The organism is Streptomyces sp. NPDC030840 (assembly GCF_055572015.1).
On sequence record NZ_JBVIEE010000001.1, the window covers coordinates 272,294 to 387,636 of the forward strand.

General features: G+C 70.5%; 93 protein-coding genes and 2 tRNA genes (1 of these 95 cut by a window edge). 46 read left to right on the top strand and 49 right to left on the bottom strand.

The window, feature by feature from the left end; genetic code table 11:
* Nucleotides 1-12 precede the first annotated feature (12 nt).
* The 21 genes from ACZ49J_RS01130 to ACZ49J_RS01230 all read right to left on the bottom strand — a co-directional run bounded on the left by ACZ49J_RS01130 (nucleotide 13) and on the right by ACZ49J_RS01230 (nucleotide 24,344).
* Nucleotides 13-1,599, bottom strand: a complete 1,587-nt coding sequence (locus ACZ49J_RS01130; protein WP_467457265.1) for an FHA domain-containing protein — start codon at nucleotides 1,597-1,599, stop codon at nucleotides 13-15.
* A 105-nt stretch (nucleotides 1,600-1,704) separates the two neighbouring features.
* Nucleotides 1,705-3,051 (bottom strand): vWA domain-containing protein, encoded by a 1,347-nt coding sequence (locus ACZ49J_RS01135; protein WP_467457264.1) that lies wholly within the window; start codon nucleotides 3,049-3,051, stop codon nucleotides 1,705-1,707.
* 159 nt (nucleotides 3,052-3,210) lie between these two features.
* Nucleotides 3,211-4,848: a PP2C family serine/threonine-protein phosphatase gene (locus ACZ49J_RS01140; protein WP_467457262.1), complete on the bottom strand. Its 1,638-nt coding sequence runs from the start codon at nucleotides 4,846-4,848 to the stop codon at nucleotides 3,211-3,213.
* A complete protein-coding gene (locus tag ACZ49J_RS01145; protein ID WP_467457261.1) occupies nucleotides 4,849-7,473 on the bottom strand; it encodes a serine/threonine-protein kinase in 2,625 nt (874 codons plus the stop codon).
* 19 nt (nucleotides 7,474-7,492) lie between these two features.
* Nucleotides 7,493-8,827, bottom strand: coding sequence for a hypothetical protein (locus ACZ49J_RS01150; RefSeq protein ID WP_467457259.1), 1,335 nt, complete (start codon nucleotides 8,825-8,827; stop codon nucleotides 7,493-7,495).
* 132 nt (nucleotides 8,828-8,959) lie between these two features.
* Nucleotides 8,960-9,988 carry a glutamate ABC transporter substrate-binding protein gene (locus tag ACZ49J_RS01155; RefSeq protein WP_467457258.1) on the bottom strand — a complete coding sequence of 343 codons (1,029 nt, stop codon included), beginning with the start codon at nucleotides 9,986-9,988 and terminating at the stop codon, nucleotides 8,960-8,962.
* A 26-nt stretch (nucleotides 9,989-10,014) separates the two neighbouring features.
* A complete protein-coding gene (locus ACZ49J_RS01160) occupies nucleotides 10,015-11,454 on the bottom strand; it encodes a hypothetical protein (RefSeq protein WP_467457256.1) in 1,440 nt (479 codons plus the stop codon).
* A 262-nt stretch (nucleotides 11,455-11,716) separates the two neighbouring features.
* Nucleotides 11,717-12,673: an N-acetylglucosamine kinase gene (locus tag ACZ49J_RS01165; protein ID WP_467457308.1), complete on the bottom strand. Its 957-nt coding sequence runs from the start codon at nucleotides 12,671-12,673 to the stop codon at nucleotides 11,717-11,719.
* Between the two features lie 68 nt (nucleotides 12,674-12,741).
* On the bottom strand, nucleotides 12,742-14,007 hold the full coding sequence (locus ACZ49J_RS01170; protein WP_467457255.1) for a 6-phospho-beta-glucosidase: 1,266 nt from the start codon (nucleotides 14,005-14,007) through the stop codon (nucleotides 12,742-12,744).
* 90 nt (nucleotides 14,008-14,097) lie between these two features.
* Nucleotides 14,098-14,991 (bottom strand): carbohydrate ABC transporter permease, encoded by an 894-nt coding sequence (locus ACZ49J_RS01175; protein WP_467457253.1) that lies wholly within the window; start codon nucleotides 14,989-14,991, stop codon nucleotides 14,098-14,100.
* A gap of 2 nt (nucleotides 14,992-14,993) precedes the next feature.
* Nucleotides 14,994-15,935 (bottom strand): carbohydrate ABC transporter permease, encoded by a 942-nt coding sequence (locus ACZ49J_RS01180; protein WP_467457252.1) that lies wholly within the window; start codon nucleotides 15,933-15,935, stop codon nucleotides 14,994-14,996.
* An 8-nt stretch (nucleotides 15,936-15,943) separates the two neighbouring features.
* A complete protein-coding gene (locus ACZ49J_RS01185) occupies nucleotides 15,944-17,281 on the bottom strand; it encodes an ABC transporter substrate-binding protein (RefSeq protein WP_467457251.1) in 1,338 nt (445 codons plus the stop codon).
* A 256-nt stretch (nucleotides 17,282-17,537) separates the two neighbouring features.
* Nucleotides 17,538-18,761, bottom strand: coding sequence for an ROK family transcriptional regulator (locus tag ACZ49J_RS01190; RefSeq protein ID WP_467457249.1), 1,224 nt, complete (start codon nucleotides 18,759-18,761; stop codon nucleotides 17,538-17,540).
* A gap of 251 nt (nucleotides 18,762-19,012) precedes the next feature.
* Nucleotides 19,013-19,801 (bottom strand): hypothetical protein, encoded by a 789-nt coding sequence (locus ACZ49J_RS01195; RefSeq protein ID WP_467457248.1) that lies wholly within the window; start codon nucleotides 19,799-19,801, stop codon nucleotides 19,013-19,015.
* A 132-nt stretch (nucleotides 19,802-19,933) separates the two neighbouring features.
* Nucleotides 19,934-20,560, bottom strand: coding sequence for a Uma2 family endonuclease (locus tag ACZ49J_RS01200; protein WP_467457247.1), 627 nt, complete (start codon nucleotides 20,558-20,560; stop codon nucleotides 19,934-19,936).
* Nucleotides 20,561-20,722: 162 nt separating this feature from the next.
* A complete protein-coding gene (locus ACZ49J_RS01205; RefSeq protein WP_467457245.1) occupies nucleotides 20,723-20,920 on the bottom strand; it encodes a hypothetical protein in 198 nt (65 codons plus the stop codon).
* Nucleotides 20,921-20,929: 9 nt separating this feature from the next.
* Nucleotides 20,930-21,661, bottom strand: a complete 732-nt coding sequence (locus ACZ49J_RS01210; RefSeq protein WP_467457243.1) for a DUF5753 domain-containing protein — start codon at nucleotides 21,659-21,661, stop codon at nucleotides 20,930-20,932.
* 173 nt (nucleotides 21,662-21,834) lie between these two features.
* Entirely contained in the window at nucleotides 21,835-22,251 is a 417-nt protein-coding gene (locus ACZ49J_RS01215; protein WP_467457242.1) for a hypothetical protein, read from the bottom strand.
* A gap of 377 nt (nucleotides 22,252-22,628) precedes the next feature.
* Entirely contained in the window at nucleotides 22,629-23,093 is a 465-nt protein-coding gene (locus ACZ49J_RS01220) for a hypothetical protein (RefSeq protein ID WP_467457241.1), read from the bottom strand.
* Nucleotides 23,090-23,539 carry an SseB family protein gene (locus tag ACZ49J_RS01225; protein WP_467457240.1) on the bottom strand — a complete coding sequence of 150 codons (450 nt, stop codon included), beginning with the start codon at nucleotides 23,537-23,539 and terminating at the stop codon, nucleotides 23,090-23,092. Before ACZ49J_RS01225 ends, ACZ49J_RS01220 begins: the two co-directional genes overlap by 4 nt.
* Nucleotides 23,540-23,807: 268 nt before the next feature.
* Nucleotides 23,808-24,344, bottom strand: a complete 537-nt coding sequence (locus ACZ49J_RS01230; RefSeq protein WP_322723239.1) for an HNH endonuclease — start codon at nucleotides 24,342-24,344, stop codon at nucleotides 23,808-23,810.
* A gap of 368 nt (nucleotides 24,345-24,712) precedes the next feature.
* Between ACZ49J_RS01230 and ACZ49J_RS01235 the strand changes: the two genes are divergently transcribed.
* Nucleotides 24,713-25,786, top strand: coding sequence for a mechanosensitive ion channel family protein (locus tag ACZ49J_RS01235; RefSeq protein ID WP_467457239.1), 1,074 nt, complete (start codon nucleotides 24,713-24,715; stop codon nucleotides 25,784-25,786).
* 80 nt (nucleotides 25,787-25,866) lie between these two features.
* On the opposite strand, the gene ACZ49J_RS01240 is transcribed toward ACZ49J_RS01235, so the two are convergent.
* From ACZ49J_RS01240 to ACZ49J_RS01255, 4 genes are all read right to left on the bottom strand, one after another.
* Complete coding sequence (locus tag ACZ49J_RS01240) at nucleotides 25,867-27,231, bottom strand: ABC transporter permease (protein ID WP_467455582.1); 1,365 nt, start codon at nucleotides 27,229-27,231, stop codon at nucleotides 25,867-25,869.
* Nucleotides 27,232-27,236: 5 nt separating this feature from the next.
* Nucleotides 27,237-27,941, bottom strand: a complete 705-nt coding sequence (locus ACZ49J_RS01245; RefSeq protein ID WP_467455574.1) for an ABC transporter ATP-binding protein — start codon at nucleotides 27,939-27,941, stop codon at nucleotides 27,237-27,239.
* Nucleotides 27,938-28,471: a PadR family transcriptional regulator gene (locus ACZ49J_RS01250; RefSeq protein WP_467455572.1), complete on the bottom strand. Its 534-nt coding sequence runs from the start codon at nucleotides 28,469-28,471 to the stop codon at nucleotides 27,938-27,940. Before ACZ49J_RS01250 ends, ACZ49J_RS01245 begins: the two co-directional genes overlap by 4 nt.
* 242 nt (nucleotides 28,472-28,713) lie before the next feature.
* Nucleotides 28,714-31,596, bottom strand: coding sequence for a beta-N-acetylglucosaminidase domain-containing protein (locus ACZ49J_RS01255; protein ID WP_467455581.1), 2,883 nt, complete (start codon nucleotides 31,594-31,596; stop codon nucleotides 28,714-28,716).
* A 505-nt stretch (nucleotides 31,597-32,101) separates the two neighbouring features.
* Between ACZ49J_RS01255 and ACZ49J_RS01260 the strand changes: the two genes are divergently transcribed.
* The 3 genes from ACZ49J_RS01260 to ACZ49J_RS01270 are packed head-to-tail and all read left to right on the top strand — an operon-like array spanning nucleotide 32,102 to nucleotide 34,837.
* Nucleotides 32,102-32,335, top strand: coding sequence for a hypothetical protein (locus tag ACZ49J_RS01260; RefSeq protein ID WP_467455579.1), 234 nt, complete (start codon nucleotides 32,102-32,104; stop codon nucleotides 32,333-32,335).
* Entirely contained in the window at nucleotides 32,336-34,501 is a 2,166-nt protein-coding gene (malQ, locus tag ACZ49J_RS01265; protein ID WP_467455571.1) for a 4-alpha-glucanotransferase, read from the top strand.
* 60 nt (nucleotides 34,502-34,561) lie between these two features.
* Nucleotides 34,562-34,837 carry a hypothetical protein gene (locus ACZ49J_RS01270; protein ID WP_467455570.1) on the top strand — a complete coding sequence of 92 codons (276 nt, stop codon included), beginning with the start codon at nucleotides 34,562-34,564 and terminating at the stop codon, nucleotides 34,835-34,837.
* 265 nt (nucleotides 34,838-35,102) lie between these two features.
* Here the strand turns inward: ACZ49J_RS01270 and ACZ49J_RS01275 are convergent, their stop codons facing one another.
* On the bottom strand, nucleotides 35,103-35,603 hold the full coding sequence (locus ACZ49J_RS01275; protein WP_467455569.1) for a MarR family winged helix-turn-helix transcriptional regulator: 501 nt from the start codon (nucleotides 35,601-35,603) through the stop codon (nucleotides 35,103-35,105).
* 139 nt (nucleotides 35,604-35,742) lie between these two features.
* Between ACZ49J_RS01275 and ACZ49J_RS01280 the strand changes: the two genes are divergently transcribed.
* Entirely contained in the window at nucleotides 35,743-36,723 is a 981-nt protein-coding gene (locus ACZ49J_RS01280; RefSeq protein WP_467455568.1) for an EamA family transporter, read from the top strand.
* Between the two features lie 298 nt (nucleotides 36,724-37,021).
* Nucleotides 37,022-38,317, top strand: coding sequence for a M14 family zinc carboxypeptidase (locus ACZ49J_RS01285; RefSeq protein WP_467455566.1), 1,296 nt, complete (start codon nucleotides 37,022-37,024; stop codon nucleotides 38,315-38,317).
* 104 nt (nucleotides 38,318-38,421) lie between these two features.
* Here the strand turns inward: ACZ49J_RS01285 and pepN (ACZ49J_RS01290) are convergent, their stop codons facing one another.
* Complete coding sequence (gene pepN, locus ACZ49J_RS01290) at nucleotides 38,422-40,998, bottom strand: aminopeptidase N (RefSeq protein WP_467455565.1); 2,577 nt, start codon at nucleotides 40,996-40,998, stop codon at nucleotides 38,422-38,424.
* 113 nt (nucleotides 40,999-41,111) lie between these two features.
* Between pepN (ACZ49J_RS01290) and ACZ49J_RS01295 the strand changes: the two genes are divergently transcribed.
* Nucleotides 41,112-41,615 carry a DUF1203 domain-containing protein gene (locus tag ACZ49J_RS01295; protein WP_467455564.1) on the top strand — a complete coding sequence of 168 codons (504 nt, stop codon included), beginning with the start codon at nucleotides 41,112-41,114 and terminating at the stop codon, nucleotides 41,613-41,615.
* Nucleotides 41,616-41,777: 162 nt separating this feature from the next.
* Here the strand turns inward: ACZ49J_RS01295 and ACZ49J_RS01300 are convergent, their stop codons facing one another.
* Complete coding sequence (locus ACZ49J_RS01300) at nucleotides 41,778-42,794, bottom strand: aspartate-semialdehyde dehydrogenase (RefSeq protein WP_467455563.1); 1,017 nt, start codon at nucleotides 42,792-42,794, stop codon at nucleotides 41,778-41,780.
* A 442-nt stretch (nucleotides 42,795-43,236) separates the two neighbouring features.
* Here ACZ49J_RS01300 and ACZ49J_RS01305 point away from each other — a divergent pair, with 442 nt between their 5' ends.
* Nucleotides 43,237-43,788 carry an RNA polymerase sigma factor gene (locus tag ACZ49J_RS01305; RefSeq protein WP_467455562.1) on the top strand — a complete coding sequence of 184 codons (552 nt, stop codon included), beginning with the start codon at nucleotides 43,237-43,239 and terminating at the stop codon, nucleotides 43,786-43,788.
* Nucleotide 43,789: 1 nt separating this feature from the next.
* Nucleotides 43,790-44,785 carry a hypothetical protein gene (locus ACZ49J_RS01310; protein ID WP_467455560.1) on the top strand — a complete coding sequence of 332 codons (996 nt, stop codon included), beginning with the start codon at nucleotides 43,790-43,792 and terminating at the stop codon, nucleotides 44,783-44,785.
* 139 nt (nucleotides 44,786-44,924) lie between these two features.
* Here the strand turns inward: ACZ49J_RS01310 and ACZ49J_RS01315 are convergent, their stop codons facing one another.
* A complete protein-coding gene (locus tag ACZ49J_RS01315) occupies nucleotides 44,925-48,224 on the bottom strand; it encodes a S8 family serine peptidase (protein ID WP_467455558.1) in 3,300 nt (1,099 codons plus the stop codon).
* 280 nt (nucleotides 48,225-48,504) lie between these two features.
* Here ACZ49J_RS01315 and ACZ49J_RS01320 point away from each other — a divergent pair, with 280 nt between their 5' ends.
* Both ACZ49J_RS01320 and ACZ49J_RS01325 read left to right on the top strand, forming a co-directional pair.
* Nucleotides 48,505-48,978, top strand: coding sequence for an NUDIX hydrolase (locus ACZ49J_RS01320; protein WP_467455557.1), 474 nt, complete (start codon nucleotides 48,505-48,507; stop codon nucleotides 48,976-48,978).
* Nucleotides 48,979-49,222: 244 nt separating this feature from the next.
* Entirely contained in the window at nucleotides 49,223-50,980 is a 1,758-nt protein-coding gene (locus ACZ49J_RS01325) for a TIGR03767 family metallophosphoesterase (RefSeq protein ID WP_467455555.1), read from the top strand.
* A 97-nt stretch (nucleotides 50,981-51,077) separates the two neighbouring features.
* On the opposite strand, the gene ACZ49J_RS01330 is transcribed toward ACZ49J_RS01325, so the two are convergent.
* Both ACZ49J_RS01330 and pepN (ACZ49J_RS01335) read right to left on the bottom strand, forming a co-directional pair.
* Complete coding sequence (locus ACZ49J_RS01330) at nucleotides 51,078-52,130, bottom strand: hypothetical protein (RefSeq protein ID WP_467455554.1); 1,053 nt, start codon at nucleotides 52,128-52,130, stop codon at nucleotides 51,078-51,080.
* A gap of 268 nt (nucleotides 52,131-52,398) precedes the next feature.
* Nucleotides 52,399-54,975, bottom strand: coding sequence for an aminopeptidase N (gene pepN, locus ACZ49J_RS01335; RefSeq protein WP_467455552.1), 2,577 nt, complete (start codon nucleotides 54,973-54,975; stop codon nucleotides 52,399-52,401).
* Nucleotides 54,976-55,111: 136 nt separating this feature from the next.
* On the opposite strand from pepN (ACZ49J_RS01335), the gene ACZ49J_RS01340 reads away from it, so the two are divergent.
* Nucleotides 55,112-55,774, top strand: coding sequence for a mycothiol-dependent nitroreductase Rv2466c family protein (locus ACZ49J_RS01340; protein ID WP_467455551.1), 663 nt, complete (start codon nucleotides 55,112-55,114; stop codon nucleotides 55,772-55,774).
* A gap of 118 nt (nucleotides 55,775-55,892) precedes the next feature.
* On the opposite strand, the gene ACZ49J_RS01345 is transcribed toward ACZ49J_RS01340, so the two are convergent.
* The 3 genes from ACZ49J_RS01345 to ACZ49J_RS01355 all read right to left on the bottom strand — a co-directional run bounded on the left by ACZ49J_RS01345 (nucleotide 55,893) and on the right by ACZ49J_RS01355 (nucleotide 58,485).
* Nucleotides 55,893-56,126: a hypothetical protein gene (locus ACZ49J_RS01345; protein WP_467455550.1), complete on the bottom strand. Its 234-nt coding sequence runs from the start codon at nucleotides 56,124-56,126 to the stop codon at nucleotides 55,893-55,895.
* Between the two features lie 175 nt (nucleotides 56,127-56,301).
* Entirely contained in the window at nucleotides 56,302-56,943 is a 642-nt protein-coding gene (locus ACZ49J_RS01350; protein ID WP_467455548.1) for a superoxide dismutase, read from the bottom strand.
* Between the two features lie 147 nt (nucleotides 56,944-57,090).
* Entirely contained in the window at nucleotides 57,091-58,485 is a 1,395-nt protein-coding gene (locus tag ACZ49J_RS01355) for an amino acid permease (protein ID WP_467455547.1), read from the bottom strand.
* Between the two features lie 387 nt (nucleotides 58,486-58,872).
* Here ACZ49J_RS01355 and ACZ49J_RS01360 point away from each other — a divergent pair, with 387 nt between their 5' ends.
* The gene (locus ACZ49J_RS01360) at nucleotides 58,873-59,457 is read left to right on the top strand and encodes a biotin transporter BioY (protein ID WP_467455545.1); all 585 of its coding nucleotides are present in this window, start codon (nucleotides 58,873-58,875) and stop codon (nucleotides 59,455-59,457) included.
* 238 nt (nucleotides 59,458-59,695) lie between these two features.
* Here ACZ49J_RS01360 and ACZ49J_RS01365 read toward each other — a convergent pair whose 3' ends face one another.
* Nucleotides 59,696-60,457: a hypothetical protein gene (locus tag ACZ49J_RS01365; protein WP_467455544.1), complete on the bottom strand. Its 762-nt coding sequence runs from the start codon at nucleotides 60,455-60,457 to the stop codon at nucleotides 59,696-59,698.
* Nucleotides 60,458-60,611: 154 nt separating this feature from the next.
* Here ACZ49J_RS01365 and ACZ49J_RS01370 point away from each other — a divergent pair, with 154 nt between their 5' ends.
* Entirely contained in the window at nucleotides 60,612-62,930 is a 2,319-nt protein-coding gene (locus ACZ49J_RS01370) for a serine/threonine-protein kinase (protein ID WP_467455543.1), read from the top strand.
* Between the two features lie 123 nt (nucleotides 62,931-63,053).
* Here the strand turns inward: ACZ49J_RS01370 and ACZ49J_RS01375 are convergent, their stop codons facing one another.
* Nucleotides 63,054-64,589 (bottom strand): amino acid permease, encoded by a 1,536-nt coding sequence (locus ACZ49J_RS01375; protein ID WP_467455542.1) that lies wholly within the window; start codon nucleotides 64,587-64,589, stop codon nucleotides 63,054-63,056.
* A gap of 340 nt (nucleotides 64,590-64,929) precedes the next feature.
* On the opposite strand from ACZ49J_RS01375, the gene ACZ49J_RS01380 reads away from it, so the two are divergent.
* The gene (locus ACZ49J_RS01380) at nucleotides 64,930-65,415 is read left to right on the top strand and encodes a ribose-5-phosphate isomerase (protein WP_467455540.1); all 486 of its coding nucleotides are present in this window, start codon (nucleotides 64,930-64,932) and stop codon (nucleotides 65,413-65,415) included.
* Between the two features lie 274 nt (nucleotides 65,416-65,689).
* Nucleotides 65,690-66,517 carry an Fpg/Nei family DNA glycosylase gene (locus ACZ49J_RS01385; protein WP_467455539.1) on the top strand — a complete coding sequence of 276 codons (828 nt, stop codon included), beginning with the start codon at nucleotides 65,690-65,692 and terminating at the stop codon, nucleotides 66,515-66,517.
* Between the two features lie 60 nt (nucleotides 66,518-66,577).
* On the opposite strand, the gene ACZ49J_RS01390 is transcribed toward ACZ49J_RS01385, so the two are convergent.
* Entirely contained in the window at nucleotides 66,578-67,807 is a 1,230-nt protein-coding gene (locus tag ACZ49J_RS01390; RefSeq protein ID WP_467455537.1) for a GNAT family N-acetyltransferase, read from the bottom strand.
* A 193-nt stretch (nucleotides 67,808-68,000) separates the two neighbouring features.
* Here ACZ49J_RS01390 and ACZ49J_RS01395 point away from each other — a divergent pair, with 193 nt between their 5' ends.
* Nucleotides 68,001-69,173 (top strand): SpoIIE family protein phosphatase, encoded by a 1,173-nt coding sequence (locus ACZ49J_RS01395; protein ID WP_467455536.1) that lies wholly within the window; start codon nucleotides 68,001-68,003, stop codon nucleotides 69,171-69,173.
* 110 nt (nucleotides 69,174-69,283) lie between these two features.
* Here ACZ49J_RS01395 and ACZ49J_RS01400 read toward each other — a convergent pair whose 3' ends face one another.
* The gene (locus ACZ49J_RS01400; RefSeq protein WP_467455535.1) at nucleotides 69,284-70,456 is read right to left on the bottom strand and encodes a cation:proton antiporter; all 1,173 of its coding nucleotides are present in this window, start codon (nucleotides 70,454-70,456) and stop codon (nucleotides 69,284-69,286) included.
* 163 nt (nucleotides 70,457-70,619) lie between these two features.
* On the opposite strand from ACZ49J_RS01400, the gene ACZ49J_RS01405 reads away from it, so the two are divergent.
* Nucleotides 70,620-71,090: an HD domain-containing protein gene (locus tag ACZ49J_RS01405; RefSeq protein WP_467455534.1), complete on the top strand. Its 471-nt coding sequence runs from the start codon at nucleotides 70,620-70,622 to the stop codon at nucleotides 71,088-71,090.
* 4 nt (nucleotides 71,091-71,094) lie between these two features.
* Here the strand turns inward: ACZ49J_RS01405 and ACZ49J_RS01410 are convergent, their stop codons facing one another.
* Nucleotides 71,095-72,321: an acyltransferase family protein gene (locus ACZ49J_RS01410; protein WP_467455533.1), complete on the bottom strand. Its 1,227-nt coding sequence runs from the start codon at nucleotides 72,319-72,321 to the stop codon at nucleotides 71,095-71,097.
* Between the two features lie 566 nt (nucleotides 72,322-72,887).
* Here ACZ49J_RS01410 and ACZ49J_RS01415 point away from each other — a divergent pair.
* Entirely contained in the window at nucleotides 72,888-73,082 is a 195-nt protein-coding gene (locus ACZ49J_RS01415) for a hypothetical protein (RefSeq protein ID WP_467455532.1), read from the top strand.
* A 296-nt stretch (nucleotides 73,083-73,378) separates the two neighbouring features.
* Here ACZ49J_RS01415 and ACZ49J_RS01420 read toward each other — a convergent pair.
* A tRNA-Gly gene (locus ACZ49J_RS01420) sits at nucleotides 73,379-73,452 on the bottom strand.
* Nucleotides 73,453-73,618: 166 nt separating this feature from the next.
* Here ACZ49J_RS01420 and ACZ49J_RS01425 point away from each other — a divergent pair.
* The 5 genes from ACZ49J_RS01425 (at nucleotide 73,619) to clpX (ending at nucleotide 79,343) form a co-directional block, all read left to right on the top strand.
* Nucleotides 73,619-73,695: transfer RNA gene (locus tag ACZ49J_RS01425), tRNA-Pro, on the top strand.
* A 216-nt stretch (nucleotides 73,696-73,911) separates the two neighbouring features.
* Nucleotides 73,912-75,312 carry a trigger factor gene (gene tig / locus ACZ49J_RS01430; protein ID WP_467455531.1) on the top strand — a complete coding sequence of 467 codons (1,401 nt, stop codon included), beginning with the start codon at nucleotides 73,912-73,914 and terminating at the stop codon, nucleotides 75,310-75,312.
* A 931-nt stretch (nucleotides 75,313-76,243) separates the two neighbouring features.
* Nucleotides 76,244-76,864 carry an ATP-dependent Clp protease proteolytic subunit gene (locus tag ACZ49J_RS01435; protein WP_467455530.1) on the top strand — a complete coding sequence of 207 codons (621 nt, stop codon included), beginning with the start codon at nucleotides 76,244-76,246 and terminating at the stop codon, nucleotides 76,862-76,864.
* 328 nt (nucleotides 76,865-77,192) lie between these two features.
* Nucleotides 77,193-77,882, top strand: a complete 690-nt coding sequence (locus tag ACZ49J_RS01440; RefSeq protein ID WP_467455529.1) for an ATP-dependent Clp protease proteolytic subunit — start codon at nucleotides 77,193-77,195, stop codon at nucleotides 77,880-77,882.
* A 174-nt stretch (nucleotides 77,883-78,056) separates the two neighbouring features.
* On the top strand, nucleotides 78,057-79,343 hold the full coding sequence (gene clpX, locus ACZ49J_RS01445; RefSeq protein ID WP_131570807.1) for an ATP-dependent Clp protease ATP-binding subunit ClpX: 1,287 nt from the start codon (nucleotides 78,057-78,059) through the stop codon (nucleotides 79,341-79,343).
* A 152-nt stretch (nucleotides 79,344-79,495) separates the two neighbouring features.
* Here clpX and ACZ49J_RS01450 read toward each other — a convergent pair whose 3' ends face one another.
* Nucleotides 79,496-80,434, bottom strand: a complete 939-nt coding sequence (locus ACZ49J_RS01450) for a hypothetical protein (protein WP_467455527.1) — start codon at nucleotides 80,432-80,434, stop codon at nucleotides 79,496-79,498.
* 136 nt (nucleotides 80,435-80,570) lie between these two features.
* Here ACZ49J_RS01450 and ACZ49J_RS01455 point away from each other — a divergent pair, with 136 nt between their 5' ends.
* The 11 genes from ACZ49J_RS01455 to ACZ49J_RS01505 all read left to right on the top strand — a co-directional run bounded on the left by ACZ49J_RS01455 (nucleotide 80,571) and on the right by ACZ49J_RS01505 (nucleotide 96,925).
* A complete protein-coding gene (locus tag ACZ49J_RS01455) occupies nucleotides 80,571-83,201 on the top strand; it encodes a valine--tRNA ligase (protein ID WP_467455526.1) in 2,631 nt (876 codons plus the stop codon).
* A 122-nt stretch (nucleotides 83,202-83,323) separates the two neighbouring features.
* Complete coding sequence (folC, locus tag ACZ49J_RS01460) at nucleotides 83,324-84,844, top strand: bifunctional tetrahydrofolate synthase/dihydrofolate synthase (protein WP_467455525.1); 1,521 nt, start codon at nucleotides 83,324-83,326, stop codon at nucleotides 84,842-84,844.
* Nucleotides 84,845-84,849: 5 nt separating this feature from the next.
* Entirely contained in the window at nucleotides 84,850-85,209 is a 360-nt protein-coding gene (locus ACZ49J_RS01465; protein ID WP_467455524.1) for a DUF4233 domain-containing protein, read from the top strand.
* An 89-nt stretch (nucleotides 85,210-85,298) separates the two neighbouring features.
* Nucleotides 85,299-85,712, top strand: coding sequence for a nucleoside-diphosphate kinase (ndk, locus tag ACZ49J_RS01470; RefSeq protein ID WP_467455522.1), 414 nt, complete (start codon nucleotides 85,299-85,301; stop codon nucleotides 85,710-85,712).
* An 807-nt stretch (nucleotides 85,713-86,519) separates the two neighbouring features.
* Complete coding sequence (locus tag ACZ49J_RS01475) at nucleotides 86,520-87,539, top strand: rod shape-determining protein (protein WP_004931372.1); 1,020 nt, start codon at nucleotides 86,520-86,522, stop codon at nucleotides 87,537-87,539.
* A 179-nt stretch (nucleotides 87,540-87,718) separates the two neighbouring features.
* A complete protein-coding gene (gene mreC, locus ACZ49J_RS01480; RefSeq protein ID WP_467455520.1) occupies nucleotides 87,719-88,663 on the top strand; it encodes a rod shape-determining protein MreC in 945 nt (314 codons plus the stop codon).
* 13 nt (nucleotides 88,664-88,676) lie between these two features.
* On the top strand, nucleotides 88,677-89,345 hold the full coding sequence (gene mreD / locus ACZ49J_RS01485; protein ID WP_467455519.1) for a rod shape-determining protein MreD: 669 nt from the start codon (nucleotides 88,677-88,679) through the stop codon (nucleotides 89,343-89,345).
* Between the two features lie 131 nt (nucleotides 89,346-89,476).
* Complete coding sequence (mrdA, locus tag ACZ49J_RS01490; protein WP_467455518.1) at nucleotides 89,477-91,735, top strand: penicillin-binding protein 2; 2,259 nt, start codon at nucleotides 89,477-89,479, stop codon at nucleotides 91,733-91,735.
* Nucleotides 91,732-92,931 (top strand): rod shape-determining protein RodA, encoded by a 1,200-nt coding sequence (gene rodA, locus ACZ49J_RS01495; protein WP_467455517.1) that lies wholly within the window; start codon nucleotides 91,732-91,734, stop codon nucleotides 92,929-92,931. Before mrdA ends, rodA begins: the two co-directional genes overlap by 4 nt.
* A gap of 94 nt (nucleotides 92,932-93,025) precedes the next feature.
* Complete coding sequence (locus ACZ49J_RS01500; RefSeq protein WP_467455515.1) at nucleotides 93,026-94,834, top strand: CYTH and CHAD domain-containing protein; 1,809 nt, start codon at nucleotides 93,026-93,028, stop codon at nucleotides 94,832-94,834.
* Nucleotides 94,835-94,969: 135 nt separating this feature from the next.
* Nucleotides 94,970-96,925: a TIGR03960 family B12-binding radical SAM protein gene (locus ACZ49J_RS01505; protein ID WP_467455514.1), complete on the top strand. Its 1,956-nt coding sequence runs from the start codon at nucleotides 94,970-94,972 to the stop codon at nucleotides 96,923-96,925.
* Between the two features lie 514 nt (nucleotides 96,926-97,439).
* Here ACZ49J_RS01505 and ACZ49J_RS01510 read toward each other — a convergent pair.
* The 5 genes from ACZ49J_RS01510 to ACZ49J_RS01530 form a co-directional block, all read right to left on the bottom strand.
* On the bottom strand, nucleotides 97,440-98,102 hold the full coding sequence (locus ACZ49J_RS01510) for a hypothetical protein (protein ID WP_467455512.1): 663 nt from the start codon (nucleotides 98,100-98,102) through the stop codon (nucleotides 97,440-97,442).
* A gap of 49 nt (nucleotides 98,103-98,151) precedes the next feature.
* On the bottom strand, nucleotides 98,152-98,745 hold the full coding sequence (locus tag ACZ49J_RS01515; protein WP_467455510.1) for a hypothetical protein: 594 nt from the start codon (nucleotides 98,743-98,745) through the stop codon (nucleotides 98,152-98,154).
* Nucleotides 98,746-98,853: 108 nt separating this feature from the next.
* Entirely contained in the window at nucleotides 98,854-99,015 is a 162-nt protein-coding gene (locus ACZ49J_RS01520) for a hypothetical protein (protein WP_467455509.1), read from the bottom strand.
* Between the two features lie 96 nt (nucleotides 99,016-99,111).
* Complete coding sequence (locus ACZ49J_RS01525; RefSeq protein WP_467455508.1) at nucleotides 99,112-99,414, bottom strand: hypothetical protein; 303 nt, start codon at nucleotides 99,412-99,414, stop codon at nucleotides 99,112-99,114.
* Nucleotides 99,415-100,357: 943 nt separating this feature from the next.
* Nucleotides 100,358-100,579, bottom strand: coding sequence for a hypothetical protein (locus ACZ49J_RS01530; protein ID WP_467455507.1), 222 nt, complete (start codon nucleotides 100,577-100,579; stop codon nucleotides 100,358-100,360).
* 143 nt (nucleotides 100,580-100,722) lie between these two features.
* On the opposite strand from ACZ49J_RS01530, the gene ACZ49J_RS01535 reads away from it, so the two are divergent.
* The 5 genes from ACZ49J_RS01535 (at nucleotide 100,723) to ACZ49J_RS01555 (ending at nucleotide 103,757) form a co-directional block, all read left to right on the top strand.
* Entirely contained in the window at nucleotides 100,723-101,112 is a 390-nt protein-coding gene (locus ACZ49J_RS01535) for a hypothetical protein (protein WP_467455506.1), read from the top strand.
* Between the two features lie 586 nt (nucleotides 101,113-101,698).
* Nucleotides 101,699-101,905 carry a hypothetical protein gene (locus ACZ49J_RS01540; RefSeq protein ID WP_467455505.1) on the top strand — a complete coding sequence of 69 codons (207 nt, stop codon included), beginning with the start codon at nucleotides 101,699-101,701 and terminating at the stop codon, nucleotides 101,903-101,905.
* Nucleotides 101,889-102,413, top strand: coding sequence for a DUF6879 family protein (locus tag ACZ49J_RS01545; protein ID WP_467455503.1), 525 nt, complete (start codon nucleotides 101,889-101,891; stop codon nucleotides 102,411-102,413). The genes ACZ49J_RS01540 and ACZ49J_RS01545 overlap by 17 nt, the downstream gene beginning before the upstream one ends.
* The gene (locus ACZ49J_RS01550; protein WP_467455502.1) at nucleotides 102,410-103,243 is read left to right on the top strand and encodes a helix-turn-helix domain-containing protein; all 834 of its coding nucleotides are present in this window, start codon (nucleotides 102,410-102,412) and stop codon (nucleotides 103,241-103,243) included. The genes ACZ49J_RS01545 and ACZ49J_RS01550 overlap by 4 nt, the downstream gene beginning before the upstream one ends.
* 307 nt (nucleotides 103,244-103,550) lie before the next feature.
* A complete protein-coding gene (locus tag ACZ49J_RS01555) occupies nucleotides 103,551-103,757 on the top strand; it encodes a DUF7848 domain-containing protein (RefSeq protein WP_468347597.1) in 207 nt (68 codons plus the stop codon).
* A 197-nt stretch (nucleotides 103,758-103,954) separates the two neighbouring features.
* On the opposite strand, the gene ACZ49J_RS01560 is transcribed toward ACZ49J_RS01555, so the two are convergent.
* A complete protein-coding gene (locus ACZ49J_RS01560; RefSeq protein WP_467455500.1) occupies nucleotides 103,955-105,568 on the bottom strand; it encodes a recombinase family protein in 1,614 nt (537 codons plus the stop codon).
* 359 nt (nucleotides 105,569-105,927) lie between these two features.
* Between ACZ49J_RS01560 and ACZ49J_RS01565 the strand changes: the two genes are divergently transcribed.
* Nucleotides 105,928-106,743 carry a S1 RNA-binding domain-containing protein gene (locus tag ACZ49J_RS01565; RefSeq protein ID WP_467455498.1) on the top strand — a complete coding sequence of 272 codons (816 nt, stop codon included), beginning with the start codon at nucleotides 105,928-105,930 and terminating at the stop codon, nucleotides 106,741-106,743.
* 167 nt (nucleotides 106,744-106,910) lie between these two features.
* Here the strand turns inward: ACZ49J_RS01565 and ACZ49J_RS01570 are convergent, their stop codons facing one another.
* Nucleotides 106,911-107,294 (bottom strand): tautomerase family protein, encoded by a 384-nt coding sequence (locus ACZ49J_RS01570; protein ID WP_467455497.1) that lies wholly within the window; start codon nucleotides 107,292-107,294, stop codon nucleotides 106,911-106,913.
* Between the two features lie 120 nt (nucleotides 107,295-107,414).
* Here ACZ49J_RS01570 and ACZ49J_RS01575 point away from each other — a divergent pair, with 120 nt between their 5' ends.
* Nucleotides 107,415-107,894 (top strand): MarR family winged helix-turn-helix transcriptional regulator, encoded by a 480-nt coding sequence (locus ACZ49J_RS01575; RefSeq protein WP_467455496.1) that lies wholly within the window; start codon nucleotides 107,415-107,417, stop codon nucleotides 107,892-107,894.
* A 179-nt stretch (nucleotides 107,895-108,073) separates the two neighbouring features.
* The gene (locus tag ACZ49J_RS01580) at nucleotides 108,074-108,691 is read left to right on the top strand and encodes a GyrI-like domain-containing protein (protein ID WP_467455495.1); all 618 of its coding nucleotides are present in this window, start codon (nucleotides 108,074-108,076) and stop codon (nucleotides 108,689-108,691) included.
* Between the two features lie 70 nt (nucleotides 108,692-108,761).
* Here ACZ49J_RS01580 and ACZ49J_RS01585 read toward each other — a convergent pair whose 3' ends face one another.
* Nucleotides 108,762-109,460: a DUF899 domain-containing protein gene (locus tag ACZ49J_RS01585; RefSeq protein ID WP_467455493.1), complete on the bottom strand. Its 699-nt coding sequence runs from the start codon at nucleotides 109,458-109,460 to the stop codon at nucleotides 108,762-108,764.
* Nucleotides 109,461-109,631: 171 nt separating this feature from the next.
* Between ACZ49J_RS01585 and ACZ49J_RS01590 the strand changes: the two genes are divergently transcribed.
* From ACZ49J_RS01590 to ACZ49J_RS01600, 3 genes are all read left to right on the top strand, one after another.
* A complete protein-coding gene (locus ACZ49J_RS01590; protein ID WP_467455492.1) occupies nucleotides 109,632-110,771 on the top strand; it encodes a hypothetical protein in 1,140 nt (379 codons plus the stop codon).
* A 48-nt stretch (nucleotides 110,772-110,819) separates the two neighbouring features.
* Nucleotides 110,820-111,620, top strand: a complete 801-nt coding sequence (locus ACZ49J_RS01595) for a TIGR03936 family radical SAM-associated protein (RefSeq protein ID WP_467455490.1) — start codon at nucleotides 110,820-110,822, stop codon at nucleotides 111,618-111,620.
* Nucleotides 111,621-111,881: 261 nt separating this feature from the next.
* Nucleotides 111,882-115,343, top strand: the 5' portion of a protein-coding gene (locus ACZ49J_RS01600) for an Rne/Rng family ribonuclease (protein WP_467455489.1). 720 nt of this gene lie beyond the right edge of the window; 3,462 of the gene's 4,182 nt are visible here — the first part of the coding sequence; it begins with the start codon at nucleotides 111,882-111,884; its stop codon lies beyond the right edge, outside the window.

The window sequence follows — 115,343 nt, forward strand, 5'->3', positions numbered from 1 at the left end:
CCGGTCCCCGGCTCAGCCGCGCCGGATGGTGATCGTCGTCCAGGCCCCCACGTGCACCCGGTCCCCGTCCTGCAGGGGCACCGGGACGAACGGCTGGATGGGCTCCTCGGAGCCGTTGACCGTGGTGCCGTTCGTGGAGTTCTGGTCGACGACCGCCCAACCGCCGTCCGGCTGCTGGACCAGCACCGCGTGCTGGTGCGAGACCCCCGGGTCCTCCGGCGGCACCGACAGATCGATGTCGGGGGTGTCACCGGTGGAGTGGCGGCGGCGGCCGATGGTCATCTGGTTGCCGACGAGGGCGCGCTGCTGCTCCGGGGAGTACGCGGGCAGGTTGAGCCCGGCGGCCTCGGGGCCGGAGCGCTGCATCATCGACATGAAGTAGTCGCGGTCCGGGCCGATCGTCGCCGTCCACGTCGCCGGCTGCTGCGGGTACGCGGGACCGGGCGGAGCCTGGGTGGCGCCCGGCTGCGGGTACCCGTACCCACCGGGTGCCCCCGGTCCGCCGGATCCGGCAGGCGCACCGGCACCGGGCGACGGCGGGGAGATCATCCAGTCGTCCTCCCCGCCCCCGAAGGACGGGCCGCCCTGCTGAGGGCCGCCCGGCCCGCCGGGACCGGGCGCGCCCGGCCGCCCCGTCTCGCGCGGGAAAGTGGGCGGAGCGGTCGCAGCCGACTGCTGGAAGGCCTGCGGCAGACCGCCACCCTGGCCTGGACCACCCGGACCACCCTGGCCGGGACCACCTGCGCCCGGGCCACCCGGACCACCCGGACCTGGACCGCCTGCCCCCGGGCCGCCGAAGCCTCCGGGACCCCCGGGGCCACCATGACCGGCCGGTCCACCAGGCCCACCAGGACCCCCAGGGCCTCCACCAGGACCCCCAGGGCCTCCACCAGGACCCCCAGGGCGGCCGGGCGGTGGGGCTTGACGTGATGGATCGCCGCCGAAGCCTCCGGGACCGGAGGGACGACCGGGACCGCCGGTGCCCGGCGGAGTGGTCGGCCCGGAGGGCTCGCTGCCGAAGGGCGGCCCCGGGGGAATGGGCTCCGCCGGCCGGTTCACCTGCGAGGGCCGCGAGCTCTGGTAGTCGTACGAGTCACCGCCGCCGAAGGACGGCCCCGGCCCGGGCGGCTGCTGGAACCGGAGAGCCGGGTTCGGTCCACCGGGAGCGCCCGGACCGCCGGGCCCACCAGGACCAGGCCCACCGGGCCCCCCGAACGGGGAGGACCCGCCAGGCCCACCAGGCCCACCAGGACCGCCGGGCCCCGACGGCCGAGGCGCCGCCGGCGTGTACGTCGTGGCCGTGTTCGTCAGGAAGTTCCACCGGCACTCCTCGCAGAAGGGCGCGCCGCCCTCACGGGGCGTACGGCACTGCGGGCAGAGCTCCGGCGCGTGATCCGGCGCGGCGGACTGGAACGGAGGCCCACCGGGCTGACCGCCACCGACCGGAGGCGGGGGAGGGGAGCCGGGTGGCGGATAGCCGTAGCCGGCGGCCGGCGGCGGGGGCGGAGGTGGCGGGGGTACGGCACCGGCCATGCGGTGACCGCAGACCTCGCACCAGTCGTCGGAACCCGACTGGTGTCCGTTCGGGCAGGTCGGCATGTCGGCGCGTCCCCCTTTCCTTTCCGGCCGTCCGGGCCGGGTTCTTCGACCGCGGTGGGCCGGTGTGACCGGTTCTGTCCGATCCCCGGGGCGGGGTCGGCCTCACTACTTCTTTACACGAACAGTTTTGGTGGACCGTGTTTCGAGAGTCATCTCGTCGGCCTCCGCGACCTTCGCCTTCAGTCGCACAGTACCTGCCGCCGCGTCGACGACGTCCACCACCTTCGCAAGCAGTTTCGCAGTATCGGCGTTCCCCGACTCGCTCGCGAGCTGAACGGCCCGGCCCAGCTTCGCCGTTGCGCCGTCGATATCCCCGGTTTTGCGGGCATCCAGTCCCTGTTGGATGACTTGTGCCAGTTCGGCCTGACCCGTGTAGTGCGCGACCTGGGGGTTGATGGAGGTCGAGGCCGCCATGTCGTCCGTCCACACGGCTCGTACGAGGCCCTGCGCGCCCAGGTTCTGCACGGTTCCGTCGGGTTGGGGGATCACCAGGGAGACGCGGGCGGCCAGCATCTCCTGGCCGAGTCCGGCGGCGGGCACCTCCACGCACACGTGGTAGTCGCGCGACTCGTCGCCCCAGGAGCCGGTCGGGTAGTCCCCGGCGCGCGGTCCCGCCTCGGTGCGGCGGTCGGTCAGGTCCTCGACCGTGGGGGCCACCTGCTTCACGAACTTGATCTCGGTGCCCATGGGTGTCCACAGCCGCAGCGCCACGTCCGCGACCTCCTTGCCCATGGCCGTCTCCATCATCTGCGTGAAGTCGGCGGCGAGCCCCGCGGGGTCGGCGACGATGTCCGCGGTGCCGAGCAGCGCGGACGCGATCCCTGTGACCTCTTTCACCTCCCAGTCGGTGCCCACGCCCCTCGCGTCACAGGTGTAGCGGCCGGCGGACGCGTCGAGGGCGGCGCGCAGGTCCTCCGGGGACTCGTGCTCGTTGCGGCCGTCGGTGAGCAGGATGCCGTGGCGGATGGCGACGTCCGCCGAGGAGAGCAGACGGTCGGCGAGCTTCAGCCAGGTGCCGATCGCGGTGCCGCCGCCCGCGCTCAGCTTGCGCAGGGCCTGCTTGGCCTGGTCGCGGGTGGTGGCGTCGGCGATCGCGAGCCGTCCGCCGCCGGGGTAGACCTCCTTGGCGATGTGGGTCCCGCCGATCACCGCGAAGTGCACACCGTCGCGCAGCGCGTCGATCGCGGCGGCCGTGGCGTCCCGCGCCCCGCGCATCTTCGTCGGCGGGTAGTCCATCGAACCCGAGCAGTCGACCATGATCGCCACGGCCGCGGAGGGGCCCTGCCCCGGCGAGTACAGGTGCGGGGCGGCGACGGCGCTGCCCACGGTGCCGCCGCCGGTCGAGCTCACCGTCACGATGGCGTTGACCTCGCGGCCGCCCTCCGGCAGGTACTCGTTCTGGTACACGTCCACCGAGAACTGCGGCACATTCGACTTCGAGAAATTGGCCATGCGCTTCTCGCTCCCCCTCAAGGCCCCCACGACGCGTGGGGCGATGCCTGTGCCTGTCGATACGGACCGGTCCCCTCCGGTCCGCCTCCCGACCCCGTCGATCGGCTGTTCCGCGGCCGTTCCCACACGGCCGTGACACGTCCGGGCGCGTGGGCGCCCTCAGGCCGATCCTGCCCCCTGGGGCGGGGCCGGGAACGGCAGGACGGCCACTGTTACGTTGTCGTGGCCCCCGCCGTCGAGGGCGTGGCCCACCAGCACCTGGGCGGCGTGCAGTGGACGCTGTCCGGCGTCGAGGGGGACGACCTCGGCCATCTCCTCCGCCGTCTCCGCGTAGTTCCACAACCCGTCGGTGCACACCACCACTACACCCGGCCGGTCGGGTTTGAAGGAAGCGGTGTGCGGCTCCAGTTCGTACGCGTCCGCGCCGAGCCAGCCCGTGATGGCGTGGGCGCGGTGGTCGGCGTACGCCTCGGCCTCGCTCATCAGCCCCGCGGCCACCATCTGCGCGGCCCACGAGTCGTCCTCGGTCAGCCGGGCCGGGGGTGCGCTGCGGTCCGCGGGGACCCAGTAGGCGCGGCTGTCGCCGACCCAGCCCACCACCAGCAGGGCGGAGGTGACGACCGTGCCCACCAGCGTGCACGCGGGCGCGTTCTGGTGCGGGGCGTGCTCCAGGGCCGTCTCGGGCTCCTCGGCCAGCGAGTTGACGGCGTTCGAGGCGGCGACGATGGCCTCGTGCATGGCCTGCTGAGGGTGTGTGCCGCGCGGCAGCGCCTCCAGCAGCGCCTCGCTCGCGGCGCGGGACGCGGCCAGGGAGGCGTCGTCCGGACGGGTCGCGGACGACACCCCGTCGCACACGACCGCGACGACCGCGGGCGAACCGTCGGTCAGGGCGGTGGAGGACACGGCGAACGCGTCCTCGTTGCGGTGGTGGCGCAGCCCCCGGTCGCTGACCGCCGCCACGGCGCCCAGCTCCTGCTCCATGTGGTCGCGTTCGCGGGGCTGGGCGTGGCCGCAGTTCTCGCAGTAGCCGTCCCGGTCGACCTGGCCCGCGCGGCACGCCACGCAGGTCTTCGTGCCCGCGGGCGGAGTCGAGAGGTCCGCGGTACGGGGGTCGACGGGCTGGGGCGCCGCCAGGTGGTAGTCCTCCGCGCCGGAGGACGACGGGGAGGGAGACGGGGGCGAGGACGGCGAGGACGGCGAGGACGCGGAGGACACAGAGGACGGAGAGGCGGACTCGGTGGGCCGGTCGAACCGCACCCCCCGCGCCGGACCCTCGGCCCCGCCCGGCGACCACCCCTCGCCACGCGCCGTGACCCCGCCCGACTGCGGTCCCTGAGCGGGCGGTTCGGCGCCACCCGACGGCGGCCCCTGGACGTGGGGCTCGGCTGCGCCCGACTGCGGTCCCTGAGCGTGGGGCTCGGCTGTGCCCGACTGCGGTCCCTGAGCGTGGGGCTCGGCACCACCCGACGGCGGACCCTGGACGTGGGGCTCGGATGCGCCGGACTGCGGCCCCCGCGCGTGCAGTTCGGAACCGCCGGAATCCGTTCCCCGGATGTCACTGGGCAGATGCACCGGTGCGGGCGCGCCGGAGACGCCGGCGTGGGGGGCGGCCGGCCAGTTCACGGGTGCCGCCCCGGGCGGCGGCGCCGTCCCGTTCATGGTGATCGTCGGGTTGTCCTGCGGCGGCGCGGGGATCACCGACAGGTCATACCCGCACGCACCGCAGAAGCGGTCACCCGATTCGAGAGGCCACTCGCAGCTCGGGCAGGCGGCCAGTTGGGGCATCTGCGACATCAACTACACCCACGTCCGGGGGCGGTAACGGTTGGCACGTTCCACCAGGTCGATCCTTTCCTCGCCGCCCTGGGCGAGCCGGGCCAGCGTGCGGTACGAGCGCTCCAGGCCGAAGCGGAGGCCGCGCTCGTCCAGCGCGCTGCCGAGCAGCACACGCCCGCCGCCCGCCGGTGGTGCTGAACCCTGGCTACCGGAGAGTACCCAGTCCAGCGCGCAGCCGAGGACCTCTGTGGACAACTGCTCGCGGCGCACGGCGTCCAGACCGTACCCACCGAGGGCTTCCACCTGGCCCGCGGCCGCGGTGAGATCGTCGAGGAGCGGCGATCCGGTGGTCTCGTTCGTCTCGTTCGTACGGTGACGCAGGCGCGCCCGTACGGCGGCGACGCGGGCCGCCGTGTAGTGGATCGACGCCTCCGGGACGGACTCCAGCGTCCGCACGGCGGCGCTCCGGTCGCCGGCCGCGAGTTGCACCCGGGCGAGCCCGAAGGCGCTGCTCACATAGCTGAGGTCGGTCGACCACACCAGGCGGTAGTACTCCGCCGCGTTGTCCAGTTGACCGAGGACCTCCGCGCACAGCCCGAGGGCCAGCTTCGGCGCGGGCTCGCCGGGGAACGCGTCATAGATGGCGTCGAACGCCAGCGCGGCGCTCTCGTGGTCACCGGTCGCGAGCGCCGCCACGCCCCGGTACCAGACCACCCGCCAGTCGTCCGGGTGGTCCCGCTCCAGGGCGTCCAGCGTGCCGATCGCACTGGCGAACTCGCCCATCTCCAGCCGGGCCCGCAGCTCCCTGAGCCGCAGCTCCAGCGAACCGGTGGGCGCCGCGTGCAGCGCGGTGATCAGCTCGGCGGGCGCCGAGGCGATCAGCCCGGCGAGGAACCCGGCGTTGGGGTCACCGGGGTCGACCCGGGGCACGGGCAGCGCGAGGGCCGCGGCGGCCGTGTCGAGCGGCTTGACCAGGGTGGTCGCGGCGCTCGGCGGCGGCAGCGGGAAGGGCTGTGTCCCCTTCGGCGCCGTCCTGCCCCGAGCGGGCCCCGCGACGGTGACCGCGACGGCGCCCTTCTTCCCGCGCACCGGGGCGGCCCGCACCCCCAGCCGCGACACATCCCCGTCCAGCTCGCCGAACAGCTCCGTGTCGGTGACCTTGATCTCGGGCCCGAACAGGGTGGACAGCGCCGGCCGTGCCCGCCCGGTCTGCAGGGACACGACCTCGCGGAGCACGCCCGTGAGCTGCTCCGCCATCTCCTGCGCGGAGGCGAACCGGCGGGCCGGATCGGGGTCGGTGGCGCGCACCAGCAGCCGGTAGAACGACTCGTACTGGCGGAAGACCTCGATGTGGTCCGGGTCGGGCAGGGAGTCCACGAACACGTTCGTGTAGCCCTGGAAGTCGAAGGTGAGGACGGCGAGCGTGCGGGCGACCGTGTACAGGTCCGAGGCAACGGAGGGCCCCACGTCCGCGACCTCCGGCGCCTGGTAGCCGACGGTGCCGTAGATGGCCGACTCATCGTCGTCCATCCTGCGCACCGCGCCCATGTCGATCAGCTTGAGCTGGTCCTCTGTCTGGATCGCGTTGTCGACCTTGAAGTCGCAGTACAGCAGGTTGCGGCTGTGCAGGTGGCCGAGGGCCTCCAGCGCCTCGATGCCGTACGCGCACGCCTGCTCGACCGGCAGCGGGTCACGCTTCCCGGCGGGCGTGCGGCGGCCGTTGGCGATCTCCTTGAGCGACTTGCCGCCGACGTACTCCATGACGATGTACCCGTCCAGCGAGCCGGTGCGCTGGTCGAGGTGCTCGACGAAGTTGTAGATGCGGACGATGTTGGAGTGCTCGATCTCGGCGAGGAAGCGGCGCTCGGAGATCGCGGCGGCCATCGCGTCCTGGTCACCGGTGTCCAGCAGGCCCTTCAGCACGACCCACCGGTCCGACACGGCACGGTCCACGGCCAGGTATATCCAGCCGAGACCGCCGTGCGCGAGGCAGCCCGCGACCTCGTACTGGCCGTGCACGACGTCACCGGCCTTCAGCTTCGGGACGAACGAATAGGGGTGACCGCACTTGGTGCAGAAGCCCTCCACGCGCCCCCGCCGTTCGCCGCGCGACCGCCCCACCGGCGCCCCGCAGTCGGAGCGCGAGCAGAACCGCTTGCGCTCGGGCACCTCGGGGTTGTCCAGGACCATCGCGCGCGGGTCGGGCCGCGGCACCTGCGGGACCTGTACGAGACCGGCACCCAGGCGGGCCCGCCCGGAGGAACCCGCGGACGAACCGGAGCTGCGCACCGACACCGAGCGGCCCGTCGACTTCCCCGACAGGGAGCGCGAGAGCCGGCCGGACACCGAGCGCCGCGACTGCGAGGACCGCGAGGACGTCCGCGAGCTGGCGCGGGAGCTGCCGCTCGACCCGCTGGACCGGCCCGATCCTCCCCCAGCCTCCGGCCGGGGGGACCCCCCTCTCGCTGCGCTCGATCCGCGGGCGCCCTTGCCGCCGGCGGTGCCCCCCGTGGCCGGGGAACCCACCATGCCCTTCGACGAGACGACCGGCGCCAGACCGCACGTGTCGCAGTACAGTTCGCCGCCGCCCATGTCCTCGTACGAACCCTCGCAGTCGGGCCGCTGGCACGCCTGCTGCTCACTCATCCCGCATCACCCCTGTCGCTCACGCGCCCGGCCCCCTCCGGTCCTGTGGCTGACTGGCCTCGCCCTGCCCCGGCACGCCCGTGCCGAGCAGCTCCGCGGCCGCGCGCTGGTAGCGGAGCACCGCCTGTTCGGCGACCCGCAGGTCGCAGGGCGCGCTCCACAGCATGCGGCGGGCCGCGTCGTACCGCTCGATGAGGAAAGGGTCCTCCGCGAGGCCGTGCCGGGCCACCTTCGCCCGGTACGCGTCGAGGCGGCCCCGCAGCTCGGCGCGGACCGCCAGGGGCGCGGTGACCGCGGTCAACGACTCACGGGCACGCATCAGTTCGTCCTCCGCCTTCTGCTCCAGGGACTCCAGGAGCGGGGACAGGCGGTGCCACTGGGCGTGTCTGCGGTACTCGGCGGCCGTCGCGAGCTGCTCCTGCAGCGCGGTCGGCGGGCCGCTGACCACGGGCACCTCCGTCGCGGCGATCTTCGCGAGCACCTCACCACGCGCGCTGCGTGCCTCGGCGAGCGTACGGTCCGCGCGGCTGAGCACGTCCCGCAGCTTCACCAGGCGCGCCTCGGCGTCCTGCCGGACCGTCAGCACGGCGTCGATCTCGCGCCGTACGTCCTCCAGGGCGCGCGCCTCACGGTCGTACGTCGAGGTGTCCGGGCGACCGCCGCCGGGGGCCGAACTGCCCTGCGCGGGGACCCAGTACGCCAGCGGATCGGACACCACCCGCTCGCGCAGGGAGGTCAGCGTGCGGGTGATCCGCTCCAGGTCGTCGCCCGCCGGGTGCTCACCGGGGCGTACACCCACGGAGTGCGCGAGCCGGCGGGTGCGCTGCAACTCGGCGGCCAGGAGATCGATCCGGGCGGGCAGCGCCGACCAGACCGCGTCGGCGGCGACCACCATGTCCAGCGAGGTCGCGTACAGCTCGTTCATCCGCTCCACGAGCTCGGCCAGGCTGAACCGCTCGCTCAGCCGGCCCGCTCCGGTCAGCGTGGGCACGTTGGCCGCCGCCGCGGTGCTGCCCGCGACCGTGACGCTCTGGCCGCGCAGCAGCTCCGTCAGCTCGACCAGGTCCTCACGGCTCGACCAGCGGCGGCGGGAGCGGATCTCGCGGGCGGAGCGCAGAGCGTCCGAGTAGGCGTCGAAGTACGCCCACAGCAGCGTGATCGACGCCTCGGCGGCCGTCCAGCGCTCCTTGGTGGTGCCCGTGAGCTCGGCGCCTTCGAGGAGTCTGCGGCCCGCGTGGTCCTGCAGGGCGAGGAGTGAGGTCTCGATCGCCTCGTGCTCCGCGCCGAGCCGCGCCAGCGCACGGTCCACCTCGTCCCGGTCCATCACCGGCCCGGTGGATCCCGCCACGCCCATCGATCACCTCTCGCTCCGTCGTCGCCCGCGCACACGGCGCTCGGGCAACTCTCCAGTGGTATCAGGTCGGTTGTTCGTGCTGGGATTCTGGTCGTTTCGGACGTACGGTTCGCGGTCGGTCCGGTTCGTCGGTCACCTGTAGTCGGGCGTCGGCGGCCGCGACTTCGCCGGATCCTCCCCGAGGGTGGGGGCGAGCCACTTGTCGTACGACTGCTGCCAGCCGTTGTCGCGGTAGTCCTCCAGGACCTGGTTGACCCGGCGTACCAGATCCTCGGCGTCCTTCTTCATCGCCACGCCGTAGTACTCGGTCGTGAAGGGCTTGCCCTTGAGCGCGACCGTCGGGTCCTGTGCGGCCTGGCTCGCGGCGAGCGCGCCGTCCGTGACGACGGCGTCGACCTCGCCGAGCTGGAGCCTTACCAGGCAGTCGAGTTGGTTGGGGACGGTGGTGGATATGTCGGCGGAGGAGACGAGGGCGCCGCTCTCCTTGTCGGCGTCCAGCCTCTCGTACGCGGTGGAGGTGGCCGCCGTGCAGATCTTCTTCCGCGCCAGTGAGTCGTCGTAGCCGTCGATCGTGGAGGACTTGGGCGCGAGGACCTGCTGGCCGGTCGTGAAGTAGGGCGCGGAGAAGGCGACCTCGTCCAGGCGCTTGCAGCTGATCGTCATGGTGCGGACCACCATGTCCACCTGCCCACCCTGGATGGCCGGGATGCGCTGGTTGGTGGGAACGGCCTTGAAGCGGATGTTGTCCTTCGGGTCGCCGCCGACGATCTCGTCGGCGATGCGGTGCGCGAGGTCGATGTCGAACCCCTCGAGGTCGGCGCTGTCGCTCTCGCTGTTGGGATCGCGATAGCCCCAGCGGTAGCTGTTCTGGTCGACGCCGACGACCAGGTAGCCGCGCTTCTTGATGGCCGCGACCGTCCTGCCGCTCTCGCTGGAGGACGGCGCCAGGCTCTGCCTCCAGGCGTCGGCGTCCTCGCAGTCGTCCGCCTTCGCGTACGTGCTCCGGGTCAGGCCCTGGCCGCCGGCGGCCGCACTGCCGTCGAGGGGCGCGTCACGCAGCGGCAACAGCGCGAAGGCCGCGGTGAGGGCGCAGGCGACCCCCATCGCGCCCACTCCGCCCCAGCCCTTCAGGCGGGCCCTCAGCCGTCGTGCCGCACTCATCACCGCGCCTCCTTCCACTGCCCTCATCACCGGTACTCCGACAGCCTGCGTCCGATGCCGAGCACGGCGCCCGACGCGCCCAGCACGGCGAGCAGGGCGGCGCCCACGGGGAGTCCGCTCATCGCGTCCCTTCCGTCCCGCGCCGCCAGCTTGAACTCGTTCTGCTCGTGAACGAGCGCCTTCCTCAGGTTCTCCACGACGCTGTCGAAGCACTCACCCGTCGGCTCGTCCTTCCCGGACCCGATGACCTTCCTCAGGGCGGCCTGGTAGTCGCCGTCGTTGTCGGCCTCCCGGGCCTTCTGGTGGCGCTCCATCCAGACCCTCATGTTGCCGGTGGCGGCCTTCACGGGCCGCTCGCCCGACTGGTCGTCGGCCACGTCCTGGGCCTTCGCGAGGTACGACGAGAGCTTCTTCATGTCGGTCCTGAAGGCGCTGTCGAACTTGTCGTCGCCGCTCTCGGTGGTCTCCGCGCCCCGGCTCACCAGCGTCAGGTTCTCGTTGCCGCGCGCCTTGAGGGAGGCGATCCGGGCGTCGTTCAGCACGTTCACCGAGACCACGCCGTTGTCGTAGGAGTCGCGGAGCTCCGAGCGGGCGAGGGCATGACCGGCGACGAGCCACAGCAGGACGACCGTGGAGGCGGCGGTGGCGGCGACCAGGCCGTGGTTCAGCACGCGGTTCGTGCGGTGGTAGTGGCGGCGCTGGGCCCACACGAGGGCACCCAGGGTGAGGACACCGAGACCGATCGCGGCCCACGGGTAGACGGTGGCGCTGTCGTAGTCGTCGCTCAGGCGCCGGTTCTCGTTGTTGTAGAGACGCTCGGCCCTGGGGAGCATCTCGTCCTGCATCTTCTGGTTGGCGTAGCGCAGGTAGGCGCCGCCCAGCGGGTAGCCCTGCCGGTTGTTGGCGCGGGCCCGCTCGACGAGGCCCTTGTACTCGGGCAGCAGCTTGTTGAGCTCGGCGATGGTCTTCGCGGAGGAGGAACCCGGGTCGGAGGCGGCGGCGGCGCCCGCCAGGCCGTCGGCGGCGTCCTTGATGTCGTTCTCGTACCGGGTGCGGGAGGCGGGGGTCTCCTGGGCGCCGGCGAGGAAGCCGCTGGAGGCCGCCGTGTTGGCGTCGGCGAGGGCGCGGTAGACGTCCGCCGCGGCGGCGCTCAGGGGCTGGCTGCTGTGGAGCACGTCGTCGGCGGCGGCCGCGCGGTCCGACATCTGCCACGCGGTGACGGCACCGAACGCGACGACCAGCAGGGCGAGGGCGGCTCCGATGATCCGCAGCCGGCCCGGCTCGGTCGTCGCCGCCGCGCGCAGCTCGTCGACGCCCTCCATGAACGCCGTGCGGCGCGGTGGGGCCGTGTCCGGCGCGCCGGACGACGCGGGCGGAGCGGGACGCGCGGTCCGCGGCGGCACGGCCGGGGCCGTGGGCGCCGCCTGGGCCGGTGGCGCCGGGCTCCCCTTCGACGTGTACGTCACTTGACCTCCCCCATGGCCATCCTTCGGTCACCTCCGTCCGGTGAACCGCACCGTGAACGGAGGTGCACGGCCGCAAGTATCGCCGCCGGGACTGACATCCGAACAGGTCTTGACTGGATCTTGTTCGGATCCCGGTCCCGCACACCGGATTCCCGCACCGCGAGAGGGTTACCGCACTACCCCCCGCCCATGAATACGCGATCGGGTTCGGTTCGGTTCCCACCGGCTTGGCACACTTTCGGGGGATGCCCACCAGGGGCGTTCAGTCCGCTTCGTAATACGCCCTCACGCGCGCGTGCACGCCGTCCGCGGCCCCCACGCGGTCGAGGCCGAGCAGGGCCGCGCCCAGCACCGGCCGCGCCGTGACGACCTGGGGGACCGCCTTGGGGGCGCGGGCCGCCAGCAGGTCGCGGACACGGGTGTCGAGCTGGGGATGACGGGCCGCCAGAACGCCGCCGCCGAGGAGGACGGGGACCTCCTCACCGAGGAGGTCCAGGCGGGTCAGGGCGACCGTCGCCATGGTGACCACCTCCTCCGCCAGACGGTCCACGAGAGCGCGGGCCACCGGGTCGCCGTCCGCCGCGGTGGCGAACAGCACGGGCGTCAGCTCGTGCCGGCGGGGCTGCTCGATGTGCTCCAGGTGCAGTGCCTCGATGAGCGCGTACATGGAGTCCAGCCCGAAGTGGGCCGGCAGCGCGCGGGCGAGCGCCGTCGGCTCGCCCCGCCCGTCCTCCGCCCTGGCCGCGTGCCACATGGCCTCCTCGGCCAGGCCCCAACCGCCGCCCCAGTCACCGGAGATGCGGCCGAGCGCCGGGAAGCGGGCGGTCCGGCCGTCGGGGCGCATGCCGACGCAGTTGATGCCCGCGCCGCAGACCACGGCCACCCCGCGCGGCTCGGCGATCCCGGACCGCAGGATCGCGAAGGTGTCGTTGCGCACGTCCACGGTCGCCCCCCACGCGCGCGCGTGCAGGGCGGCGGCCAACCGCTCCTCCTCCACCGGGAAGTCGGCGTTCGCCAGGCAGGCCGAGACGTGCGCGACGGAGGTGACGCCCGCGGCGGCGAAGGCCTGCCGCACGGCGCCGGCCAGTCCGTCCACCGCCGCCTCGACCCCCACGGCCGGGGGCTGGAACCCGGCGCCGCGTCCCGTCCCGGCGACCTCGCCGTCGGCCGTGATCACCGCCACGTCGGTCTTGCTGTTGCCGGCGTCGATGGCGAGCACGCAGCCGGTGCTTCCGGGGCCCGGCGCCGTGTCGTCGACGCCGGGCGCGGGCGCGGCTCCCGCCGAGGTCACGCCCACGCGAGGTGCTCCCGGTTGTGCGCGATCAGCTGGTCGGTGAGGGTCTCGGCGTACGCGTACTGCCCGATCAGCGGGTGCGCGAGCAGCGCCCGGAAGACCCGCTCGCGGCCACCGCGCAGGGCGGCGTCCAGCGCCAGGTCCTCGTACGCCGTCACGTTCGCCATCAACCCCGCGTACAGCGGGTCCACGGGCGCCACCGGCAGCGGGGCCGCGCCGCGCGGGCCGACCGCGGCCTGCACCTCGATCACCGCGTCGTCCGCCAGGAAGGGCAGCGTGCCCTTGTTGTACGTGTTGACGACCTGGAACGGACTGCCGGAGCCGCCCAGCAGCGCCGCCGCCAGGTCCACCGCGGCCTCCGAGTAGTACGCCCCGCCCCGCTTGGCGAGCAGCTCCGGCTTCCCGTCCAGCGCCGGGTCGGCGTACATCCGCAGCAACCGCCGCTCCATCTCCGCCACTTCGGCGGCCCGCGACGGCTTCGTCCGCAGTTCCTCCACGACCTCGTCGTGCGCGTAGTAGTAGCGCAGGTAGTAGGACGGGACCACGCCGAGGCGGTCGATGACCGGGCGCGGCAGGCGCAGGTCGGCCGCCACGGCGTCACCGTGCTCCGCGAGCAGCTTGGGCAGGACGTCCTCGCCCTCGGGGCCGCCGAGACGCACGCCGGTCTCCCACGTGAGGTGGTTGAGGCCCACGTGGTCCAGGTGCACCTCGGCAGGGGCCACGCCGAGCAGCCCCGCGAACTTCCGCTGGAAGCCGATCGCCACGTTGCACAGCCCGACCGCCTTGTGGCCGGCCTGGAGCAGGGCCCGGGTCACGATGCCCACCGGGTTGGTGAAGTCGATGATCCACGCGTCCGGGTTGGCGCGCCGCACCCGCTCGGCGATGTCCAGCACCACCGGCACCGTGCGCAGCGCCTTGGCGAGTCCGCCCGCGCCCGTCGTCTCCTGTCCGACGCAGCCGCACTCCAGCGGCCAGGTCTCGTCCTGCTGCCGGGCCGCCTGACCGCCGACGCGGAGCTGGAGCAGCACGGCGTCCGCGCCCTCGACGCCCTGGTCCAGGTCGCTCGTCGTGACGATCCGACCGCCGTGGCCCTGCCGCGCGAAGATGCGCCGGGCCAGACCGCCGACCAGCTCCAGCCGGTCGGCCGCGGGGTCGACGAGCACCAGCTCCTCGATCGGCAGGGTGTCCCTGAGCCGGGCGAACCCGTCGATGAGTTCGGGAGTGTAGGTCGACCCTCCGCCGACCACGGTGAGCTTCACTGGTGATTCCTCGCATTCATGCGTGTGGAGCCGTCGAGCTTCGGCCGGGGGTCCGGGGGCTGTCCCCCTGGAGAACACCGCATGCGTGTATCAACCCTTTACTCCGGTCAGGGTGACGCCCTCGACGAACGCCTTCTGCGCGAAGAAGAACACGAGGATCACGGGGGCCATGACCAGAACGGTCGCGGCCATGGTCAGGTTCCAGTCGGTGTGGTGCGCGCCCTTGAACGACTCCAGGCCGTAACTCAGCGTCCAGGCACCGGGGTTCTCGGAAGCGTAGATCTGCGGGCCGAAGTAGTCGTTCCAGGCGTAGAAGAACTGGAAGAGCGCGACGGCCGCGATCCCCGGCCTGGCCATCGGCAGGACGACCCGCAGCAGGGTCCGCAGCTCGCCGCAGCCGTCCACCCGCGCCGCGTCCAGGTACTCGTTCGGGATGGTCGTCAGGAACTGCCGCAGCAGGAAGATCGAGAACGCGTCCCCGAACGCCATCGGGATGATCAGCGGCCACAGCGAGCCCGACAGGTCCAGCTGCTTCGCCCAGAACAGGTACATCGGGATGACGACCACCTGCGGCGGCAGCATCATCATCGAGATGACCAGCATCAGGGACAGATTCCGGCCCCGGAAGCGGAACTTGGCGAGCGCGTACGCCACCGGGACCGAGGACACGACGGTGAGTACGGTGCCCAGTCCCGCGTAGACCAGTGTGTTCTTCCACCAGGTCAGGAAACCGGGTGTGTCGAAGACCTGCCGGTAGTTGCCCCACTCCCAGGTGTCCGGGACGAGATCGCGGGTGAGCGCCTGCTGGTCGCTCATCAGCGAGGTCAGGACGACGAAGACGAAGGGCAGGGTGAAGAAGAGCGCGGCGGCGACGCCGAGGGAGTGGATCGCGATCCACTCCAGCAGCGCCCGGCGGCGGGCCGTGCGCTCACTCGCCGGGGCCGCGTGGCTCAACTCCACGGGCTTGTCCAGTACTTGGGTCATGGTCAGTCACCTGCCTGGATCAGTCCGCCCCGGCGCCGCATCAGCAGCGCGGTGAACGCCATGGCGAGGGCGAACAGCACCAGCGCGACCACACAGGCGGAGCCGTAGTCGAAGCGCTGGAAGCCGAGGTTGTAGACGAGCTGGGGCAGCGTCAGGGTCGACTTGTCCGGGTAGCCCGGCTCGAACTGCTGGCCGGAGCCGCCGATGATCCCGGAGGCGACCTTCCCGGCCACCAGCGGCTGCGTGTAGTACTGCATCGTCTGGATCACGCCCGTGACGACGGCGAACATCACGATCGGCGAGATGTTCGGCAGCGTCACGAACCGGAACCGCTGCCACGCCGACGTCCCGTCCAGCTCGGCCGCCTCGTACTGCTCCTTCGGTACGTCGAGCAGCGCGGCCATGAAGATGACCATGAGGTCGCCCACGCCCCACAGCGCGAGCGCGGTGAGCGCCGGCTTGGACCACGTGGGGTCCGTGAACCAGCCGGGCGTCGGCAGCCCGATGCCGTCGAGGAGGGAGTTGACCGGACCGGTGCCGGGGTTGAGGAGGAAGACGAAGGCCAGGGTCGCGGCCACGGGCGGGGCGAGGTACGGCAGGTAGAACAGGGTCCGGAAGACCCCCGTGCCCGTCTTGATCTTCGTGATCAGCAGACCGACGCCGAGCCCGAACACCACGCGGCACGTCACCATCACGAGCACCAGCCAGAGCGTGTTGCGCAGCGCCGGCCAGAACAGCGGGTAGTCCTCGAAGACGTAGGCCCAGTTGCCCAGGCCGCGGAACACCGGTGTGCCGAAACCGTCGTACTTCATCAGCGAGAAGTACACGGTGGACACCAGCGGGTAGGCGAAGAAGACGCCGAACCCGATGAGCCACGGTGACAGGAACGCCACCGTTCGAAGCGCCGACCTGCGGCGCTTCGCGCGGAGTGTGTGCGTGGACATCGGTGACGCTACTTCGCCTGCTCGATGTCGGTGTCGATCTGCTGGGCGGTCTTCTCCAGACCGGCCTTGAGGTCCTTCACCTTGCCGGACTCGTACTGGTAGCCGAAGTCCTGGAGCGTCGTCTGGTACGTGGAGCCGTTGACGGAGGCCGGCGGGGTGTTCGAGTTCGGGTTCTGGGCGATGTCCAGGAACGTCTTGAAGCCGGGGTCCACCTTCAGGTCGGGCGACTTCAGGGCGGCGAACGTGGAGGGCACGTTGTGGATGGCGTTGGAGAAGGAGACGACGGCCTCGGTGTCGGTCGTCAGGTACTTCACCAGCTCCCAGGCCGCGTTCTGCTTCTTGCTCTGCGGGGCTATGCCGATGATCGTGCCGGAGAGGAAGCCCTTGCCGTACTCGTCCACCTCGTCGTCGGCCACGGGCAGCGGGGCGGTGCCGATCTCGAACTTCGTCCCGGCGGCCTGAGCCATGCCCAGGCGCCACTCGCCGTCCAGCTGCATGGCCACCTGACCGGTCTGGAACGGGTGCTTGGCCCCCCACTCGTCACCGAAGGTGTTGCGGTACTTCTCCAGCTTCGCGAAGCCGCCGAGGGAGTCCACCAGGCTCTTCTGGTACGTGAACATCTCCGCGAACGCCGGGTCCTTGGCGATGTTCGACTTGCCGTCCTTGTCGAAGTAGGCGTGGTCCCACTGGGACATGTAGTGGTCCACGACCGTCTCGTAGCCGTGGTAGTTCGGCATGAAGCCGAGCTGCTTGTAGCTGTCGCCCTTGGTGATGGTCAGCTTCTTGGCGACCTTCGCGAACTCCGACCAGGTCTTCGGCGGGGACTTGATGCCGGCCTTCTCGAAGGCGTCCTTGTTGTAGTACAGGCCGTAGGCGTCGCCCAGCAGCGGCAGGGCGCAGCGCGTGCCCTCGAACTGGGTGTAGTCCAGCATCGGCTTCGGGATGATCTTGTCGAGGTCGAGCTTCGACTTCTCGATGAAGGGCTTCAGGTCGAGGAAGGCGCCCGAGGAACAGAACTTGCCGACGTTGGAGGTCGTGAACGACGACACCACGTCCGGCCCCTTCGAACCGCCCGCGCGCAGCGCCTGGTTGAGCTTGTCGTCGTTGATGTTGCCGACGACCTTCACCGTGATGTTGGGGTGGGCCTCCTCGAAACGGTCCACGTTCTCCTGGATCGCCTTGGCCTCGGCGGGTGCGCTCCAGCCGTGCCAGAAGGTGATCGTCGTCTTGGCGCCGGCGTCGTCGGTGGCACCGGACTCGGCCTGGCCGGTGCACGCGGTCGCGAGGAGGGCGAGGGAAGCGGAGGCGGCGAGAGCGACAGCCGCTCTCTGGGGCATACCGGACATCAAGGGTCTCCCTAGACAGAGAAAGGGCAGAGGAGGGCAGAGAAAGGGCAGAGGAGGGCAGAGAAAGGGCAGAGGAGGGCAGGGGAAGGGCTGGGGGAGGGTGGGGGCGGGGGACGTACGGAGGTGCAGGGTTGGCCGGGCGCGGAGGTTCCGCAGACGGAGGTGCAGGGTTGGCCGGGCGCGGAGGTTCCGGAGACGGACGTGCCGGAGGCGGATGTGCCGGAGACGGATGTGCCGGTGCGCGGACGCGTACGGGTTAGCGCGAGGTGTCGAAGACCTCGTCGCGGGTGGTCGCGAGCGCGCTCTCCAGCGCGCCGCGCAACACGGGGTGTTCGGTCACGTCGCCGACCACCAGCCGGGGCCGGGAGGCGGCGAGTTCCATCAGCTCGGCCTCGACGAGACCGCGGAGGGGTTCGCCCCCCGAGGTGAGCGCGGAGCCGCTGAGGACGACGAGTTCGGGGTCGAGCACGGAGACGAGTGAGGCGAGACCGGTGGCCAGCCCGGTCGCGTACGTCTCCAGGAGCCTGCGCTGGGGCCCGGAGCCGGGGCCGCTGTCCGCGGCCCGCGCCACCAGAGTGGCGGCGACCTCGGCGTACGGGCCGTCGGGGACGTCCTCGATGCCCAGTTCGCGGGCCAGTTGGGGAATGACCTGCGAACCGGCCAGCACCTGGAAGCCGCCGCTGCCCGCCTTGGTGACGTGGCGGACCAGGGGCGCGCCCGGCACCGGCAGGAAACCGACCTCGCCGGCGCCTCCGGTCCAGCCGCGGTGCAGCCGGCCGCCGAGGACGAGCGCGGCACCGAGGCCGCCCTCGTTCCACAGCAGGACGAAGTCGTCGTGGCCCCGGGCCGCGCCCAGCCGCTGTTCGGCGATCGCGACGAGGTTGACGTCGTTCTCGTACTCCACCGGCATCGGCAGCGCGGCGGCGAGCTCGTCCAGGAGGGTGGGGGAGTGCCAGCCGGGCAGGTGGGAGGCGTAGCGCAGCCGGCCCGTGTTCGGGTCGAAGGCGCCCGGGGTGCCGATGACGAGCCGGTGGACGTCGTCCCGGCCGACCCCGGCGGCCTTGACCGCCCCGTCGAGGGCGTCGGTGACCTGCCGTACGACGGTGTGGCCGGAGCGCCGCCCGGGGGTGGGGACCTCGTACTCGCCCACCGTGCGGCCGGTGATGTCGGCGACGGCGGCGAGGATGCGCTCGGGGGTGACGTCGAGCCCGGCGGCGTACGCGGCGGCGGGGTTGACCGCGTACAGCTGGGCGCTCGGGCCGGGCCGCCCCTCGCTGGTGCCCGTCACGAGGACGAGCCCCGCCGCCTCCAGCCGGGCCAGCAGCTGGGAGGCGGTCGGCTTGGACAGTCCCGTGAGCTTCCCGATCCGGGTGCGGGACAGGGGGCCGTGGACGAGGAGGAGGTCCAGCGCGGCACGGTCGTTCATGGCGCGCAGGACGCGCGGGGTGCCCGGCGTGCTGCCGGATCCGGTTCCTGCCATGCGTGTCGACACCTGCCTCTCGGCTGCTCAGCATCCCAGTGACCTGGCCGGGCGTCCATGTCGGGGTGCCCGTCGATCACTGTTAGGAAAGTTTCCTATCGGTTGAGGAGGAAGTTAGGTCCAGACCACTGAGGCCGTCAAGCCCCTCCGACGCGAACCGCCCCCGAGGCAACGGAGTCGTTACCTGCGGGGGCGGAGAACGCGTCTTTGAGGGCGCGTGGAGGCGCGTGGAGGCGCGCGGTGGCGCTTCTTTACCGCACGTCGACGTAGTCGGCGGTGGACGTCTTCGCCGCCGTCGTGGACGTACCGGCGAACTTGTAGCGGTAGTAGCCGTCGGCCGAGGCCGTGACGGTGGTGGACAGGGCACCGGCGGTGCCCGACGTCACCGTTTTGACGTCGGTGTACGTGCTGCCGCCCGCGGGCTTGAACTGCAGGGTCACCGACTGGCCGGAGTAGCCGGTGTAGGTGCTCGACGACCAGGTCGCCCGCGTCAGGCTGCCCTTGACGGTGAGGGTGCTGCCCTGGGACACCGGCTCCGGAGTGGCGTTGGTGGTGAGCTTGGCGGCGCGCTTGAGGGTGGCGGTGGCGCCCGTGTTCCGTGCGATGTAGTCGACGCCGTCGTCGCCCATGCGCATGTACTCGCCGACGGCCTTCCACGTGGTGGCGTCGGCGGCCGCGTACAGGTCGGACTGCGGGTCGATGGTGATGTCACCGGTGCAGTTCCGGGTCGTGTCGTTCACGGCCGTGCAGGTGGGCGCGTTGCCCGGGCCCAGGGTGTTCTCGGCGGTGGTGAAGCTGGTACCGCGGTAGAGCTCGACCATCGCCATGACGTCGTCGAACTGGACGTCGGCGCTCCGGGTGATCGTGTACGTCACCCGGACGGTGACCGTGCTGGTGGTGCCGACCGTGATCGCCTTGCCGCCGTTGACGACGACGTTCGAGAAGGTGATGTCCGGCGTGAGTGCCTGCGCCGACGGAACGGCGAGGGCCGAGAGGGCCAGGGCACCGCACACGGCGGTGCCGACGGCGAGCTTTCGCATGTATCCCCACATTCGAGACGGGCCCCTGGGCGTTGCGCTCCAGAACAAGGGCTCGTTGCTGGGGGGACTCTAGGTGAATGTGTGGTGCAAGGGAAATGGGCTTTCTGTGTGAACAGGGTGTGAGAAGCCCTGCTACTCAGCTGTCTCTCGGAAGGGAGCCGTGTCGAGTGTGGGGTACGGTTCCGGGAGCGGGAGAGGCTCGCCCAGGGCGACCTTGGTCTCGGAGGCGTAGTACGCCTGTGTGGGGTCCTCGCCGGGCAGCATCGGGTCGGTGTAGCAGTGTGCCGTGTCGGTGTTGCGGTTGATCAGTACGTACACGGGGACGCCGACGGCGGCGTAGGTGCGCAGTTTGGGGCCGGTGTCCGTCTCGTGGTTGGTGGAGGTGACCTCTCCGGCGAGGGCGATCATGTCGATGGGGTACCAGCCTTTGTGGGCTTTGCGGTACGACTCGTCGAGCTCGGTCGGCTTGCGGCGGCGGAGGTAGAAGTCCGGAACGACCAGGGCCATCGTTCTGCCGTCCTTGTGGGAGGCTCGGTAGCCGTTGCCCATGCCTGCCAGCTCGAATCCCGCGTTGAAGAACTGGACTGCGAGTTTGAAGGCGCCGTCGTTGTGGTGGTCGTTCGGCGTCGGCGGCACGATGGCCATCCCCTCGATGTACTCGGGTCGAATCGGCGCAACCGACGCCTCCTCGATCGCGATCAACAAATCGATGGGGTCCTGCTGCGTCATGACCGTCTCCATGAAGGGTTCGGCGCTCATCGATGGCTCTCCCTCGTCACGCTGATGCCAGGCTACGCCCGCGCTGGGTGCCCGGGCAGAACGATGAGCCGCCCGGATGCGCCGCGACCAGGGAAAACGGTCCGCGTTCACTCGAACGAGTGTGCTGAACCGTTATGGCGGATGGCTTTCCCCGGCTCGGGTTCAGAGCAGGTGATCCACCTTCCCGGCCTTGATGTCGAGGATTAGCGCGCGCAGCGCTTCATGGCTGTCGGTGAGGTAGGCGTGCTCGGCGCCGGCTATGGCGATGTAGGCGTTGCCTTGGGGGTCGGTGCCGAGGCGGAAGCAGGAGTTGCCCTCGCCGCAGAAGGGCTCTTCCCACGTGATTGTCGTGTTGTCCATCGGGACTCCTCAAAGGCTGGTGGCGATCTCACGGATGAAGTCGCGTGACGTCGCCGGAGACAGGGTGATGCCCTCCATCCAGCCCAGATGGGCACGGTACTTCGCCAACTGGGCCTCCGTGTGCAGGAAATCAGGCCCATGAGAGCTGTCGATCTGCACGGTGTCGAGCTGAGGAACCGGCCCTTCCGCGTACAGCACGGTCTGGCCCGCGCCAGGACACGCTCCCGCCTCGAAGGGGATCACCAGCAGCCTGGTGTTCTCCTGCTCCGACTTCTTCACCAGAGGGTCGAGCTGGGCTCGGGCGACCGCACGCCCGCCGAACCGCATCCGGAGTGCGGCCTCGTGCACGATGGCGACGAAGTCGGATGCCTTTTCGCCGTCCAGTACCTGCTGCCGTTCAACCCGGTGAGCCAGCCGCAGGGCGATCTCGTGCTCGGGCAGTTGTGGGATCACGACGCGCAAGATGGCGAGCGCGTGGCCCGAGGTCTGCAGCAGGCCGGGGACATGCATGGAGATTGCAGTTTCGCGAGCACGATCGACCTTGAGGAGTGTTCCGTCGCGGTACCCTAGGACTTTCCGCACCTCGTAAGCGTCCTCGCTGATTTCGCTGAAGAAGAGCGTGGCCGTCGCGGAAATTATGATGCCACTCCACTCGCCAATATCGCACTTCTGCAGTTCTCCTCCAGCCTTTGGGCTTGGAGTCTGCCTGCCGGAAGATGGCAGACCGTCACGACTTGTCATCAAAGTATGGAAGCATAGGCTGGCGTCCGTCATGCCTAATGAGGCGGGCCTAGGTCTTTCCTGTTGTCCGGTGAACAGGCATTGAGCGCCAGTGTGGAGCGATGCTACCGAGGGGGAGTGCGGCGGCGTACGGCAGGCCTATGGGGTCGATACTGTCCGCCCGCACCTCGCTGTTACAGCCCGCCGGCCCTTTTTTGGCGCAATGTCATGAAGTAGTCATCGATGTCGATGATCTCATCTTGGGTCAGCGTCGGAGGTTTGCCATTCTGCTCGTGAACGTGCTGAATGAATTCTGGTCCAGGCGACACTCCGTAGGTTTCGACATAGTCGGCGGCGTCGCCGCGCCAGTAAAATTCACCATCGGTAAGGACTCCACTGCCGCCCGAGGTGCCAAACTTCGATTCCAAGATGTCAGTCGTGTACTCCATGATGGCTAGAACGACATTCCCCTTTCTCATGTATGACGCGATAATGGCCCTTTCGCTGGCGGGGACGGAATCCACTTGGGTGAGCATTTGGTCTCTGCGTTGTGCGTAAACAGACTGCCCTTCCATGAGGCTTAGGATTCCCAGTGAGATGACCCGTCGCATGGTCGATTCTCCTCCATTTGCTGCATTGTGGTCTGTGCTCTCTTATTTTACGATGGGGATGCCCTGTGGCCCATCCTGGCCATTCACGAACCAAACCAGTGCGTGGATCAAGGTCCATCATGTGAGGACTTGCGTTTCTGACCTCCACTCCGAGGATTTCGGCGAGTTCGTCGGCTGCCCCGATGGCTCCATGGCACGTAGCAAGCTGGATTGGTCCGCCTCGGTAGTGAGGATTTTCGAGGATGGCATCCGCGATCTGCTGAGGGTCCGTGATCATTCCATCCACTCTGAGATTTCCGATTTCATCTCCATGAACAATCACATCATGCCCGGCAGCCCCCTTGGAGCGAAGAACGTTCTGCAGGGTATTGGCGTCGTCACCGATCGCCGTTGCCGTCTCGGTGTGCCGGACCGTGGCCCCACTCGCCAAGAAGGAGTCCATTTGGGCTGTGCCTTCCGGCGTGCACGGAGCGAGCCCCATCGGACCTGTTGCCCGCAGCGGCCGCCCACACCGTCTTCATGGTGTTCGAGACGTACTCCTCCTGCTCGTGATACAGCCCTGCCGACAGGTTCAGCCGGCCCGCGAACTCGTTCGCGTCCCGCATCAGGGAGCGCACACCCCAGCCCCACCGCTCACAGAAGTCGGCGAACACCTGACGCAGGCCCCCGTCGCCCACCTCCAGGCCGGCCAGTTCCAGGTCGTCGAAGCCGCGCCCCAGGTTCGCCTCGATGTCGAAGCCGAGCTCCTTCAGCTCGTCCATCGCCAGGTTGATGCCCCGCGTGATCCGCGCCAGCGCCTCCGCGTCGACCCGGTAACCACCGCCACCACCGCCGCCGCTCATGCCGGCACCCCATCGGAGTCCCGGGCAACGGACTCCGGTACGACCCCCGTCACCGGCGGCAGCACCATCCCCGCGACACTGCCCGCATCCACCGCGATCCCGACCGGCCCGTCCACCTGCGGGATCACCTGATCCAGCAGCCGCGCCCCGTACACCGGCACCCGCTCCGGCACCACCTCACCCCGCGCTTCCGCGAAACGCGCCAGCGCCGCGTCGTCCGTGAACACCAGCAGCCAGCGGATACCGCCCGCCTCCACCGAGAGCAGCGTGTCGTCCACCACCGGCACCAGCACCTCACCGCGCCGGAAGTCCCCGACCACCGCACGCAGATCGCCCCGCCCGGCCGCGGCCAGGTCCGCCAGCCGCAGCCGCAACGCCTCGGCTCCCGCCCGGGCTCCCGCCTGGGTTCCCGCCCGGGCTCCCACCTGCGCTCTCGCTCCGGCCATCCCCGTCGCCCCTCGCACGCCCATTCATCGCACAAACGGCCGATCACGTTAGTCGGTCGGATCATGGGAGCACCACAGGCATCCGCGCCACGGCGTGGCGAGCCGCACCCTGGCACGGGAGGCCCCTGGCACGGGACGCCCCCCTGGGATGTGAGGCCCCTGGCACGGGAGGCCCCTGGCACGGGAGCCCCCTGGCACGGGGGCCCCAGGGCTCGACGAAGCACCCGGCGTCCCCAGGGGAGCGCCGGGTACGGAAAAGCCCGGATCGTCAGGCGGAAATGCCGTCGATCCGGGCCAACGCGTCGTCCGCGCCGTACGGCTGCAAGTAGGGCAGCCAACGCGGGTCCCTATGGCCGGTCCCGATGATGCGCCAGGCCAGGCCGGTGGGCGGGGCGGGTTTGTGGCGGAGCCGCCAGCCGATCTCCACGAGATGGCGGTCGGCCTTGACGTGGTTGCAGCGACGGCAGGACGCCACCACGTTGTCCCACACGTGTTTGCCCCCGCGGCTGCGCGGGATGACGTGGTCGACGCTGGTTGCGACGCCACCGCAGTACATGCACCGGCCCCCGTCGCGGGCGAACAGCGCCCGGCGGGTCAGTGGGACGGGCCCCCGGTAAGGGACCCGAACAAACCTTTTGAGCCGGACCACGCTGGGTGCGGGGACTGTGACGGTCGCGCTGTGCATGAAGGCGCCGGACTCCTCGAGACAGATGGCCTTGTTCTCGAGGACGAGGACGAGCGCGCGGCGGAGCGGTACGACGCCGAGCGGCTCGTACGACGCGTTCAGGACCAGGACATGCGGCACGGATGCCTCCTTGTACGCCGGCGGCGCGTGGCTCGCGCCGGGACGATCCGTAGTCAGTCTCCCCTCATGCCTGGTGGAAGCGCCACCATGTCCCGGTAACGGGCTGGGAGTGTTTTCGACCACACCTCTTTCATCCCCCGGTGCGGGGGCACTTCATCCCACCTGTTCATTCCCTGGTGAGAGTCGTCTCTCCCTCGAACATCACAACGATCCACACACGATGCCCCGATAGTGTGGTGGTTCTGCCCGGTAGTCCACGTCTGTCCACGCTCCGGTCCAGGCTCGTCCATGTTCATGGCGGGCTCGCGACGGTGCGTGGCCGTGTCCCCCTGTCTGTCGGCAGACCGCTACACCTGGAGGTACCTGCCGTGTCCTTGTCCGTCCTGCTGTCGGCCGCCGATCCCAGCGAGGAACCGACGGCCCCTTCGCTCCAGGACGCCCAGGAGAGCGCGACCAACGCCGCGAGCTGGGTCGAGGAGAACTGGTCCACCTGGCTCGCGATCGGTCTGCGGGTCCTGCTGATCCTGGTCATAGCGGCCGTCCTGAGAGTGGCGATCCGCCGGGCCATCACCAAGCTCATAGACCGCATGAACCGCACGGCGTCGGCGGTCGACGGCACGGCCCTGGGCGGGCTGCTCGTCAACGTGGAACGGAGGCGTCAGCGCTCCCAGGCCATCGGCTCGGTGCTGCGCTCGGTCGCCTCCTTCCTGATCATGGGCACGGCCGGCCTGATGGTCCTCGCCACCTTCGAGATCAATCTCGCCCCGCTGCTGGCCTCGGCCGGTGTCGCCGGTGTCGCCATCGGTTTCGGCGCCCGGAACCTGGTCACGGACTTCCTCTCCGGCGTCTTCATGATCCTGGAGGACCAGTACGGCGTCGGGGACACCGTCGACGCGGGCGTCGCCTCCGGTGAGGTGATCGAGGTGGGCCTGCGGGTGACCAAGCTGCGCGGCGACAACGGTGAGATCTGGTACGTCCGCAACGGCGAGGTCAAGCGCATCGGCAACCTCTCCCAGGGCTGGTCCACGGCCGGTGTCGACGTCACGGTGCGCCCCAGCGAGGACCTCGCCAGGGTCCGCCGCACCCTGCTGGCGGTCGGCGAGGAGATGAGCAAGGACGAGCCCTGGAACGAGCGTCTGTGGGGCCCGATCGAGGTCCTGGGCCTGGACAGCGTCCTGCTCGACCAGATGGTGGTCCGCGTCTCCGCGAAGACGATGCCCGGCAAGGCACTCTCCGTGGAGCGGGAGCTGCGCTGGCGCATCAAGCTGGCCTTCGACGCGGCCGACATCCCCCTCGTGGGCGGCATCCCGGCCCAGCCGGAGGGCGAGGCGGACGCCGACCCCACGGCCGGCATCGCGCCCCCGTCGGCGTACTCCTCCACGTCGTCGCCCCAGTCCGAGCGGGCGGCTCCGATCGCCCCGGTCGCCCCACCGGTGAAGTAGTCCGCCGTACTGCAGGAGCCTCGTCGCGGCGCCCCGGATGGACCCCCGTCCCTCCCGGGGCGCCGCGACCGTGCCGGGCGTCAGGCGTAGCGCAGCTCCGCCGGGCGCAGGGTGCGGTCCAGGAGCGGCAGTGAGGTGGCCGCGGCCAGGAGGCAGAGGGCGTACACCGCCGGCGGGACCAGGAGCGCCTCGTACGGCACGCTCCAGCCGGTTCCGCCGACGGCGGCCGCGTACCAGACGCCGATCGTCATGCCGCCGATCCCCGCCAGCAGCACCGCCGGAGCGAGCGGCAGGGCGGTCTCCAGCAGCAGCGCCCGGCCGAGCACGGTGTACGGCACGCCTGCCGCGGCCTGCGCGGCCAGGCCCCGGCGACGGGTGGCCAGGGCTTCGGCGGCGCCGACCGCGAGGCCGGAGAGGGCGATCGCGAGGGCGACGAGGACGGCCGCGCCGGTGAGGTTGATGCCGGTGGTGTAGTAGGCCATGTCCTCGGGCGGTAGCGGCACCTCGGGCGGCTCGACGGTGTTCAGGTCGGTGAGCAGGGCGTGCCGTACGCCCATGAAGCCGGTGCCGACGACGGTCACCAGGAGTACCGCCGCGTGGGTGCGGGCCGTGGTCCACGGCGCGTCGCGCAGGCGTTCGGCGGCGATCAGCACGGCCGGGTTCCCGGTACGGGCGGCAAGCAGCCGGCCGGTGAACCGAGAGGTCACTCCGGTCAGCCCCACGGCGCCCATCCCGGTCAGGACCACCACGACGAACACGATCACCGGGGCCGTGGTGTACCCGGCGAAAGCGTCCGGCGTAAGGAGCATCCCCGCCAGCAGTACGCCCAGAGCCGCTGCGAGGAACCCGGCGCCCGGGCCCCGCCGCGAAGCCGGCCGCACCCGTCGTACCCAGCCGAGCGGCGACGCGACCACCCGGCGCAGCGCGAGAGCGCTCACCAGCGCGCCCAGCAGCGGGACGGCGAGCGCGACCACAACGATCCCGGCCCAGACGATCCCGGGCGGGTCCCCGGCCAGGCTCAGCAGGAACGGCACGAACAGTGCCGTGGCGACCGCCGCGCCCACCAGACACGCCAGCCCCGACTCCAGGGCGGCGATCCGCCGCACCTGCCCGGCCGTCGCTCCCGCCAGCCGCAGCCCGGCGAGGCGCCGGTCGCGGTGCACGGCGCCGATCCGGGCGCACTGGCCGAGGAAGCCCAGCACCGGGATCAGCAGAAGCACCAGCCCCAGCAGCACACCCGAGCGCGTGCCCGGCTCGTCGAGGAGCCCGGCCGCGAGCGGAACGCGGTGGTGCCCCGGCACCGAGGCCAGGACCGTCGCCCCCAGAGTGAACGCCGTCGCCAGCCCCGCCCCGACCGCGGTGAGCGTCACCCGCCACCACTCCCGCCGGTCGGACCCGCGGGTGAGCAGCCAGGCCGTGCGCAGATCCGATGCCACGGTTCTCAGTGGACTCACGCCGCCACCCCCAGCGGGACCACGGCACCGTCGTGCAGCCGCACCTCGCGGTCCGCGTACGCCGCGACCTTCGCGTCGTGGGTGATCAGCAGCACCGCCGCACCCGACTCCCGGGCCGTGTGCACCAGCGCCGACATGACCTGCTCGCCGGCGATCGAGTCCAGCGCACCCGTCGGCTCGTCCGCGAAGACGACCTTCGGGCCGGTCACCAGCGCCCGGGCCAGCGAGACGCGCTGCGCCTGCCCGCCGCTCATCTCGCCGGGCCGCAGCTCCTCCTGGCCGCGTACGCCGAACCGCTCCAGCCACTCGCCCGCCCGCACGTGCGCGTCCTTGCGTGCGGCGCCCGCCAGCAGCAGCGGCAGCGCCACGTTGTCCAGGGCCGTCAGCTCGGGGATCAGCTGTCCGAACTGGAACACCACCCCGAAGTCCGTGCGGCGCAGCTCACTGAGCCGTTTCTCGGGGAGCTGGTCGAGGCGTGCGCCGCCGTAGAGCACGGACCCCTCGTCCGGCCGGACGATTCCCGCCAGGCAGTGCAGCAGCGTCGACTTGCCGCTGCCGCTCGCGCCCGTGACGGCGAGGATCTCGCCCGCGCGCAGCTCCACGGAGGCGCCGCGCAGTGCCGGGGTCCTCCCGTGGGACTTGGCCAGTCCACGGGCCGCGAGGAGCGGCGGCGCCGGCTTGTCGCTGTGTCTGTCGGTCATGAGGCGTCGACCTCCGCGGTCAGAGTGGTGAGCCGGGCCGCGGTGGTGTCCATCCAGCGGAGGTCGGCGTCGAGGTGGTTGAGGGCGTAGTCCGCCGAGAGCACGGTGGCGAGGTCGGCGGCCGGCGCGGTCTTCACGGCGGTGAGCTCCCGCATCCGCTCCATGTGCGCGGTGCGTTGTGCCCGGAGGTAGGCGGCCGGGGCGCCGCCGGCGAGGATCGAGACGACGACCTTGGCGAATATCTCGTTCGTCACGAACGGCGCGGGCGGGGTGATCTCGGCGGCCCACTCGGTGAGTTCACGTGCGCCGTCGTCCGTAGAGCGGTACATCGTCCGCTCCGGGCCGCCGGCGGAATCGGTGCCGTCGATCTCGGCGAGGCCGTCGCGGACCAGTCGCTGGAGGGTCGTGTAGACCTGCCCGTAGGCCAGTGGGCGGGCCTGCGGGAAGCGGTCGTCGTGGCGTCGCTTGAGGTCGTAGCCGTGGCTCGGTCCTCCGGCGAGCAGGCCCAGCAGGATGTGGCGGGTGCTCATGGGCATCATTATGTACCGAGTATATGTACTCAGTGAATAGTACTCAGTGACTTTGTTTGCCTGGGTGGTGGGTGGTGGGTGGTGGGTGGCGGAGGGCGGGCTCGTGGGTTGGTGCGGGTCGGGTGTGGCTGGTCGCGCAGTTCCCCGCGCCCCTTAAAAGACGCGCAGGTCCCCGCGCCCCTCAGAGGACGCGCAGTTCCCCGCGCCCCTTAAGGAAGCGCGCCCCGCGCCCCTGAAAGACCTCAGCGCCCCGCGTCCCCCGCCACCGCGTACGCCTCGACCGACCACAGCGAGTACCCGTACCGCGTGGCCCGCTCGACCCCCTGGACGCGCACGAACCGCACGTCGCGCTCGTCCATGCGCACCGACTCACGTCCGCCCCGCCCGTTCCGTACGGCCGCGGCCGTACGCCACGTGCGGCCGTCGGCCGACACCTGGACGCGGTACTCGGCCGCGTACGCGTCCTGCCAGTGCAGGACCACCTGCCCGAGGCGGACCGGCTCGGGCAGTTCCGTCTGCCACCAGGCGCCGTCCTTGGTGGGGGACGACCAACGGGACGCCGGATCACCGTCGTTGGCGGCCGAGGCGGGGAAGTCCTTCGTCTCGTCTCCGGACGACGCGGACTTCGCCCCGCGCGCGAGGTCGCGGTCCGCGGTGCGCGGGAAGGCACGGACCGTGAGGGTCCGGGTGGCGTCGTCGCCGAAGGAGAGCGGGACCTCGTACGTGCCCGAAGGCGTCCCCTCGGGGACGGTGATCTCGATCGGGACGTCGACCGCCGTGCCGCGCGGGAGCGTCGACCGGGAGGGGACCGCCACCTTGATGCCCCGGGGCGCCTTCGCGGTGAGGCGTCCCCGTACGTCCCCGGGCCGCAGGGACGTCACCCGGGCGGTCACCGTGCGCGTGCCGCCGATCTCCACGTCCGTCTCGGGGCGCGGCAACTCCAGTGCGGTGGCGGGGGAGTCGTACCAGGGCACGAGATGGCGCACGGTCGCGCCGCCCCGCACACGCAGGGCGTCCGCCCGTACGGGATCCCTGAGCGCGAGTTCCGTCGCGCCGCCCTCCGTGAACGCCCCGATCCACCGCCAGCCCTCGCCCGGCACGTGCGCCTCGACCACACCCCGGGCGCCGGGGTCGGCGAGTACAGTCACCGCGGTCAGGTCGCCGGACCGGGGCAGGCGCCCGTCCCGTGCCGCCTGCCGGCCGAGCCCCGCCCAGTTCTCGTACGCCTTCCGGGCCCGCTTCAGGAACGGGTCGAGCACACCCTCACCGACCGTGACCCGGCCCGTGGCGAGTCCGCCGCGCAGGCGGTCCAGTTCCCGGTACGCCGTCCAGGCCGCCCCGGCGTCGCCGGCCGCCTGGGCGTCCAGCAGGTCGACGGCCGTCTCGCCGGCGGTGCCGTACCGGGCCAGCTGCTCGGCCCAGGGCGCGACCTCGTCCGCGATGCCGGTGTCGGACAGGCGCCCGGGGGTCTCGCGCATCACGGTGAAGGCGGCGCGCAGCCGCTTGGCCGCCCGCGCGTACGCGGCCCGGCCCGTCGTCGTGTCGGTCGTCGTGCGCGCCGTCCAGACCGCGTCGATGAGCGGCCGCAGATACGCCGACTCGGTGGTGCCGAGGACCGACGAGGAGTCGTTGCCCGCGAGGGCCTCCAGGGCCTCCTCACGCATCCGGTCGCCGCCCGCGAGGTCGTCGATCGCGGCCTGCCAGGACTCCTCGGGCCGGTAGTCGCGCGGGTTCCACGCGTAGTCAGCGGTGGTGAACAGCGGAATGCGGGACGCCTCCGCCTGCGGCATCGCGTTGGCGAGCATGGCCGCGGAGCCGCCCGCGACCGCGGGTTCGCGGCCGGTGTAGGGCCCGAGGAAGATACGGTCCTCCGCGTAGTCGTTGACCGGGTAGTTGTCCATGGTGACCAGCGGGTGTCCGGCGAACACCGCGCGGATGCGGGCGAGTTCGGCCCCGGTGATGGTCTTCGGCACCACCCCGACACCCGTCCACGCGACGCCGACCGTGTCGTCCAGCTCGGCCGCCAGCGCGCGCCGGTACGCGGTCGAGCCGTCCTGGTAGTACTCGGTCGGCATCAGCGACAACGCCGGTGTGTCCGGGTGGCGTTCGGACAGGTGACGGGCGACCGCGTTCGCGACCCGCGCCTGTGCCCGCGCCGCGGCCCGCGGGCCCGAGCCGAACGTTTCGGCATCCGCCCCGCAGTGCCACTCGCTGTAGCTCACGTCCTGGAACTGGAGCTGGAAGGCCCGGAACCCCAGCTCCCTCATGGCGTCCAGCTTGCGGGTGAGTGCCTTGACGTCGTCGTCCGACGAGAAGCACATCGCCTGGCCGGGGGACACCGCCCACGTCAGCGTGACGTGGTTACGGTCCGCCCGGTGGGCCAGTTCGCGGAAGTCGGCGCGCTGTTCGGCGGGGTACGGCTCCCGCCACCGCGCCTGGCGGTAGAGGTCGTCGCCGGGGGCGTACACGTAGAGGTTCTGCTTGGTGCGGCCCATGAAGTCGATCTGGGCCAGGCGCTGTTCACGCGTCCACGGGGTGCCGTAGAAACCCTCGGTGGTACCGCGCAGGGCGGTGCCCGGCCAGTCGCGGACGACGACCCCCGCGACGCGCCCCTTCGCGATCAGCTGACGGAGTGTCTGGACCGCGTGGAACAGGCCGTCCCTGCCGACGCCGGCCAGGGCCACGGTGTCGCGTCCCGTGACGCGGCCGACCGCGAGACGGTAGCCACCGGAGGGGAGATCGGCGCGGGGCGGGGCGCCGAGAGCGGTGAGCGCTTCGTCCACGCCCTTCCCGTCTCCGTACGCCGGGCTCTCGCCCGCGCGCACCACGAGCGCACCCGGTGGCACGGGCTCCCCTTCGCGCGCCGTGGTGACGGTGCGCGCGCCGGCCTCGAACAACAGCGCCCGGAGCGCGTCGAGGGCGGACGGATCGGTGTTCGCCTCGCCGACCAGGACGACCTCGTCCGTGACCGGGACACCGGCGCCGGTCGAGCGCAGAGACTGGGGGCGGGGCCAGACCTGGGGCGTGGAAGCGCCCTTCGCGGGCGCGTCCGGTAAGGACGCGCGCCCACCCGGAGGGCTCGTGGACGCGTTCGACGGCTCGGCGGAGCCACCGGGAGCCGCCACGGACGCGCCCGCGGCTCCTGTTCCGGTGGATGCGCGCGCCGACTCGGCGGGCTCCGAGGACCCGGCCGCCTCCGCCGACTCGTCCTGGGCGTCCGAGGCCGTCGTCGGCACGATCGGGCGTGCCGTGGAGGGACCCGTCCCCAACGCGCCCGCGACCACGGCGATCGCGATGGCCGCCGCTCCCTTCCTGCCCCGGAGCTGCACGGCCCCCTCCTCTGCCCTCTGTCAATCGCCTTGCCGCCCCCACGGCTGACATCAAAACGTTATCGACCTCACCACCCGGGTGGGCGCGGTGTCAACGAGCGCGGCCGTTGTGCCAGAATTGCCCAAATCTGCACGCTGGGTGACGAGGGTCGGACGGAACGTGTGTGACCAAGGCCACGTTGTCCGCCGGGACACGTCTGCGGAGGCGCCCACTGGGTAGGGCTGCCGTAACCCGGCCGGCGACCCCGCCGGCCACGTACGACGACTCACGACGACTAAGGAGGCCATCGTGGCCGCACACATGCTGTTCCCGGCCCTCTCCAAACCCACGGCGGAGCAGTCCGCCGACCTCGAGCACGTATGCGTGTTCAGCGCGGAGGGGGCCTGCGCCGAGCCGCCCCTGACCAGCGAGCCCCCGCTGCCTGACGCCGAGCCCCTCACCAGCGAACCACCCCTCGCCGACATCGCCCCCCTGACCAGCGAACCCACGCCCACCGGCGCCGCCTACTCCGGCCTCGATCCCATGGGGGTCTAGATGGCACAACCGGCCGACCCAGCGGCGGAGCCGAGCCCCGCCGAGGACGCCGACTCCTCCGGCGGCCCACAGAGAGGGACACCGCTGTCCCGGCTCGCCGCGCTGCACGGGGTCGCCACCTCCTACAGCCCCTCCCCGGACCGTACGGTCGCGGCCTCGGACGCCGCGATCGTCTCGGCCCTGGCGGCGCTGGACGTCGACGCGAGCACCCCTGAGGCCGTGCGCGCGTCCCTCGCCGTACGGGAACGGGAGCTGAGGGAGCGCCTGTTGCCGCCGACACTGGTGTGCTGGGGCGGACAGACCCCCGGCGCACTGGCCTCACTCCCCGAGGGCACCCGCCTGCGCGTCGAGACCGAGCAGGGCGAACTCCGCTCCGCCGCCGAGCAGTTGCCCCCGGGCGTGCACGCCCTGCGCGCCACCGCACCCGACGGCCGCACCGCCGACGTCCACCTCGTCGTGGCCCCGTCCCGGCTGCCCGCGCCGCCCGGACGCGCGTACGGACTTCTCGTCCAGCTCTACTCCCTGCTCTCCCGGCGCAGCTGGGGCATGGGCGACCTCGGCGACCTGGCCGAGCTGACCGCCTGGGCCGGCCGCGCGCTCGGCGCCGGATTCGTGCAGGTCAACCCCCTCCACGCGGCCGTACCCGGCCACCCGACCGACCCCTCCCCGTACCGCCCCTCCTCCCGCCGCTACCCCGACCCCGTGCACCTGCGCGTCGAGGACATCCCCGAGTTCCCCTACGTCGAGGACCAGGGCCGCGTCCGTGCGCTGATCGAACGGGGCGCCCGGCTGCGCGCGTCCGTGCTCGGCGAGGGCGAGCTGATCGACCGCGACGCCGTGTGGGAGACCAAACGCGAGGCGCTGGAGCTCGTGCGCGACGTACCGCTCGGGCCCGGACGGCGGGCCGCGTACTGCGACTTCCTCGCCGAGGAGGGCGAGGCGCTGGAGGACCACGCCACGTGGTGCGCGCTCGCGGAGGCGTACGGCTCCGACTGGCACCGGTGGCCCGCCGGTCTGCGCGACCCCCGCTCACCCGAAACCGCCCGCGCCCGCGCCGAGTTGATGGACCGCGTCGACTACCACAGCCGTCTGGCGTGGCTCACGGACGCCCAGCTCGCCGCCGCGCAGCGCTCCGCGCGGGACGCCGGGATGCCGATCGGGCTCGTCCACGACCTGGCGGTCGGCGTGCACCCCGGCGGCGCCGACGCGTGGGCGCAGCAGGAGTACTTCGCGGCCGGCATGTCGGTCGGCGCGCCCCCGGACGCCTTCAACGCCCGCGGCCAGGACTGGGGCCTGCCGCCCTGGCGCCCCGACCGCCTCGCCGCCTCCGGCTACGCCCCGTACCGCCGGCTGCTGCGCGCCCTGTTCCGGCACGCGGGCGCCCTGCGGATCGACCACGTCATGGGGCTCTTCCGGCTGTGGTGGGTGCCGCTGGGGCAGGCGCCGACGGAGGGCACGTACGTCCGCTACGACGCCGAGGCGATGCTGGCGATCCTGGTGCTGGAGGCCTCGCGCGCCGGTGCGCTGGTGATCGGCGAGGACCTCGGGACGGTCGAGCCGGGGGTGCGCGAGGCGCTGACCGAGCGCGGCGTGCTGGGCACGTCGGTCCTGTGGTTCGAACGCGACTGGGACGGCACGGGACTGCCGCTGCCGCCCGAGCGCTGGCGCGCGGACTGCCTGGCCACGGCCACCACCCACGACCTGCCGCCCACCGCCTCCCGGCTGACCGGCGACCACGTCGACCTCCGCGACCGCCTCGGCCTGCTGAGCCGGCCGCTGGAGGAGGAACGCGCGGCGGCCGCCGCCGACGCGGGCGAGTGGCTGGCCCTCCTGGCCCGCCTCGGCCTGCTCCAGGGGGCGAGCGGCGGCATCTCGTCCCCCTCGGAGGAGGCCGAGATCCAGGCCCTCCACCGCTTCCTGCTGCGCACCCCGGCCCGCATGATCGGTCTCTGGCTCCCGGACGCGGTCGGCGACCGCCGCCCGCAGAACCTCCCCGGCACCTGGGACCAGTACCCGAACTGGCGCCTGCCCATCGCCGACGCCGACGGCCGCCCGGTGACCCTGGAGGACCTGGCGTCCTCACCCCGGCTGCACGCGCTGGTGGACGTGTTGCGGGGGCGCCGGGCGCCGGGCCCGGGGCAGGGTGGTGGTGACGGGCACTCCTGAGCGGCCGCTGTACGGGACCCCGGGCGCGCGGCCGTTTCCGGCGTTCGCTACGTTTGCACCGTGGACAAGAAGAACGCCCTGCGCGCCGGCGCCCTGGCCGCCGGTACGACGCTGATGATGCTGCTCATGTCGTCTCCCGCTCTCGCGGCGGTCCGCGACGACGGTGACGACCCGGGCCCCGGCCTGACGGTGTTCGAGACGCTGGGCCTGTTCGTCGTGGCGCCGCTCGCGCTCTTCCTGCTGATCGCGGGCCTGGTGTGGGTCCTCGACGGGTCCACGGACCGCGCGCCGAAGGCCAAGGGCAAGACCCCGGCCAAGGCGGACGCCAAGGCCTGACGGCCGCCCGTCGTCCACAGCCACGGCTCTTCCGCCTTCCACGGAGGGCGCTGAGAGCACCGAGGGCACCCGCCGCACACGTGTGCGGCGGGTGCCCTCGTCGTGTTCTGTGCCGGCTGCGGGCGGAGGGCCTTCAGGGGTACGGCGTCGGGCCCAGCCACACCTCACGATCTCTTCGCGGCTCGCGGCTCGCGGTCACCGTGGAGCATGGGGCGGGCGGCCGCCGCACGGCAGCCGGGGCTGCCGGTAGCCGGGGCCGGCAGGGTTACTCCCCCGTCGCGAGCACCAGCCGGCGCAGTAGGTCGGCCAGTTGGCCGGCCTGTTCCTCGTCCAGGCGGGAGAGCGCCTCGGTCTGGACCTCAAGGCCGGCCGTGACCGCTTCGTCGACCAGCCGCAGCCCCTCGTCCGTGAGCGTGACCTGCAGACCCCGCCGGTCGTGCGGGTCGGGGGAGCGGCGGAGCAGCCCGGCGCGCTCCAGCTTGTCGAGACGGCCGGTCATACCGCCGGTGGTGAGCATCAGGGTGGCCGAGAGCTGCCGGGGGGACAGCGTGTGGGGCGCGCCCGAGCGGCGGAGGGCCGCCAGGACGTCGAACTCCCCACGTGAGATCCCGAACCGCGCGTACGTCTTCTCCGTCCGGTCGCCCATGGTGCGCGAGAGCCGGTAGACGCGGCCGAAGACCTCCATCGCGGTGGTGTCCAGGTCGGGCCGGACCCGCGCCCACTGCTCGATGATCGCGTCGACGGGGTCCGTGGGGGAGGTGGTCATGAGGTGAGTATCGGGCCGGTACCGGTCGGCCGCAAGAAAGCGGCTTGACGGCAAGTTGCTTAGCACTAAGCTAATTGCGAGCAAGTTAATCATCGGCAAGCTGCCTCACCTCGTCCCGCCGCGAAGGGCGACGCACTCCATGACCTCGAACCGCCCCACCCTCATAGCCCTGACAGCCCTCGCCCCCGTCTCCTGGGGCACCACCTACGCGGTCACCACCGAGTTCCTGCCGCCCGACCGCCCCCTGTTCACGGGTCTGGTGCGATCGCTGCCCGCCGGTCTGCTGCTCCTGGCGCTCGCCCGGGTGCTGCCCCGCGGCGCCTGGTGGGGGAAGGCCGCGGTCCTGGGCGCGCTGAACATCGGCGCGTTCTTCCCGCTGCTGTTCCTCTCCGCGTACCGGCTGCCCGGCGGTATGGCGGCGGTCGTGGGCTCGGTCGGGCCGCTGTTCGTCGCCGGCCTGGCCGCCGTGCTGCTGGGCGAGCGCCCGACCCGGCGCACGCTGCTCACCGGCATCGCCGCCGCCCTCGGGGTCAGCCTCGTCGTGCTCAGGGCGGCGGGCGCGCTCGACCTCGTCGGCCTCCTCGCGGCCCTCGCCTCCACCGCGTCCATGTCGGCCGGCACGGTGCTCACCAAACGGTGGGGCCGCCCCGAGGGCGCCGGCCCGCTCGCCCTCACCGGCTGGCAGCTCACCGCGGGCGGGCTGCTGATCGCTCCCGTCGCCCTCCTCGTCGAGGGGGCCCCGCCCGTGCTGGACGGCCGGGCGGTCGGCGGGTACCTCTACCTCGCGCTGGCCAACACCGCGGTCGCGTACTGGCTCTGGTTCCGTGGCATCGGGCGGCTCAGCGCCACCCAGGTCACCTTCCTCGGGCCGCTCTCACCGCTCACCGCGGCCGTCGTGGGGTGGGCCGCGCTCGGCCAGGCACTGACACCGGTCCAACTGGCGGGCATGGCGCTGGCGTTCGGGGCGACGGTGCTCGGGCAACTCGGGCCCCGTACCGCCCACCCCTCCACCGTGGCCCCCGGTAAGCCCATGGGCCCCGTCGTCCCCGGGGACGCGCCCTTGACACCCCGAACCGGCGCGTCGAGCCTTGGCAGGACGCGTGCCCGGGAACGCGCATGACCGCACGTGAACGCTTCTGGACGCTCAACCTCCCTCCTCGGCAAAGGAGTTGACGTGACTGCGAAGACGGTGATCAGCACCTCGCGGGAGCCGGGGGCCGGCCCGTCGCACCCCATCGGAACCAGGGGCCGCGGCGACGCGACGGGCTCCTGACGGGGCGGGCGGCATGCGAAGAGGCGGCATGCGAAGCGGCGGCACAGGACAGGAGGGGCCAAGGGGACGCGGGAGACCTCGGGGGCCTGAAGGGCGAGGGGGACGGCGGGGGCCCTGGGAACAAGAGGGGCCCGAGGGGCGCGAAGTGGCCGACCGGCCCGTGACCGTCGCCGGGATCTATCCCACTCTGGAAGAACTGACCGTCCGGGCAAGGGCGTTGACCGCCGCACGTCCCGGACTCCTCCGGCTGCGCACCGTCGGGACCTCGCGCTCGGGGCGGCCCCTGTGGCTGCTGTCCGCCGGGCACGGGCGCCGGAACGTCCTCACCGTCGCGGGCGCCCATTCCAACGAACCCGTCGGCGGGGCCTCCTCGATCCGGCTGGCCGAGGAGTTCGCGCTGGACCCGGACGTGCTCGACGCCCTGGACTGCACCTGGCACTTCCTGCTCTGCCTCGACCCGGACGGCATGAGCATCAGCCAGCGGCACGGCTGGCCGGCGGCGGGGTGGGGCGTCGAGCGCTACCACCGGTACTTCTACCGGCAGGAGTTCACCTGCCAGCCGGAGTTCCGGCCCCTCGGGGACCGGCCGGAGGCTCCGCTGCCCGAGTCCGACGTGCTCGTCGGGCTGCTCGACGAGCTGCGCCCCGCCGTCCAGTTCTCGCTGCACGGCATGGAAGCAGGAGGAACCTTCCTGCAGCTGACCAGAAGGGTGCCCGGAGCGGCCCGCGCCTTCCGTGAGGTGGCGGCGAACCTGGGGGTTCCCGTGGAACACCGGCCCTTCGACGGCCTGGGCTGGTTCGTCGAAGGCCCGGGCGTCCTCGTGGTGCCCGGCGCCGAACCGGCCGACGAGCGCGACCCCTCCGGTTTCACCTCCGAGGCGACCTGGACGTACCCCATGCGGTACGGCACCGTCACCGCGGTGGTCGAGGCCCCGATGTGGGCCGTGGACGCCGTCGCCGACCCCCGGCCCACGGCCGGCGCCGAGGAGCACATCGCGCGGGTGAGCCGGACCCTGCTGGAACGCGGCGAACGCGTGGAGGCCGCCCTGGGGCGCCGTGTCGCACCGGTCGCCGCCGAGCTCCTGCCGTACGAGTCGGCCGCCCGCGAACTGCTCGGCGTCGGCCCCGGGGTCGCCGACACCTGGAAGAGCTACCTCGCGGACGACCTCGGCGGCGTCGGACTCGCCACCACCGTCGGCAACTCCGTCTCCCTCGACCTCGCGGCCCGCCGGGTCCCCCTGCGCGCGGCGGCGATGCTGCGGCAGGCTCTCGGCGACCCGCCCACCGACGCGGTGGCCGCGGACGCGCTCGGCACCCTGGTGCGGGAATGGTGCCAGGAGTTGCAGACCGCCTTCGGCGTCCGCTGGCTTCCGGTCCGCCACCAGACCGCGCTGCACGGGCAGATCATGCTGCGACTGGCGCGGTTGGTGCTGGGCGGCTGAGAGCGGCAGGGGAGGGGCGCCCGGTGCATCACCGGGCGCCCCTGAGCGTCGTACGACGGACCGCGCCTGTGCCCGCCCCTGTGACCGCTCTCCTGCTCCCGTGCCTAGGCCTGCGCCGCCGCGTCCGCCGCCTGGGCCTTCAGGGCGCGCTCGACGCCCGCGCGGGACTCCGAGACGAGCCGGCGCAGGGCCGCGCCCGGCTCGGCGTCGGCCAGCCAGTCGTCCGTGCGGTCCAGGGTGGCCTGCGAGACCTGGACGGACGGGTACAGGCCGACGGCGATCTGCTGGGCCATCTCGTGGGAGCGGGACTCCCAGATGTCCTTGACCGCCTCGAAGTACTTCTCCGCGTACGGAGCGAGCAGCTCGCGCTGGTCGGTCTGGACGAAGCCCGCGATGACCGCCTCCTGCACGGCGTTCGGGAGCTTGTCGGACTCGACGACCGAGGCCCAGGCCTCCGCCTTGGCCGCCTCCGTCGGGCGCGCGGCCCGCGCCGAGGCCGCGTGACGCTCGCCCGCCGCCGTCTTGTCGCGCTCGTACTCGCCCGCGATCTCCGTCTCGTCGAAGCGCCCCACCGCCGCGAGCCGGTGCACGAACGCCCACCGCAGCTCCGTGTCGACGGCCAGCCCCTCGATCGTCTGCGTGCCCTCGAGCAGCGCCTCCAGCAGGTCCAGCTGCTCCGGCTCCCGCGCGGTCGCCGCGAAGGCGCGCGCCCAGGCCAGCTGGTGGTCGCTGCCCGCCTCGGCCGCCCGCAGATGGGCCAGCGTGGCGTCCGTCCAGCGGGTCAGCAGCACATCGCGCGCCGCCGGGTCGGCGTACAGGTCGATGGCCAGCTTCACCTGGCGGTGCAGCGACTGCACCACACCGATGTCGGACTCCTTGGCGATGCCCGACAGGACGAGCGAGAGGTAGTCGCGGGTCGCGAGCTCCGCGTCGCGCGTCATGTCCCAGGCCGAGGCCCAGCACAGGGCGCGCGGCAGGGACGCCTCGAAGTCACCGAGGTGCTCGGTCACGAAGGCCAGGGACCGCTCGTCGAGGCGCACCTTCGCGTACGACAGGTCGTCGTCGTTGAGCAGGACCACGGCCGGGCGGCGCCTGCCCACCAGCTGGGGCACGGCCGTCAGCTCCCCGTCGACGTCCAGCTCGACGCGGTCCTCGCGCACCAGCTTGCCGCTGTCGTCGTCGAGCTCGTACAGGCCGATCGCGATGCGGTGCGGGCGCAGCGTCGGCTCGCCCTTGGCGCCGGCGGGCAGGGCGGGGGCCTCCTGCCGCACGGTGAAGGAGGTGATGACCCCGTCGGCGTCCGTCTCGATCTCCGGCCGCAGGATGTTGATCCCGGCCGTCTCCAGCCACTTCTTCGACCATGTCTTCAGGTCGCGTCCGGAGGTCTCCTCCAGCGCGCCCAGCAGGTCGCTGAGCCGCGTGTTGCCGTACGCGTGCGCCTTGAAGTACGCCTGCACGCCCCGGAAGAACTCGTCCATGCCGACGTAGGCGACGAGCTGCTTCAGCACGGACGCGCCCTTGGCGTAGGTGATCCCGTCGAAGTTGACGAGCACGTCGTCCAGGTCGCGGATCTCGGCCATGATCGGGTGCGTGGACGGCAGCTGGTCCTGGCGGTAGGCCCACGTCTTCATCTGGTTGGCGAACGTGGTCCAGGAGTGCGGCCACCGGCTTCCGGGCGCGTGCGCCTGGCAGGCGATCGAGGTGTACGTGGCGAACGACTCGTTCAGCCACAGGTCGTTCCACCACTCCATCGTCACGAGGTCGCCGAACCACATGTGGGCCAGCTCGTGCAGGATGGTCTCGGCGCGCACCTCGTACGCCGCGTCGGTCACCTTGGACCGGAAGACGTACTGGTCACGAATGGTGACCGCGCCGGCGTTCTCCATCGCTCCCGCGTTGAACTCCGGCACGAACAGCTGGTCGTACTTCTTGAACGGGTACGTGTAGTCGAACTTCTCCTGGAACCAGTCGAAGCCCTGCCGGGTCACCTCGAAGATCGCGTCCGAGTCGAGGAACTCGGCGAGCGAGGGCCGGCAGTAGATGCCGAGCGGCACGCTCTGCCCGTCCTTCTCGTACACGCTGTGGACCGAGTGGTACGGGCCCACGATGAGCGCCGTGATGTACGTGGAGATCCGGGGCGTCGGCTCGAACTCCCAGACGTCGTCCTTGGGTTCGGGCGTCGGCGAGTTGGAGATCACGGTCCAGCCGGTGGGCGCCTTCACGGTGAACTGGAAGGTGGCCTTCAGGTCGGGCTGCTCGAAGGACGCGAACACCCGGCGGGCGTCCGGCACCTCGAACTGGGTGTAGAGGTAGGCCTGGTTGTCGACGGGGTCGACGAACCGGTGAAGGCCCTCACCGGTGTTGGTGTACGCGCAGTCGGCGACGACCCGCAGGATGTTGCGGCCCTGAAGCAGCCCCGGCAGGGCGATCCGGGAGTCCTCGAACAGCTCGGCGGGGTCGTGGGAGTCCCCGTTGAGGGTCACCTCGTGGACGGTCGGGGCCACCAGGTCGATGAAGGACTCCGCGCCGCTCTCCGCCACGTCGAAGCGCACCGTGGTCACGGACCGGTAGGTGCCGCCCTCCTGCGCGCCGGAGAGGTCGAGATCGATCTCGTACGAGTCAACGGTGAGCAGCTTCGCCCGCGCTTGAGCCTCTTCGCGGGTCAGGTTTGTGCCAGGCACGCGGTCATCTCCTCGTCATGTGTGGTCTCGGCCATCCTTCCACGGGACCCGCGGGGAACGCGATGTCCGTTTCCCGCCGGTGAACAGGGCGTACGCGCGCCAGGCTGGCCTTCATGACGACGTACGTTTCACGCCCCATCACCCCTGCGGCCCTGAAGGAGTTGCGCTCTGCTGACGATGCGGGGCGCCGGATGGTTCCCGAGACCGACGAGGAGGGCGGCGCTCCGCTCCGCTGCTGTCTGCGCCGCAGTGAGCCCGGGGAGGTGATCGCTCTCGTCTCGTACGCGCCGTTGCGGCGGTGGGCGGCGGAGACGGGGGTGGATCCTGGCGCGTACGACGAACAGGGGCCGGTGTTCATCCATGCGGGGGAGTGCGGGGGGCCTGCCGTCGGGGCGCGCCGCCCGTTCACGGAGTCACACCGCACGGTCCGCCGGTACTCCACCGACGGGCGCATTCTGGGGGGTCGGCTGGTGGCGAGCGCGGGGGTGTCCGAACAGGGCAGCGAGGAGGCGTTCGAGAAGGCCTTCGCGGAGGCCTTCGCCGATCCTGAGGTGGCGGTGGTGCACGTAAGGGCGGTGGAGTACGGGTGCTTTCTGTACGAGGTGCGCAAGGGCTGAAAGATCAGCCCCTTGGGGGCACATCCCACCGGTAGCTGGGGGAGTTCGAGGAGCGGGGTCCGGGGCGGAGCCCCGGCGGGGTCGAAGGAGGGAGCCCCTGGGGATGGGACGGGTAGGGGGTGCGGGGGCGGAAAAACCTCACCCCCGCACCCCCACCGGGCGTCACCCCTTCAGCTCAGCCGCCACCAGCTCCGCGATCTGCACCGCGTTCAGCGCAGCGCCCTTGCGGAGGTTGTCGTTGGACACGAACAGCGACAACCCGTGCTCGACGGTCTCGTCCACCCGGAGCCGGCCCACGTACGAGGGATCCTTGCCCGCGGCCTCCAGCGGCGTCGGAATGTCGGAGAGGGCCACCCCCGGCGCCCCCGCGAGCAGCTCGGTCGCGCGCTCGACGGTGATCGGCCGGGCGAAACGGGCGTTGACCTGGAGCGAGTGGCCGGAGAAGACCGGGACGCGCACGCACGTGCCGGAGACCTTGAGCGCCGGGATCTCCAGGATCTTGCGGGACTCGTTGCGGAGCTTCTGCTCCTCGTCGGTCTCGTTCAGACCGTCGTCCACGATCGACCCGGCCAACGGGACCACGTTGAAGGCGATGGGACGCTTGTAGACCTGGGGCTCGGGGAAGTCGAGCGCCTCCCCGTCGTGCGTGAGCTTGTCCGCGTCGGCGACCACCTTCTGCGCCTGCCCGTGCAGCTCGGCCACGCCCGCGAGCCCCGAGCCGGAGACCGCCTGGTACGTGGCGACGACCAGCGCCTCCAGGCCCGCCTCCTCGTGCAGCGGCTTCAGCACCGGCATCGCGGCCATCGTCGTGCAGTTCGGGTTGGCGATGATCCCCTTGGGGCGGTCCGCGATCGCGTGCGGGTTCACCTCGGACACCACCAGGGGGACGTCCGGGTCCTTGCGCCAGGCGGAGGAGTTGTCGATCACGACCGCGCCCTGGGAGGCGACCTTCTCGGCCAGCGCCTTCGAGGTCGCGCCACCCGCGGAGAACAGGACGATGTCGAGGCCCGAGTAGTCGGCCGTCGCCGCGTCCTCCACCGTCACCCCGTCCAGCACCGTCCCGGCCGAACGGGCCGAGGCGAACAGACGCAGCTCGTCGACCGGGAACGCCCGCTCGGCGAGGATCCTGCGCATGACCGTGCCGACCTGACCGGTGGCTCCGACGATTCCGACCCTCACGACGACTCCTTTGCGTGCGTATGACGTGCGTATGACGTGGCCTGGCGTTTCCATCATGCGTTGGTTCCCGGTCCACGTGTCCAATTCTTTGCGTGCGCGGCCCGGGGAATGGGACGCGCCGGGGAAGGACCCGGTCGGGGCGGGGGCGTCAGGCCGGGCGGAGGCTCGCCGTGATTCGGAGTCCCGCACCGCAGATTTCCGCCCCTGACCCACCGCGCACGGGAAGCCGTACGGGCTCCGTCCCCGGTCCCGCCTGCCCACCTCCCGACCCGGTGTGACGTACGACTCCGCACTGGTGTCCTGCCCCAGCACGCGCCTGCCCCCATCCCTTCCCGCCAAGCGTGCCCTCCGTCACACGCGCACCGAAGAGAAGTCCCCCGCAGCCGAACGTTTCCGCCCCCACCGGCGTCCTAGAGGAAACGCGGCGAGGGGAGGGGTGGCTGTGCTGCGCAGAAAGGCCCGGCGGGCCGAGGGGGTGGACGGCCCTCTGGACGTGGTCCAGGGGGCGGACGATCCCCTGGACGCGGCCCAGGAGCGCCGGGTGCGGGCGGTGCTCGCGCTCGGCGGGGTACCGCAGTCGGACCTGATGGACGGGGTGCAGCAGGTGCGGCTGCGGCTCCTGGAACGGGCCGCGAGCGGCCGCGAGGCCCCGCGGGACGTGTCCGCGTGGGCGGCGGTCGTCGCCTCGAACCTGGCCATGGACTGGCACCGGGCCAAACGCCGCCAGGAGCGCCTCGGCGAGCGCCTGGCCTCGCTGCGGCAGCTGGAGCACCCCTCCGGCGAGGACTCCAGCGTGCTCTCGCTCGCGGTCGCCCGCGGCCTCGACGCGCTGCCCGACGCCCTGCGCCAGGTCGTCGTGCTGCGTTTCTACGCCGACCTGCCGGTACGCGGGATCGCCGAGGAGCTCGGCATCCCCGAGGGCACGGTCAAGAGCAGGCTCCACTCGGCGGTCCGCGCCCTGCGCGCCCGCCTGCACGAGGACGAGGTGGTGTGACGTGGCCGCCCGGAACGAAGACCGGCGCGACGCCCGGTACGACGACGCGTGTGACAGGTACGACGCGTACGACGGCATGGACGCGCTGATGGCCGCGATCACGGACGAACCGCTGCCCGAGGGGGCCCTGGACGACGACGGGTTCGCGGCGGAGCACCGGGCCGCGCTGGCCGACGTGGCGCTGCTGCGCGAGCAGTTGGGGCTGATCGGGGAGGCGCTGGCCGCGGAGGGCCCCGCCGTGAACGGCACGGAGGCGGAAGCCGTGACCCCGGCGGGGCGACCCGTGGCCGCGCGGCCCGCACCCGGCACCGAGGGCACGCCGCGGCCCGCACAGGAAGCCGCCCCCGAGACGGAACCCGCACCGGCGCCCACCGCGCCGGTGAAGCCCCGCGCGGCCTCCGCCCCCTCCACGCACCCCTCCACGCGTCCCGCCCGCCCCCGCCGGCCCAGGCGTCGCCCCAGGGCACTCGCGCTCGCCTTCGGGACCCTCGCCGCCTCGGTGGCCGTCTTCACGGTCGTCGGACTGGGATGGCTTGTCGCGCGGGGCGGCGTCGGGGCCGGTAGCAGCGGCGCGGACACCCAGAGCAGTGCGAAGCAGGACGCGGGCGGGCCGCACGAGGAGGCCGGCGCGAACGACAGCGCGTCGTCGTCACGGCTCGACGCGGCGTACGTCGCCTGCGCCCGGCTCATCGCGGAGGGCACCGTGACGAGCCTCGAACCCGTTCCCGGTACGGGGCAGTCCCGGGTCACGCTGGACGTCGAGCGCTCCTACAAGCCGGAGAAGCCGGCCAAGGGCGGCGACGAGGTCGTGTTCCCCGTCGACGAGCACGAGGCCTCCCGCCTGCGCGAGGGCGAGCCCGTCCTGGTCGGCGTCCACCGCGACGAGGCGGCGCCCGACCTGCTCGTCACCGGCGAGAAGGAGATCGCCCGGGAGCGTGCCCGGATCACCCGGGAGCTCACCGAGGCACGCGGCCTGAAGTGCGAGGACGGCGGCTGACGCGGCCGGTGGGGGCACGGACGGTGAGGGGACGGACGGCGGGGGACGGCCCGCCCGTGAGCGGTCCGTGAAGGACGGAAGCGGGGCCGGTGCTCTTCGGCACCGGCCCCGCTCGTCGCCCTGATGTCGGGACCGACCGCTACGGAACGGCCTTCTCGATGGTGACCGTGCTCGTCCCCGCGACCGTCCCGCGGTCGTTCACGAGCTGGAGTTCACCGAAGAACTTCCGGCCCTCGGGAGCCGCGCTCTTCACCAGGACCTCGGCGGACACCTTCGCCGACGCGCCGGTCGCCAGCTTCACGGCCTTCGACGCGTCGACGTTGACCGCACCGAGCGAGGGCGCGAAGAACACGTCCTTGTACGCGTACGTCGTCGATCCGGAGGGAACGGAGTAGCCGTCGACGACGATCGTGTACGCACCGGCCGCCGGCGCGGTCAGGCTGACCGTCTCCTCGGAGTCACCGTCGGCGGACTGCCCGACGAGCTCGCCGTCCTTGAGAACGGAGAGGTCGAGGTCGGCCTGCTGGTCGGAGACGCCCCCGATCCTCACCTCAAGACGCTCCACCCCCTCGGGGAGGGTGAGGGTGGACTCCTGCGACTCACCGTCCGCGATCGTCTTCTCGGTGATCAGGCCCGAGCCCAGGGACCCGCCCTTCAGCCTGCCGTCGATCGCGGCGAACTTGTTGGTGACGGTCCAGTCCGCGGCGGCCGGAGTGCCGATCTTCGCCTCGGCGATGGTCTTCTCCGCCGGGTCGAAGGCCGCGCCCAGCACCTGGACGTCGAGCTTGTACGGGTTGTCGAGCAGCGGTGACGTACGCCGCGACTCGACCTCGATCTCCCAGACGCCTGCCTGAGGAGCGGCGTACGAGCGCACGTCGGGCTTGCAGCCGTTGCCGTCGAGGTAGTTGTTGTAGCAGAACGGGGTGCTGGTGTTGTCGACCGCGACGCCGTACGGGTGGATGGCGATGAACCGGGTCTGGCTCTTGTCCTTCAGCCCGCCGATCGCCACCTGCAGCGCCTTCGCGCCCTCGGGGACGGTCACGAAGTACGACTTCGAGCTGTTCCGCTGGACCGTGCCGGACGTCGCGTACGTGTACTTCAGCGGTGCGGAGACCACGACCGTGTTGAGCACCTGCTTGTCGACGCCGGTCGTCTTCGGGTTGTCGACCTCCAGGATCGCGCTCCGGAGCCCCGAGTACTTCGGCTTGGCCGAGATCTTCACGGTCACCGGCTTGTTCAGCGGCAGGGAGACCTCGTCACCGCCGACGATCTTGAAGGTGCCGCCGCTGTTGTTCCTCAGGCGCAGCTCGTGCCGGATCGCTCGTTCGGCGCCCGACGTACGGGTGATGGTGACGGCGTAGGTCTTCTTCTGGCCGACCTTCAGACCGCCCTCGCGGTCGTAGACGCCGGTGCCGAAGCCCGGGGTCTTGAGAGCCTGGTCGAGCGCGGTGTCGACCGGGGCCTTCACCGTGTAGTCGGCCGCGACGGTGGCGCCCTTCCGGATCATCGTCCACGCGTCGACGATGTTGATCAGGCCCGCGCCCTCCTCGTACGCCTGGACGCCGCTGATGTGGTCGGCGGTCGAGGTGAGGGCGGTGCGCAGCTTCGCCGGGGTGAGGGCGATGTGCTTCTGCTTGGCGGCGGACAGCAGCAGCGCGCTCGCGCCCGCGGCCTGCGGGGACGCCATCGACGTGCCCTGCAGCATGGCGTAGCCGGCCGGCAGCGAGTAGCCCGCCTCGGCGACCGGGGCGCCCGGCAGCCAGGTCTGGATGGTGTTGATCGCGGCGCCGGGCGCGGCCAGCGTCGGGGTGAAGCCGCCGTCCTCACGCGGACCGCGCGAGGAGAAGGGCATCATCGCGTACTTCTTCTCCACGGCGGAGCCGTAGTTGGCGGCCCAGGTCTCCTTGGAGATGGACGCGCCGACCGAGATGACCTTGTCGGCGAGGCCCGGGTCACCGATGGTGTTGGCGCCGGGGCCGGAGTTGCCGGCGGAGATCACGAGCTGCACGCCGTAGGTGTCGATGAGGCGCGTGTACAGCTCGGCGCGCGCGTTGTTGCCGTCGTTGAGCGTGGGAAGGCCGCCGATGGACATGTTGACGATGTCCACGCCCCGCTTGGTGACGAGGTCGATCATGCCCTCGGTGAGCGCGACGTTGGTGCAGCCGCCGGACCAGGTGCAGGCGCGGGACGACACGATCTTCGCGCCCGGCGCCGCGCCGTTCATCTTCCCGCCGAACAGGCCGTTCGCGGCGGTGATGCCGGCGACGTGCGTGCCGTGCTCGGACTCGATGACGCCGATGTTGACGAAGTCGGCCTTCTTGCCGACCCAGTCGCCGCCGAACGGGTCCATCGGGACGTCCTTGCGGATCTCCACGACGAACGGCTGGCGCTCGACGACATCGGTGGCCGGGTTGTCGGTCCCGAAGTACCCGATCCGGAAGCCGTCCTTGTACGGCTTCATCGGGGCGTCGTCACCGAAGTCGTTGTTGTCGTTCAGGTCGACGCGCACCGTGCCGGCGGCCGCGTCGTACAGCACGCCCCAGACGTCGGTGGTGTCCCCGTCGCGGTTCGCGTCCCCCGCGGCGTCGCCGCCGGTGGTGTACGACTCCTTGAAGGTGCTGACCTGGTACGAGCCCGCGGGCGCCGTCCAGGTCTCGCCGCCGTAGGTGAAGGTGGGCCCGGAGACGGAGGTCACCATCGGGCGCCAGGTCTGGTCGCTGTCGACGATGGGGTCGGTCGCCGTCACCCAGTCGACGATCTTCCGCTCGCCGGTGGTCGTCTTCTGCAGCGCCGGGTGGGCCAGGTCCACGCCCGAGTCGAGGACACCGATGGTGATGCCCCGGCCGTCCGCCTTCGGGTTCTTCTTCACGAAGTCGACGGCGCCCGTCTCGAAGGACGGGTTGTACGGGTTCACGGCGGGCGTGCGCCTGCCGGGCGCCGGGTAACTCTTGGCGGTCGCCTGCTCCTTGGCGCCCTTCGCGGTGTCGGCGCTCGGCGTCGGGTCGTCGAGCGGGATCTCCTGCCGCAGGTCGATGCCGTGCACGGAGGAGAGCTTGGCGGCCGCCGCGATGGCCGAGTCCGCCTTGCTCGTGGGCACCGTGGCCCGGACGTAGCCGAGCTTGTCGTAGGTACGGCCCACGGAGCCGCCCTTGACCGCGTCCAACTGCTCGGCGACCTGCTCGGTCTTCCCGGGCGCCGTGGCGATCATCATCGTGACGTTCTTGGAGCCGTCGGCCTTGGCGTCCGCGAGCAGGGCGGCGTCGGACGCACCGAGCTTGTCGTCGGCCGACTTGGGGGAGGCCGGGGACGGGCCGTCCGCGGAGAAGGCCACGGGTATCGGCCCGGCCGCGGAGAGCGCGGCCACCAGTCCCGCGGCCACGGCGACACGGGCCACGCGTCTCGCACCCGATATGGGGGCGTGCTGGGGGGTGAGGGTCATCTGCATCCCTTGTGCGTTAAGGAACGATCGACAGTGAATCGGCGAATCGGCGGTGGTCCGGTCGAACTGACGGCCGCCTGGTCCGGTGTGCGGACCCGGATGATCGCTCAGCCTTGCCGATGAGAGGGCTGTTTGGGGAGGGCCTGACGGCGATGCGCGGGAATCATGGGGAAATCCCCCCACGCACAGGTGAGTTGATGGCGGCTGATGGTGGGACATATCCATCCATGCGCCCCCGTGTCAGCCATCCGTCATTCGTTTGTCTGTGTAACGTCTGTGCATGCGCGAGGAGTTGAGAGTGGCGGCGTACGCCGTGTGCGTACGGGACGGGCAACTGCTGCTGGCCCGCTGGGTGGCCAGGGACGGCGGCAAGCGGTGGACGCTGCCGGGCGGCGGCATGGACCACGGCGAGGACCCGTACGACACGGTCATCCGCGAGGTCGACGAGGAGACGGGGTACACGGTCGAGCCGACCGCCCTGCTCGGCGTGGACTCCCTCAGGCGCCAGTACCCGCGCCGTCTCGGGGCGGTCGCCGACTTCCAGGGGCTGCGTATCGTCTACGAGGCCCGCGTCACCGGCGGCGACCTCCGCCACGAGACGAACGGCTCCACCGACATGGCCGCCTGGCACCCGCTGGACGCCGTGCCCTCCCTGGAACGGGTCGGACTGGTCGACGTGGGCCTCGCCCTGTGGCGCGAGCGCCCGCCCTCCGGACATCTGGACGGGCCGGTGCCGGACGCGCCGCGGGGATAGGTGCAGTACCCCGCGAAGTGAACACGGAGTGACAGCCGCTCTTCCGTCTCCCTTACGTTCGGGAAGCCCCCGTGAACGCGGAGGGTGGGCCAAGATCCACGTACGGCGATCGGCGCTGCCCGTTGCCGTCCAGTTAACGTACAGGTCATTCCCGCTGCCAACGATCCAGTACGAGCGGGCTGTTCGCGTTCTGCGAGCTGTCCGCGACCACTGCTGACGCGTTCGCACTCGGGGAGAACCGCGCATGTCGCGCATACGCTCTGTCGCCGCCGCTGCCACTGCTCCGGGCCGCCGTGCCTTTCTCGCCGCCACCGGCGCGGTGTCCCTCTCGGCGGGCGTCGGCCTCGCCCTGCGACCCGGATCCGAAGCCCCCGCCAGGGCCGCCGCCGCGGACACGTCGGCGGTCTCGCTGTCCTCACGGCAGGCCCCGGCCGCGCCCCTGGCGCCGTACACCCGCGGCACGACCCTGAACTCGGTCGCGGCGCCCCGCGGCGGCTCCGGCTACCGGCGGCTGGGCGACGGCCCCGCCTGGAAGCGGGTCGTCCGCGGGGACCTGGCCGCCCCCAAGCCGGGCCGCGAGAGCCGCCGTACGGCACTCGCCGCCTTCGTCCAGTTCACCGACCTGCACGTGGTGGACGTCCAGCACCCGCTGCGGTACGAGTACCTGCGCGCCCAGACCGCGAGCGCCTGGCGTCCGCAGGAGGCGCTGTCGGTGGCGGGCGCGGTCTCGCTCGTCGAGCGGGTCAACGCGCTGCGGGGAGCCCCCGTCACCGGCTCCCCGCTCCACTTCGTGATGACGACGGGCGACAACACCGACAACAACTCCCGCACCGAGCTGGACTGGTTCCTGAAGGTGATGAGCGGTGGCCGCATCACCCCCAACTCCGGTGACCCGCGCCGCTACGAGGGCGTCCAGGACAGCGGCCTGAAGCTGTACTGGCAGCCGGACGCCGCCCTGCGCGACGCCGACAAGCAGCTCGGCTTCCCGCGCATCGAGGGCTTCCTGGAGGCGGCGATCCGCCAGGTCAACAGCCCCGGCCTGAACCTGCCCTGGTACTCCACGGTCGGCAACCACGACTCCCTGCCCGGCGGCTGCTACGCCCCCGGCGACTCCTTCTTCGCGGACTTCGCGGTCGGCGGGAGGAAGCTGATGACGCTGGACGAGCAGGCCGGCAAGGCGATCTGGGAGAACGTGCAGTCGGGCGGCGATCCCCGGGGAGCCGACTGGAAGGCGATGCTCAAGGCCCACGCGAAGCAGCTGCGTTCGGTGACGCCCGACGAGAACCGCGCTCCCTTCACCCCGCTGGAGTACCTCAAGGCCCACCTGGACCCGGCCCACACCGGCCCCGGCCCGGTCGGCCACGGCTACTCGCAGGCGAACATCGACTCCGGCACCCAGTACTACGCCTTTCGCATGGCCGACGACGTCATCGGGATCAGCCTCGACTCCACCGACCCCGGCGGCCACTACGAGGGCTCGCTCGGCACGGCGCAGCTGAAATGGCTGGAGAAGACGCTGAAGGAGCACAAGGACTCGTACGCGATCGTCTTCAGCCACCACACCAGCAAGACGATGCGCAACCTCCGCGAGGACCCCGCCCACCCCGGCGAGGCCCGCCACGGCGGCGAAGAGGTCCTCGCTCTCCTCGGCCGCCACCGCAATGTCCTGGCCTGGGTCAACGGCCACAGCCACCGCAACCGGATCACCCCCCACTCGTCCTCGGGCGGCGGCTCCTTCTGGGAGGTCTCCACGGCGTCCCACATCGACTTCCCGCAGCTCGCCCGCGTGATCGAGCTGGTGGACAACAAGGACGGCACGATCTCCCTGTTCACCACCCTCATCGAGTCGGCGGCCCCGCACGCCACGGACTTCGCCGACCTCTCCCAGACGGGCCTCGCGTCCCTGTACCGCGAACTGTCCTTCAACGCCCCGGGCAGGCGCGACACGCTGACGGGGGAACCGGAGGACCGGAACGTGGAACTGGTCCTGCGCAAGGCCTGAACCGACCGAAACCGGTGCGCAGGCCAACGGTCCGCACGGGACTGGTGGCGGCGCCGGCGACGACCGCGCCGGCGCCGGCGGCACCGGCGCGGTACGGCTACCGGGGGAGGACCACGACGTAGGCCGCCGGCTCGCGGTCCGCCGAGGCCATCAGGGCCGTGCGGACGACCGCGGCCTGCTGTTCCAGGGACTCGCGCAGCTTCCGCGGGGTGATGTGGACGACCGTGATCCCCAGACGCTCCAGGGTCTCGCGCTTGCGGACGTACTCGGACCAGAGGGTGTCGTCGTCCTGGCGGGGCGCCCGGGTGTCCAGCTCCACGGCCACCGCCTGCTCCGGCCAGTACGCGTCGAGGCCGCCCAGGTGGGGGCCACCGGGCAGGCGCAGGTCCACGTTCCAGACGGGGTCGGGCAGGCCGTACTGCTCGACCATGCGGTAGAGGCGGTCCTCGGCGTTCCGGCGGCCCTCGGCCAGGAGGGAGCCGACCGCCTCCACCACGTGCGGGCGGTTCAGCAGCCGGGCCTGGGTCAGCTCCCGCACCACCGCCGAGGGTTCCGTGTGACCGGCGCGCACCGCCTCCGTCAGCAGACGGCGTACGGCACCCGCGTCGGTCAGTTCCCCCACCGCGTCGGCCAGGGCCCGGGGGACCGGGGCGACCGGGAGGCCGGTGATGTGGACGGGGTCGGGCAGGGCGGTCGTGCGCAGGATGCGGGCGCAGCCCGTGGAGCGGAGCCGGCGCAGACGCGGGACGAGGACGTCGAAGCGGTCCAGCGACAGGAGCGGGGGAGTCGACGTGAAGCCGTGCAGCGTCAGGGCGGCCAGGCCCGTGATCACGGCGTCGGCGATGGGGGCCCGGGGGTGGGTGGGACGGCCGTGCGGCTTGTCGGCGCCCGGCTGGGTGGGCACTCCGGCCGTGTCGCGGCGGCGGCCGGCGTACAGCAGGACCGCGTGGAGGCGCTCCTCCGGGGTGGCCGGGCCGGGGTGGAGCAGGTACACGCCCGGGAGGACCTGCTGCCAGGGGCCGCCGGCGCGGCAGTGCTCGTTCGTCTCGGCCTGCGAGACGCCGCGGTCGCGCAGCTGGGCGGCGGTCTGGACGCGGCGGTGGACGTCGGAGTGACGCAGGGGGCGGGGGGAGAGCGGGGTGTTGTTCATGACCCGCAGATTCCCGTGTCCGATCCGCCCTTTAACCGCTGTTACAAGCTCGTCGGCAAATGCGGACAAGACTGCCCTAAAGTACGCGCGTTCGAGTGCCGAGAGTCGCTGGTCCGGACGGGGAACGGAAAAGGTTACGGCTCCGAATACCTGAATTTCGTAACCGCACGACGGGGGCACCGCGTCAACCTGCGGTGCCCCCGCCCAAGTGCGGTTCGCCGACGGCTACTTCACGGCCGGCGGCCGCTTCGGCACGGTTCGCCGGCGGCTACTTCGCCGCCGCCGCGTCACACGCCTGCCCCCGCAGCGTCCGCGCCAGGTCGTCCCGCGCCTCCAGGACGAGCCTGCGCAGCGCCGGCGGGGCGTCCTCGTGCGCCGACAGCCAGGCGTCGGTGGCGTCCAGCGTGGCGGGGGAGTCCTGCGCCGACGGGAACAGACCCCTCACCACGTCCATACCGATCTGGATCGAGCGGTCCGCCCACACCCGTTCGATCGCCGCGAAGTACTTCTCCGTGTACGGCGCCGTCAGCTCCCTCTGGGAGGGCTGGGCGAAGCCCGCGATCGTCGCCTCGACCAGGGCGTTGGACAGCGTGTCCGACTCCACCACCGACGCCCACGCCTGGGCCTTCACGGCGGCCGAGGGGCGGGCGGCGAGACAGCGGACCTGGTGCCGCTTGCCCGACGCCGTGTTGTCGCGGGCCAGTTCGGCCGCGAGCACGGACTCGTCGGCCACGCCGTGCGCGGCCAGCGGCTCCAGGAACGCCCAGCGCAGTTCCTGGTCCACCTCCAGCCCGTCGATCTTGACCGTGTCCTCCAACAGGTCCCGCAGCAACTGCAGTTCGGCCGGGCCCGACGCGACGGCGGCGACGAAACGGGCCCAGGCCAGCTGGTGCTGACTGCCGGGCTCGGCCTGCCGCAGCTCCCGTACGGCCCCCTCCGCGAGCAGCCGGCCGCCCTCCTCGCGCCACTCGGGTGCCGCGTAGTACGTGAGCGCCGAGTTCGCCCAGGCGTGCAGCATCTGCAGCACGCCGATGTCGGACTCCCGCCCCGCGAACCGCAGCACCAGGCCCACGAAGTCCCGCGCGGGCAGGATCGCGTCCCGCGTCAGGTTCCACAGCGCCGACCAGCACAGGGCCCGCGCCAGGGGGTCCGTGATGTCGCCGAGGTGGGCGCGCAGGGTCGCCAGCGAGTTCTCGTCGAAGCGGATCTTGCAGTACGTGAGGTCCTCGTCGTTGACCAGCACCAGCTCCGGTGCCTGTGCGCCCGCCAGCTCGCCCACGACCGTGCGCGGCCCGTCGACGTCCACCTCGGCGCGCGCGTACCGCTCCACCGCGCCCCCGGCCGCCCGCCGGTACAGGCCGACTGCCACCCGGTGCGGCCGCACCTCGGGATGCGACTCCGGCGCCTCCTGCACGATGGCCAGCTCGTCGACCCGGCCCTCACCGTCCAGCAGCACCTGCGGCGTGAGCGAGTTGACCCCGGCGGTCTGCAGCCACGCCCGCGACCAGGCGGCCATGTCGCGCCCGGACGTCTCCTCCAGCACCGACAGCAGGTCACCGAGGCGCGTGTTGCCGTACGCGTTCCGCTTGAAGTACCGCCGCGCGCCCTCCAGGAACGCGTCCCGGCCGACGTACGCCACCAGTTGCTTCAGCACGGAGGCGCCCTTGGCGTACGTGATGCCGTCGAAGTTGAGCTTGGCGTCCTCCAGGTCGCGGATGTCCGCCGTGATGGGGTGGGTGGAGGGCAGCTGGTCGGCGCGGTACGCCCACGCCTTGCGGTTGTTGGCGAAGGTGATCCAACCGTCGGTGAACCGGGTCGCCTCGACCATCGAGAAGGTGCCCATGAAGTCCGCGAAGGACTCCTTGAGCCACAGGTCGTCCCACCACACCATGGTCACCAGGTCGCCGAACCACATGTGCGCCATCTCGTGCAGGACGACGTTCGCGCGCCGCTCGTACGACGCCCGCGTCACCTTGCCCCGGAAGATGAACTCCTCGCGGAAGGTGACGAGCCCCGGGTTCTCCATCGCGCCGAGGTTGTACTCGGGCACGAAGGCCTGGTCGTACTTCCCGAAGGGGTACGGGTAGTCGAAGTGGTCGTGGAAGAAGTCCAGGCCCTGCTTGGTGACGAGGAAGACGTCGTCGGAGTCGAAGTAGGGGGCGAGACCCTTGCGGCACATCGCGCCGAGGGGGATCCGAAGCCGCGTACCGTCCTCGAAGGTCCGCTCGTAGGTGTCCGTCACGTAGTGGTAGGGGCCCGCCACGACCGCGGTGATGTACGTCGAGATCGGCTTGGTCTCCGCGAACCGCCACACCCCGTCGTGCTGCTCGCCGGCCCCGTTGCTCCAGACGGTCCAGCCCTCCGGCGCCCGCACCTCGAAACGGAAGGGCGCCTTCAGGTCGGGCTGCTCGAAGCCCGCGAAGACGCGGCGGGCGTCGGCCGGCTCGTACTGCGTGTAGAGGTAGACCTCGCCGTCCTCGGGGTCGACGAAGCGGTGCAGCCCCTCGCCGGTGCGGGAGTAGGCGCACTGGGCGTCGACGACGAGTTCGTTGTCGGCGGCGAGGTCGTCGAGGACGATCCTCGATCCGTCGAAGACCTCGCTCGGGTCCAGGTCCCTGCCGTTGAGGGAGAGCGCCGTCACACTCGGCGCGACCAGGTCGGCGAAGCTGGTGGCGCCCGGGTCGGAGCAGCGGAAGCGGATGGTGGTGACCGAGCGGAACGTGCGCGGCTCACCGCCTGGGTCGCCGACGGCGGACCTCAGGTCCAGCGACACCTCGTACCCCTCGACGGACAGCAGCGCGGCCCGCTCCTGGGCCTCGTCGCGGGACAGATTCTCACCGGGCACGGGCGGCACTCCCTAGGGGTGGTGTTCGGCATGCGGACAGGGGCGATCCTGTCATGCGGTGGGGGAATGGCGCGGGCGTGCGCCGGTGTTGGCAGGGGAAACGACCGCCTTCTTGGTACGCCTTCTTAGGAGAGCCATGCCCGAGCAGTCCCCCGCCTCGACCTCCGGCAAAACCCCCGTCGACTTCTGGTTCGACCCGCTGTGCCCGTGGGCCTGGATGACCTCACGGTGGGTCCTGGAGGTCGAGAAGGTCCGGGACATCGAGGTCCGCTGGCACCTGATGAGCCTCGCGGTCCTCAACGAGGACAAGCTGGACGAGCTTCCCGAGCAGTACCGCGAACTGCTGGAGACCAAGGCGTGGGGCCCGGTGCGGGTGGTCATCGCCGCACAGGAGGAGCACGGCGCCGAGGTGCTCGGCGACCTCTACACCGCGCTCGGCACCCGCTTCCACAACCAGGGCGAGGGCGCCGAGAAGGAGGTCGTGGCCAAGGCCCTGAAGGACGTGGGCCTGCCCGACTCCCTGATGGACCACTGGGACTCCACGCCCTACGAGCCGCAGCTGCGCGCCTCCCACAACGAGGGCATCGAGAAGGTCGGCCAGGAGGTCGGCACCCCGGTCATCGCGGTCCCCGGCGCCGACGGCGGGCAGATCGCCTTCTTCGGCCCGGTCGTCACCCCGGCCCCCAAGGGCGAGGAGGCCGCGAAGCTCTGGGACGGCACCCTCATGGTCGCCTCGATCCCGGGCTTCTACGAGATCAAGCGCACACGCACGAAGGGCCCGGACTTCAGCAACCTGTAGCCTCCGGCGCGCCCCTTGAAGGAGCGCGGGGAACCGCGTGACCAGCTACCACGGACCGGCAGCAGCCCACCGGCAGGAACCCGGCAGACGAGACCCGCCCGACCCCCGGAGGGAACCGTCACTCAAGATCGTCCGGCAGCCGTTTCGTCAGCCGGAAATGCCTTTCGTGACCGTGCGTTCGAAGGTTGAGGCACACCTTGCCGTCCGCCCGGACATTCACGCACTTGTAGTAGTTGTCGCTGATCGGATTGCCGAGCTGACCCTGGAGCCACTCCCTCTGGCTCGGGGTCAGCGGCTCGTGGGTCTCCTCGGACCGGCACGTCTGGCAGGTCAGGCGCTTCGCTGCGGGCATCCCGTAACGATGACCCGGAGCCCGCCGTACCGGAAGGTCCCGGAAGCGGAAATCGCCCGAATAGGAGAAAACCGGAGCACCCCCGCGAGTCACGTCCTCGCGGGGGTCCCCCCTTCAGCCGCCTGCCCGGTGAACGGTGAGAAGACGATCACGAGCAGGACGTTTCACATCCTTCTCAGGGCGCCAGCAGCGACACGTCCGTACGCGACTTGGCCGCTTCGTAACGCCGCGCCACGTCCTGCCAGTTGACGACCTGCCACATGGCCTCGATGAAGTCGGCCTTCTGGTTCCTGTACTGCAGGTAGAACGCGTGCTCCCAGGCGTCGAAGACGAGGATCGGCGTCGCGCCCTGGCCGACGTTGCCCTGGTGGTCGTAGACCTGCTCGACGATCAGCCGCCCGCTCAGCGGCTCGTACGCCAGCACACCCCAGCCGGAGCCCTGCGTCGTGGCCGCCGCCTTCGACAGCTGTGCCTTGAAGCCCGCGAACGAGCCGAAGGACTCGTTGATCGCGTCGGCCAGCTCGCCCACGCCGTCCACCGACAGCGGCTCACCACCACCGTCACCGGTCATGTTGTGCCAGTAGATCGAGTGCAGGATGTGCCCGGAGAGGTGGAAGGCCAGGTTCTTCTCCAGCCCGCTCACGGAGCCCCACGCCTCCTTGTCCCGCGCCTCCGCGAGCTGCTCCAGCGTGTCGTTGGCGCCCTTCACGTACGCCGCGTGGTGCTTGTCGTGGTGCAGCTCGATGATCTCGGGGCTGATCACAGGCGCGAGCGCGGAGTAGTCGTACGGCAGTTCAGGCAGCGTGTAGACGGGCATGGGTGGGTCCCCTCCGACCTCGTATTGCAAAGAGCTTGCAAGAACAAGCTAGCAGCAAGAGAGTGGGGAGGCGTGCCTACGGCATGCGAAAGGGCCCTCGCACGAAACCGTCCGTCCTCCGTGCGAGGGCCCTGTGCTGTCAGGGGGTCAGCTCCCGGCGCGCGCCCTCTGCCAGGCGTACCCGACACCCGCCAGTGCCAGTGTCATCCCGCCCGTCGCGTACAACTGCACCCGCGTGTCCGGCTCCCGGGCCATCAGCACGAAGATCGCCACCATCCCCGCGAGCGCGACCCACGTCAGGACCGGGAACGCCCACATCCGTACGACCAGCCGCTCGGGTGTGTCCCGCTCCAGCCGGCGGCGGAGCAGCAGCTGCGAGACCGCGATGAAGACCCAGACGACCAGGATCACGGCGCCGATCATGTTCAGCAGCCAGGGGAAGACGTCGTCCGGCCGCCAGTAGCTCAGGCCCACGCAGACGAAACCGAACACGCAGGAGGCCAGGACCGCGACCCGCGGGACGCCGCCGGAGACCCGCGCCAGCACTTTCGGGCCCTGACCCCGCGCCACCAGCGAGTACGCGATGCGCGACGAGCCGTAGATGTTGGCGTTCATGGCCGACAGCAGGGCCACGAGCACCACCACGTTCATCAGCTGGGCGGCGCCCGGGATGCCGATGTGTTCGAGGGCGGCGACGTACGGCCCCTTGTCGACGACGGCCTTGGCGTTCCACGGGACCAGGGTGACGACGACCGCCATCGAGCCGATGTAGAAGAGCGCGATACGCCACATCGCCGTACGGACCGCGCCGGCCACGCCCCGGACCGGGTCCTCCGACTCGGCCGCCGCGATGGTGACCGTCTCCAGGCCGCCGTACGCGAACACCGAGGCGAGCAGGCCGATGACGAGCCCCTCGCCGCCGTTCGGCAGGAAACCGCCCTCGCCGGTGAGGTGGGTGAGGCCGGGGGAGTCGGTGCCCGGCAGGACCCCGGCGATGGCCAGCACGCCGAGGACCAGGAACAGCGCGATCGCACCGACCTTCAGCGCGGCGAACCAGAACTCGAACTCGCCGAAGTTCTTCACCGCTGCCAGGTTCGTGACGAGGAACACCAGCATGAACAGCGCCACCCACCCCCACTCGGGCGTGTCGGGCAGCCAGCCGGTCACGATCTTCGCGGCGCCGATGCCCTCCAGGCCGACGGCCGTGCAGAGCAGCACCCAGAAGGCCCAGCCCGCGGTGAATCCCGCCCACGGGCCGAGGGCGCGCTCGGCGTGCGCCGAGAAGGAGCCGGACGACGGGTACGCCGCCGACATCTCGCCGAGCATCCGCATCACCAGCATGACGAGCAGACCGGAGAGCGTGTAGGCGACGACGATCGAGGGTCCGGCGGCGGCGATACCCGCCCCGGAGCCGACGAAGAGGCCCGCGCCGATCACCCCGCCCAGGGCGATCATCGACAGGTGGCGCTGTTTGAGGCCGTGCGAGAGGGAGGCGTCCGCGGCCGGGGTCTCCGGCGCGGCGTCCTGGGTGGTACGGGGCATGGGAGCGGCTCGTCCCTTACGTGCGGTGGGCAAAACGTCCACAGTGTGGGAGCTTCCTCCTGCCCCGAGAGCGAGTGCCCACACTGTGGACGCGTCCGGTGCGCAGTGTCCGGGTGCGGTTACGCGAGCGGATGGGTGAGCGGACGCTGTGGCCGTCACGCCTCTTTGGCGAGACCCTACAGTTCCGCTCCGCCCCGCCCTCCGCGTCGCAGCCTCCCCACCTCAGTGACCAGCGTCACCTCAACACGGGTGTACGCGGCATCTTTTGTGGGGAGTTGATCAAGTGCACGCTCCACCCTTTGTCGAGCGCCGACGGTGTCCGGCTCCATCGCCCTGGGTTAGCGTCACCCTGTCCCCAGCCGTCTCCCCGCCGGAGTGAGCCTCGTCATGAGCACCGCCGCCGCAACCACCGCCCGTCCCGGTGCAGTCCTCGCCGATCTGCTGCCGGCCACCCGCGTCCGCGACATCGCGCTCGTGCTCGGTGGCGCGGCGCTCACCGGCCTCGCCGCCCAGATATCGGTGCCCGTGCCGGGTTCCCCGGTGCCGGTGACCGGGCAGACGTTCGCGGCCCTGCTGGTGGGTACGGCGCTGGGCGCGGGCCGCGGGTTCCTGTCGCTCGCGCTGTACGCGCTGGCCGGTATGGCCGGGGTGCCCTGGTTCGCGAGCGGCACCTCGGGTTACGCCGCGCCGTCCTTCGGCTACATCCTCGGCATGCTGCTGGCCGCCACCGTCGTGGGCGCGCTGGCACGGCGCGGCGGAGACCGCTCGGTGCCGCGCATGGCGGGCACCATGCTCGTCGGCGAGGTGATCATCTACGCGATCGGTGTGCCCTACCTGGCCCTCGCCCGGGACATGTCGCTGACCGCCGCCATCGCGGCCGGCCTCACCCCGTTCCTGATCGGCGACGCACTGAAGGCCGCGCTGGCGATGGGCGTGCTGCCCACGGCGTGGAAGTTCGTCGACCGCAAGTGACCGGCCCGGTCCGGTCCGAGACGGTCCGGTCCGGTCCGAGGCGGTCCGGTCCGAGGCGATCCGGTCCGAGGCGATCCGGTCCGGTCCGGACCGCAGGTGACCGGACCGTCCGCCCGAAGGGCCCTGCCGCACAGCGCGGCAGGGCCCTTTTCGTGGCGGCCGCCCATCCGGCACGGCGACGCCCCCGCGGTGGGGCCGTGGGGACGCGCCTCGGACGCAGGTGCCGTCCACCGACTCCCTACGGCCGCTGTCGCGACCCGGGCCGGCGATGGGTCCACCACAGGCCGGCCGCCCCCGCCGAGATCAGCGCCGCGCCGGCCGCGCCGAGCGGCAGCACCCGGTCGGCCGGCCCCGTCTTGGGCAGCTCCGCCGGACCGCCGCCCGGACGGTCGGCGCCCGGGCTGTCACCGCCCGGGGTGACCGGGCTGTTGTCGGTGCCGAGCAGCAGCGGAGTCGTCGGAGCGTTCGGAGAGGGGTTGTTCGAGCCGAACGGGACCGGGCCCTGCTGCCAGTACGTCTTCGCGCCATCGGCGGTCTGGACGGGGAGGCAGATCTTCCCCTGCTTCTTCACGTCGAAGGTCGCGTCGACGTCGTACGACACCGACTTGCCGGCCGCGAGATTGTCGATGGCGCAGCTGAAACCACTGTTCGACCCCTCCGGCAGATCATTCTTGGGGATTTCCGAGCACCCCTTGACGCCCTTCACGGTGAGTCCGTCAAAACCGACCACGAGCAGTCGGATTTTGCCGCTGTCCTTGCTTCCTCCATTCTTCGCGACTGCGGTAATGGCCGTTTTCTTCGAGCTGTTGTCGACCGAGATCTTCTCGGGCAGCAGCGTCGCCAGTTTCACGCCCGCCGGTGCCGCGTCGACGGGCTTTCCCCCCTTGCCGCTCATGCCTCCCTCGTCATCGGCGGTGGCGTTGCAGGCGAAGATCATCACTGCCGAGAAAGATGCAGTGAGCAGCGATCCCGCGATGGCCGTCATGCGACGAGAACTCATGTTCGTCCCCCTTGTGTCCCCCTTGGCCGCGCCCTGAATTCGCGGTCCCTGAAGAGGTACCACAAGATTTCTCCGCACTATGCTGGTGTGGCACGAAGTTGTGACCGAACGCGCTACTTCGCGGTCCTTCTGTGGCGGAAGGTGAAGGGGGGGCATGGGGGTGCCGGGAATTACGCGGGGCGGTGTTCCGGGATTACTGGTGACGGGGCGCTATCGGCTCATCGAAAGCATTGGCCAAGGAGGAATGGGGCGGGTGTGGCGAGCCGCCGACGACATGCTCGACCGGCAGGTGGCCGTCAAGGAAATGCGCATCGACGGCCTCGACCCGGAGGACACCCGGACCCGCAGGCAGCGAACCCTGCGCGAGGCCAGGGCGACAGCGCGCATCGACCACCCCAACGTCGTGCGGATCTACGACGTCGTGGACGAGGGCGAGCGGCTGTGGATCGTGATGGAACTCGTCGACGGCCGTTCCCTTGAGCGGATCCTCGTCGAGGGCGGCCCGCTGGACGTACGGGAGACGGCGCGGATCGGCCTCGAACTGCTCGCGGCGCTGGGCCAGGTGCACGCCGGGGGAGTCCTGCACCGGGACATCAAGCCGGCCAATGTCCTCGTCGAGCACGCCGGCCGCCACCGGGTGGTCCTCACCGACTTCGGCATCGCCGCCATCCAGGACGCCGAGGCGCTGACGATGGCGGGGATGCTCGTCGGCTCCCCCGACTACATGGCACCCGAACGTGTCTCCGGCCGCCCCCAGGGCCCTCCCTCCGACCTGTGGTCCCTCGGCGCGACCCTGTGCGCGGCCCTCGGCGGTCACTCCCCGTTCTCCCGCGCCACGACCTACGCCACGCTGCACGCCGTCCTCTACGAGGAGCCGGACATCCCGTCCGGCGCGGGGGAGTTGCGCGGGATTCTGGCCGCCCTGCTGGACAAGGACCCCGGGGCGCGGCCGGAGCTGGACGAGGTCGCGCGGGTTCTGGGGCGGGTCGCGGAGGTCGGAACCGACGAGGCTCTGACCGAGGTGGGCGGGGCGGTCGCTCAGAGCGCTGGGGCTGACACCTCCCCGTCCGGCACGGGCGCGGGCGGCGTGGGCGCGGCCGGAGTCGATGAGGCGGCGCACGAGGCCGTAGAGGCGGGGGCCGGGGAGTCCGAGCGAGCGGCCGGAGGACTGGAGGGTCATCGCACGGGGGCCGGGGCGGACGTGACCTGGCCGAAGGCCCCGGCGGAGCCGGACGCGGGTGAGCCTCACGGGCTTCACGGGCCTCACAGGGTTCACAGGGTTCACGGGCCTCATGGGCCGGATGCGGGCGCGTCGGGGGCACCGTCGCGGCGAACGCCACCACCGGACCCGCGCCCGGACCCTCCCGACTACCCGGGCACCGCACCGGAGCCCGCGCCGGCGCCCGCGGACGATGCCGGAGGCGTACGGCGTACCCCCACCCTGCGGAACCCACCCGCCCCGGAGAAGACCGCGCCCCCCACCACCCAACGGCCCGCGGGCCCCGAACCCCCACCGGCGCTCCCCGTCGTCGGGAACGCCTCCTCCGAGGCACCCTCCGAGAGCACCCCCGAACTCCCCTCCGAGGGCGCCCGACCGGGCCCCGGCCTCTGGGCGAGCGGCGTCCAGGCGGAACGACCCGAGCCCACGTCCTCACCGACCGGGACCGCACCCGCACCGGAAGCCGAAGCCGAAGCCGAAGCCGAAGTCGAAGCCGGAGTCGAAGCCGAAGCCGAGGCCGAAGCCGGAGAGGGCCGTCCCGTCCGCCCGCCCCCTACGCGGTGGAGCAGGCGCCGCACCGGCATCGTGGCAGCCATGGGCGTGGCCGTTGCCGGAGCCGTCGCCGCGCTCGTCATCCCGGCGGTCGGCGGGTCGCCGGACGGTGGTCCACCGGACGGCAAGGGGACATCCCCCACGGCACCGTCGGCGGTCACCTCCGGCCCCACCGGCGACCTCGACCGGGACCGGGACCGGGACCCCGACCAGGACCCCGACCGTGACTCCTCCTCCCCGCCGCCCACCGTCGCCGGCACCTCGCGCCCGCCCAGCGTCCCGGCGGGGGCCGAGCGCGAGGCCGGGCTGTACGCGTGGGTCCCGCCCCAGGGCTGGCAGCGGGTGGCGCAGAGCGGCGCCGAGGTGCACTACACCTCGCCCGACCGCCGGCAGGAGATCCTGGCCAACGCCTCCCCCGCCCAGGGCGACCTGTTGAGGCAGTGGCGGGACAAGGAGGAACAGGACACCAGCAAGGGTCTCGACTACCGCAGGATCCGCCTGGAGGAGACAACGTTCCGCGGCGCGCCCGCCGTCGTGTGGGAGTACACGGTCACGGCCAGGGGCCTGCCCTGGCACGTCCGGCTGCTCGGCTTCCGCTCGGGCGGCACGTCCTACGAGATCAGCACCTGGTACGCCCCGGACATCGAGGAGCGCGCCCTGCCGACGTACGAGCGCGTGCGGGACAGTTTCACGCCCCTGTGACTCGTACACCACCTGGGCGCGCGTCTGTGCGCCCGGAGACACCACGGGGTCCGGCAGCCGGAACTGCCGGACCCCGACAACTGTCGCCGCGACGACAGGCGCGGTCGTCGCGCCGCACCCCGCTCAGCTCCCGTCGCCGCCCGGTGCCCCGGCCTTGGCGTCCGCCACCTTCGCCGAGGACTCCGAGGGTGCCGGGGCTTCCGCGGACCCCGCGGCCTCCGGCTTCGCGGATCCGGCGCCGCCCCGCAGCTTCTCCTTGACCAGCGAGATCCCGACCACGATGGCCGCCACCAGCAGCGACAGCAGGAGGATTTCGCGGTTGTCGTGCTCGGTGTCGGTCAGCATGTAACCCAGAACGAAGACGATCAACGCGATCGTCGCCCAGGTCAGATACGGGTACAGCCACATCCGGACGACCAGCTTCTCCGGCGCCTCACGCTGGATGATCTTCCGCATCCGCAGCTGCGAGAAGCAGATCACCAGCCAGACGAACAGGGCCACAGCGCCGGAGGAGTTGACGAGGAAGAGGAAGACCGAGTCCGGGTACGCGTAGTTGAAGTAGACCGCCACGAACCCGAAGACGACCGAGCACAGGATCGCCGCCATCGGCACGCCACGCGCGTTCGTCCGGGCGAACGCCTTCGGCGCGTCACCGCGCGAGCCGAGCGAGAACGCCATCCGGGAGGCCGTGTAGAGACCAGAGTTGAGGCAGGACAGCACCGACGTCAGCACGATGAAGTTCATGATCTGGCCGGCGTGCGCGATGCCCAGGGAGTCCAGTGCCGCGACGTACGACCCGTCCTTTTCAATGGACGGGTCGTTCCACGGCAGCAGCGTCACCACGACGAAGATCGAGCCAAGGTAGAAGACGGCGATACGCCAGATGATGCTGTTGGTGGCCTTGGTGACCGCCTGCTGCGGGTTCTCCGACTCGCCGGCCGCCAGGGTGGCGATCTCGGTGCCCATGAAGGAGAAGACGACGAGAAGGACACCGACGAGGATCGCGCCCGGTCCGTTCGGCAGGAAGCCGCTGTGGTCGGTGAGGTTGGACAACCCGGCCTTGTCGGAGTCGACGCCCGGCAGCACCCCGAAGACGGCGAGCCCGCCCACGACGATGAACGCGGCGATCGCGACGACCTTGATCCCCGCGAACCAGAACTCGAACTCTCCGTACGAGCCGACCGACACCAGGTTCGTGGCGGTCAGCACCACCATCACGATGAGCGCCCAACCCCACTGCGGTACCTGCGGGATCCACCCTTCGAGGATCTCGGCGCCGGCGGTGGCCTCCACGGCGAGCACGACGACCCAGAAGAACCAGTAAAGCCAGCCGATCGAGAACCCGGCCCAGCGCCCGAGCGCGCGGTCCGCGTGGGCGGAGAAGGACCCGGACGTCGGATTGGCGGCCGACATCTCGCCGAGCATCCGCATCACGAGGACGACCAACGTCCCCACGAGGGCGTAGGACAGCAGGATGCCGGGGCCCGCGGTGGCGATACCGGAGCTGGACCCTACGAAGAGGCCGGCACCGATGACGCCACCGATGGCGATCATGGACAGATGTCGGTTCTTGAGTCCGGCCTGGAGGCCGCTGCCGGGCTCTCCGTGGTCGCCTGGGCCGTTTCCGGCCGTCGCTTTCGTGGTCGGCTGCGAAGTCATGGGGAGTTTCCTTTGCGCCGCTGGTGGGACAAGGCCAGAACACCCGTGATGTCTGGCGCGATGTGGTGTTGCGTCTCGTGGCGCCTGCCCCCTGATGGGGCCCTCCATGACTCCCGTGAGAACGGGTCACAGGGGCGGTGAGGTCCCTGCGCGGTGGCGGGCGCCAGACCACAACCGGAATTGAACAAGTCGGTCCAGTGAATCGGAGGTCTAGGAAATCATGAACCTTTGAATCCAGATCGTTACTTGAGGTTTTCTTGAGGTTTGATGGTGTTGCCTGGGTTTTTCGCTCCAGGCCCCCCGGAGGGCCATGGCGAAACAGGCGTGTCACACTCGGACCATGCGCGTCTACCTCGGCTCCGATCACGCCGGCTACGAACTGAAGAATCACCTCGTCGACTGGCTCAGGGCCGCCGGGCACGAGCCCGTGGACTGCGGGCCCCACATCTACGACGCCCAGGACGACTACCCGCCCTTCTGCCTCCGCGCCGCCGAGAGGACGGCCGCCGACCCGGGGTCCCTCGGCATCGTGATCGGCGGCTCCGGAAACGGGGAGCAGATCGCGGCCAACAAGGTGACGGGCGTGCGCGCGGCCCTCGCCTGGAGCGTGGAGACCGCGTCGCTGGGGCGCGAGCACAACGACGCCAACGTCATCGCCGTCGGTGCGCGCATGCACACCCAGGAGGAGGCGACGAAGTTCGTCGAGACCTTCCTCCACACGCCTTTCTCTGGTGACGCACGCCACATCCGCCGGATCGACATGCTGTCGGCCTACGAAACCACGGGCGACCTCCCCCCGATCCCGCCCCACCACCCCCAGCAGTAGGGACACGCCGACCAGGCCAATGAGGCGCGGGACCGTTCCCTTCAGGGGCGCGGGGACCTGCGCGTCTCATAGGGGCGCGGGGCTGTACCGATATGCGGCTCCGCCGCGTGAGCGCGACCAGCCACACACAACCCGCAGCCAACCCACCCATCCCCAGCCCCGAGGGGGGCATGGGGGCGCAGCCCCCAGGGATGGGACGGGGTAGGGGCGGCGGGGGCGAAGAAAAACGCTCCTGCCCCCGCACACGCCACCCACAGAACCGCCGGAGGCCCCCGTGCCGGAAGGACACACCATCCACCGCCTGGCCCAGGACTACGCCAGGGCCTTCACCGGCGGACCCACCCGCGTCACCAGCCCCCAGGGCAAGTTCACCGACGCCGCAGCCCTCCTCACCGGCACGGAACTCACCACCGCCGAAGCCCACGGCAAGCACCTCTTCCTCCGCTTCGGCCCGGAGGACATCGCGGATGGCGGCGACTGGATCCACATCCACCTCGGCCTCTTCGGCAAGGTCACCTTCGGCCCCGCCCCGGCACCCCCACCCACCGACACGGTCCGTCTCCGCCTCGCCAACGACACGACGTACGTGGACCTCCGCGGCCCCACCGCCTGCGCGCTGATCACCGACGCCGAGAAGCAGGCCATACACGACCGCCTCGGCCCCGACCCCCTCCGTCCGGACGCCGACCCCTCAGCCGCGTACCGCCGCATCTCCCGCAGCCGTACGACGATCGCCGCCCTCCTCATGGACCAGAAGGTCATCGCGGGCGTGGGCAACGTCTACCGCGCCGAGGTCCTCTTCCGGCACGGCATCGACCCGTACCGCCCCGGAAAGGACGTCACCCCCCGGGAATGGAAGGCGATCTGGGCCGACCTCGTCGAGCTCATGCGTGAGGGCGTGCGCAACAACCGCATCGACACCGTCCGCCCGGAACACACCCCGGAGGCCATGGGCCGACCGCCCCGCGTCGACGACCACGGCGGCGAGGTGTACGTGTACCGCAGGGCCACCCTGCCCTGTCACATCTGTGGCGGCGAGATCCGCACCGCCGATCTCGCCGCCCGCAACCTCTTCTGGTGCCCCACCTGCCAACAGAGGTGAACGCACCGTCAGAACCCAGAGGCGAGCGCGCCGCTCCGCCCCCGTACCGTGAACGCGCTCTCAGAACCCGTGCGGCAGCCAGGGCGCCACAGCCGACGAGAAGCCCACCGACGCCTCCGCCAGCGCACCCTGCCTGAGCTCCCGCACCCGCCCGGCCGCCGCCAGCGACGCCAGGCTCACCCCGCCCAGATACGCCGCCCCCAACTCCCGTACGGACAGGGTGAGATCAGCGGCGTCGTCCGTCCGCACGCAGCTCGCGCCCTTCGCGTCACCCGTGAGCCGCCAACGCCCCTCGTTCCAGGGGCAGAACGCGTCCTCGACCTCGAACACCACGTCCACCGGCGCCTGGTACGTCCGCGCCTCCAGCGCCGCGCCCACGTCCACGAGCCGTACGTACAGGGAGTCCCTCATCCGTACCTGGCAGCGCCGGATGTCGGACACCATGTGCAGCCACGGCTCGTCGACCGGCCGTCCGTACGCGACGACCTTCGACGTCAGGTCGATGTCGAAGAGGAACCGCCACAGGGCCGCGTGCGCGGCCGGGTCGAGGGCCTCCAAGTCCCGCAGGTGCACGGTGTTCCGTGCCCCGGAGTGGTCCCAGTCGCCCTTGATGCGGAAGCGGGCATAGCCCACGACCTCCTCTCCTCTCTCGGCGACCACGCACTGCAGCGGCGACTGCCCGTCCCGGCTGCTCTCCGGGTCCAGCAGCCCCAGCCGCTCCCAGCCGGGCCGCCGCGTCAGCATCCCCGGCCGCTCGGGCACCCGCCGCGCGTACACCGCCTCACACGCGTCCAGGACCTCGGCCGGCGGCGCGTACCGCAGGTGTACGTCGTCGGTGCCGGGTGGCACCGACAGCCGTACGCGGGTGGTGTCCACCTCGACGTGGTACTGGTGCGTGGCCGCGCCGTAACCGAACCGGCCGTAGATGACGGGCTCCGAGGCGGTCAGCACCGCGAGGGGCTCACCCCAGGAGCGGACGTCGTCCAACTGCCGCCGCATCATGGCCCGTAGCAGTCCGCGCCGCCGGTGCGTGGCCGCGACGCTCACCATCGTGATGCCCGCGGCCGGGACCAGGGCGCCGCCCGGGACGGTGACGCGGAAGGTGAACGCGCCCGCCGTGCCCACGCATTGGTCGCCGTCCCAGACACCGATGGAGCGGTCGTGCTCCGTGAGGCCGTCCCACAACTCGCGTTCCTCGGCCGGCTCGGGCACGCCGCCGAAGGCGCGGATGAGGTTGCCGTACCAAACGTTCCAGTCGGACTTCCGCAGCACCCGCAAGTCAGTCGCCATACGCCATGCCTATCAGCACAATCGGGGCCGGGCTAACAATTTTCGCGCGACCTGTCGGAGTGCGGGGCCGTCCGGTCCATGTCGTCCCTCCACGTGATATCTGTGTGAGATTCGTCGTGAACCGGCCCTCGGAAGGGGGACAAGTAGGACCTCCCGTGCACAAGAGCTGGTCCGATCGATAAGGTCCCGAACAATGGCAGCAGGACGAGAGCGGCGCGCGGAGGCCGAGACGTTCACGGCCCGGTTGAAGAAACTGGCTCACCGGGTCCGCACCGGCGTGCGCAAATCCGCCGTCGACTACTTCCGGGGTGACGGCTCCGACTGGGTCGCCCTCGCCGGTCTGATGCTGCTGATCCCCGTGATCGCCGCGTGCACGATGGCCAACTCGGTGTGGGTCTCCCCGGCGGTCCTGGTCCTTCCGATCGTGGCGGGCGGCCTGCTGCTGCGCCCGGCCAGCCTGTTGGCGCTGTACGCGGCTGCCGCGACCGCGTTGATAGTGGAGTCCGTGCAGCTCGGCCCGTACACGGAGGGCCCGTCCCGGGTGACACCGGGCATCGTGCTCGTCGTCGCCGCCTGTGGCTTCTTCGGACTCCTCATCGCACAGTTCCGCAGCCGGGTCGGTGTCCCCTGGCGGCGGGGCGGCACGATGCTCTTCGACCTGCGTGAACGCATCCGTGTCCAGAGCAAGTTGCCGCAGCTGCCGTTGGGCTGGCACCGCGAGATGGCGCTGCGGCCGGCGGGCGGACAGTCCTTCTCGGGCGACTTCGTGGTCGCGGCCCGTACCAACGGCGGCCGCACGCTGGAGGTCGTCCTCACGGACGTCTCGGGCAAGGGCATGGACGCGGGCTCCCGCGCGCTGCTCCTCTCCGGTGCCTTCGGCGGCCTGCTGGGATCGCTCCCACCCCATGCCTTCCTCCCCGCCGCGAACGGCTACCTCCTCCGTCAGGACTGGGACGAGGGCTTCGCCACCTCGATCCACCTCGTCCTGGATCTGGACTCGGGCGACTACGAACTCTTCTCCGCCGGGCACCCGCCCGGGCTCCAACTCAGCGCGGGCAGCGGCCGCTGGGAGGAGAAGGCCGCGGAGGGTCCGCTGCTGGGCGTCTACGACGGCGCCCAGTTCGACCCCGTCAAGGGCTCTCTCCGGCCCGGCGACGTCCTGATGCTCTTCACGGACGGGCTGGTCGAGACGTCCGACCGCGACATCGTGGAAGGCATCGACCGTCTCACGGGCGAGGCCGACCGGTACGTGGCCGGAGGCTTCCACGGCGCCGCCTGGCACCTCATCGAAGCGGTGGCCAAGGACGTGAACGACGACCGAGCCCTGCTCCTGATCTGCCGAGAGGGCCCAACGAGCCCTCGCTGACCGAGACGAAGGCGGGGCTTGGGCGGAGCCTCTGAGGCCGGGACGCGCAGGGGCGGCGGGGGCGAGCCCCCCTCGGGGAACCCTCAGCCACCCACCAGCCCCCTCGCCCCCTAACCCACCAACGGTGACTGGGACACCTCACCCTCCCGTCGCCCCGGCAGCACCCGGGCCAACCAGTGCGACCGAACCGCCGTCAGGGGCCCCAGAACGGCCAGCAGCAGCACATAGCCCGCTATGAAGGGGGGCAGCCGGTCATCCAGCCCCGCACCGGCCGCCATCGTCGCGAGAATCAACGCGAACTCTCCCCGGGCCAGCAACGTCGTGGAGATGTTGGCCGTCGCCCCGGCCCCGAAGCCGTACACACGAGCCGCCCCCACCCCCGCCAGCACATTCATCGCCATCGTCAAGGCCACCGCGGCCAGCACCGGCCACACCACGACCGGGAGATGACCAGGATCGATCGAGAGCCCGAACGCGAAGAAGAAGATCGCCCCGAAGGCGTCCCGCAGCGGATGCACGAGCTTGCGTATCCGCGCCCCCGACGCCGTACTCCCCAGCATCAGACCCACCATGAACGCCCCGATCGCGTCCGCCACCCCGAACCACTCCGACACCCCGGCCACGAACACCGCCGCCCCGAGGAAGGAGATCACGAGCAACTCGTCGTCCCGTGTGGAGAACAGACGCCCCACCACACGCGTCCCGAACCGCGCCACCAACGCCAGGAGCAGCAGGAACCCGAACGCCTTGCCCGCGTCCAGCACCGCCGACGACAGCGAGTCAGCCCCGGACAGGATCGGCTGCAGCGCCGCGAGGTAGAGGGCGAGGAAGATGTCCTCCACCACGATGATCCCGAGTATGGGCTTGGTCTCCGCGTTGCCGAGCCGCTCCGTGTCCACCAGCACCTTGGTGACGATCGCGGACGACGAGATCCCGAGCACCCCGGCGAGGACCAGCGCCTCCGAGGTGCCCCACCCGAGGGCGAACCCGAAGCCCAGCCCCGCGCCCACGTTCAACGCGAGGTACGTGCCCCCGGCGAGCGCCATGCGCCGGCCGCCCGCCTTGAGGTCGTCCATGTGGAACTCGAGGCCCAGGTAGAAGAGCAGCAGCACCAGGCCGAGCGCGGAGAGCATCTCCATGTCGTGCGGATCCGAGAGGAGCACGACTCCGGGCGTGTGCGGGCCGAGCAGGATCCCGGCCAGGATGAAGAGGGGAATGGTGGGCAGTCCTATGCGCCCGCCGAGGCGCGCGAGGACCGCGGCGGCGAGGAAAGCGCCGCCCATGGCGATGAGCGTGTCTGCGTGTCCGATGGGCTCGTCCTCCAGTTCAGCCAGTTCAGCCAGGCCGGTCGGTTCGGTAAAGGAAGCGTCAAGAACGCGTCAATAGTTACTTTACCAAAGTATCCCGGAGGTGCGGTGAGTTATCCACAGCCTGCAGACTGGGCCCGTGACCCTCCTGACGCTCACCGAAGTCGAGGCCCTCGCCCGCAACGCACACGCCACCCAGACCGACAAGGCCGGACGCCCCTACGCGGAACACCTGCGGGCCGTGGCCGAGGGTGTCCGGGCTCGCGGCGGTGACGAGGAGCAGATCGCGGCGGCCTGGCTGCATGACGCGCTGGAGGACGACGCGCTGTCGGAGGAGTGGCTGCGCGACGCCGCCCTGACGGACCGTACGAAGGACGTCGTGCGGGCGCTCACCAAACGGCCCGGAGAATCCCCTGAGGCGTACGCGGCGCGCATCCTCGCCACCCCGGGCGCCCTCCTGGTCAAGGAGTCCGACCTCGCGCACAACGCCGATCCCGCCCGGCTCGCGGTCCTTGACGAGGTGACCCGCGCCCGGCTGCAGAAGAAGTACGCCCATATGCGAAGCCTCCTCGGCCTGACGGCCGAGGAGGCTGGGCGCGAAGGGAGCTGAGAGGTCAGGCCTTGGCGTCGGCCCTGTCCGCCTTACCCGCCCTGTCGTTCTTGTCCGCCCTGCCGGCCTTGCCGCGCTCGCGCGCGAGCTCCGTCGCGTCCCGCTTGAAGGCCCATTCCATCTTCGGCTCCATGGCGAACCGGAACATCCGCTGCACCGGCGGGGTGCACAGCACGGTGATGACCGCGACCGCCAGCAAGGTGACGAAGATCTCGCCGACCGGCTGGTAGACCCAGTCGTAGGTGTCGTACCAGCCCCAGAAGCGCGACCCCTTGGCGAGGAAGCCGTGCAGCAGGTAGCCGTACAGCGTGCCCGCGCCGAGCACCGTGAACCACATCTTGCGGCGCGGAACCCAGGCGAAGAAGCAGGCCGTGAGCACCATGGAGCAGCCGAAGAGCGCGAGCGTCATGACGACGCCGGCCCACCACGGAGAGCCCAGCTCCTGCGCACTGTCACGGTGGTAGAACCACGCCGAGGTCATGCGCGGCGCCGCCCAGTAGGCGACCGCCAGGGCGAGCGCGAACACCGGCACCGACAGGATCCGCACCTCGCGGCGCCGCATCAGCTGGAAGTGCTCCGGCTTCATGCACAGGCCCGCCACGAAGAACGGCATGAACTGCAGGGCGCGCTGGAGGTCCAGGTCGTCGCCGATGTCGGGTGAGACGGAGGCGAGGACGGCGATGCCGAGCGCGAGCGGCACGGGCCAGCGCACGACCTTCCACAGCGGGGTCGTCATCCGCCACACGAACAGCGCGATCAGGAACCAGGTGAGGTACCACGGGTCGAGCAGGCTGATCGGATGGCCCGGGTCGTCGTCGGCCCAGCGCTTGAAGAAGGAGTACGCGACCTCGAAGACCACGTACGGGACGGCCACGCCGGTGATCAGACGCCGCAGCCGGTCGGGGCGCATGTCGAAACTGCGCGAGAAATAACCGGAGATGACGATGAACGCCGGCATGTGGAAGGTGTAGACGACCATGTAGAGCGCCTCGGCGGCGCGGCTGTGGCCGGTGAGGGGCTGCCAGGCGTGGCCCATCGCGACGAGCACGATGGCCAGGTACTTGGCGTTGTCGAAGAACGCGTCGCGCTGTTTGACCGGTCTGGCGTCCGGCACGGCGCCGGCGGCCGGCCGTGTCGTGTGGGGGGAACGCGGGCTCGGCACTCCGTCCGTCGACTGCTGAGCCGGGGGGAGCGGCGCCCTGGGGCCGTGCGGTCGCAGCGAGTTCGTCACAGACCCTCCCACCGGGAAGTCCGGGGGGTGGTCCGGGCACTCGCTGCGCGTGCGGGGGACGAGGCAGCGGTGAACATCTGAGGCACCCTAGCGTTGTCTGTGGGATTTCGTAAAACCCTCGACGTGATTCCTGGATTACCGCCTTCGGATACCCGGATTTGGGGAAGAGGTGCAGGTGATTGCTGTCACGTCACCGCGCCCATTGTTGCCCTTCTGTCCGCATTCTTCCGGACTAAATGGTGCATAACGTTCGCGGGCGACTCTGGCGAAATGTCCGCTTCCTCGGGGTCCTTGACGCGCCTGTGGCGACAATTGGAATTAGCTGAGGAGGGGATGTGTGTGCAGCGAAATGATCACCCGGAATTCGACTGCGGGTGACCCCTCGAATTGCCGTGCGATGAGCGGCCGTTGGGGGTGAGGGGGTGAGGGTCGCGCAGGGGGACCGGTCAACGTTGGCCCACGTGCCGCATAGGTGAGCCGCGTTGGTGGCACGATGGTTCCGACGGGGGTGCGCGGGGACGGCACTCCCGGGCCGGGTGAGCGGACCGACGAGGGTGTGATGAGTTGTGGCCATTTCGCTGTCAGTGGTGCTGCTGTTGGCGATCATCCTGGTGGTGTTGGTGCGAGGGGGGAATCTCAAGGCCGGACCCGCGGTGGTCGCCGTGCTCTTCGGCTTCTTCCTCGCCTCGACCGGCATGGCCGACGACATCCAGAGGTTCCTCAACTCCATAGCCGAGACGATCAACTCGATCCAGTTCTAGCCCTGCTTCCGGCCTCGCGGTCGCGGCCCCCGGCGGCCGCGTCCGGCACACCCACTCGCGATCACCTGTGAGCGAGGGCTGGGGGGCGGGGGCCGGGAGCGCCCGCGTGCCGCACTCCCGGGTGGTCACACTCCGCGTCCAGAGGATCTCGTTCCGCGGGCCGCGAGAGGGAACGGGGCGGGGCCGCCTCGCCGCCCCGGGCGCAGGGCATGCGGGGGCCACGGACTGAAACAGAGTTCCCGAAAACGATCAGGGCCAGGCGGAGGAAGTGCCCTCCGACCTGGCCCTGAGCCGTATGGAGCGGGCGACGGGAATCGAACCCGCGTAGCTAGTTTGGAAGACTAGGGCTCTACCATTGAGCTACGCCCGCACAGGTCGCGCCGCAGGTCAGGTGACCGCGGCACAGAAGGCATCGTAGCGGGTCGGGCACCCTCACCGCACACCCCGTTTCCCGGTCGCGCCGGTTGCGGGGCTCCCGCTCGTGAAATGCGGGAGTCCCACCGCCTGCGGCCATGTACCCTACGTGTCGCACCAGACGGGGTGTGGCGCAGCTTGGTAGCGCGTCCGCTTTGGGAGCGGAAGGCCGTGGGTTCAAATCCCGCCACCCCGACCACCAGCCGGAACCCGCCCCGCCCGGGTGGCCCGGAGCGCCCAGCTCATCTTTTGGGGGCGCGAACCGCCTGCGGTTACTATGCAAGCTGCGCGCCCGTGTGTCTGCACTGTTACGTCTCTCAGGGCCCGCGAATCCGCTGAGGCTCTGCTCCGGTCGTCCGGACCGGCGGCAGCGATCAGCAGAAACCCAAGAAGTCAGCCACAAGGAGACCGAACCGTGAAGAGCGCCGTGGAGACCCTGAACCCGACCAGGGTTCGGCTCACTGTCGAGGTGCCCTTCGAGGAGCTCAAGGACAGCCTCGACGCGGCGTACAAGAAGATCAACCAGCAGGTCACGGTGAAGGGCTTCCGCAAGGGCAAGATCCCGGCCCGGGTCATCGACCAGCGCTTCGGTCGCGGCGCCGTGCTGGAGGAGGCCGTCAACGACGCGCTTCCGAAGCTCTACACCGAGGCGGTCAACGAGGCCGAGCTGAACGTCCTCGGCCAGCCCGAGGTCGACATCACGGAGCTGAAGGACGGCGAGATGCTGAACTTCACCGCCGAGGTCGACGTCCGCCCCACCATCGAGATCCCGGACTACTCCGGTATCGAGGTCGAGGTCGACGCTGTCGAGGTCACGGACGAGGACATCGCGAAGTCGGTCGAGCAGCTCCGTGAGCGCTTCGCCTCGACGTCCCCCGTCGAGCGCGCCGCCGAGGACGGCGACGTCGTGACGATCGACCTGGAGGCCAAGGTCGACGGTGAGGTGCTGGAGGACGGCGTCGCGAACGGCGTCTCCTACACCATCGGCTCCGGCGAGCTGCTGGATGGCATCGACGACGCCGTGAAGGGCCTGGAGGCCGGTGGCGAGACCACCTTCACCTCCGAGCTCAAGGGTGGCTCGGCGGCCGGCAAGGAGGCCGAGGTGACGGTCAAGGTCACCCAGGTCGCCGCCCGGGAGCTGCCGGAGCTGGACGACGAGTTCGCGCAGCTCGCGTCCGAGTTCGACACGCTGGAGGAGCTGAAGGCGGACAGCCGCAAGCGCCTCGAGAACATGAAGCAGTACGACCAGGCCACGCAGGCCCAGGAGCGCGTCCTGGAGAAGCTGCTGGAGCTCGTCGAGGTGCCCGTCCCCGAGAAGCTGCTCGAGGACGAGATCAACACCCGCAAGCACAACCTGGAGCACCACCAGCTCGGCCAGATGGGCCTCGACCTCGAGAAGTACCTGGAGCTCCAGGGCAAGACCGCCGAGGAGTTCGAGGAGGAGACCCGCGAGGCCGCGGTCAAGGGCATCAAGACCCAGTTCGTCCTCGACGAGCTGGTCTCCAGGGAGAAGCTGAACGTCAACCAGGAGGAGCTGACGGAGCACCTGATGCGCCGTGCCGCCTCCTCCGGGATGTCGCCCGACCAGTTCGCCCAGGCGGTCGTCGAGGGCGGCCAGGTTCCGCTCCTCGTCGGCGAGGTCGCCCGCGGCAAGGCCCTGGCCCTGGTCGTCGAGGCCGCCACGGTCAAGGACACCAACGGCGAGGTCGTCGACCTGGACGACGAGGACGAGGAGGACACCGAGGGCTCCGCCGAGACGGCCGAGTCCGCGGAGGGCTCCGCCGAGACCCCGGCCGAGGACAAGCCCGAGGCCTGACCTGCCGGCACCCGCAGCACACCCCTGACGGGCCCCGAGAGGCGCATCCGCGCCCTCTCGGGGCCCGTCGGCGTCCGTACGCCGCCGCGCTCGCTCGCTCGCACGTGCGGGTGGGCGCTGCGTGCGCGCGTGCTCTGTCCCGCCGTCGTGGTGTGGGCGCCGCGCCGCCGCGCTCGCACGGGCTGCTGGTGCGTACGCGGCTTTCCCGCCGTGGAGGGGCGCCGGTGGTTCGCTCGTGGGTCGGGGGCGCGCCGGGAGGTCTCCGTACTCGGTCCGGCGGTGCTGAGGGTGCGAGAGGCGGCGGCGGACGCCGGCCGCTGCGGGCGGACACCTCCCGGCACACCCCCTTCCGCGCGTACCCGTCTGCCGGTGCGCGGTGCGCGGTGCGCGGTGCGCGGTGCGCGGTGCGCGGTGCGCGGTGTGGTTTGTGCACGGGTGGCGGGTGGCGGGTCGCGTGCAGGCCGTGCGTGGCCGGTGGTGGGTGCTCGTGCGCGGTGGGTGGCGTGTGGCGGTTCGCGGTGGTGGACCCCGGGAGCGGTGCGCTGCGCTTCCGGGTACGCCCGTGTTCTTCGGGGGCGCGGGGAACTGCGCGACAAGCCACGATGAAGTCGCAGTCGCCCACGCACAGGACACCGGCTGACGAGACCGCCGGACGGGGCCCGGGGCGGAGCCCCGTGGCGGCGCCCACGAGTAAGGGGGCCGCTCAAAGGCAGGGCGCGCCCGGAGGCCCCGCGAACCCAGCGGAGCGCATGCGCTGACAGCGAACAGTTCCCTCTGCGGGATTCGCCGGAGGGACCCGCGCGTTAGGGTCCATGAATACGAGGGCAGGGGAGTCCCCGGAGTCGCCCCGCCAGGGGTGAACACGGGATCCCAGGCCCCAGCAGAAGACGTGAGACGGCCCGGCGCCGTCGTAAGACGAGCAGGTGGATACGTGACGAATCTGATGCCCTCCGCCGCCGGCGAGCCTTCCATCGGTGGTGGCCTCGGCGACCAGGTCTACAACCGGCTGCTCGGCGAGCGGATCATCTTCCTCGGCCAGCCGGTGGACGACGACATCGCGAACAAGATCACCGCACAGCTGCTGCTCCTTGCCGCTGACCCCGACAAGGACATCAACCTGTACATCAACAGCCCGGGCGGCTCGATCACGGCCGGCATGGCGATCTACGACACCATGCAGTTCATCAAGAACGACGTGGTGACCATCGCCATGGGCCTCGCCGCCTCCATGGGCCAGTTCCTGCTCAGCGCGGGCACGCCGGGCAAGCGCTTCGCGCTGCCCAATGCCGAGATCCTGATCCACCAGCCCTCCGCCGGTCTCGCCGGTTCGGCCTCCGACATCAAGATCCACGCCGAGCGGCTGCTGCACACCAAGAAGCGCATGGCAGAGCTCACGGCGCACCACACCGGCCAGACGGTCGAGCAGATCACCCGCGACTCCGACCGTGACCGCTGGTTCGACGCCTACGAGGCCAAGGACTACGGCCTCATCGACGACGTCATCACGCACGCCGCCAGCTTGCCGGGCGGCGGCGGCACCGGGGCGGTGTAACCGGCGCACGCCGGGCGCGAGCCGGAGTCATCGCACACCGGCGCGCGACTCCGCGCAGCCGTACGGACTGTACGGACCGCACAGGCGGTACGGCCCGTACGACGGAGCCGGGCCCCCGCGACCACACAGGACGACGTGACGACGGGCCGGGATCGGACGACGGACCCACCGATCCCGATCACCGGGACGACGTACGACGATGGAAGCGAGGGGACCGCGACCCCGCACGACGGCGCGCAGCCCGGCGCACGAGCGCTCCGGCGACCCGCCGGGCCCCAGACCCCCAGCCGACCGCCTCAGCCCCTCTCAGGCTCCCAGGAGACCCACAGTGAACGACTTCCCCGGCAGCGGCCTCTACGACCGTATGCAGGCTTCCCAGGCCGAATACACCGGCCCCCGCGCCGAGTCCCGCTACGTCATCCCGCGCTTCGTCGAGCGCACCTCCCAGGGCGTGCGCGAGTACGACCCGTACGCGAAGCTCTTCGAGGAGCGCGTGATCTTCCTCGGCGTGCAGATCGACGACGCCTCCGCCAACGACGTCATGGCGCAGCTGCTGTGCCTGGAGTCGATGGACCCCGACCGTGACATCTCGGTCTACATCAACAGCCCGGGCGGCTCCTTCACCGCGCTCACGGCCATCTACGACACGATGCAGTTCGTGAAGCCGGACATCCAGACGGTCTGCATGGGCCAGGCGGCCTCCGCCGCCGCCATCCTGCTGGCCGCCGGTACGCCCGGCAAGCGCATGGCGCTGCCGAACGCCCGCGTGCTGATCCACCAGCCGTACAGCGAGACCGGCCGCGGCCAGGTCTCCGACCTGGAGATCGCCGCCAACGAAATCCTCCGGATGCGCTCGCAGCTGGAGGAGATGCTGGCCAAGCACTCCACCACGCCGGTCGAGAAGATCCGCGAGGACATCGAGCGCGACAAGATCCTCACGGCCGAGGACGCGCTCTCGTACGGACTGATCGACCAGATCATCTCGACCCGGAAGATGAACAACGCCGACGTCCGCTAGGACGGCCGGAGGAGTATCGTCTGCCGCCCCTTGGCATGGTTTGGCCCGGTGCACGTCAAAGCGAACCGTGCCAAGGGGGGCCCGAACGGGGGGCCCGGCAAGGTACCGTCGGACATAAGGCAGCACCAGGAGCCGCTGGACCTAGGCGTCTCCCAGGCGAAGGGGAAGCACACCGTGGCACGCATCGGTGACGGCGGCGATCTGCTCAAGTGCTCGTTCTGTGGCAAGAGCCAGAAGCAGGTCAAGAAGCTCATCGCAGGCCCCGGTGTGTACATCTGCGACGAGTGCATCGATCTCTGCAACGAGATCATCGAGGAAGAGCTCGCGGAGACCAGCGAGGTCCGCTGGGAGGAACTCCCGAAGCCCCGCGAGATCTACGAGTTCCTCGAGGGGTACGTCGTCGGCCAGGAGGCCGCGAAGAAGGCCCTCTCGGTCGCGGTGTACAACCACTACAAGCGCGTCCAGGCCGGCGAGAACGGCGGGGCGAACGGCCGTGACGACGCCATCGAGTTGGCGAAGTCGAACATCCTCCTGCTGGGACCGACCGGCTCAGGCAAGACCCTCCTCGCGCAGACCCTGGCCCGCATGCTCAACGTCCCGTTCGCCATCGCCGACGCGACGGCGCTCACGGAGGCTGGGTACGTCGGCGAGGACGTCGAGAACATCCTGCTGAAGCTCATCCAGGCCGCCGACTACGACGTCAAGAAGGCCGAGACCGGGATCATCTACATCGACGAGATCGACAAGGTGGCCCGCAAGAGCGAGAACCCGTCCATCACACGGGACGTGTCGGGCGAGGGTGTCCAGCAGGCCCTCCTGAAGATCCTGGAGGGCACCACGGCCTCCGTCCCGCCCCAGGGGGGACGCAAGCACCCGCACCAGGAGTTCATCCAGATCGACACCACGAACGTCCTGTTCATCGTGGGCGGCGCGTTCGCGGGCCTGGAGAAGATCATCGAGTCCCGCGCGGGCGCGAAGGGCATCGGCTTCGGCGCGACCATCCGCTCCAAGCGCGAGCTGGAGTCCAAGGACCAGTTCGAGGACGTCATGCCCGAGGACCTGGTCAAGTTCGGGATGATCCCGGAGTTCATCGGCCGTCTGCCCGTCATCACCTCGGTCCACAACCTCGACCGCAAGGCCCTCCTGCAGATCTTGGTGGAGCCGCGCAACGCGCTGGTCAAGCAGTACCAGCGCCTCTTCGAACTCGACGGCGTGGAGCTGGACTTCGAGCGTGAGGCCCTGGAGGCCATCGCCGACCAGGCCATCCTCCGCCAGACCGGCGCCCGCGGTCTGCGCGCCATCATGGAGGAGGTCCTCCAGGCGGTCATGTACGAGGTCCCGTCCCGCAAGGACGTGGCCCGCGTGGTCATCACGGCGGACGTCGTCCTGTCGAACGTGAACCCGACGCTGATCCCGCGCGATGCCCGGGGCCGTGGCTCGGGCGAGCAGAAGACGGCGTAGCGCCCGCGCCGCACAGGAGCACAGGCACACACGAAGGGGCCCCGGTCAACGGACCGGGGCCCCTTCGCAGTTACGCAGCGGTCGAGCAGCAGTCAAGCAGTGCGGTCGAGCTGTGTGATCGAGCTCTGTGGTCGAGCAGTCGCTCCGCCGGATCAGGCCTTGACGCGGACTTCCTTACGGAGCTTGGCGGCGGTCTCCGCCGTCTCGTTCGGGTCCGCGGCCTTGCCCGCCGCGAGGTCCGAGTACTCCATCGGCATCACGAAGCCGAGCGTGCTGTGGTCGGCCCACACGCAGTAGACGATGCTCATTTCGCTCGGCCCGCCCGTGGTGCCCGTGGAGGGCATGTCGCCCTTGGCCTCCTGGCACTTCATGACGGCGCCGTCGAGCGAGCTCGGCGTGTACTCCTTGGGGTCGCCCTCGAAGGTGATGTCCTCCTTCTGAGCCTCCGACTTCTGCATGGCGAAGAACCCGTCGACCGCCTTCTCCGGGTCCTCGATCTCGCCGTAGATACCGCCGAAGGTGAGCATCTTCCCGGCCAGCGGGTTGCTGGTGTCGCCCGCCTGGTAGTTGGCGCTGACGTCCTTGGGGCCCTTGATGCCCCAGCTCTCGGCCTTGTCCAGGTCGCTCGAACTCATGCCGTCGCCCGTGTTGGACGACTTCTTGTACTCGCCGAGCACCGTCGCCGGCGTCGTCAGCTTGTGCGGCCCGTCGTCCGCGATGTCCGACCCCCCGCCGCTGCCGCCCGAGCCGAACACGAGGTACGCGCCCACCGCGAGGGCGGCCACGGCGGCCACCGCGCCGATGATGATCCCCGTCTTCTTGCCGCCACCACCGGGAGCGGGAGGCTGCGGAACCCCGTACGGCTGCTGGCCGTACGGAGGCTGCTGGCCGTAGGGCGGCTGCTGGGGCGGTGCGCCCTGGGGGGCCTGCTGGGGGTACCCGTAGCCGGGCTGCCCGGGCGGCGCCTGCTGCGGGTAGCCGTAGCCGGGCTGGGGCGCCTGCGGCTGCTGGCCGTAGGGACCCGGCTGGCCGTACGGTCCAGGCTGCTGCGGAGGCTGCCCGCCGTACGGGCCCGGCTGGTTGTAGCTCATCTCTGGGTTCCCCTCCAGATGCTTATGTTCCGCTGACATCCTGGCGCAGACCGGGAGCGCGCGTTCCATCGGGGGGCGCACCGTTACAGAACAAACGCGTTTCGGGACTGCCCCGTGACACCCCTAAACTGAGCCCGTGACCGAGAACGCTCAGCAGCAGCCCACAGCGCCCAGCACCGAACTGCCGACCCAGTACGCGCCGGCCGAGGTAGAGGGGAAGCTGTACGAGCGCTGGGTAGAACGGGGTTACTTCACCGCCGACGCCAAGAGCGACAAGCCCGCGTACACCATCGTCATCCCGCCGCCGAACGTCACCGGCAGCCTGCACCTGGGCCACGCCTTCCAGCACACGCTCATGGACGCCCTCACGCGCCGCAAGCGCATGCAGGGCTACGAGTCGCTGTGGCTGCCCGGCATGGACCACGCCGGCATCGCCACCCAGAACAAGGTCGAGCAGCAGCTCGCCGAGGAGGGCAAGTCCCGCCACGACCTGGGGCGTGAGGAGTTCGTCGAGCGCGTCTGGCAGTGGAAGGAGGAGTACGGCGGCAAGATCCTCGGCCAGATGCGGCGCCTCGGTGACGGCGTCGACTGGGACCGCGAGCGGTTCACCATGGACGAGGGCCTGTCCAAGGCCGTCCTCACCATCTTCAAGCGGCTGTACGAGGACGAGCTGATCTACCGCGCCGAGCGCATCATCAACTGGTGCCCGCGCTGTCTGACGGCCATCTCGGACATCGAGGTGGAGTACCAGGAGGACGACGGCGAGCTCGTCTCCATCAAGTACGGCGAGGGCGACGAGACGCTCGTCGTCGCGACCACCCGCGCCGAGACGATGCTCGGTGACACGGCCGTCGCCGTTCACCCCGACGACGAGCGTTACCGGCACCTGATCGGCAAGCGGATCAAGCTGCCCCTGACCGACCGCTCCATCCCGGTCGTCGCGGACACGCACGTCGATCCCGAGTTCGGCACGGGTGCCGTCAAGGTCACCCCGGCCCACGACCCGAACGACTTCGCGATCGGCCAGCGCCACGGCCTGGAGTCCATCACGATCATGGACGAGCGGGCGGTCATCACCGCCCACGGGCCGTTCCAGGGGCTCGACCGGTTCGAGGCGCGCTCGGCCATCGTCGGCGCCCTGCGCTCCCAGGGCCGGATCGTCGCCGAGAAGCGCCCGTACGTCCACTCCGTGGGCCACTGCTCGCGCTGCAAGACCACCATCGAGCCGCGTCTGTCCATGCAGTGGTGGGTCAAGGTCGGCCCGCTGGCGAAGGCCGCCGGTGACGCCGTCCGTGACGGGCGCGTCAAGATCCACCCCGAGGACATGTCGAAGCGCTACTTCGACTGGGTCGACAACATGCACGACTGGTGCATCTCGCGCCAGCTGTGGTGGGGGCACAGGATCCCCGTCTGGTACGGCCCGGACGGCGAGGTCGTCTGCGTCGGCCCCGACGAGGAGCCGCCCGGTACGGAGGCCGAGGGCTGGAAGCAGGACACCGACGTCCTCGACACCTGGTTCTCCTCCGGTCTGTGGCCGTTCTCCACGCTCGGCTGGCCGGAGAAGACCCCGGACCTCGCGAAGTTCTACCCGACCGACGTCCTGCTGACCGGCCACGACATCATCTTCTTCTGGGTCGCCCGGATGATGATGTTCGGCCTGTACGCGATGGACGGCGAGGTCCCGTTCCGCACCATCGCCCTCACGGGCCTGGTCCGTGACGAGCGCGGCAAGAAGATGTCGAAGTCGTTCGGCAACGTCGTCGACCCGCTCGACTGGATGGACAAGTACGGCTCCGACGCGCTCCGCTTCACCCTCGCGCGCGGCGCCAACCCCGGCACCGACGTCCCGATCGGCGAGGACTGGGTCCAGGCGTCCCGGAACTTCGCCAACAAGATCTGGAACGCCACGCGCTTCGCGCTGATGAACGGCGCGACGGTGGAAGGCGAGCTCCCGGCCCCCGAGAAGCTCTCCGCCACCGACCGCTGGATCCTCTCCCGGCTGAACGAGACCGTCGAGCAGGTCGACGCGTACTACGAGGACTTCCAGTTCGCCAAGCTCAGCGACGCCCTGTTCCACTTCGCCTGGGACGAGGTCTTCGACTGGTACGTCGAGCTGTCCAAGACGACGTTCCAGGCGGGCGGCGAGGCGGCCGACGTCAGCAAGCGGGTCCTCGGCGAGGTCCTGGACGTCACCCTCAGGCTGCTGCACCCGGTGGTCCCGTTCGTCACGGAGACGCTGTGGACGACGCTGACGGGCGGCGAGTCCGTGGTCCTCGCGGCATGGCCGAAGGACAGTGGCTTCCGTGACGAGGCCGCGGAGAGGGAGATCGAGACCCTCCAGTCGGTCATCACCGAGGTCCGCCGCTTCCGCGCCGACCAGGGCCTGCAGCCGGGCCAGCGCGTCCCGGCCCGCCTCACCCTCGACGGCACGGCGCTGGCGCCCCACGAGGCCGCCATCCGCCAGCTGCTCCGGCTCCAGCCGGAGGGCGAGGGCTTCGCGGCGACGGCGACCCTGCCGGTGGCGGGCGCCGAGGTCGCGCTGGACCTCTCCGGCGTGATCGACGTGGCCGCCGAGCGCAAGCGGCTCGCCAAGGACCTCGCGGCCGCCGAGAAGGAGAAGGCGCAGGCCACGGCCAAGCTCGGCAACGAGGCGTTCCTCGCCAAGGCCCCGGACCAGGTGGTGGACAAGATCCGCACGCGGCTCGCGAAGGCCGACGAGGACATCGCCAGGATCCAGGCGCAGCTGGAGCGGCTGCCGCAGGCGTAGCCGTTCGTTCGTACCGTCCGTACGCCGTCGAAGGCCCCCGGAGCCCTCAGGTTCCGGGGGCCTTCACGTCTGCGGCACAGCCGCCTCAAGCCTCTGTCAGTTCTCCTCCGTAGACTGGCCCCGTGAGTGAGCTCCCCCCGCACGACAGCAGCGAGCAGCCCGACCCCGCCGACTCCTTCGAGGAGATCATCGCGGCCGAGACGGACCGCGATCCCGATCTCGCGGTGATCGAGGCCGGCAGCCGTACCCTGCGCGCACAGGGCGGTCCGCCGCAGGCCGACGTGCCCGCGCGGCCGGCCGACCCCGAGGTCGACAAGGCCCTGCGCGAGGTCGAGGCGGAACTGGCCACGCGCTGGGGCGAGACCAAGCTGGAGCCGTCGGTCGCGCGGATCGCGGCGCTGATGGACGTGCTGGGCGAGCCGCAGCGGTCGTACCCGTCGATCCACATCACCGGCACCAACGGCAAGACGTCCACGGCCCGCATGATCGAGGCGCTGCTCGGCACCTTCGAGCTGCGCACCGGCCGGTACACCTCCCCCCACGTCCAGTCGATCACCGAGCGGATCAGCCTGGACGGCTCCCCGGTGGAGGCCGAGCGCTTCATCGAGACGTACCGGGACATCAAGCCGTACGTGGAGATGGTCGACGGTTCGCAGGAGTACCGGCTGTCCTTCTTCGAGGTGCTCACCGGCATGGCGTACGCGGCCTTCGCGGACGCGCCCGTGGACGTGGCCGTCGTCGAGGTGGGCATGGGCGGCACCTGGGACGCCACCAACGTCATCGACGCCGACGTGGCCGTCGTGACGCCCATAGACCTCGACCACACCGACCGGCTCGGCGGCACGCACGGTGAGATCGCCGGTGAGAAGGCGGGCATCATCAAGCAGGACGCGACCGTGATCATGGCGCAGCAGCCCGTGGACGCGGCGCAGGTGCTGCTGAAGAAGGCCGTCGAGGTGGACGCGACCGTGGCCCGGGAGGGCCTGGAGTTCGGGGTCGTCGGCCGGCAGGTCGCGGTCGGCGGGCAGTTGCTGACGCTGCGCGGGCTCGGCGGGGAGTACGAGGAGGTGTTCCTCCCGCTGCACGGCGCCTACCAGGCGCACAACGCGGCGGTGGCGCTGGCCGCCGTGGAGGCGTTCTTCGGGGTGGGCTCCCAGCGGCCCGAACCGCTCGACATCGACACCGTCCGCAAGGCGTTCGCGTCCGTGGCCTCTCCGGGGCGCCTGGAGGTCGTACGGCGCTCTCCGACGGTCGTCCTGGACGCCGCCCACAACCCGGCGGGCGCGCGGGCCACGGCGGAGGCGGTGAGCGAGGCGTTCGACTTCAGCCGGCTGATCGGGGTCGTGGGCGCGAGCGGCGACAAGAACGTACGGGGGCTGCTGGAGGCCTTCGAGCCGATCTTCGCCGAGGTCGTGGTGACCCAGAACTCCAGCCATCGCGCGATGGACGTGGACGAGCTGGCCGCGATCGCGGTGGAGGTGTTCGGGGACGAGCGCGTCCAGGTGGAGCCTCGGCTCGACGACGCCCTGGAAGCGGCGGTCACGCTCGCCGAGGAGGAGGGCGAGTACGCGGGCGGCGGCGTCCTCGTCACCGGGTCCGTGATCACCGTGGGCGAGGCCCGACTGCTGCTGGGAAGGGGCTGAGTCCCGTGCGTACGTTGTGTTCCTCGACGCTCATCGGTGAGTTCTTCGTCATCGGGTTCGCGGGGCTGGTCGCGATGAAGGACCCGGACCTGTCCATGGGCACGGTGTGGACGGTGAGCGGTGCCGCGATGGTGCTGTGCCTCCTGCTGTGCGGGGTGATCACCCGTCCCGGCGGGGTGCAGCTCGGCTGGGCCCTCCAGATCGCGCTGATCGCCTCCGGCTTCGTCGTCCCGGTCATGTTCTTCCTGGGGGCCGTCTTCGCGGCGCTGTGGTGGGCTTCCGTGCACTTCGGGCGGAAGGTGGACGAGGCGAAGGCGCGGTTCGCCGCGCAGGCGGCGTCGGAGGAAGCGTCCACGGGCGCCTGACCGACGTGCTGACGCTCTGTGACGCTCTTTCGGGCGTGCCCTGTAACCTCTGAGCACCGCACATCTGTGGATCTGAAGGAGTCACCGTCGTGAGCCAGCGCACCCTCGTCCTCCTCAAGCCCGACGCCGTCCGTCGCGGGCTGACCGGCGAGATCATCAGCCGTATCGAGCGGAAGGCCGGGTGGACGATCACGGCGCTGGAGCTGCGCACGCTGGACCAGGAGACGCTGGAGCTGCACTACGGCGAGCACAAGGGCAAGCCGTTCTACGAGCCGCTGGTCGAGTTCATGGCGTCGGGGCCGGTCGTCGCGCTGATCGTGGAGGGCGAGCGGGTCATCGAGGGCGTGCGGGCGCTCGCCGGTCCCACGGACCCGATCGCGGCCGCGCCCGGGTCCATCCGGGGTGACTACGGCGTCATCGTCCGCGAGAACCTCATCCACGCGTCCGACTCCGAGGAGTCCGCCGAGCGCGAGGTGAAGATCTTCTTCCCCGGCCGGGCGTAGCGGCTTCGCCGCCGGCGGGCGCGCAGGGGGTTCTCGCCCCCGCCGCCCCTACCCGTCCCATCCCTGGGGCTGCCGCCCCCGGACCCCCGCTGTCGGCCTGGCGGCCTCGTCCTCAAACGCCGGACGGGCTGGATATGCCTGGCCCCGGCTGAAAGCCCAGGCCCCGGCCGGGAAATTTCGAGCCCGGCCTCGCCCGATCCAGCCCGGCTTCGCACGATCCAGCCCGGCCCGCACCATCCAGCGCCGCCAGCACCATCGCGCCCGGCCCGCACCATCCAGCCCCTCCGGCGTTTGAGGAGCGGGGGTCCGGGGGCCGGCCCCCGAACGGGGTCCGGGGCGGGGCCCCGAAAGGGACGGGGGTCCAGGGGGCGCAGCCCCCTTGGCGGGGTCGAAGGGGCAGCGCCCCTGGGGATGGGACGGGTAGGGGCGGCGGGGGCGAGAAAAACCCCTGGAGGGACCGGACGCGGATCGCCCCGCCCCCCAACGCCCCCCATTCGGCCCACTCCGCCACCCTCGATTTTCTGACTGACCGTCACCCAAACTCCCCGCCTGACCAGCCAACTCCCTTGAGAATTCGCTGAGCCACCGGCATATGCGTGCCGATCGAGGGAACGCGTGACTCTGATGGACCGTCTGCACAAGCGAGGCGGCACATCATCTGCTGACAATGGCGAAGACCCTCGCGCAGTGTTCGTGCGGGCGAGACTACGATGTAAGCCTTCACGTCACAGCACCCACTTCGCCGACCCGAAAAAGCCACCAGTGCTCCACTTTGGGAAGGCCAGACGAATCCTGATGGGGAACTCAATGTCGTTCATCGGCCGTGACATGGCTGTCGACCTCGGGACCGCCAACACGCTGGTGTACGTCAGGGGTCGCGGGATCGTACTCAACGAGCCGTCCGTCGTCGCGATCAACACCAACACCGGTGGCATCCTGGCGGTCGGCGCGGAAGCCAAGAAGATGATCGGTCGGACGCCCGGCAACATCGTCGCCGTGCGCCCGCTCAAGGACGGCGTCATCGCCGACTTCGAGATCACCGAGCGGATGCTCCGTTACTTCATCCTGAAGATCCACAAGCGGAGGTACCTCGCCCGGCCCCGGGTCGTCGTGTGCGTCCCGTCCGGCATCACCGGTGTCGAGCGCCGCGCCGTCATCGAGGCCTCCTCCCAGGCCGGTGCCCGCCAAGTGCACATCATCGAGGAGCCCATGGCCGCGGCCATCGGCTCCGGCCTGCCGGTCCACGAGGCCACGGGCAACATGGTGGTGGACATCGGCGGCGGCACCACGGAGGTCGCGGTCATCTCGCTCGGCGGAATCGTCACAGCACAGTCCATCCGTGTAGCCGGAGACGAGCTGGACAACGCGATCATCCAGCACATCAAGAAGGAGTACTCACTGCTTCTTGGTGAGCGGACGGCCGAACAGATCAAGATCACGATCGGTTCCGCGTACGACCTCGACGCTGACGAGCACACCGAAATCCGCGGCCGGGACCTCGTCTCCGGACTGCCGAAGACCGTGGTCATCTCCGCGGCCGAGGTGCGGAAGGCCATCGAAGAACCGGTCAACGCCATCGTCGACGCCGTCAAGACGACCCTCGACAAGTGTCCGCCCGAACTCTCCGGCGACATCATGGACCGGGGGATCGTGCTGACCGGCGGCGGCGCCCTGCTGCGCGGCCTCGACGAGCGGTTGAGGCGCGAGACCGGCATGCCGATCCACATCGCCGAGGACCCGCTGGACAGCGTGGCGCTCGGTTCCGGCAAGTGCGTCGAGGAGTTCGAGGCGTTGCAGCAGGTTCTCGACGCCCAGCCCCGCAGATGACGTAACGCTTCGATTCCGCCGTACGAGACGAACCCCTTCTCGTGCGGCGGATCGTTGATATTGAGGCATAAGCTCCCCCATAACACCCGTGAGTGCCCACTCGCTCGGGGGGCGCCCCTTGTTGAGCATGGGGAACTGACCAACTGACCATTCCGACGAGGAAGGCACGGCCGCCGCACGTGAGGGACACACGAGAGAGCCGGCTGCTCCTGGTGCTGCTGATCGCCATCGCGTTCGCGCTGATCACGGTGGACATCCGCGGTGGGGAGGACTCTCCGGTCGACGGTGCCCGGCGGGCCGCGGCCACGGTCTTCGGGCCGATCGAGGACGGGGTCGCGACCGCCGTCGACCCCATAGGGAATGCCGTCTCCGCGATCCGTGACTCCGGCGAACGACACGACCGGCTCGCCGCGCTGGAGAAAGAGAACGCCGCGCTGAAGGCGGAACTCGGCAGCGACGACCGCAACCGAAGCCGCGTCAAGCAGCTCGACAAGATGCTGCGGACCGCCGCCAACGGCCAGTACGGCATCAAGGGCGCCGAGGTCATCGCCATCGGGGCGGCTCAGGGCTTCTCGTGGACCGTCACCATCGACATCGGGTCCAACGACGGCATCAAGAGAGACATGACGGTGCTGAACGGGGACGGGCTCGTCGGACGCGTCACCACCGTCGGGCCCAACACCGCCACCGTGCTCCTCGCCAACGACCCGGACTTCACCGTGGGCACCCGCATGGAGGCCACCGACGAACTCGGCTTCGCCTCCGGGCAGGGCGACCGGCCCCTGCGCGTCGAACTGCTCAACGGCAAGGCGAAGGTGAAGAAGGGCGACCGCCTCGTCACCTTCGGGTCGCAGGCCGACAAGCCGTTCGTGCCGGGCGTGCCGGTGGGCGTCGTGTCGCGTGTCGACCCCTCCGGCGGCGACCTCACCCGGACCGTCTACGTCACGCCGTACGCCGGCTTCACCAAGCTCGACATCGTCGGTGTCGTCGTCGAGGCGCCCCGCAAGGACCCCCGCGACACCGTCCTGCCGGACAAGCCGAAGCCCACGCCCACGCCGACCGTGACGGTGACGGTCACCCCCTCCGCGGGGGCGTCCGCCGACGGACAGCCGCAAGAGCAGTAGGAGCTGAACCACCATGCGCTTCAACCGGATGCTGCTCTCCACGACCCTCGTGATCGTGGCCCTGGTCGTCCAGGTGAGCATCCTCGCCCGACTCCAACTCCCCGGTGCCGTACCCGACCTGGTGCTCCTCACGGTCCTCGGCCTGGCGCTGGTGTACGGCCACGTCGGCGGCGCCCTCATCGGCTTCGGCGCGGGCCTCCTGGCCGACCTCGCCCCGCCCGCCGACCACGCCGCCGGGCGTTACGCCCTCGTGCTGTGCGTCGTCGGCTACCTCGCCGGGCTCGTGAAGCCCGACAACGGGCAGCTGAGGTCCGCGACCGGGCCCATGGCCGTCGTGGTCGCCGCCGCGATCGGCACGACCCTGCTGTACGCCGGGGTCGGCGCCCTCGTCGGCGACACGGCCGCCCGCCATGTCGGCCTGCCCAGCCTGCTGTTCACGGCCGCCCTGTACGACCTGCTGCTCGCGCCGTTCGTCGTCCCCGGCATCATGGCCCTGGCCCGCCGCGCCGACAACGACCCGCTCGCCGAGACCACCTCCGCCAAGGCCGCCGATGTCTCCTCGGGCTGGCTCGCCTCCGGCACCGGCCTCAGCATCGGCAGCCAGCGCGGCGGCCTGCGCATGAAGGCGGTCAGGTCGCGCATGGCCCGCGCCGGTCGCATCAAGGGGGTCAAGCGGCTGTGAACGGGCTCGAGTTCACCTGCGGCAAGTTCACCCGAACGGGTAAGCGCCAGCGGAACGCGGCCTCACAGGCCCGTCGTTCATCATGCGTACGCGCCCACACATACGCGCTCTGAGAGGGGGACGCAGCCACAGTGACGAACATCCCCGAGACGGGCCGGACCCCACGGGTCCAGATCCGTCTCGTCATCATCCAGATCCTCGTCGTCTCCCTTCTCGGCACCCTCGGCGGCCGCCTCTGGTACCTCCAGATCCGTGAGGGCGAGGCCTACGCCAAGGAGGCGTCCGGCAACCACGTGCAGCAGGTCGTCGACCCGGCCGTACGGGGCTCGATCCTGGACGCGCGCGGCGTGCCGATCGCCGACAACGAGACACGGCTCGTCGTCTCCGCCTCCCGCACCGACCTGCTGAAGATGGAGGACGACGGCAAGGCGGTCCTCACCAAGCTCGCCGGAGTCCTGGGCATGACCCCCAAGGAGGTCATGAACAAGGTCCGGCTGTGCGACGCCAAGACCCCACAGCCCTGCTGGAACGGCTCCCCCTACCAGCCGATCCCCATCACCGACGAGGCCACCGCCAAACAGGCCCTGCAGATCCGCGAGCGCTCCGAGGACTTCCCCGGCATCACCGCCGAACCCCAGGCCGTGCGCCGCTACCCGAGCCCCGGCAAGTCCAACACCGCGCAGGTCCTCGGCTACCTCTCGCCCGTCACGGACGAGGAGATCAAGCAGGCCCAGAACACCAACTCGCCGTACCTGCGCTCCGACCAGGTCGGACGCAGCGGCCTGGAGCGCCAGTACGACAAGCAGCTGCGCGGCAAGGCCGGCGTCACCCGCTACGAGGTCGACAACCTCGGCCGGGTCATCGGCCAGGCCGAGGCCGACCCCGCCCGCCCCGGCGACAACCTCGTCACCAGCATCGACGCCCGCGTCCAGCGCATCGCCGAGTACGAGCTCAACGAGGCGATGAAGGAGGCCCGCAAGCAGGTCGACCGCAACACCGGCACCAACTACAAGGCGGACTCCGGAGCCGTCGTCGTGATGGAGGCCAAGACGGGCCGTGTCGTCGCCATGGCGTCCAACCCGACCTACGACCCGAACGCCTGGGTCGGCGGCATCTCCGGCAAGGACTACGCCCGCCTCACCGGCAAGAAGTCCAACTACCCCCTGCTGAACCGCGCCATCCAGGGCCAGTCGGCGCCCGGCTCCATCTTCAAGGTCGTCCCCACGGCCGCCGCGGTCAACGCCGGCTACCCGTTCGACGGCAGCTACGACTGCTCCAGCTCGTACTCGATCGGCGGCCAGGTCTTCAAGAACTTCGAGTCCAAGGGGTACGGCCCGATCAACCTCGGCCGAGCCCTGGAGGTCTCCTGCGACACCGTCTTCTACCGCCTCTCCCACGAGGAGTGGAAGCGCGACGGCGGCACCAAGCCGAAGAAGAACGCCAAGGACTGGTTCTACAAGACCGCCCACCAGTTCGGCCTCGGCGCCGAGACCGGAATCGACCTGCCCAACGAGGTCTCCGGCCGCATCCCCGACCGCCAGTGGAAGCTGAACTACTGGAAGGCCAACAAGGACGCCTGGTGCAAGACCGGCAAGAAGGACGGCGACTACGCCGAGCGCATCGCGTACGAGAACTGCCTCGAAGGCAACCGCCTGCGCGCCGGTGACTCCGTCAACTACTCCATCGGACAGGGCGACACCCTCGTCACCCCCATCCAGATGGCCACGATCTACGCGGCGATCTCCAACGGCGGCACCCTCTACGACCCCACCGTCGGCAAGGCGATCATCAGCGCCGACGGCAAGCACGTCGAGGACATCAAGCCCAAGGCGCACGGCAAGCTGCCGATGTCGAAGCAGACCCGCGACGAGATAGACGAAGCCCTCGCGGGCGTCGCGACCCGCGGTACGGCCGCCTGGCGCTTCCAGGGCTGGCCGCAGAACGAGATCCCGATGCACGCCAAGACCGGTACGGCGGAGGTCTACGGCAAGCAGACCACCTCGTGGTTCGCCAGCTACACCAAGGACTACACGATCGTCATGACGATCTCCCAGGGTGGTACGGGCTCCGGCGCCTCCGCCCCGGCCGTCCGCAAGCTCTACAACGCCCTGTACGGCGTCTCCGAGGACGGCAAGATCGACAAGAAGAAGGCGCTGCTCTACACCCCGCAGAAGAGCCTGCCGAAGATCCAGTCCGACGGGTCGATCGACTCCCCGAAGATCGGCGTGTACCCGCCGAAGAAGAAGACGGAGCAGGCCACCGAGGAGGGAGCCCTGCCGGTGACGGGCAACAGCCCGGCCGCCACCGTGCCCGGCCCCACCACCGGCACCAACCGCGACACCCGACGGCGCACGGCCCGCCCGAAGAAGAGGCGGAGGACGTCCCCATGACAGGCACCAACAGTTTCTCCGTCTCCGGATACGGACCTCAGCGCACCGGCTGGGCCCGGCTGTTCGCTCGCGACTCGCTCGCCCGCAGGCTCGACTGGCCGATACTGCTGTGCGCCGTCGCGCTGTCCCTGATCGGCGCTGCCCTCGTCTACTCGGCGACCCGCAACCGCACCGAGCTCAACCAGGGCGACCCGTACTACTTCCTGGTCCGGCATCTGCTCAACACCGGCATCGGGTTCGCCCTGATGGTCGGCACGGTCTGGCTCGGCCACCGCACCCTGCGCACGGCCGTCCCCATCCTGTACGGCATCTCGGTCTTCCTCATCCTGCTCGTGCTCACCCCGCTCGGCGCCACCATCAACGGCGCCCACGCGTGGATCAAGCTCGGCGGCGGCTTCTCACTCCAGCCTTCCGAGTTCGTGAAGATCACGATCATCCTCGGCATGGCGATGCTCCTCGCCGCCAGAGTGGACGCCGGCGACAAGCAGTACCCCGACCACCGCACGGTCGTGCAGTCCCTCGGCCTCGCCGCCGTACCGATACTGATCGTGCTGCTCATGCCCGACCTCGGCTCGGTCATGGTCATGGTCGTCATCGTGCTCGGTGTGCTGCTCGCCTCCGGCGCCTCCAACCGCTGGGTGCTCGGACTGATCAGTGCGGGCGCGGTCGGCGCGGTCGCGGTCTGGCAGCTGGGGATCCTCGACGAGTACCAGATCAACCGGTTCGCAGCCTTCGCCAACCCCGAGCTCGACCCGGCCGGCGTCGGCTACAACACCAACCAGGCCCGTATCGCCATCGGCTCCGGTGGCCTCTTCGGCACCGGACTCGGCAAGGGCTCGCAGACCACGGGCCAGTTCGTGCCCGAACAGCAGACGGACTTCGTCTTCACGGTCGCCGGCGAGGAGCTGGGCTTCCTCGGAGCGGGCCTGATCATCCTGCTGCTGGGCATCGTGCTGTGGCGCGCCTGCCGCATCGCCCGCGAGACGACCGAGCTGTACGGCACGATCGTCGCCGCCGGGATCATCGCCTGGTTCGCCTTCCAGTCCTTCGAGAACATCGGGATGACGCTCGGCATCATGCCGGTGGCCGGTCTGCCGCTGCCCTTCGTCTCGTACGGAGGGTCGTCGATGTTCGCCGTGTGGGTGGCGGTGGGGTTGTTGCAGTCGATCCGGGTGCAGAGGCCCATGTCGGCGTAACGGCGACACCCCGCGTCGCCGGGGCGAACACCTGGTGTTGCCGATTCAACAACGAGGCCTGCCCAGAAAACGGATGAGCGACTAGATTCTGTCCATGGCGGACACGAAACGCGAGATCGAGCGGAAGTACGAATCCGACGAGAGTGGCCTGCCCGACCTGACCGGCGTCGCCGGGGTCGCGACCGTGGTCGACAAGGGCGTCGCCGAGCTGGACGCCGTCTACTACGACACCCCGGACGAACGCCTCGCCGCCGCCGGGATCACCCTGCGGCGCCGCACCGGAGGCGGCGACGCGGGCTGGCACCTGAAGGTCCCCGTCTCCTCCGGCGTACGGGACGAGATCCACGCCCCCCTCTCCGACACCGTGCCCCGCACCCTCGCGGGGCTCGTGCGCTCCCGGGTCCGCGACACCGGCCTCGTCCCCCTCGTCCGCATCCGCTCCTCCCGCGACGTCCGTGACCTGCTCGACGTGGACGGCGCGCTCCTCGCCGAGGTCAGCGTCGACGCCGTCCACGCCGAGCGGCTCAACGGCGAGGGACGCGGCGCGCAGTGGTCCGAGATCGAGGTGGAACTGGCCGACGGCGGTGACCCGGCCTTCCTCGACGAGGTCGACAAGAAGCTGCGCAAGGCGGGCGTACGGGCCGCCGCGTCCCCGTCGAAACTGGCCAGAGCCCTGCGTGAAACGGCACCGCACGGGCCCGCTACGAGCGGGCCCGGCAAGAAGACCAAGGAACCCGAGGGAACGACGGAGCCCAAGGGAAGCAAGAAGGCCAGGGGAAGAGAGGAGGCCAAGGAGGCCAAGGAGGCCAAGGGGGCCAAGGGGGCCAAGGAGGACGGGAACGGCAGAGCAGGCACAGGCGCCAAGGAAGGGGACGCCAAGGACGGCAAGGGCGCTACGGCGGGCAAGAAGGCGGAGAAAGCGGCCGAGGCCGGCAAGGCGGGCAAGAAGGCCGAGAAAGCGGCCGAGGTCGGCAAGGCGGGCAAGAAGGCCGAGAAAGCGGCCAAGGTCGGCAAGGCGGCCGACGGGCGCGCCCCTGAGCCGCAGCGGGTCGCCGGCGACTACGTCCTCGCCTACGTGCGCGCCCAGCGCGACGCCATCGTCGCCCTGGACCCCGCGGTGCGCCGCGACCTGCCCGACTCCGTGCACCAGATGCGCGTCGCGACCCGCCGGCTGCGCAGCTCCTTCCGCTCGTACGGCAAGGTCCTCGACCGCACCTTCACCGACCCCATCGGCGCGGAACTCAAGTGGCTGGCGGGGGAACTGGGCGTCGACCGCGACCAGGAGGTGCTGACGGAACGCCTGACGGCCGCGCTCACCGACCTCCCCAGGACGCTCCTCATCGGCCCCGTCCGTACCCGGCTGCGCACCTGGTCGCACGCCCGCGGCTCCGGCTCCCGGCGCCGCCTGATAGCCGTGCTCGACGGAAGGCGGTACCTGGACCTGCTGAACATCCTGGACGCGCTGCTCGCCGAGCCGCCCCTGCTCAAGGCCGCCGAGGGCGACCCCGAGAAGGTGCTGACGAAGGCCGTCCTGCGGGACGTGGGCAGGGTGTCCGCCCTGGTCCGGCAGGCCCTGGACGAACCGTCCGGCACCGAGCGCGACCTGGCCATGCACGAGGCCCGCAAGAAGGCCAAGCGCGCCCGGTACGCGGCGGAGGCGGCCTCCGGCTTCGACGACCGCTTCGTGTCCCGGGTCCGCGCCATGAAGTCCCTCCAGACCCTCCTCGGCGACCACCAGGACAGCGTGATGGCCCGGGAGGCCCTGCGCGGCCTCGCGGCACAGGCCCAGGGGGCGGGGGAGAGCTCGTTCACGTACGGGCTGCTGTACGGCCGCGAGGAGCGGAGGGCAGCGGAGATCGAGCGGGAGCTTCCGGAGGCGTACACGCGGTGGTGCGCGTCCTGACGCCGGCGGACGCGGCGAGTGACACACGCGACTGCGGACGCCTGCGAGCGTGGACGCGTACGAGAGGCCGTGCGCGCCGCGTTACGCTGGATGGTCACTCCTGTCCGTGCCCCCCAGCTCACGAAGGTCCGCGAGATGCCTGCCGAAGTCGCTGCGTCGGTGTTCCCGCAGCTCGAAGCTCTGCTCCCGCATGTGCAGAAGCCGATCCAGTACGTCGGCGGAGAGCTCAACTCCACCGTCAAGCCGTGGGAGGCCTGCGACGTCCGCTGGGCGCTCATGTACCCCGACGCGTACGAGGTCGGGCTGCCCAACCAGGGCGTCATGATCCTCTACGAGGTACTCAACGAGCAGGAGGGCGTCCTCGCCGAGCGCACGTACAGCGTGTGGCCGGACCTGGAGGAGCTGATGCGGGAGCACGGCGTCCCGCAGTTCACGGTGGACAGCCACCGCCCGGTGAAGGCCTTCGACGTGTTCGGCCTCTCCTTCTCCACGGAGCTGGGCTACACGAACATGCTGACGGCCCTGGACCTGGCCGGAATCCCGCTTGAGTCCAAGGACCGCACGGTGGACGACCCGATCGTCCTCGCCGGCGGCCACGCGGCCTTCAACCCCGAGCCGATCGCCGACTTCATCGACGCGGCCGTCATCGGCGACGGCGAGCAGGCCGTGCTCGACATGACGAGGATCATCCGCGAGTGGAAGGCCGAGGGACGGCCGGGCGGGCGCGAGGAGGTCCTGTTCCGCCTGGCGAAGACCGGCGGGGTGTACATCCCCGGGTTCTACGACGTCGAGTACCTCCCCGACGGCCGTATCGCCCGAGTGGTCCCCAACCGCTCCGGCGTCCCGTGGCGCGTGTCCAAGCACACGGTCATGGACCTGGACGAGTGGCCGTACCCCAAGCAGCCCCTCGTACCGCTCGCCGAGACGGTCCACGAACGCATGTCGGTGGAGATCTTCCGGGGCTGCACCCGCGGCTGCCGCTTCTGCCAGGCGGGCATGATCACGCGCCCGGTACGTGAACGCTCCATCACGGGCATCGGCGAGATGGTCGACAAGGGCCTGAAGGCGACGGGCTTCGAGGAGGTCGGCCTGCTGTCGTTGTCCTCCGCTGACCACTCGGAGATCGGCGACATCGCCAAGGGCCTGGCCGACCGCTACGAGGAAGACAAGATCGGCCTGTCCCTCCCCTCCACCCGGGTCGACGCCTTCAACATCGACCTGGCGAACGAGCTGACGCGCAACGGCCGCCGCTCGGGCCTGACCTTCGCCCCCGAAGGCGGCTCGGAACGCATCCGCAAGGTCATCAACAAGATGGTCTCGGAAGACGACCTGATCAGGACCGTCGCCACCGCCTACGGCAACGGCTGGCGTCAGGTGAAGCTGTACTTCATGTGCGGCCTGCCGACGGAGACCGACGACGACGTCCTCCAGATCGCCGACATGGCGACGCGCGTCATCCAGAAGGGCCGCGAGGTCTCCGGCTCGAACGACATCCGCTGCACGGTCTCGATCGGCGGCTTCGTCCCCAAGCCGCACACGCCCTTCCAGTGGGCCCCGCAGCTCTCGGCGGAGGAGACGGACGCCCGCCTGGAGAAGCTGAGGGACAAGATCCGCGGCGACAAGAAGTACGGCCGCTCGATCGGCTTCCGCTACCACGACGGCAAGCCGGGCATCGTCGAGGGCCTGCTCTCCCGCGGCGACCGCCGTATCGGCTCCGTCATCCGCGCGGTCTACGAGGACGGCGGCCGCTTCGACGGCTGGCGCGAGCACTTCTCGTACGACCGCTGGATGAGCTGCGCCGACAAGGCGCTGGCCCCCTTCGGCGTGGACGTCGACTGGTACACGACCCGCGAGCGCACGTACGAGGAGGTCCTGCCCTGGGACCACCTCGACTCCGGCCTGGACAAGGACTGGCTCTGGGAGGACTGGCAGGACGCCCTCGACGAGACGGAGGTCGAGGACTGCCGGTGGACACCGTGCTTCGACTGCGGGGTCTGCCCGCAGTTCGATACATGGCCACAACTGAGCCCCACGGCGGGTAAGAGCCTGCTCCCCCTGACCCCCATCAACACCGGTAGGGAGGGGAAGTGAGCAGGTCAGGGAGGCCGCTACCTGCCCCTGAGCGGGCCCGTGAAGCGGTAGCCCAGGCGCTGGCCAAGCTGTCCGAGAACGAGCGAGAGCAGGCCGTACAGGCGCTCTCTCGGATGGGTGCTCGACGTGTGGAGCGAACCCCTGCCCCCGCTCCTCGCACTCCACTACCGACAGAGGTAGCGGCGCCCCGAGCGGCCGTCTCTGCCTCGGTCGAGTGGGTGTAGCCGGACCCTGTCCACAACACAGGGAAGAGCCCCGACCCTCCCTTGAAGCCGGGAAGAGCCGGGGCTCTGTGGTTGGTGTGGGTGTGTGGCTGTGTGCTGGCCGCTGAGTGAGCGGCCGAGGAGTTGGCCCGAGGCTGCGTGATCGCTTGCGAGCGTGGCGCGTGGAGTGTCCTCGGCCGGTCGAGTGGCTGTCGACGTGAGCCGACTCGGGTCGCACCCCTGGGCCATGACCCCCTTGGGCCGTTCTTCCGGACCGCTGCGTCTTACCGCCCGATCTTGCGCCACCCGTTTCAGGGTCGACGACGCACCAGCCGGGCGAACGGCACTACGGCGAGGAACCCGTCCGCCACCCCTTCGAGGAAGGTTCGCCGGTAGGCGCCCGGCGGCGTACCGTCCCCCTGCTCCACATCGACCAGCGAGAAGTATGCGCACCGCACAGGCTTCTCGTCCCCGTCTACCAGCGCCGTCACGGTGACCACCTGCTTTCGGCGCAGCAGTGACGGCTTGATGTTGATCCCGCCCGTACTGCCGGGGCTCGATGCGGACAGGCTGACCCTGCGCCAAGTGTCGAGGTTCGGGCGAGGGCTGCCGGCTGGCGTCGTAGTGACGTCGAGAACCGTGACCTCAAGACCGAAGTCGAACTTGATCGCTTCGCCTCCATGGAACATGTCCGCGGTGATGTCGCGATGCCCTTGGTTGGCAATGACCAATTCGATCACGCGGGGCCGGGCCAGTTGAGTAGCGCCAAGGCTCACGGTCAACGGTGCCCCGCCCTGCGGGGGATGGAAGAGGGGCGTATTCGACTTGACCCACCAGTCGAGCTTGCGCTTCGGATTGTTCGATCGAAGCGCCGCCCAGGCTCCCAGGACACCAACCGCGAGGCTGACGACGACGGTGACGGCGAACTGCCACCATGACCCGGACTCCCACCATTCCCCCGCCACATGATTCATGCGGGGAAACTACAACACCGTAGCTTCGGGACGGATGTGCTCTCGGAGGTCAGGCCGAGTCTTCTCCGGCCGTGAACGCCTCGGTCTCGTAGCGCGCCATCGCCTCGCGGCGTTCTTTCGCGTACTGGGCTTGGATGGCCTCAGCCGTGATCCCCATGCTCTCCATGACGGGGTTCAACACCCACTCGCAGAAGCGTTCGTCTGTCTGCGTGAGCAGCCGACAGTCCGCCTTGAGGTCCGCGCACAGTCGGGCCCGGCCAGCGTCGCTGACCATCTCTTGGATGTGCTCGCGCCAGAAGTTGTGAACCAGGTCGTTACGCCGCTTCAGGCTCCTGGTCAGGTCATCGACGACCTCTGGGTAGGCACTGGTGTGCGGCTCGACGCGCTTGCCCATCATGTCCTTGAAGCCCTGAGTCCAAGGGTCCCGGATGAGCTGCTCCCCCTGCTCCCTTGCGGTGATGAGCTTGGTGAACGCGAGTAGGTTGACGAGCGAGTGCTCCAGACAGTTGGCCTTGTAGATGGCCAGGCCGAAGAGTGCGTACACGGTCTTGTGGTCCGTGCCGTTGTCGTACTCGTCGTCCGGCTCCGGCTCCGGCTCCTCGCGCCAGGTCGGCTCATGCCTGACCACATACAGTCCGTCCATGCCTCCAGTGCTGTCAGGGGGAGCCAACTCGTACTGAATTATGGTGACTTGCTCATCGGCACCTGTGAGCCGGCCGACCCTTGGGGGTCTGCGTGCTCTCGCACTCGCTCATGCGGCGAGCATCTCGGCGACGGCGACAGCCAGGGGGAGGCCGGTACGGCGCTGGGCCTGCCACACGTCGAACCGCTTGTGACAGTCCATGGCGAGCGGGGCGTAGTGCTCGGCGTGGGGGGAGTAGAGAGCCCCCTTCGAGTTGGGGTGCGTCGACACCTTCGGCTCAGGGTCGGTGCCCAGATACGCCCACTCGTTCGCCTGGCGGCCACAGCCGCAGGCACAGCGCCAGTCCGAGGCCGGTCCGTGCTCGGCCTACACTCGGGCGTGCGCCGAGGTGTAGGCGATGGCGTCGCCCTTCCAGTTGCCGGAGTGCTCACCACGCTTGCCGTACATCGGGTGAGCCTTGCCGGAACGGTGAGCCGTCCGGTCGCCACAGGTGACGGTTTTCCCTGAGCGCAGCTTCGCGCCAACGACGACCGTGGTAGCGCCGCAGTCGCAACGGCAGAGCCAACGGGCAGCCTTCGAGCCGCTGGGGTAGACGATGGGATCAGCCTCGGCAACGACGACGAGAGCGCCGTAGCGGTTGCCGGACAGGTCGAGCTTGCGGGGTGCCACGGTGTTGATCTCCTTCAGGTAGGCGTGATGGTTCAGCTACCGCGAGGGAGCGCCAGCGACCGGCGGTCCTCGGCGAGGTAGCAACGGCGAGCAAGTGGCTTGCCGTGAGAGGACTTCGGGAAGTGGGGCGCGGCAGCGCCCCCAGGGAGCAAGGCGGCTCTACGACGAGGGCGCCCTCACGGGCCCCTCATCACTTCGCCGTTGCGGTCTACGACAGGTGGGCCGCGTAAGCGGCCCCATCGAGTAGGGCGAGGCTTCGGGCCCCTTCGGGCCCGCCTTGTCGGTGCCACCTACGCCGTGCGTCAGTACGTCTGTCGTCGGCATCGAGGGGAGGGTTCGGCCCGACCCGAGGCCGTAGTCAGTAGGTCTCAGGAGTGAGGCCCTTACTCTGGCCAAAACTTCGGGATGGACCGGCGATGCGCCGGGCTTCCTTACTCTGGCCGAAACTTCTCGACGAGCAGGAGCGGGCTCGGGGTCCGAGCCGGGGACTCTTACTCTGGCCAAAACTTCTCAGGCGGCCTCGTCGAGCCAGTCGTCAGCATCGATCCAGCCCAGCCACTCCGTGGCCCGGTCTCCGGGCTCCAGGCTGAACGTCGTCTTACTCCGCGCTTGACGCCGATCGTCTCGACCGTCAGCCACCCGGCCTCGACGAGCACCTGTACGCCTCGCTCGGTGTACGCGCGCTCTCTACCGGCGCTGTCCCGGATGCCCACCGCATCGGCCAGCGAGCGCCACGGCACCGTCAGGCGGGAGTCGTCGCCGCAGAGGCGGGCAAGTTGCTTCGCCACCCGTTGGCCGCTACGAGGTACGCACTGGATCACGTCGGCGTACCACTGGGCAGCCTGTCCGGTCGGCGGGAAGTGCTCGGCCACCAGGCGTATCCGCGCTTCCGTAGCTTGGCTCGGTTCTCCTCGATCTTGGGGAACAGGTCTTCCCGCACTGGTCACCGCACCGGCCGAGCAAGCTGCCAGGTGTCGTAACCGAGTCGCCGTAGCCAACCCTCCTCTTGCAGGGAGCGAAGACCAGACTCGAACTCGGCTGCGGGGATCGAGGACTTCCGGGCCAGCTTCCGGGGGGACAGCCGGAACGGCTCGCTTGCGGGGATCGTGAGGTACCGGGACGTGTAGCCGACCCAGGAAGGGGCGGCGGGGTTGGTCTTGGGCACGGGTGTGCGACCTCCTTCGTGTGATGGGAGATCGCGCGTACCGTTCGCGCTCGTGGTGCCCTCGGCTTCCCCTGCCAGCCCCTCGGGATGGCGGCCTGCTACCTGCTGGCCAGCTCCACCGCCGCTGAACGGTGGGAGCTACGGTGCGCTTCGAAGAGGCGGAAGAGAGTTCTTACATGATCGGGTCGTTCGCCGTCAACTTCGTGCATCGTGCGGCCCGGACCGGAACCGTGCGCCGCACGGCGGCGTTCTCAGCCTGGAGAGGGGCCTACTGCCGGGCAGAAGACGGCCCTGTCACTCGATCCGTCGACCAGCCGAGGAGACCCATGGCCGAGAAGAAGTGGAATGCCAAGACCGGCAGGTGGGAGATCGACGGAGTCCCGATCACCTACAGGGTGACGTGGAGGAACGTCGACACCGGCGGGGAGCACGTCAGAGAGTTCAACGACGTCGACCAGGGCTACGACTTCTACCAGATGATGCAGCGGGACGCGTACGCCATCAAGGTGACGTGGGATCACGTCCCCTGGTGATCGGTCACGCTGAGTCGACGGTCGACTGAGCGGAGAGTGAGCGCCCTGCCATCTCGGCAACGGCCCACGTAGGCAGGCAGGAGCCATGGACAGGCACCCACCGTTCATCCTTCGTGGTCGTCTCGACGTGACGTCGGACACCTGCTCGGCAAGCCACAGCGCCCCTCACTTACTGGTGGGAAGTGGGTCAAGGTTTGACAGGATTGATCGCTGAAGTGAGACGTGGATCACGTCACTGTCAGACCCTCGGCCTACCGTTCCTGTATGGGCTTGAACAACCCGCGAGACGTAGGCGCAGCGTTCGGTGCGACGCTCCTCGGCGGCACAGTGAGCGAGGAGCCACCCCCGCCAGGCTCCCCCCTCGGTCGAGTGCGCGCCTTCACTGCCGAGTACGGCGAGGGTGCGCTGGGGCCCGAGCACATCAGGGCCGCGCAGGACGGGCACCCCCTGCTCCCGTGAGACGGCGCCACGCCGGGCACTTCATGCAAGAACGTGCATACCCACGTCCGTGCATGGACGGCCGAGCTCGACCCTCGTACGGTCGTGTCCAACGCCCCAACAGGGGCCACGGACAAGGGGGTTTCGCATGGCGCGCGAAGAGCTCACTCGACTTACCGGCAATGGCAATGGCGAGTGCGGCGAAGACGACTGCCCGAATGTGTACCGCACGGAGCGGGGAACCTTCGTCGTTCAGGGCGACGTGTCCAACGCCTTCACTCCGCCGCAAGGGGAAGGGCTTGTGGAGATTCCCGAGAGCGTTCTTCGGGAGGCGATTCGTGCTCTTGGATGGTGACGAGTGGCGGGCAATGCTCCGAGGATTCCAGTCCGAAGCATGGCGACTGGAGACTCTGCCCCAATACCTCGTACCGCAGGAATCCGGAGAGCTTGAAGCCTTCCGGGCCGGTAAGCGAATTGACCCGCACACCTACTCGTCCGAGTACACGGAAGACCTGAAGAGGCTACGCGGTGAGGGGAAGCGTAAGGGGCGAGTGCACATCCTGACTCGGCCGCTCTCCGAGTATCTGCAATTCGAGTTCTCTCGGTACTACGCCCCGCATGTGCTCGCCGGGGAAGAGGTCCGAATTCTCGACGTGACCGATCGAGAGAATCCCTTGCCGGACGTCCGAGACTTCTGGATGTTCGATCGCTCGACGATCGTTCTCATGCACTACGAGGACGACGGAAGGCAGATCAGCCGTGAACTGTACGAAGGTGAGCCGGCCGACTTCATCGAGTACCAGCGAATCGCCGTCGCCGAGTCGGTTCCATTCGTCGAATACGCGGAGCGCGTGACGGGGTGACGTTCGAGCCCGAGGAGCTTGGCCAGTCCTGGCAAGAGTTGGGCGCCACGCTCCGAGACCTACGCAAGGCGGCCGGTCTCTCCGGAGACCGGCTCGCCGCGCGCTGCAACATGTCTCAGTCCAAGGTGAGCAGGATCGAGAGTGGCCGGACACGGCCGTCTCTGGTCGACGTAGAGGCGATCCTGAGAGCCGTGGACGCTCCGCCCGAACTCGTCGCCGAAGTCTCCGCGCTCGCCCGACTGGCGAACACTGAATGGCGGAACCTTCGGGAGCTGCGGCGCAAGGGACTCGGGACACGACAGGCCGAGTTGAAGGCTCTCGAAGCATCCTCGGCGCACATGCGCTACTTCCTGCTCTCGATGGTTACCGGCCTACTCGCGACACCGGAGTACGTACGGGCGAGCCTCGCGCACTCTCCGGCCGATACGAGTAAGGCAGTAGCGGGGAAGCTGGAACGGCAAGCCGTTCTTTACGACGCTTCGAAACAGTTCACATTCCTTCTGACCGAGCAGGCAATTCGTTGGCCGGTGGTTTCGCCGTTGCCTCTGGCCGAGCAGATGGACCGCTTGGCCTCCCTGTCCTACCTGCCGAATGTGCGCATCGGCGTAATTCCCGTGGGGGCAGTAACGGCCAGGGTTCCGCTGAATACCTTCACGATCTACGACGCTTCCTTGGTCACCATCGAGACTTCGGCGGGGAGTCTCGTACTGCGTGACGGCCGAGATGTTCAGACCTACCTGAAGGAATTCGCGGGATACGAGGAATGCGCGTTGTTCGGGGAGGGGCTTCGCGCGAGGCTCGCCGAGTGGTCGGCCGCCTGCCGTGCATGACTTCAGTCGACAACGCGCATGAAGTGCCATCCGTTGCACATTCCACGGGATCATCCTTCGGTAGACACGAAGTCGGGGAGGCCGTAAGGATGAGCGCACCGAAGACGACGATGGCGGAACCGGTGAACCTGACACTCCCGCCCGAGGAGCCGGAACCCGTAGCAAGCTGCCGCGAATGTCTCAGCATCGCAGTGACCCGAGCCAACGCCCGATCGGTCGGGGACTACTCGAAGGCGTCCGACGCGAACGTCGTACTCCGGACGCACCTTCGGGAACAGCACGGGGCCGAGTGATGGTGCGCTCCGTCATGCGGTACGTGACGCACCGGATCACGCAGCATCCGGAGACTGACGTCACGTTCGAGGCTGAGTGCCTGAAGTGCGAGTGGCAGGCAACGCCCTCGACGGACGGTGGGGCGGTAGACGTCGAGTGCATGAGCCACACCGGCCGGACGGGACACATCGGGTTCCGGCGCCTGTGTACCTCGTTCGCTCTCGTCGAGCGGGCCGAGTAACGCGCAGACTCCGGCATGCCTCGGGGCGGCGAGCAAGGCCGGGGCGTGCCGGTTGAGAGCCCCTGTCGGTCGTTCCCCCGTGGCCGACAGGGGCTCTGCATTGAACGCAGAGACCCCGCGTGCCAGTGGGTGACAGACGGGGTCCGGATACGTTGGGTCAACGGCCGACTGAGCGGAGAGTAGTCGGCGCCAGAGCCTCACAGTTCGACGGCGAACGCGTCCTCCTTGATGACGAGCCGGTCTTGCGCGTCCTTTGGGAGGAGGACCCGAAGGCTCACGTCCGGGGCGCGCTGCCCCTTCACCTTCGTACGGGTCACCTCGCACTTGATGCCGACTCGTCGGGCGTCCTCCTCCAGTGCTTCGAGTCCTCCCGACTCCCAGCGTTCGCGCCACGTCTCGCCGTTGTGGACGTTCTCCCATCGGTCCTGAAGGGTCGCAGGGTCGACGGCATCCAAGTCCTTCAAGAGCTTGTCGAGCGTCGCCTGAGCCTGCTCCCGGGCGAACGCTGAAGAGGCGTACCGCCCTCCCGGTTGGAGCTCCTTCATGTAGTACGTCGCCGACTCCTTCAGCCGCTTCACTTCCGACCGCACTTCCGATGCCTCGGCGTACTCGCGTACCTGCACGGGGAAGCTGCCGAGAGCCTTCAGGAGACGTTGCGAGAGAGCGAGGTAGAGAGCATCGGGGGCAGGGATGCCGAGCCCTCCGCTCTTGCAGTCGGTGCACCGCATGTAGGAGTAGGAGCGCCCCTTGTTCGAGGTCTTCTTGACGAGCATGTGCCCCTTGCAGTCCGCGCACACGATGACCCCCAGGAAGCGTGTCGACCCTCCCGGCTGCCGAGTCGGCTGCTTCCTCGATCGGCTGTCGAGTACTGCCTGAAGAGAGTCGAACTCCTCCTGAGTGAAGATCTCGGGAGCGACCCGTATCGGCTGGCCCTGCCTGTCGAGCACGAACCGGGAGCGGCGCACCCCTCCGTTCTTGTGCTCCTCGGTGCGGTAGCCGAGCGTCGCAGGGTTACGTAGACGACGGAGGAGGGTCGTCGTCGTGAGCCCTTCGCTCATGAGCCCCGAACGAACCATGCACCGGACCATGAACCGAGCCGACCGACCGCGCAGAGCCATGCGCCGAGCCCAGTGGAGAGCCGTGCGCGCGTCGGGGTCGACGGCGAGCCGAGGGCGTCCATCCGTCCCCTCTTCCGTGACGTAGCCGTAGGCAGGCTTACCGACGAGCCACGCATCCTGAGTCTTCGCGTACTCCCACAGGGACGTGACGCGGGTCGACGTGTTGCCCGCCTCGATCTCCGCGATACCGCCGATGACCGTAACGAGAACCTTGCCGATGGTCGTAGACAGGTCGATCGGGTCGTTCTTCGATACCAGGTTCTTTCCGTACCGCTCCGCCCACTGGACCATGACAGAGAGGTCCGACAGGTTGCGGATGAAGCGATCCAGCTTCCAGAAGAGCAGAGCATCGAACTCGGGAGCGCGGTCGTTCAGCCACTCGCCCAGGCTCTTGCGCTTCCACGGCGGAACCTTCGTTGCCGAGACGTTCAGGTCCGACGCGAGGCCGACGACCCGATACCCCTTCTCCCTGGCGAGTAGGCGTAGGTCGAGCTCCTGCCGGACGGGGGACGTCGTATCGTCGGTGAACACCGACAGCCGGACGGAGAGCAGGGCGCGAGGGGCGTCCTCGGGTAGCAGGGCCTCGGCCCTCTTCAGCTCCTCCAGTAGCGCCAGGTCTGCCGGTGTCCACTCGGCCTCGACGTCGTATGCAGCCCGCTCGGCCGCCGTTGCTCGCTTGCTCTTCGTTGCCATGACCAGCAGATTACCCGTTGTGGCCGTGTTTCACTCTGCCCCGCAGATGGACACGCAGATCCAAATCGGCCCCACCGCCAAGAAGTTGCTGCCCCTGACGGTGAAGGAGCCGGCAGCGGCCGGCTGAGACGGGCGCGACGGTGAGCGGTGAGGCGTTGCGGCGCATCGTGGACGCGTTGACCGACGTGGGTGAGGAGGAGGCTGCCGCCGTGCTCCGCGGGCTCGGCGCTCGGGGTGGGCGGCAGCGGTCCTTGCCGGATGTGCCGAGGACGCCGCTGCCGCCGTCTGAGGGCTCTTCGAGGGTCCAGTCCGAGGTGGAGTGGGTCTAGCGTTCGGCTCCCCGTGAGAGGCTGGACGGCATGGGGGAAGTGCTTGCCGACCAGGCTGTCCGGAGGTTTCTGGCGACGATCTGTGTCGGTGATCTCTGTAGCGGGACGGTCGCGGAGGTCACGCGGTCTGGTGTGTCGGTGATTTTGGATGGCTTCGCTGCTCGCCCGCTGGGGATGGTGGGGCCGTTGGACGGCTCCTGGGGCCGGCGTGCGGCCGAGGGTGTGGAGGTCGGGCAGCGGATCACCGCCGAGGTGACTGCTGTTGATGTGGATGAGGGCAGGGTGCTGCTGTCGACGGCGGCTACCGAGAACCCGGACCTCTGGGAGTTCCTCAAGCGCCTTCAGCCCGGCGAGACCGTGTCCGGTACGGTCGCGGCGATCGAGCGGTTCGGCGTGTTCGTGGCGCTGGACGATGGCCCCGACCACCCGGTCTTCCCGGGCGTCGGCTTCATCAACCTTCCCGAGCTGTCCTGGAGGCGCTTCGAAGCGGCTTCGGAGGTCGTTGAGATCGGACAGCGTGTCCTGTGCGAGTTCCTGCAGTTCGACACGTGGAACGGCGAGGCCCGGCTGTCGTTGCGAGCGATGCAGCCGGACCCTTTTCTGGCGTTCGCCGACAGCACTGCTGTGGGCCGGACACTGCGTGGGCAGGTCACCAAGCTGGTCCCGTTCGGCGTCTTCGTGCAGGTCGCCGACGGGGTCGAGGGCCTTGTCCATCTGCGAGAGCTCACCTGGCCGCCCGTGACGGCTCCGGAGGATGTCGTACGGGTCGGCGACCAGGTCTCGGTGGTCGTAACCGAAATCGACCGAGAGCGCCGCAGGCCGGCGCTTTCTCGACGACAGGCCTGAGGGTGCTTCGGTGCGGACTGTGTCCCGCCTGGACACGCACCATTCAGGCGGGACCCACCGGCAAGAAGCAGCTCCCCCTGACGGTCAAGAACGTCGCGGCTGAATCCAGCGGGCGCGCACTCTGACGCGCTTGGCCATCCGCTCCCTGCACGTCTCCGGAGAGGGGGTCAGGCGACCCGGCCCCCGATCCCGGAGCGTCCTTCAGGGACAGCCAGTAGGCTCACCGCCACCTGCTCGCGGGCCTGTTCGCCGAGCACGCCGACCATCGCGTCGGTGATCGCGGCGATCAGGTGCGCGGCTGCGTCCGGTACACCAGGGTGGCGGTAGGCCGCCTCTCGCAGGCTCAGTGTGACGTTCGGTGCGACTTGGCCGGTCGGCTTCCCACCGATGCCGCGCCGACGCTGGGGGATGCCGATGAGGTCGACCGCGACCAGGCGGCTGAACTGCTCGCCGTAGACGGATCCGACTGCGTCCGCGAGTCCGCGGATCAGTCCCTCTTCGACCTTCCCGTCGAGGGCGGTCTCGCTGATGTGCACGGTGAAGTGGGGCATGGTGGAATCTCCGTTCGTGCCCACGGGTGGCAGGCGGATCGATCGCCAATGTCTTTGTAAGCAAAGCAATTTTGCTGTTAAAGGTAAATGCTGGGGGTGCGTGATGGCTGGGGGTGCGTGATGGCTGGATCCGCGCGGCATGAGGCCGGAGCGGGTGACGTGGACGCCGCGGTGCGTGAGCTGCTGTTGCTCATGCCGCGGATGGCCGGCCGGGTGAAGCGCGTTCCCGTGCCCGAGGGGCTGCAGTCGCAGGCGTTGGCGCCCCGCCACCTCTCCTTGCTGTCCTATCTGTTGCTCGACGGGCCCATGACCGTCAACGATCTCGCCGCGCGACTGGAGGTGGCGCCCACCACGGTCAGCCTGATGGTCGGAGACTTGAGCGGTAAAGGCATCCTGGACCGGCACGAGGATCCGACCGACCGGCGGCGTCGGATCGTGGCTATCGCGCCCGAGCGGCACGACGCGATCGCTGCCTGGCTCGCCCCCGGCGCCGCCGCTTGGCGCCGCGTGCTCACCCCGCTGGCCCCGGCGCAGCGGCGCCTTTTCATCGACATCCTCCGCGCCTACGAGGCGGCGGTGGCGGAGGAGCGTGAGCGCTGAGACTCGTCGTTCCCTCGCCCGTGCCCGCTGGTTTCTGCCGAGCCCTGCCGATGCTTCGGTACGGGGATCAGCGGCCGGTCACTAGGCTTCTTGACCGAGGTGAGTACCGAGGTGAGTACCGAGGTGAGTGCCGAGGTGAGTGAGGCCCTTGATCGAGCAGCATCAGGAGGTACCCCCCCATGGATCGACTCGACCTGGTGAAGGACCTGAAGGAGGTCTACCGGCCGCCTGTCGGCAGGGCGGTGCTCACGCGGATCCCGGACCTCGACTTCCTGATGATCGACGGCAAGGGGGACCCGAACACGTCCGCCGACTACCGGGCGGCGGTGGAGGCGCTGTACACGGCGTCGTATGCCCTGAAGTTCGCGATCAAACGGGGCGCATCCGGACTCGACTACAAGGTCATGCCGCTGGAGGGACTGTGGTGGGTGCCGGACATGGCCGAGTTCTCCGTCGAGCGCAAGCAGGACTGGCAGTGGACGATGATGATCGCCCAACCGGCGCCCGTCACGGAGGAGTTGGTCATGGAGACGCTGGCCGACGCCAAGCTCCGCGGGAAGGCCGAGGCGCTCCCTCGGCTCCGGTTCGCTCCGTTCGCCGAAGGCCTCGTGGCTCAGATCATGCATGTGGGCCCCTACGCGGCCGAGGCGCCGACGGTGGCCGCCCTGCACGGCTTCATCGCCGAACAGGGGTACGCACTGTCCGGCAAGCACCACGAGATCTACCTCGGCGATCCGCGGCGTTGCGCGCCCGAGCGGCTCAGGACGGTGCTCCGTCAGCCGGTCACGGCCCTCTGACACCGGTGGGTTGACGGGCGAGGGCCGCAGCGGTCCTGAACCGCCAGGCCGGCCCGCGCGATGACGGGGGTCATGACTGCCGCGGGGCCGGCTCGGTCGTGTCCCTTCCGCCGTACTCGTCGTGCCAGTCCCACCATTCGTACGGCGGGGTCTGTGGATAGCCCTGGGGCGAGTCCTCCCAGGTTTCCTGCCGTCCGAGCGCGGTCATGTCCAGGTAGCTCCAGGTGCTGCCGAGCGCCTCGTCGCCGCGGGCGTCGATGAAGTAGGTGCGGAACACGCTGTCGCCCTCGCGGATGAAGGCGTTCGTGCCGTGCCATTCGGCCACACCGAAGTCGGCGTCGAAGTCGTCGGTGATCGTGTACCAGGGCATCGTCCAGCCCATTCGCGCCTTCACCCGCTCGATGTCGGGCTGCGGTGCGCGGGAGGCGAACACGAGGGTGGTGTCCCGGGCGTTGAGGTGAGCGAGGTTGCCGACGTGGTCGCCCACCATGGAGCAGCCGACACAGGCGTGGTCCGGCCAGCCGGACACCCCGGGCTCGAAGAAGGCGCGGTAGACGATGAGCTGACGGCGTCCTTCGAACAGGTCGAGCAGGCGCACCCTGCCCTTGGGCCCGTCGAACTGGTACGTCTTCTCCACCGCAAGCCATGGCATCCGCCGGCGCTTGGCGGCCAGCGCGTCACGGGCGTGGGTCAGCTGTTTCTCCTCCACCAGCAGCTGCTCGCGCGCTGCGTCCCACTCGCGCGGTGAGACGATCGGGGGTGTCTTCATGGCGACCTCCGCCTTCCCCTTCGGTCCGGGTCGTGAGCTGTGCGCTGCCCGGGAGCTCCCGGAGTACTCCTGTCTCCAGGGTCGGCCGACACCGGCACGGGTGCACGCCCAGCGCGGAAACCGGGAGGCGGGGGCCGCATCCGGACATGCCGCCCCTGCGTCTACACCGGTATGGACCTGGAGAAGTCACCCGCCGAACCGCCGGCGCGGCAGTCGCCCGAAGGGTGCCTGACCGTGGCGATCCGCGTTCCCGTGCGGATCGTGGTGCTCGTGCTGGTCGTCCCGGTGCGGATGGTGTGGGACGCGCTGGTCGTGGGCGGACGGCTGCTGAGGGACACCGTGCTGCGGCCGCTGGGACGGGCCCTGCTGTGGGTGGGACGGGCCGTGTTCGTGTGGCCGTGGGTGGCGCTGTGGCAGTACGTCGTCGTACCGGTGGGGAAGGGGGTCGCCTGGCTCGGGAACGTCCTGCTCGTCGTGCCCGCCGTGTGGGTGTACCGGTACGCGCTCACGCCCCTCGGGCACGCGATCGCCTGGGCGGCCCGCGGGGTGTGGGCCGGAGCCGCCTGGGTCTGCCGGGGCCTCGGGGCCGGGTTGGGCCTGGTGTACGCGCACCTGCTGACGCCGGTCGGGCGCGGGACCGTGTGGCTGGCCAGGGGCGTGGGGTTCGTGCTCGCCGCGTTGGGCACCGGCGTGTTCACGGCCGTGGCCTGGCTGGTGCGGTATCTGCTCGTCGTGCCCGCGGTGTGGCTGTACCGGTACGTGCTCACGCCGGCCGGGCACGGGATCGCCTGGGGCGCGGGCGGGGTCGTGTGGCTCGTACGGATGCTCCTCACCGGTGCCTGGCTCGCGCTGTACTGGACGGGGCGCGTGCTGCTCGTGCTGCCGGCGCTGGCGGTGTGGCGCTGGGTGCTGGCGCCGATCGGGCGGGTGCTGGCCGTCCTCGGGCGGGAGATCGGGGACGCGCTGGGGCACGCGTGGCGGATCGCCGGGTACGTGTCCCGGGCCGTCGGCCGGTTCCTCGGCACCCTCTTCCGGTGGATCTTCGTCGAGCCCGTCCGCTGGGCGTACCGCACCGTGCTCACCCCCGTCGGCCATGTCGTGCGGGACGTGGTCTGGCGGCCCGCCGCCGAGGTCGCGCGCGGTGTGGGCCGCGCCACGCGGCAGGCGCTGGCCTCCGCCCGTGAGGCCGCGGGGCAGGCCCGGGCCGACTTCCGGCGCATGCTCTTCGGAGAGCGGGAGCAGCCTCGGGAACCTGTCGGCCGTGAGGCACGTACTCTTGGTAGCAGTACGACCGCACTCACGAAGGACTGAGCGACACTGGGCAAGCGACAGCCCGAAGGCCCGCCGCCCGCACCAGCGGTGCAGCGCATCCGACTGCGCTACACCAAGCGCGGCCGCCTCCGGTTCACCAGCCACCGTGACTTCCAGCGTGCCTTCGAGCGCGCGCTGCGCCGTGCCGAGGTGCCGATGGCGTACTCGGCGGGGTTCACGCCGCACCCGAAGGTGTCGTACGCCAATGCCGCCCCCACCGGCACGGGCAGTGAGGCGGAGTACCTGGAGATCGCGCTCACCGAGGCGCGCGATCCCGACAAGCTGCGTGAGCTCCTCGACGAGTCGCTGCCCGCCGGGCTCGACATCGTCGACGCGGTCGAGGCCCGCACCCCGGGTCTCGCCGACCGGCTCAACGCGTCCGTCTGGGAGCTGCGTCTCGACGGGGTGTCCCCCGAGGAGGCGGAGCGCGCGGTGGCGGCCTTCGAGGCGGCCGAGACCGTCGAGGTCGAGCGCCAGACCAAGAAGGGCATGCGGGCCTTCGACGCCCGCGCCGCCGTCGCGAACCTTCAGGTGAGCCCTGGGACGCACGATCCGCAGTCCGAGACGCACAATCCGCAGCCTGATAGGCCGACCGACCAGCCCTGTGCGATACTGCGGCTGGTTGTTCGGCACGTGACGCCTGCCGTACGACCCGACGACGTCCTGTCCGGTCTCCGCGCCGTGGCCGACCTGGCGCCGCCGGTCCCCGCAGCGGTGACCAGGCTGGCGCAGGGGCTGTTCGATGAAGAGACCGGCACGGTGACCGACCCGCTCGCGCCCGACCGCGAGGCAGCAGCGACCGAGCCGCACACGGCCGGCGCGACTGCCGCCGCGACGGCGCCGGCGTAAGGAAGGTCCCGCGAAGGGACGGACGTCGTAGCGCCGCCCTCGGACTCGGGAGCCACCTGGGTCGGGCAGCGCACCGACCAGAAGACTTTCGCCAGGCCGTACGCAACATGGCGTACGGAACCGGCGAGACAGGACACAGAGAGCTCCCGTGCGGCGCCCGCGCCCCGGACGGCGGCACCGCGCACAGCGCGAGCCGCGGACGTCACCGGCAATCGCCGGGCCAGGTGCGGCGCCCGGGAGCCTGACGGGAGAACCGCCCGCATGCTCGAGCCGAACGAACCCACAGAGTCCCTGACGGACTCCGAACGCAACACTCCCAGCGACACGCTGCCGCCGCGCCGGCGCCGCCGTGCCGCGTCGCGCCCCGCCGGCCCGCCCGCGGCCGACGCCGGGACGCCCGTGGAGACCACCACCGCGTCCGCCGCACCGCCTGCGGACGCCGAGGCCCTCGCCGCCGACGAGACGGCCGCGACCACCGCGGTGGCGCGGGTCGTCGAGGTCGGGGTGACCACCGAGAAGGAGGAGGCGGTGGCCGGGGCGGCCGCCGCCGAGGAGACGGTGGCCGAGGCTGCCGCCGGGGAGGCCGTGCCCGCCCCGCGTACGCGGCGTCGGGCCACGCGGCGCGCGTCCGCGCCCGCCGGGGCCCCGGAGGCCGCCGAGACCGTCGTACCCGCGGCCGCGGAGAGCACCGAGGCCGGTCAGGCCAGTGAGGCCGGTGAGCCTGCCGAGGCCGCCGAGCCCACCGAGGCCGCCGGGATTTCCGAGTCCGTCGTCGCCCAGCCGGCTCCGGCCGTCGCCGAGGCCGCGGCTCCCGCTTCCGTTGAGGACGCCGCGCCCGCCGGGCGTACGCGGCGTCGGGCCACGCGCCGCGCGTCGGCGCCCGCCGGGGCGCCCAAGGCCGCGGAGAGCGCGGAGGCCGTCGTCGTCGCGGAGACGGCCGCGGAGAAGCCCGCCGAGGCCGAGCCCGAGCCCGCTGCCGTGGCCGCGGAGGCGACCGAGGACGCCGCTCCCCGCCGTACCCGTCGTCGCGCCACGCGGCGCGTGGCGGCGCCGGCCGGTGCGCCCACGGGCGAGGCAGCCCAGGGGACGGAGACCGGGACGGCCGAGGCCCAGGAGACCGCCGAGGCCGAAGAAGTCCAGGAGGTGGCCGTGGCAGTCCAGGCCGAAGGCGAGCCGCGTGAGGCTGCCGAGCCCGCTGGGACGGTCGAGCCCGCCGAGACCAGGACGGACGCCCAGCCGCAGACCAAGGCGGACGCCGAGCCGGAGACCGAGCCGGCGGCCAAGGCCGAGGACGTCACCGAGGGGGCCGCTCCGCGCCGTACACGCCGGCGGGCCGCCCGCAAGGCCGCCGGTGGCTTCTCCGAGCCCACGGCACGGCCCGCCGCCGAGGAGGACAGCGAGCGCGCGCAGCGCCCGGCGCGGCCGGCGGTCGCGGTGTTCCAGGCACCCGTGTTCGCAGAGCCGATGTTCCAGACGCCGGAGCGGGCCGCGGCCGCCGCTGCCGCCGAGGCGGCGGAGGAGGCCCCCGAGGCCGAGGAGTTCCCGGAGGAGGAGAGGGCCGGCTCGCGGCGTCGCCGCCGCCGGCGCGGCTTCGACGAGGAGCCCGCGGCCGTGACGACGGACGAGGCGGAGGAGACCGAGGAGGCCGAGGAGCCCGAGGTCGAGGAGTCCGCCGAGGCGGAGGAGACCGAGGGCTACGAGGCGGAGGAGACCGGAGCGCGGCGTCGCCGTCGCCGTGGTGGCCGTCGCCGTCGCCGGGGCGAGTCCGCCGAGGCGGAGGGCGAGTCCGCGGAGTCCGAGGAGCTCGCCGCCGAGCAGGCCGCGCAGGACGCCGAGGACACCGCCGAGCAGATCGACGAGGACGCCGAGGAGGCGGCCGAGGGCCGGGACGACGAGGAGCAGTCCGGCTCCAGCAGCAGCAGCCGTCGACGTCGCCGCCGCCGGCGCCGCGCGGGTGACACGGCCGTCGACACGGAGCCCGGCGAGGGCGATCCGGAGCGCACGGTCGTCAAGGTCCGGGAGCCGAGGGAAAAGCGCGGGAAGGACACCGAGCCCTCCGACGAGGTGCAGTCCATCAAGGGCTCGACCCGCCTGGAGGCCAAGAAGCAGCGCCGCCGGGAAGGACGTGAGCAGGGCCGCCGTCGTGTGCCCATCATCACCGAGGCCGAGTTCCTGGCCCGCCGGGAGGCCGTCGAGCGCGTGATGGTCGTCCGGCAGAACGGCGACCGTACGCAGATCGGCGTCCTGGAGGACGGCGTGCTCGTCGAGCACTACGTCAACAAGGAGCAGTCGACCTCGTACGTGGGCAACGTGTACCTCGGCAAGGTGCAGAACGTGCTGCCCTCGATGGAGGCCGCGTTCATCGACATCGGCAAGGGACGGAACGCCGTCCTGTACGCCGGTGAGGTGAACTTCGAGGCGCTCGGGCTCTCGGGCGGGCCGCGGCGGATCGAGAGCGCCCTGAAGTCCGGGCAGTCCGTGCTCGTCCAGGTGACGAAGGACCCGATCGGACACAAGGGTGCACGTCTGACCAGTCAGGTCTCGCTGCCGGGCCGTTATCTGGTGTACGTCCCCGAGGGGTCGATGACCGGCATCAGCCGCAAGCTGCCCGACACCGAGCGCGCCCGGCTGAAGACCATCCTCAAGAAGATCGTCCCCGAGGACGCGGGCGTCATCGTGCGCACCGCCGCCGAGGGCGCGAGCGAGGACGAGCTGCGCCGGGACGTCGAGCGGCTGCAGGCGCAGTGGGAGGACATCCGGAAGAAGTCGAAGAGCGGCGGAAGCTCGAACGCGCCGTCGCTGCTGTACGGCGAGCCGGACATGACCGTCCGTGTCGTCCGCGACATCTTCAACGAGGACTTCTCCAAGGTCATCGTGAGCGGTGACGAGGCGTGGGAGACGATCCACGGGTACGTCTCGCACGTCGCGCCCGACCTGGCCGACCGGCTGTCCAGGTGGACCTCCGAGGTCGACGTCTTCGCGACGTACCGGATCGACGAGCAGCTCGCCAAGGCGCTGGACCGGAAGGTCTGGCTGCCGAGCGGTGGCTCGCTGGTGATCGACAAGACCGAGGCCATGGTCGTGATCGACGTCAACACCGGCAAGTTCACCGGCCAGGGCGGCAACCTGGAGGAGACGGTCACCAGGAACAACCTGGAGGCGGCCGAGGAGATCGTGCGCCAGCTGCGGCTGCGCGACCTGGGCGGCATCGTCGTGATCGACTTCATCGACATGGTGCTGGAGTCCAACCGTGACCTGGTGCTGCGGCGGCTGCTGGAGTGCCTGGGACGCGACCGTACGAAGCACCAGGTGGCCGAGGTGACGTCGCTGGGCCTCGTGCAGATGACCCGGAAGCGGGTCGGGCAGGGGCTGCTGGAGTCGTTCTCCGAGACCTGCGTCCACTGCAACGGGCGTGGCGTGATCGTGCACATGGACCAGGCGACGGCCGCGGGCGGAGGCGGAAAGCGCCGCAAGCGCGGGCGTGGCGGTGCCGAGCAGGAGCACGTGCACGTGGCCGAGGTGGCGGAGTCGGCCGTGGCCGAGGTCGAGGCTGCCGAGCCGGCGGCCGAGGTCGCGGCGGAGGCCGCCGAGCCGGCGGCGTTGCCCTCGCCCGAGTTCACCCCGGACGAGGAGCTGTACAGCAGTGTCGCCGAGGCGGAGGCCGCGGTGACCCGTGGGCGCACGCGGCGGAGGGCGACGCGGAAGGTCTCGGCGCCGGCCCGC

Excerpts from the sequence above, each read along its gene's own strand:
- ACZ49J_RS01130 (WP_467457265.1), bottom strand. The coding sequence starts at position 1,599 with ATGCCGACCTGCCCGAACGGACACCAGTCGGGTTCCGACGACTGGTGC.
- ACZ49J_RS01135 (WP_467457264.1), bottom strand. The coding sequence starts at position 3,051 with ATGGCCAATTTCTCGAAGTCGAATGTGCCGCAGTTCTCGGTGGACGTG.
- ACZ49J_RS01145 (WP_467457261.1), bottom strand. The coding sequence starts at position 7,473 with ATGAGTGAGCAGCAGGCGTGCCAGCGGCCCGACTGCGAGGGTTCGTAC.
- ACZ49J_RS01150 (WP_467457259.1), bottom strand. The coding sequence starts at position 8,827 with ATGGGCGTGGCGGGATCCACCGGGCCGGTGATGGACCGGGACGAGGTG.
- ACZ49J_RS01155 (WP_467457258.1), bottom strand. The coding sequence starts at position 9,988 with ATGAGTGCGGCACGACGGCTGAGGGCCCGCCTGAAGGGCTGGGGCGGA.
- ACZ49J_RS01175 (WP_467457253.1), bottom strand. The coding sequence starts at position 14,991 with ATGACCCAAGTACTGGACAAGCCCGTGGAGTTGAGCCACGCGGCCCCG.
- ACZ49J_RS01180 (WP_467457252.1), bottom strand. The coding sequence starts at position 15,935 with ATGTCCACGCACACACTCCGCGCGAAGCGCCGCAGGTCGGCGCTTCGA.
- ACZ49J_RS01185 (WP_467457251.1), bottom strand. The coding sequence starts at position 17,281 with ATGTCCGGTATGCCCCAGAGAGCGGCTGTCGCTCTCGCCGCCTCCGCT.
- ACZ49J_RS01190 (WP_467457249.1), bottom strand. The coding sequence starts at position 18,761 with ATGGCAGGAACCGGATCCGGCAGCACGCCGGGCACCCCGCGCGTCCTG.
- ACZ49J_RS01195 (WP_467457248.1), bottom strand. The coding sequence starts at position 19,801 with ATGCGAAAGCTCGCCGTCGGCACCGCCGTGTGCGGTGCCCTGGCCCTC.
- ACZ49J_RS01200 (WP_467457247.1), bottom strand. The coding sequence starts at position 20,560 with ATGAGCGCCGAACCCTTCATGGAGACGGTCATGACGCAGCAGGACCCC.
- ACZ49J_RS01205 (WP_467457245.1), bottom strand. The coding sequence starts at position 20,920 with ATGGACAACACGACAATCACGTGGGAAGAGCCCTTCTGCGGCGAGGGC.
- ACZ49J_RS01210 (WP_467457243.1), bottom strand. The coding sequence starts at position 21,661 with ATGACAAGTCGTGACGGTCTGCCATCTTCCGGCAGGCAGACTCCAAGC.
- ACZ49J_RS01215 (WP_467457242.1), bottom strand. The coding sequence starts at position 22,251 with ATGCGACGGGTCATCTCACTGGGAATCCTAAGCCTCATGGAAGGGCAG.
- ACZ49J_RS01220 (WP_467457241.1), bottom strand. The coding sequence starts at position 23,093 with ATGAGCGGCGGCGGTGGTGGCGGTGGTTACCGGGTCGACGCGGAGGCG.
- ACZ49J_RS01225 (WP_467457240.1), bottom strand. The coding sequence starts at position 23,539 with ATGGCCGGAGCGAGAGCGCAGGTGGGAGCCCGGGCGGGAACCCAGGCG.
- ACZ49J_RS01245 (WP_467455574.1), bottom strand. The coding sequence starts at position 27,941 with ATGACCGACAGACACAGCGACAAGCCGGCGCCGCCGCTCCTCGCGGCC.
- ACZ49J_RS01250 (WP_467455572.1), bottom strand. The coding sequence starts at position 28,471 with ATGAGCACCCGCCACATCCTGCTGGGCCTGCTCGCCGGAGGACCGAGC.
- ACZ49J_RS01260 (WP_467455579.1), top strand. The coding sequence starts at position 32,102 with ATGCTGTTCCCGGCCCTCTCCAAACCCACGGCGGAGCAGTCCGCCGAC.
- malQ (WP_467455571.1), top strand. The coding sequence starts at position 32,336 with ATGGCACAACCGGCCGACCCAGCGGCGGAGCCGAGCCCCGCCGAGGAC.
- ACZ49J_RS01275 (WP_467455569.1), bottom strand. The coding sequence starts at position 35,603 with ATGACCACCTCCCCCACGGACCCCGTCGACGCGATCATCGAGCAGTGG.
- ACZ49J_RS01280 (WP_467455568.1), top strand. The coding sequence starts at position 35,743 with ATGACCTCGAACCGCCCCACCCTCATAGCCCTGACAGCCCTCGCCCCC.
- ACZ49J_RS01295 (WP_467455564.1), top strand. The coding sequence starts at position 41,112 with ATGACGACGTACGTTTCACGCCCCATCACCCCTGCGGCCCTGAAGGAG.
- ACZ49J_RS01315 (WP_467455558.1), bottom strand. The coding sequence starts at position 48,224 with ATGACCCTCACCCCCCAGCACGCCCCCATATCGGGTGCGAGACGCGTG.
- ACZ49J_RS01320 (WP_467455557.1), top strand. The coding sequence starts at position 48,505 with ATGCGCGAGGAGTTGAGAGTGGCGGCGTACGCCGTGTGCGTACGGGAC.
- ACZ49J_RS01325 (WP_467455555.1), top strand. The coding sequence starts at position 49,223 with ATGTCGCGCATACGCTCTGTCGCCGCCGCTGCCACTGCTCCGGGCCGC.
- ACZ49J_RS01330 (WP_467455554.1), bottom strand. The coding sequence starts at position 52,130 with ATGAACAACACCCCGCTCTCCCCCCGCCCCCTGCGTCACTCCGACGTC.
- ACZ49J_RS01340 (WP_467455551.1), top strand. The coding sequence starts at position 55,112 with ATGCCCGAGCAGTCCCCCGCCTCGACCTCCGGCAAAACCCCCGTCGAC.
- ACZ49J_RS01345 (WP_467455550.1), bottom strand. The coding sequence starts at position 56,126 with ATGCCCGCAGCGAAGCGCCTGACCTGCCAGACGTGCCGGTCCGAGGAG.
- ACZ49J_RS01350 (WP_467455548.1), bottom strand. The coding sequence starts at position 56,943 with ATGCCCGTCTACACGCTGCCTGAACTGCCGTACGACTACTCCGCGCTC.
- ACZ49J_RS01355 (WP_467455547.1), bottom strand. The coding sequence starts at position 58,485 with ATGCCCCGTACCACCCAGGACGCCGCGCCGGAGACCCCGGCCGCGGAC.
- ACZ49J_RS01360 (WP_467455545.1), top strand. The coding sequence starts at position 58,873 with ATGAGCACCGCCGCCGCAACCACCGCCCGTCCCGGTGCAGTCCTCGCC.
- ACZ49J_RS01365 (WP_467455544.1), bottom strand. The coding sequence starts at position 60,457 with ATGAGTTCTCGTCGCATGACGGCCATCGCGGGATCGCTGCTCACTGCA.
- ACZ49J_RS01370 (WP_467455543.1), top strand. The coding sequence starts at position 60,612 with ATGGGGGTGCCGGGAATTACGCGGGGCGGTGTTCCGGGATTACTGGTG.
- ACZ49J_RS01375 (WP_467455542.1), bottom strand. The coding sequence starts at position 64,589 with ATGACTTCGCAGCCGACCACGAAAGCGACGGCCGGAAACGGCCCAGGC.
- ACZ49J_RS01380 (WP_467455540.1), top strand. The coding sequence starts at position 64,930 with ATGCGCGTCTACCTCGGCTCCGATCACGCCGGCTACGAACTGAAGAAT.
- ACZ49J_RS01390 (WP_467455537.1), bottom strand. The coding sequence starts at position 67,807 with ATGGCGACTGACTTGCGGGTGCTGCGGAAGTCCGACTGGAACGTTTGG.
- ACZ49J_RS01395 (WP_467455536.1), top strand. The coding sequence starts at position 68,001 with ATGGCAGCAGGACGAGAGCGGCGCGCGGAGGCCGAGACGTTCACGGCC.
- ACZ49J_RS01400 (WP_467455535.1), bottom strand. The coding sequence starts at position 70,456 with ATGGGCGGCGCTTTCCTCGCCGCCGCGGTCCTCGCGCGCCTCGGCGGG.
- ACZ49J_RS01450 (WP_467455527.1), bottom strand. The coding sequence starts at position 80,434 with ATGAGCTACAACCAGCCGGGCCCGTACGGCGGGCAGCCTCCGCAGCAG.
- ACZ49J_RS01475 (WP_004931372.1), top strand. The coding sequence starts at position 86,520 with ATGTCGTTCATCGGCCGTGACATGGCTGTCGACCTCGGGACCGCCAAC.
- mreD (WP_467455519.1), top strand. The coding sequence starts at position 88,677 with ATGCGCTTCAACCGGATGCTGCTCTCCACGACCCTCGTGATCGTGGCC.
- rodA (WP_467455517.1), top strand. The coding sequence starts at position 91,732 with ATGACAGGCACCAACAGTTTCTCCGTCTCCGGATACGGACCTCAGCGC.
- ACZ49J_RS01500 (WP_467455515.1), top strand. The coding sequence starts at position 93,026 with ATGGCGGACACGAAACGCGAGATCGAGCGGAAGTACGAATCCGACGAG.
- ACZ49J_RS01505 (WP_467455514.1), top strand. The coding sequence starts at position 94,970 with ATGCCTGCCGAAGTCGCTGCGTCGGTGTTCCCGCAGCTCGAAGCTCTG.
- ACZ49J_RS01510 (WP_467455512.1), bottom strand. The coding sequence starts at position 98,102 with ATGAATCATGTGGCGGGGGAATGGTGGGAGTCCGGGTCATGGTGGCAG.
- ACZ49J_RS01515 (WP_467455510.1), bottom strand. The coding sequence starts at position 98,745 with ATGGACGGACTGTATGTGGTCAGGCATGAGCCGACCTGGCGCGAGGAG.
- ACZ49J_RS01540 (WP_467455505.1), top strand. The coding sequence starts at position 101,699 with ATGGCGCGCGAAGAGCTCACTCGACTTACCGGCAATGGCAATGGCGAG.
- ACZ49J_RS01555 (WP_468347597.1), top strand. The coding sequence starts at position 103,551 with ATGCGGTACGTGACGCACCGGATCACGCAGCATCCGGAGACTGACGTC.
- ACZ49J_RS01560 (WP_467455500.1), bottom strand. The coding sequence starts at position 105,568 with ATGGCAACGAAGAGCAAGCGAGCAACGGCGGCCGAGCGGGCTGCATAC.
- ACZ49J_RS01565 (WP_467455498.1), top strand. The coding sequence starts at position 105,928 with ATGGGGGAAGTGCTTGCCGACCAGGCTGTCCGGAGGTTTCTGGCGACG.
- ACZ49J_RS01570 (WP_467455497.1), bottom strand. The coding sequence starts at position 107,294 with ATGCCCCACTTCACCGTGCACATCAGCGAGACCGCCCTCGACGGGAAG.
- ACZ49J_RS01575 (WP_467455496.1), top strand. The coding sequence starts at position 107,415 with ATGGCTGGATCCGCGCGGCATGAGGCCGGAGCGGGTGACGTGGACGCC.
- ACZ49J_RS01580 (WP_467455495.1), top strand. The coding sequence starts at position 108,074 with ATGGATCGACTCGACCTGGTGAAGGACCTGAAGGAGGTCTACCGGCCG.
- ACZ49J_RS01585 (WP_467455493.1), bottom strand. The coding sequence starts at position 109,460 with ATGAAGACACCCCCGATCGTCTCACCGCGCGAGTGGGACGCAGCGCGC.
- ACZ49J_RS01590 (WP_467455492.1), top strand. The coding sequence starts at position 109,632 with ATGGACCTGGAGAAGTCACCCGCCGAACCGCCGGCGCGGCAGTCGCCC.